81 protein-coding genes and 1 riboswitch (1 of these 82 running past the window's edge) are annotated in these 88,689 nt (G+C 70.1%); of the genes, 48 read left to right on the top strand and 33 right to left on the bottom strand.

All coding sequences use genetic code 11. The features are described 5' to 3' along the window. Window positions 1-129: 129 nt before the first annotated feature. A complete protein-coding gene (locus tag ACFVKT_RS33910; protein ID WP_385738739.1) occupies window positions 130-819 on the bottom strand; it encodes a peptidoglycan recognition protein in 690 nt (229 codons plus the stop codon). A 340-nt stretch (window positions 820-1,159) separates the two neighbouring features. Here ACFVKT_RS33910 and ACFVKT_RS33905 point away from each other — a divergent pair, with 340 nt between their 5' ends. Next, window positions 1,160-2,344, top strand: a complete 1,185-nt coding sequence (locus ACFVKT_RS33905; protein ID WP_385738717.1) for a MarP family serine protease — start codon at window positions 1,160-1,162, stop codon at window positions 2,342-2,344. Between the two features lie 27 nt (window positions 2,345-2,371). Here ACFVKT_RS33905 and ACFVKT_RS33900 read toward each other — a convergent pair whose 3' ends face one another. Continuing rightward, window positions 2,372-2,860 carry a GNAT family N-acetyltransferase gene (locus ACFVKT_RS33900; RefSeq protein WP_385738715.1) on the bottom strand — a complete coding sequence of 163 codons (489 nt, stop codon included), beginning with the start codon at window positions 2,858-2,860 and terminating at the stop codon, window positions 2,372-2,374. A gap of 69 nt (window positions 2,861-2,929) precedes the next feature. Here ACFVKT_RS33900 and ACFVKT_RS33895 point away from each other — a divergent pair, with 69 nt between their 5' ends. Next, window positions 2,930-3,847, top strand: a complete 918-nt coding sequence (locus ACFVKT_RS33895; RefSeq protein ID WP_385738713.1) for a TIGR01777 family oxidoreductase — start codon at window positions 2,930-2,932, stop codon at window positions 3,845-3,847. A gap of 217 nt (window positions 3,848-4,064) precedes the next feature. After that, window positions 4,065-4,307 carry a hypothetical protein gene (locus ACFVKT_RS33890; RefSeq protein WP_385738711.1) on the top strand — a complete coding sequence of 81 codons (243 nt, stop codon included), beginning with the start codon at window positions 4,065-4,067 and terminating at the stop codon, window positions 4,305-4,307. 3 nt (window positions 4,308-4,310) lie between these two features. On the opposite strand, the gene ACFVKT_RS33885 is transcribed toward ACFVKT_RS33890, so the two are convergent. From ACFVKT_RS33885 to ACFVKT_RS33870, 4 genes are all read right to left on the bottom strand, one after another. Continuing rightward, window positions 4,311-4,829, bottom strand: coding sequence for a DUF4240 domain-containing protein (locus ACFVKT_RS33885; RefSeq protein WP_385738737.1), 519 nt, complete (start codon window positions 4,827-4,829; stop codon window positions 4,311-4,313). A gap of 273 nt (window positions 4,830-5,102) precedes the next feature. Continuing rightward, entirely contained in the window at window positions 5,103-6,074 is a 972-nt protein-coding gene (locus ACFVKT_RS33880) for a helix-turn-helix transcriptional regulator (RefSeq protein ID WP_385738709.1), read from the bottom strand. Window positions 6,075-6,152: 78 nt separating this feature from the next. Next, window positions 6,153-8,864, bottom strand: coding sequence for a pyruvate dehydrogenase (acetyl-transferring), homodimeric type (aceE, locus tag ACFVKT_RS33875; RefSeq protein ID WP_385738707.1), 2,712 nt, complete (start codon window positions 8,862-8,864; stop codon window positions 6,153-6,155). A gap of 260 nt (window positions 8,865-9,124) precedes the next feature. Further along, window positions 9,125-9,748 (bottom strand): GntR family transcriptional regulator, encoded by a 624-nt coding sequence (locus tag ACFVKT_RS33870; RefSeq protein ID WP_385738705.1) that lies wholly within the window; start codon window positions 9,746-9,748, stop codon window positions 9,125-9,127. Window positions 9,749-9,944: 196 nt separating this feature from the next. Between ACFVKT_RS33870 and ACFVKT_RS33865 the strand changes: the two genes are divergently transcribed. Continuing rightward, complete coding sequence (locus ACFVKT_RS33865; RefSeq protein WP_385738703.1) at window positions 9,945-10,697, top strand: hypothetical protein; 753 nt, start codon at window positions 9,945-9,947, stop codon at window positions 10,695-10,697. Window positions 10,698-10,754: 57 nt separating this feature from the next. Here ACFVKT_RS33865 and sucB read toward each other — a convergent pair whose 3' ends face one another. The 4 genes from sucB to ACFVKT_RS33845 all read right to left on the bottom strand — a co-directional run bounded on the left by sucB (window position 10,755) and on the right by ACFVKT_RS33845 (window position 16,862). Continuing rightward, entirely contained in the window at window positions 10,755-12,506 is a 1,752-nt protein-coding gene (gene sucB, locus ACFVKT_RS33860) for a 2-oxoglutarate dehydrogenase, E2 component, dihydrolipoamide succinyltransferase (protein ID WP_385738701.1), read from the bottom strand. A 106-nt stretch (window positions 12,507-12,612) separates the two neighbouring features. Further along, window positions 12,613-14,001 carry a dihydrolipoyl dehydrogenase gene (lpdA, locus tag ACFVKT_RS33855; RefSeq protein WP_385738699.1) on the bottom strand — a complete coding sequence of 463 codons (1,389 nt, stop codon included), beginning with the start codon at window positions 13,999-14,001 and terminating at the stop codon, window positions 12,613-12,615. Window positions 14,002-14,283: 282 nt separating this feature from the next. After that, the gene (locus tag ACFVKT_RS33850; protein ID WP_385738697.1) at window positions 14,284-15,816 is read right to left on the bottom strand and encodes a leucyl aminopeptidase; all 1,533 of its coding nucleotides are present in this window, start codon (window positions 15,814-15,816) and stop codon (window positions 14,284-14,286) included. 263 nt (window positions 15,817-16,079) lie between these two features. Further along, the gene (locus ACFVKT_RS33845; protein ID WP_385738695.1) at window positions 16,080-16,862 is read right to left on the bottom strand and encodes an adenosylcobinamide-GDP ribazoletransferase; all 783 of its coding nucleotides are present in this window, start codon (window positions 16,860-16,862) and stop codon (window positions 16,080-16,082) included. A gap of 71 nt (window positions 16,863-16,933) precedes the next feature. Between ACFVKT_RS33845 and ACFVKT_RS33840 the strand changes: the two genes are divergently transcribed. Further along, window positions 16,934-17,701, top strand: coding sequence for a hypothetical protein (locus ACFVKT_RS33840; protein WP_385738693.1), 768 nt, complete (start codon window positions 16,934-16,936; stop codon window positions 17,699-17,701). Window positions 17,702-17,744: 43 nt separating this feature from the next. Here the strand turns inward: ACFVKT_RS33840 and ACFVKT_RS33835 are convergent, their stop codons facing one another. Then, on the bottom strand, window positions 17,745-19,484 hold the full coding sequence (locus ACFVKT_RS33835; protein WP_385738691.1) for a phosphatidylglycerol lysyltransferase domain-containing protein: 1,740 nt from the start codon (window positions 19,482-19,484) through the stop codon (window positions 17,745-17,747). 218 nt (window positions 19,485-19,702) lie between these two features. Further along, a complete protein-coding gene (cobT, locus tag ACFVKT_RS33830) occupies window positions 19,703-20,854 on the bottom strand; it encodes a nicotinate-nucleotide--dimethylbenzimidazole phosphoribosyltransferase (RefSeq protein WP_385738689.1) in 1,152 nt (383 codons plus the stop codon). A 155-nt stretch (window positions 20,855-21,009) separates the two neighbouring features. On the opposite strand from cobT, the gene ACFVKT_RS33825 reads away from it, so the two are divergent. Then, window positions 21,010-22,089 (top strand): class I SAM-dependent methyltransferase, encoded by a 1,080-nt coding sequence (locus ACFVKT_RS33825; RefSeq protein WP_385738687.1) that lies wholly within the window; start codon window positions 21,010-21,012, stop codon window positions 22,087-22,089. Window positions 22,090-22,096: 7 nt separating this feature from the next. Here ACFVKT_RS33825 and ACFVKT_RS33820 read toward each other — a convergent pair whose 3' ends face one another. Next, window positions 22,097-23,299: a bifunctional adenosylcobinamide kinase/adenosylcobinamide-phosphate guanylyltransferase gene (locus ACFVKT_RS33820; RefSeq protein ID WP_385738685.1), complete on the bottom strand. Its 1,203-nt coding sequence runs from the start codon at window positions 23,297-23,299 to the stop codon at window positions 22,097-22,099. 113 nt (window positions 23,300-23,412) lie between these two features. Between ACFVKT_RS33820 and ACFVKT_RS33815 the strand changes: the two genes are divergently transcribed. Next, complete coding sequence (locus ACFVKT_RS33815; RefSeq protein WP_266826299.1) at window positions 23,413-23,628, top strand: hypothetical protein; 216 nt, start codon at window positions 23,413-23,415, stop codon at window positions 23,626-23,628. Window positions 23,629-23,755: 127 nt separating this feature from the next. On the opposite strand, the gene ACFVKT_RS33810 is transcribed toward ACFVKT_RS33815, so the two are convergent. The 3 genes from ACFVKT_RS33810 to ACFVKT_RS33800 all read right to left on the bottom strand — a co-directional run bounded on the left by ACFVKT_RS33810 (window position 23,756) and on the right by ACFVKT_RS33800 (window position 26,310). Further along, entirely contained in the window at window positions 23,756-24,835 is a 1,080-nt protein-coding gene (locus tag ACFVKT_RS33810; protein ID WP_385738683.1) for a S1C family serine protease, read from the bottom strand. A 63-nt stretch (window positions 24,836-24,898) separates the two neighbouring features. Then, window positions 24,899-25,600 (bottom strand): class I SAM-dependent methyltransferase, encoded by a 702-nt coding sequence (locus ACFVKT_RS33805; RefSeq protein ID WP_385738735.1) that lies wholly within the window; start codon window positions 25,598-25,600, stop codon window positions 24,899-24,901. An 83-nt stretch (window positions 25,601-25,683) separates the two neighbouring features. After that, complete coding sequence (locus tag ACFVKT_RS33800; protein ID WP_385738681.1) at window positions 25,684-26,310, bottom strand: DUF3043 domain-containing protein; 627 nt, start codon at window positions 26,308-26,310, stop codon at window positions 25,684-25,686. A 309-nt stretch (window positions 26,311-26,619) separates the two neighbouring features. On the opposite strand from ACFVKT_RS33800, the gene ACFVKT_RS33795 reads away from it, so the two are divergent. The 7 genes from ACFVKT_RS33795 to ACFVKT_RS33765 all read left to right on the top strand — a co-directional run bounded on the left by ACFVKT_RS33795 (window position 26,620) and on the right by ACFVKT_RS33765 (window position 35,494). Beyond that, window positions 26,620-27,411 carry a PspA/IM30 family protein gene (locus ACFVKT_RS33795; protein WP_385738733.1) on the top strand — a complete coding sequence of 264 codons (792 nt, stop codon included), beginning with the start codon at window positions 26,620-26,622 and terminating at the stop codon, window positions 27,409-27,411. A gap of 44 nt (window positions 27,412-27,455) precedes the next feature. After that, window positions 27,456-27,734, top strand: coding sequence for a hypothetical protein (locus ACFVKT_RS33790; protein ID WP_385738679.1), 279 nt, complete (start codon window positions 27,456-27,458; stop codon window positions 27,732-27,734). 289 nt (window positions 27,735-28,023) lie between these two features. Next, complete coding sequence (locus tag ACFVKT_RS33785) at window positions 28,024-29,241, top strand: sensor histidine kinase (RefSeq protein WP_385738677.1); 1,218 nt, start codon at window positions 28,024-28,026, stop codon at window positions 29,239-29,241. Continuing rightward, window positions 29,238-29,921: a response regulator gene (locus ACFVKT_RS33780; protein WP_385738675.1), complete on the top strand. Its 684-nt coding sequence runs from the start codon at window positions 29,238-29,240 to the stop codon at window positions 29,919-29,921. The genes ACFVKT_RS33785 and ACFVKT_RS33780 overlap by 4 nt, the downstream gene beginning before the upstream one ends. Window positions 29,922-30,077: 156 nt before the next feature. Further along, window positions 30,078-33,209, top strand: a complete 3,132-nt coding sequence (locus tag ACFVKT_RS33775) for an efflux RND transporter permease subunit (protein WP_385738673.1) — start codon at window positions 30,078-30,080, stop codon at window positions 33,207-33,209. Window positions 33,210-33,436: 227 nt separating this feature from the next. Beyond that, complete coding sequence (locus tag ACFVKT_RS33770; RefSeq protein ID WP_385738671.1) at window positions 33,437-34,552, top strand: glycoside hydrolase family 19 protein; 1,116 nt, start codon at window positions 33,437-33,439, stop codon at window positions 34,550-34,552. Window positions 34,553-34,672: 120 nt separating this feature from the next. Then, complete coding sequence (locus ACFVKT_RS33765) at window positions 34,673-35,494, top strand: NPP1 family protein (RefSeq protein WP_385738669.1); 822 nt, start codon at window positions 34,673-34,675, stop codon at window positions 35,492-35,494. Window positions 35,495-35,554: 60 nt separating this feature from the next. Here the strand turns inward: ACFVKT_RS33765 and nadA are convergent, their stop codons facing one another. Further along, window positions 35,555-36,739 carry a quinolinate synthase NadA gene (nadA, locus tag ACFVKT_RS33760; RefSeq protein ID WP_385738667.1) on the bottom strand — a complete coding sequence of 395 codons (1,185 nt, stop codon included), beginning with the start codon at window positions 36,737-36,739 and terminating at the stop codon, window positions 35,555-35,557. Between the two features lie 298 nt (window positions 36,740-37,037). Between nadA and ACFVKT_RS33755 the strand changes: the two genes are divergently transcribed. Continuing rightward, window positions 37,038-37,394 (top strand): iron-sulfur cluster assembly accessory protein, encoded by a 357-nt coding sequence (locus ACFVKT_RS33755; protein WP_365427349.1) that lies wholly within the window; start codon window positions 37,038-37,040, stop codon window positions 37,392-37,394. Window positions 37,395-37,522: 128 nt separating this feature from the next. Here the strand turns inward: ACFVKT_RS33755 and ACFVKT_RS33750 are convergent, their stop codons facing one another. Beyond that, a complete protein-coding gene (locus ACFVKT_RS33750; protein WP_385738665.1) occupies window positions 37,523-39,082 on the bottom strand; it encodes a hypothetical protein in 1,560 nt (519 codons plus the stop codon). 203 nt (window positions 39,083-39,285) lie between these two features. Continuing rightward, entirely contained in the window at window positions 39,286-39,495 is a 210-nt protein-coding gene (locus ACFVKT_RS33745) for a hypothetical protein (protein ID WP_385738663.1), read from the bottom strand. A gap of 145 nt (window positions 39,496-39,640) precedes the next feature. Here ACFVKT_RS33745 and ACFVKT_RS33740 point away from each other — a divergent pair, with 145 nt between their 5' ends. Then, window positions 39,641-40,615: a carbohydrate kinase family protein gene (locus ACFVKT_RS33740; RefSeq protein WP_385738661.1), complete on the top strand. Its 975-nt coding sequence runs from the start codon at window positions 39,641-39,643 to the stop codon at window positions 40,613-40,615. Window positions 40,616-40,779: 164 nt separating this feature from the next. Here ACFVKT_RS33740 and ACFVKT_RS33735 read toward each other — a convergent pair whose 3' ends face one another. Further along, window positions 40,780-42,162, bottom strand: coding sequence for a cysteine desulfurase/sulfurtransferase TusA family protein (locus ACFVKT_RS33735; protein WP_385738659.1), 1,383 nt, complete (start codon window positions 42,160-42,162; stop codon window positions 40,780-40,782). Window positions 42,163-42,501: 339 nt separating this feature from the next. Here ACFVKT_RS33735 and coxB point away from each other — a divergent pair, with 339 nt between their 5' ends. The 4 genes from coxB (at window position 42,502) to ACFVKT_RS33715 (ending at window position 47,015) form a co-directional block, all read left to right on the top strand. Next, window positions 42,502-43,494: a cytochrome c oxidase subunit II gene (coxB, locus tag ACFVKT_RS33730; RefSeq protein ID WP_385738657.1), complete on the top strand. Its 993-nt coding sequence runs from the start codon at window positions 42,502-42,504 to the stop codon at window positions 43,492-43,494. Next, the gene (ctaD, locus tag ACFVKT_RS33725) at window positions 43,491-45,227 is read left to right on the top strand and encodes a cytochrome c oxidase subunit I (protein ID WP_385738655.1); all 1,737 of its coding nucleotides are present in this window, start codon (window positions 43,491-43,493) and stop codon (window positions 45,225-45,227) included. The genes coxB and ctaD overlap by 4 nt, the downstream gene beginning before the upstream one ends. Beyond that, window positions 45,224-45,622 carry a cytochrome c oxidase subunit 4 gene (locus ACFVKT_RS33720; protein ID WP_385738653.1) on the top strand — a complete coding sequence of 133 codons (399 nt, stop codon included), beginning with the start codon at window positions 45,224-45,226 and terminating at the stop codon, window positions 45,620-45,622. Before ctaD ends, ACFVKT_RS33720 begins: the two co-directional genes overlap by 4 nt. 130 nt (window positions 45,623-45,752) lie before the next feature. Then, complete coding sequence (locus ACFVKT_RS33715) at window positions 45,753-47,015, top strand: Ig-like domain-containing protein (protein ID WP_385738651.1); 1,263 nt, start codon at window positions 45,753-45,755, stop codon at window positions 47,013-47,015. A gap of 74 nt (window positions 47,016-47,089) precedes the next feature. Here the strand turns inward: ACFVKT_RS33715 and ACFVKT_RS33710 are convergent, their stop codons facing one another. Next, complete coding sequence (locus tag ACFVKT_RS33710) at window positions 47,090-47,491, bottom strand: hypothetical protein (protein ID WP_385738650.1); 402 nt, start codon at window positions 47,489-47,491, stop codon at window positions 47,090-47,092. A gap of 187 nt (window positions 47,492-47,678) precedes the next feature. Between ACFVKT_RS33710 and ACFVKT_RS33705 the strand changes: the two genes are divergently transcribed. From ACFVKT_RS33705 to ACFVKT_RS33675, 7 genes are all read left to right on the top strand, one after another. Beyond that, on the top strand, window positions 47,679-48,299 hold the full coding sequence (locus tag ACFVKT_RS33705) for a heme-copper oxidase subunit III (protein WP_385738648.1): 621 nt from the start codon (window positions 47,679-47,681) through the stop codon (window positions 48,297-48,299). Window positions 48,300-48,363: 64 nt separating this feature from the next. Then, window positions 48,364-49,170: a c-type cytochrome gene (locus tag ACFVKT_RS33700; RefSeq protein WP_385738646.1), complete on the top strand. Its 807-nt coding sequence runs from the start codon at window positions 48,364-48,366 to the stop codon at window positions 49,168-49,170. After that, on the top strand, window positions 49,170-50,237 hold the full coding sequence (locus tag ACFVKT_RS33695; RefSeq protein WP_385738644.1) for a Rieske 2Fe-2S domain-containing protein: 1,068 nt from the start codon (window positions 49,170-49,172) through the stop codon (window positions 50,235-50,237). The genes ACFVKT_RS33700 and ACFVKT_RS33695 overlap by 1 nt, the downstream gene beginning before the upstream one ends. Next, on the top strand, window positions 50,234-51,886 hold the full coding sequence (locus ACFVKT_RS33690; protein ID WP_385738642.1) for a cytochrome bc complex cytochrome b subunit: 1,653 nt from the start codon (window positions 50,234-50,236) through the stop codon (window positions 51,884-51,886). Before ACFVKT_RS33695 ends, ACFVKT_RS33690 begins: the two co-directional genes overlap by 4 nt. A gap of 156 nt (window positions 51,887-52,042) precedes the next feature. Further along, window positions 52,043-53,107 carry an anthranilate phosphoribosyltransferase gene (trpD, locus tag ACFVKT_RS33685; RefSeq protein WP_385738640.1) on the top strand — a complete coding sequence of 355 codons (1,065 nt, stop codon included), beginning with the start codon at window positions 52,043-52,045 and terminating at the stop codon, window positions 53,105-53,107. 169 nt (window positions 53,108-53,276) lie between these two features. After that, window positions 53,277-53,393: riboswitch (SAM riboswitch) on the top strand. A gap of 186 nt (window positions 53,394-53,579) precedes the next feature. Continuing rightward, window positions 53,580-54,941 carry an aminotransferase class V-fold PLP-dependent enzyme gene (locus ACFVKT_RS33680; RefSeq protein ID WP_385738638.1) on the top strand — a complete coding sequence of 454 codons (1,362 nt, stop codon included), beginning with the start codon at window positions 53,580-53,582 and terminating at the stop codon, window positions 54,939-54,941. A gap of 69 nt (window positions 54,942-55,010) precedes the next feature. Next, a complete protein-coding gene (locus ACFVKT_RS33675; protein ID WP_385738636.1) occupies window positions 55,011-57,140 on the top strand; it encodes a PQQ-binding-like beta-propeller repeat protein in 2,130 nt (709 codons plus the stop codon). A gap of 13 nt (window positions 57,141-57,153) precedes the next feature. Here ACFVKT_RS33675 and ACFVKT_RS33670 read toward each other — a convergent pair whose 3' ends face one another. Beyond that, a complete protein-coding gene (locus ACFVKT_RS33670; RefSeq protein WP_266465093.1) occupies window positions 57,154-57,435 on the bottom strand; it encodes an Lrp/AsnC family transcriptional regulator in 282 nt (93 codons plus the stop codon). After that, window positions 57,432-58,163 (bottom strand): rhomboid family intramembrane serine protease, encoded by a 732-nt coding sequence (locus ACFVKT_RS33665; RefSeq protein WP_385738633.1) that lies wholly within the window; start codon window positions 58,161-58,163, stop codon window positions 57,432-57,434. The genes ACFVKT_RS33670 and ACFVKT_RS33665 overlap by 4 nt, the downstream gene beginning before the upstream one ends. A gap of 152 nt (window positions 58,164-58,315) precedes the next feature. Between ACFVKT_RS33665 and ACFVKT_RS33660 the strand changes: the two genes are divergently transcribed. The 5 genes from ACFVKT_RS33660 to ACFVKT_RS33640 all read left to right on the top strand — a co-directional run bounded on the left by ACFVKT_RS33660 (window position 58,316) and on the right by ACFVKT_RS33640 (window position 63,754). After that, the gene (locus ACFVKT_RS33660) at window positions 58,316-58,555 is read left to right on the top strand and encodes a hypothetical protein (RefSeq protein ID WP_266465096.1); all 240 of its coding nucleotides are present in this window, start codon (window positions 58,316-58,318) and stop codon (window positions 58,553-58,555) included. A 34-nt stretch (window positions 58,556-58,589) separates the two neighbouring features. Continuing rightward, complete coding sequence (locus ACFVKT_RS33655) at window positions 58,590-59,939, top strand: NYN domain-containing protein (protein WP_385738631.1); 1,350 nt, start codon at window positions 58,590-58,592, stop codon at window positions 59,937-59,939. Window positions 59,940-60,255: 316 nt separating this feature from the next. After that, window positions 60,256-61,287, top strand: a complete 1,032-nt coding sequence (locus ACFVKT_RS33650; RefSeq protein WP_385738629.1) for an NlpC/P60 family protein — start codon at window positions 60,256-60,258, stop codon at window positions 61,285-61,287. 216 nt (window positions 61,288-61,503) lie between these two features. Then, window positions 61,504-62,526 (top strand): NlpC/P60 family protein, encoded by a 1,023-nt coding sequence (locus ACFVKT_RS33645; RefSeq protein ID WP_385738627.1) that lies wholly within the window; start codon window positions 61,504-61,506, stop codon window positions 62,524-62,526. Window positions 62,527-62,557: 31 nt separating this feature from the next. After that, window positions 62,558-63,754 (top strand): hypothetical protein, encoded by a 1,197-nt coding sequence (locus ACFVKT_RS33640; protein ID WP_385738625.1) that lies wholly within the window; start codon window positions 62,558-62,560, stop codon window positions 63,752-63,754. Between the two features lie 25 nt (window positions 63,755-63,779). On the opposite strand, the gene ACFVKT_RS33635 is transcribed toward ACFVKT_RS33640, so the two are convergent. Further along, a complete protein-coding gene (locus ACFVKT_RS33635) occupies window positions 63,780-64,976 on the bottom strand; it encodes a glycosyltransferase 87 family protein (RefSeq protein WP_385738623.1) in 1,197 nt (398 codons plus the stop codon). 190 nt (window positions 64,977-65,166) lie between these two features. Here ACFVKT_RS33635 and ACFVKT_RS33630 point away from each other — a divergent pair, with 190 nt between their 5' ends. After that, entirely contained in the window at window positions 65,167-66,309 is a 1,143-nt protein-coding gene (locus ACFVKT_RS33630; protein WP_385738621.1) for a glycosyltransferase family 4 protein, read from the top strand. Between the two features lie 198 nt (window positions 66,310-66,507). On the opposite strand, the gene ACFVKT_RS33625 is transcribed toward ACFVKT_RS33630, so the two are convergent. After that, a complete protein-coding gene (locus ACFVKT_RS33625) occupies window positions 66,508-68,304 on the bottom strand; it encodes an AMP-dependent synthetase/ligase (protein WP_385738619.1) in 1,797 nt (598 codons plus the stop codon). Between the two features lie 297 nt (window positions 68,305-68,601). Here ACFVKT_RS33625 and ACFVKT_RS33620 point away from each other — a divergent pair, with 297 nt between their 5' ends. The 6 genes from ACFVKT_RS33620 to ACFVKT_RS33595 all read left to right on the top strand — a co-directional run bounded on the left by ACFVKT_RS33620 (window position 68,602) and on the right by ACFVKT_RS33595 (window position 74,075). Further along, complete coding sequence (locus tag ACFVKT_RS33620; RefSeq protein ID WP_385738617.1) at window positions 68,602-69,399, top strand: metallophosphoesterase; 798 nt, start codon at window positions 68,602-68,604, stop codon at window positions 69,397-69,399. A 126-nt stretch (window positions 69,400-69,525) separates the two neighbouring features. After that, window positions 69,526-69,966, top strand: coding sequence for an SRPBCC family protein (locus tag ACFVKT_RS33615; RefSeq protein WP_365427415.1), 441 nt, complete (start codon window positions 69,526-69,528; stop codon window positions 69,964-69,966). 209 nt (window positions 69,967-70,175) lie between these two features. Further along, complete coding sequence (locus ACFVKT_RS33610) at window positions 70,176-71,348, top strand: ArsA family ATPase (protein WP_385738615.1); 1,173 nt, start codon at window positions 70,176-70,178, stop codon at window positions 71,346-71,348. Window positions 71,349-71,406: 58 nt separating this feature from the next. After that, window positions 71,407-71,880: a DUF5304 domain-containing protein gene (locus tag ACFVKT_RS33605; RefSeq protein ID WP_385738613.1), complete on the top strand. Its 474-nt coding sequence runs from the start codon at window positions 71,407-71,409 to the stop codon at window positions 71,878-71,880. Window positions 71,881-71,934: 54 nt separating this feature from the next. Then, window positions 71,935-72,888, top strand: a complete 954-nt coding sequence (locus ACFVKT_RS33600; protein ID WP_385738611.1) for an ROK family glucokinase — start codon at window positions 71,935-71,937, stop codon at window positions 72,886-72,888. Between the two features lie 416 nt (window positions 72,889-73,304). Further along, window positions 73,305-74,075, top strand: coding sequence for an endonuclease/exonuclease/phosphatase family protein (locus tag ACFVKT_RS33595; protein ID WP_385738609.1), 771 nt, complete (start codon window positions 73,305-73,307; stop codon window positions 74,073-74,075). A 7-nt stretch (window positions 74,076-74,082) separates the two neighbouring features. Here the strand turns inward: ACFVKT_RS33595 and ACFVKT_RS33590 are convergent, their stop codons facing one another. Both ACFVKT_RS33590 and ACFVKT_RS33585 read right to left on the bottom strand, forming a co-directional pair. Continuing rightward, window positions 74,083-74,721 (bottom strand): hypothetical protein, encoded by a 639-nt coding sequence (locus tag ACFVKT_RS33590; RefSeq protein WP_385738607.1) that lies wholly within the window; start codon window positions 74,719-74,721, stop codon window positions 74,083-74,085. Then, window positions 74,714-75,523, bottom strand: coding sequence for an alpha/beta hydrolase (locus ACFVKT_RS33585; RefSeq protein WP_385738605.1), 810 nt, complete (start codon window positions 75,521-75,523; stop codon window positions 74,714-74,716). The genes ACFVKT_RS33590 and ACFVKT_RS33585 overlap by 8 nt, the downstream gene beginning before the upstream one ends. 201 nt (window positions 75,524-75,724) lie before the next feature. Here ACFVKT_RS33585 and ACFVKT_RS33580 point away from each other — a divergent pair, with 201 nt between their 5' ends. From ACFVKT_RS33580 to ACFVKT_RS33560, 5 genes are all read left to right on the top strand, one after another. Further along, window positions 75,725-76,513: a lysophospholipid acyltransferase family protein gene (locus tag ACFVKT_RS33580; RefSeq protein ID WP_385738603.1), complete on the top strand. Its 789-nt coding sequence runs from the start codon at window positions 75,725-75,727 to the stop codon at window positions 76,511-76,513. A 47-nt stretch (window positions 76,514-76,560) separates the two neighbouring features. Continuing rightward, a complete protein-coding gene (macS, locus tag ACFVKT_RS33575) occupies window positions 76,561-77,838 on the top strand; it encodes a MacS family sensor histidine kinase (RefSeq protein ID WP_385738601.1) in 1,278 nt (425 codons plus the stop codon). Continuing rightward, complete coding sequence (locus tag ACFVKT_RS33570; protein WP_385738599.1) at window positions 77,831-78,514, top strand: response regulator; 684 nt, start codon at window positions 77,831-77,833, stop codon at window positions 78,512-78,514. Before macS ends, ACFVKT_RS33570 begins: the two co-directional genes overlap by 8 nt. Window positions 78,515-78,670: 156 nt before the next feature. Next, window positions 78,671-79,699 carry a 6-phosphofructokinase gene (locus tag ACFVKT_RS33565; protein ID WP_385738597.1) on the top strand — a complete coding sequence of 343 codons (1,029 nt, stop codon included), beginning with the start codon at window positions 78,671-78,673 and terminating at the stop codon, window positions 79,697-79,699. Between the two features lie 597 nt (window positions 79,700-80,296). Beyond that, on the top strand, window positions 80,297-81,292 hold the full coding sequence (locus tag ACFVKT_RS33560) for a 2-hydroxyacid dehydrogenase (protein WP_385738595.1): 996 nt from the start codon (window positions 80,297-80,299) through the stop codon (window positions 81,290-81,292). On the opposite strand, the gene ACFVKT_RS33555 is transcribed toward ACFVKT_RS33560, so the two are convergent. The 3 genes from ACFVKT_RS33555 to ACFVKT_RS33545 all read right to left on the bottom strand — a co-directional run bounded on the left by ACFVKT_RS33555 (window position 81,244) and on the right by ACFVKT_RS33545 (window position 83,622). Then, window positions 81,244-83,145, bottom strand: a complete 1,902-nt coding sequence (locus ACFVKT_RS33555; RefSeq protein ID WP_385738593.1) for an anthranilate synthase family protein — start codon at window positions 83,143-83,145, stop codon at window positions 81,244-81,246. The two genes, ACFVKT_RS33560 and ACFVKT_RS33555, sit on opposite strands and share 49 nt — an antisense overlap. 114 nt (window positions 83,146-83,259) lie before the next feature. Beyond that, on the bottom strand, window positions 83,260-83,316 hold the full coding sequence (locus tag ACFVKT_RS33550; RefSeq protein ID WP_078602827.1) for a trp operon leader peptide: 57 nt from the start codon (window positions 83,314-83,316) through the stop codon (window positions 83,260-83,262). A gap of 183 nt (window positions 83,317-83,499) precedes the next feature. Then, window positions 83,500-83,622, bottom strand: coding sequence for a hypothetical protein (locus tag ACFVKT_RS33545; RefSeq protein ID WP_385738591.1), 123 nt, complete (start codon window positions 83,620-83,622; stop codon window positions 83,500-83,502). 30 nt (window positions 83,623-83,652) lie between these two features. Here ACFVKT_RS33545 and ACFVKT_RS33540 point away from each other — a divergent pair, with 30 nt between their 5' ends. The 3 genes from ACFVKT_RS33540 (at window position 83,653) to ACFVKT_RS33530 (ending at window position 86,570) form a co-directional block, all read left to right on the top strand. After that, window positions 83,653-84,666, top strand: coding sequence for a glycoside hydrolase domain-containing protein (locus tag ACFVKT_RS33540; RefSeq protein ID WP_385738589.1), 1,014 nt, complete (start codon window positions 83,653-83,655; stop codon window positions 84,664-84,666). A 134-nt stretch (window positions 84,667-84,800) separates the two neighbouring features. Further along, window positions 84,801-86,156: a class II 3-deoxy-7-phosphoheptulonate synthase gene (locus ACFVKT_RS33535; RefSeq protein WP_385738587.1), complete on the top strand. Its 1,356-nt coding sequence runs from the start codon at window positions 84,801-84,803 to the stop codon at window positions 86,154-86,156. Window positions 86,157-86,318: 162 nt separating this feature from the next. Then, on the top strand, window positions 86,319-86,570 hold the full coding sequence (locus tag ACFVKT_RS33530; RefSeq protein WP_385738585.1) for a bacterioferritin-associated ferredoxin: 252 nt from the start codon (window positions 86,319-86,321) through the stop codon (window positions 86,568-86,570). An 8-nt stretch (window positions 86,571-86,578) separates the two neighbouring features. Here ACFVKT_RS33530 and bfr read toward each other — a convergent pair whose 3' ends face one another. Continuing rightward, window positions 86,579-87,058 carry a bacterioferritin gene (gene bfr / locus ACFVKT_RS33525; protein WP_384386692.1) on the bottom strand — a complete coding sequence of 160 codons (480 nt, stop codon included), beginning with the start codon at window positions 87,056-87,058 and terminating at the stop codon, window positions 86,579-86,581. A gap of 161 nt (window positions 87,059-87,219) precedes the next feature. Between bfr and ACFVKT_RS33520 the strand changes: the two genes are divergently transcribed. Continuing rightward, a complete protein-coding gene (locus ACFVKT_RS33520) occupies window positions 87,220-87,852 on the top strand; it encodes a sulfite oxidase-like oxidoreductase (RefSeq protein ID WP_385738583.1) in 633 nt (210 codons plus the stop codon). Between the two features lie 13 nt (window positions 87,853-87,865). On the opposite strand, the gene ACFVKT_RS33515 is transcribed toward ACFVKT_RS33520, so the two are convergent. Together ACFVKT_RS33515 and ACFVKT_RS33510 are read right to left on the bottom strand one after the other, a co-directional pair. Further along, window positions 87,866-88,408: a DUF4396 domain-containing protein gene (locus tag ACFVKT_RS33515; RefSeq protein ID WP_385738581.1), complete on the bottom strand. Its 543-nt coding sequence runs from the start codon at window positions 88,406-88,408 to the stop codon at window positions 87,866-87,868. Between the two features lie 70 nt (window positions 88,409-88,478). Continuing rightward, window positions 88,479-88,689, bottom strand: the end of a protein-coding gene (locus tag ACFVKT_RS33510) for a deoxyribonuclease IV (RefSeq protein WP_385738579.1). 656 nt of this gene lie beyond the right edge of the window; the window shows 211 of its 867 coding nt (coding positions 657-867); its start codon lies off the right edge, out of view — the gene reads right to left on this strand; the stop codon is at window positions 88,479-88,481.

Raw genomic sequence — 88,689 nt, 5'->3', positions numbered from 1 at the left:
TCTTTAGCCCGTCCGGAGTTTGAGGACAAGCGCGTTCAGCGCGACAGCGGGGGTCTGGGGGCGGCAGCCCCCAGGAACAAGGAACGGGCAGGGGCGGAGGGGGCGAAAAAACTACAGCCCCGCCCCGGCTCACCGCCCCTGCAGCCGAGCCGCCAGCTCCCGTATCTCCGGGAGCCGGGCGGTCAGCGCGGCCCCCGGGCAGCTGGTCATGAATCCGTCGTTGTGCCCGGCCAGTGTGGGCAGCACGGCCGAAGTCCCGGCCGCGTACCGCGCGAGATCGTTGCTGGACACGAGCCGCACGGTGGCCCGCGGATCGACATCGGACAGGCCCAGCTTCCACGCAGCGAGCGCGGCAATCGCATCGGTCATCGCCCGCGGCACCGGCGTACCCGCCGTGAACGTACCGATCGCCGCGACCCCGGTGGTGCGGTGGTTGAAGCCCTGCGCGTGCGCCCCGGTGACGGGCCGGTCGACACCCCCCGCCCGCCCCTCGTAGATCGTCCCGCAGCGGTCGACGAGGAAGTTGTAGCCGATGTCGTCCCACTGCCGGGCGCCGGTCTGACCGGCGTACAGGTAACGGATGATGCGGGGCGCGTCCGCGCAGGCGTACCCGTTCGGCGAGTCGGTGTGGTGCACGAAGACGGCGACGACCCGGTCGTCATAGCGGGCGGGCGGCTGTTCGTGCGCGGTCTCCGCGTCGAGCCACCGTGACCGGGGCACGATGGGCGGCCTGGCCGCGGGATGGGTCACGGCGGGCCGGGCAGCGATCGGCGACCGTGGGGCGCTGTCCCCCGTACGGCCCACCCAGACGGCGCACATCACCAGGAGCAGGACGGCGACAAGACCGGGCACGCAGGCGAGCAGGACGACGGCCGTTCGCGGCAGCGGTTGTTCCCCCCGTACGGGAAGCAGGCGGCGCACCGCACGCCACGCCCGCCCCCCGCCCCGTATTCGGGCCCCCCGCGTCTTCCGGAAGACACGCATGCACTCACCCTGACCCGGATCCACTCACCCCGCGATGTGTGTTGTGCCACCCGGTGGAACACAAGTGGAACCATTGGCCCGGTCCGGGACGTTTTTACGGGTCCAGGCACGTGCGCGTGCCTGATCACTGGGCCCGCGTCCCGCGTATCAGGGGGCCCGAGAGAAAGGCGGCGCCGTGGACGTGCTCGACCTCCTGCTGTTGCTGGTGATCCTGGCCTACGCGGCGTCCGGCTACCGTCGTGGCCTGCTCGCCGGCTGTGTCTCGCTGGCCGGCTTCGTGGGCGGCGCCGTCATCGGCGTATGGGTACTGCCCTGGATGATGGACCTGGTGACACCGGGGACCCCCGGGGCGACGGTGACGGCCGTGCTGACGGTCCTCGTGCCCGCCGTGGTGGGCCACGAGCTGATGGGGCGGCTGGCGCTGAAGCTGCGCCGCGAGCTGGACCGCGGACCGCTGCGGGTGGCCGACGGAATCGGCGGAGCCGCGGCGAACACGGTGGCCGTGCTGCTGGTGGCGTGGGTGGCGGCCAGCGTCCTGGGCGCCTCCTCGTCCACCGTCGTCACACAGTCGATCCGCAACTCCGCACTGCTGGGCGCCGTACAGAACGCGATGCCGGAGACCACACCGACCTGGTTCTCGCGCGCCACCTCGGCGCTCACCGAGGCGGGCTTCCCGCAGGTCTTCAACCCCTTCGAGAACGAGCCGGCGGCAGGCGTCGCCAAGCCCTCCGGCGACAGCGTCACGGCGACCGCGACGAACGCCGCCAAGCTGAGCACGGTGAAGGTCGAGGGCGTCTCAGGCAACCAGGGCCGCGAGGGCAGCGGCTTCGTATACACGTCCGAGCACGTGATGACCAACGCCCATGTGGTGGCGGGCATCGACGAGCCGACCGTACGGGTGGGCGGCGTGAGCCGGGTGTACGAGGCGACGGTGGTGCTCTTCGACCCGCAGAAGGACGTCGCCGTCCTGTACGTGCCGGGCCTCAACGCACCCGTACTGCCCTTCGACGACACCGCCACGCGCGGTGACTCGGCGGTCGTGGCGGGCTACCCGGAGGACGGCGGCCTCGACCTCCAGGCGGCCACGGTCGCGAGCCGGATCGACGCGACCGGCCAGAACATCTACAACACCGGCACCGTCACGCGCGAGATCTACTCGATCCGCTCCACCGTCCGCCCCGGCAACTCCGGCGGCCCCCTCCTCACCACCGACGGCAAGGTGTACGGAGTCGTCTTCGCCCGCTCCACGTCCGACGCGGAGACGGGCTACGTCCTGACGGCGGACGAGGTCGCCACCGACGCCCGACAGGCGGCGAACGCCACGGCGCCGGTGGACACGGGCGAGCTCATCTCCTCCTGAGGCCTCCCATGCCACCGGCGCCAAGGGTCAGAGAGAACGCCCCATGAGTACGTCGTCGACATACCCGCCGTCGAGCAGGAACTCCTCCGGAAGGATCCCCTCCACCACGAACCCCTCGGACTCGTAGAGCCTCCGCGCCGGGGCGTTGTGCCCGAGGACGCGCAGTGTGAGGCGCCGGGCCCCCTGCCGCCGGGCCTCCTCCCGCACCGCGGCAAGCAGCGCCCGCCCGACCCCGGCACCGCGCGCTCCGTCCGCGACGACGAGTCCCTGGATCTGGCGGACATGCGAGTTGCACGGGAGGGGAGTGGGGAACCCCAGCTTGATGTACCCGACGAGTTCACCGTCGAGCTCGGCGACGAGATGATCCCGCGGGCCGAACCGCTCGCTGTAGAAGGGTTCGTACGGCGGACGCGGGCGCGGCGTCACGGCGTGCAGCGTGGACCAGGCGGCGCGGTCGAGTCGGCCGAGCGTGTCCTCGTCGTCGTAGGCGGCGAAACGTATGTGCGGTACCGGCATGAGGATCACTGTAGGCGGCCCTACGGAACCCTTACCGTGATTTTCCGGCCGGGGAGGCAGGATGGCCGCATGAGCGAATCGCCCCTTGCACCTGGTTCCCGTGTCGCGATCGCCGGTGCGTCCGGTCTGATCGGTTCGGCGCTGACGCGCTCCCTGACCTCGGACGGACACGAGGTGATCCGCCTTGTCCGCCGCCCGCCCGGCGGGAAGGACGAGGTCCAGTGGGACCCCGAGAACCAGCGGATCGACAGCGCGCGGCTGGAAGGGTGCGCGGCGGTCGTCAATCTCGCGGGGGCCGGGGTCGCTTCGCGGTACTGGACGGCGGCGTACAAGGAGAAGATCCGGAGCAGCCGAGTGCTTGGCACGACGACGCTGGCCGGCGCGGTCGCCTCCCTCGACTCGCCGCCGCGGGTGTTCGTCAACGGCAGTGCGATCGGGTTCTACGGCGACACCGGTGACCGGGCGGTGGACGAGTCGGCGCCCGCCGGGGACGGGTTCCTCTCCTCCGTGTGCGTGGAGTGGGAGGGGGCGACGGCTGCCGCGCGGGAGGCGGGCGTTCGTACGGTCTTCGCGCGTACGGGTCTTGTGGTGGCCGGCAAGGGCGGGGCGTGGGGGAAGCTTCTGCCGCTCTTCAAGGCGGGGCTGGGTGGACGGATGGGGTCCGGTGGCCAGTACTGGAGCTTTGTCTCGCTGCACGACGAGGTGGCCGCGATCCGGCACCTGATGGACACCGCGTCGCTGTCGGGTCCGTTCAACCTGACGGCGCCGGAGCCGCTCACCAACCGTGAGATCACCGAGGTGATGGGGCGTGTTCTGCACCGGCCGGCCTTCTTCGCGGTTCCGGGGCCTCTGCTCCGGCTGCCGCTGGGGGAGATGTCCAGCGAGATCCTCGGGAGCCAGCGGGTGCTGCCGACCCGGCTGCTCGAATCGGGCTTCAGCTTTGCGTTTCCGACGATCGAGGGGGCGCTGCGGGAGGCGCTGCGCTGAGGAGGGTTCTTCGCCCCCTCCGCCCCTGCCCGTCCCTTGTTCCTGGGGGCTGCCGCCCCCAGACCCCCGCTTCGGCCTGAACGGCCTCGTCCTCAAACGCCGGACGGGCTGAAGGGGCGCCGGAGCTGAGAGCCACAGTCGTGTCGTAGGTGGTTCACAGACTTCCCAGAGTCGGTGCTCCTAGCGTTGGTGTACGCACTGACTGGAGGTGGGGATCGTGAGCAGTGGGAGTCGTAGGGAGCGGGAGACCCCGGAGAAGGGGGCCGACTTGGCCCGTGCGGCGCGGGGCTCGTGGACGGTGCTCTGTGTGGTGGCGACGGTGGTGCTGGGGCCGGCCGCGGTCACGGCGGCCGCCCTCGACGAGGCCAACGCGGCACCGATGTACCACGCGGTGAAGGTCGAACAGACGCAGGCGTACATCCCGTCCGACCCGGGCCGCCGAAAGACCCTGGCGACCTGAGGTTCAGCCCTTGAACCGCTCCCACAGCTTGGGATAGCGCTCCGAGAGGGCCGACTCGTTCTCGAAGTCGACCGGTGTGCCCTCCGGCTCGGGCGGCGCGGGCGGAATGCCGAGGTCCGGCGCGACGACGCCGGTGAGCTGCTCGTATGCCTCGTCCGCCGCGTAACCCAGTTCCTCGCCGTCGCCGTCGATCTCGTCGTCGAAGTCGTCCACGAGTTCGGCGAGGGAGTCCGGGTCGTGCACCGCGCCCTCGAAGACGTCCCGGCCCTGGCCGATCAGCCAGCACCGGAAGAAGTCGAAGGCGTCGTCGCTGGCGCCGTCGAGCAGCACCCAGGCGGCGCCCCACAGATCCCAGCGGTAGGCGCGGTTGTAGCGGTACTCGAAGTGCCGGGCGAAGTCCAGGACGGAGTCAGGGTCCAACTGGATGAGCCGTTCGACGAGCAGGTCGGCCTGCTCGTCGGGGTCGCCCTCGGCGCCCGTACGGCTCGCGTCCACCAGCTCCCAGAACTCCGTCTCGTCCATCACGGGTCAAGCATCGGCCCTGGAAGGGAGGGACGCACGCGGAGTGCCGCAGATTGTTATGCGTGCACATGCCGAAGGTAAAACCACCGGGTTCGTACGGATTCAAGGGCGCGCTCGGTTTTCGAGGGCGCCCTTTCGAATGGCCGAGACGGGCGGGTGGGTGGGAGAGCCGTTGCGGAGCGGCGGGGAAGGGGGCGGGGGAGTGGGGCGAGTCGGGCGGGTGGGTGGGAGAGCCGTCGCGGAGCGGCGGGGATCGGTGCCAGGGGCGGGCGGTCATCGGTAGAGGGCGGCCAGCCGGGCCGCGTCCGCCGTGAAGCGGTCCCGCAGCGTCGCCGGGGTGAGTATCTCCACCTCCGGCCCGAGCCCCAGGAGCTGGGTATGGGCGACCTCCTCGGACTCGACGGCGAGGGTGAGAGTCACCCAGCCGTCGGCGTCAGGCGTGGCGTCGGCGGACAGCGCCTCCCGTACGGACGCGGGATCGAGGGCGTACGGAAGTCTCCGCACCCCCGTCGGCGACACCCGTACGACGACCTCCGCCCGCAGGATGGACCGGGCGAACTCCTCGGCCCGCTCCTCCCAGAATCCCGGCAGGTCGAACCCCTCGTCCCGGCCGAAGCGGTCCGCGCAGCCGTCCACCGAGGTGAAGCGGTCGATCCGGTACACCCGGAAGGTCCCCGCCTCCGGGACCCGTGCGCACAGGTACCAGACGCCCGCCTTCAGCACGAGCCCGTACGGCTCGAGTTCACGCTCCACCTCAGCCGCCCCGCGCCGGTAGCGCGCGGTGATCCGCCGGTCGTCCCACACCGCGTCCGCGACCGCGGGCAGCAGCTCGGGCGCCTCGGGCTCGCTGAACCAGGCGGGCGCGTCCAGATGGAACCGCTGAGCGGCCGTCCGTGAGGCGTCCCGCAGGGAGGGAAGCAGTGCAGCGGACACCTTCAGCCGGGCCGCCGAGGCCGCGTCCTCAAGGCCCATCTCCCGCAGCGCCCCCGGCACCCCGCTCAGGAACAGCGCCTCCGCCTCGCCGCGCGCCAGCCCCGTCAGCCGGGTCCGGTAGCCCCCGACCAGCCGGTACCCGCCGGTCCTGCCCCGGTCGGCGTACACCGGGACCCCCGCCTCGGACAGCGCCTGCGCGTCCCGCGTGACCGTCCGCTCGGACACCTCCAGCTCCCGCGCCAGCTCGGCGGCGGTCATCGACGGCCGCGACTGGAGCAGCAGCACCATCTTGATCAGGCGGGCAGCACGCATACGTCCATGATGCCGGGCCCCGCCGACAGCGAAGGGGCACGGCAGCCGCCGTACCCCTTCGTCACAGAATTCCGGAACCTACAGGCCGTACCGCTCCCGTGCTTCCTTCACCGCCGTGGCCTTGACCTCGCCGCGCCGCGCGAGCTGCGCCAGCGCCGCGACGACGATCGACTCCGCGTCGACGCCGAAGTGGCGGCGGGCGGCGTCACGGGTGTCGGAGAGACCGAAGCCGTCGGCACCGAGCGAGGAGTAGTCCTGCTCGACCCACTGCGCGATCTGGTCCGGGACCTGGCGCATGTAGTCGGAGACCGCGAGGACCGGGCCCTCGGTGCCGTTCAGCGCCTGGCGGACGAACGGCACCCGCTCCTCGCCGCGCAGCAGCGCCGCGTCGGCGTCCAGGGCGTCACGCCGCAGCTCGGTCCAGGAGGTCGCGGACCACACGTCGGCGGCCACGCCCCACTCCTCGGCGAGCAGCTTCTGCGCCGCGAGCGTCCAGTGGATCGCCGTACCGGAGCCGATGAGCTGGATGCGGGCGGCGTTGGCGGCGGGCGAAAGTCCTGCCGACTCGGCCGTGTTGAAGCGGTACAGGCCCTTGACGATGCCCTCGTCGATGCCGAGTCCGGCCGGTTTGGCGGGCTGCGGGATCGGCTCGTTGTAGACCGTCAGGTAGTAGAAGACGTTCGGGTCCTCGCCGGGCGCCGCCTCGCCGTACATCCGGCGCAGACCGTCCTTGACGATCGCCGCGACCTCGTACGCGAACGCCGGGTCGTACGACATCGCCGCCGGGTTGGTCGCCGCGATGACGGGGGAGTGGCCGTCGGCGTGCTGCAGGCCTTCGCCCGTCAGCGTGGTGCGGCCGGCCGTGGCGCCGACCAGGAAGCCGCGGCCGAGCTGGTCGCCGAGCTGCCACATCTGGTCGGCCGTGCGCTGCCAGCCGAACATCGAGTAGAAGATGTAGAAGGGGATCATCGCTTCGCCGTGCGTCGAGTACGACGTCGACGCGGCGATGAAGTCCGCCATGGAACCGGCCTCGGTGATCCCCTCGTTGAGGATCTGGCCGTCCTTGGCCTCCTTGTAGTACATCAGCTGGTCGCGGTCGACCGGCTCGTACGTCTGGCCCTTGGGGGAGTAGATCCCGAGGGACGGGAAGAGCGACTCCATGCCGAAGGTGCGCGCCTCGTCGGGGACGATCGGCACCCAGCGCTTGCCCGTCTCCTTGTCGCGGACCAGGTCCTTGACCAGCCGGACGAACGCCATCGTCGTGGCCACGTTCTGCGAGCCGGAGCCCTTGTCGAAGGACGTGAACGTCCTGTCCGCGGGGGCGGGCAGCGGGGCGAGCGCGTGTGTACGGCGGGCCGGGGCCGGGCCGCCGAGGGCCGCGCGGCGCTCCTGGAGGTAACGGACCTCGGGGGAGTCGGCGCCCGGGTGGCCGTAGGGAACGACCCCGTCGATGAAGTCGCTGTCCCGGATGGGCAGTTCGAGCAGGTCACGCATCTGCTTGAACTCGTCCACCGTCAGCTTCTTCATCTGGTGGTTGGCGTTCTTCGACGCGAAGCCCTCGCCGAGCGTGTGGCCCTTGACCGTCTGGGCCAGGATCACGGTGGGCGCGCCCTTGTGCTCGACCGCCGCCTTGTAGGCCGCGTACACCTTGCGCGCCTCGTGACCACCGCGCGAGAGGTGGAAACACTCCAGGATCTTGTCGTCGGACAGCAGCTTCGCCATCTCGACGAGCGCCGGGTCCTTGCCGAAGAAGTCCTGGCGGATGTAGGCCGCGTCGCGCGTCTGGTACGTCTGCACCTGGGCGTCCGGTACCTCGCGCAGCCTGCGGACGAGCGCGCCGGTGGTGTCGAGCTGGATCAGCTCGTCCCAGGCGGTGCCCCACAGCGTCTTGATGACGTTCCAGCCGGCACCGCGGAACTGGGCCTCCAGCTCCTGCACGATCTTGAAGTTGGCGCGCACCGGGCCGTCGAGGCGCTGCAGGTTGCAGTTGATGACGAAGGTCAGGTTGTCCAGACCCTCGCGGGAGGCCAGCGCGAGTGCCGCCGTCGACTCGGGCTCGTCCATCTCGCCGTCACCGAGGAACGCCCACACGTGGGACGCGGACACGTCCTTGATGCTGCGGTTGGTGAGGTAGCGGTTGAAGCGCGCCTGGTAGATCGCGGAGAGCGGGCCGAGGCCCATCGACACCGTCGGGAACTCCCACAGCCAGGGGAGGCGGCGCGGGTGCGGGTACGAGGGCAGGCCCTCGCCCCCGGACTCCCGGCGGAAGTGGTCGAGGTGGTGCTCGGTCAGCCGGCCGTCGAGGAAGGCGCGGGCGTAGATGCCGGGAGAGGCGTGGCCCTGGATGTAGAGCTGGTCGCCGGACCCGGGAGACTCCTGGGATTCCTTGCCCTTGAAGAAGTGGTTGAAGCCCGTCTCGTAGAGCCAGGCCGCGGAGGCGAAGGTGGCGATGTGGCCGCCGACGCCGTACTTGCTGCCCCGGGTCACCATCGCGGCCGCGTTCCAGCGGTTCCACGCGGTGATCCGGTCCTCCAGCGCCTGGTCGCCGTCCACGACGGGCTCGGCGGCGGTGGGGATGGTGTTGACGTAGTCGGTCTCAAGCAGCTTGGGCAGCGCGAGACCGTTGCCCTCGGCGCGCTCCAGAGTGCGGCGCATCAGATACGCGGCACGGTGCGGCCCGGCCGCCTTGGTGACGGCGTCCAGGGAGGCCTGCCATTCGGCGGTCTCCTCGGGGTCGCGGTCCGGGAGCTGGTCGAGCTCGCTCGGCTGGATTGCGGTGGGGTCGGTCATTGCGCCGCCTTCCGGATGCGGAGGGGGGTTCCCTCGTCGGTAAGGGGTTTTCGGGTGCCCTTGATGTCTTTGGCAGGACAGGGCGGCGGGCTCTGGTGGGAGCCCGGGGTGACTGTAACTCCCTGATCGATGATCGATCAAAGGGTTCCAGGCAAAACCTCTTGATCACGAGAAAATAGGCACGGGGTGCCTCGACCACAGGCACGGGGTGCCTTGAAATCCAAGGGTTTCCGCAGGTGAGCGGGGGTGCGCTCACAGTGTCACGGCCGCGGCGCGCAGCCCAGCACATGGGCCTTCACGAGATCGGCGATCAGCGGGTCCCGGCGGCGGAAAGCGTCCACGAGGGCCTCGTGCTCCTCCGCGTACGACTGCTGTACGGTCCCCAGCCAGCGGATCGACAGGGCGGTGAACACCTCGATGCCCAGGCCCTCCCAGGTGTGCAGCAGGACCGAGTTCCCGGCGGCCCGCACCAGCTCCCGGTGGAAGGCGACGGTGTGCCGGACCTGGCCGGTGCCGTCGGCCAGCCGGTCGGCCTCGTAGAGCGCTGTGACGTGCGGTTCCAGGGCCGAGCAGTCCTGGGCGAGCCGCTCGGCCGCCAGCTCCGCGGCGATGGCCTCCAGACCGGCCCGTACGGGATAGCTCTCCTCCAGGTCGGCGGCGGTCAGGTTCCTCACCCGTACGCCCTTGTTGGGTGCCGACTCGATCAGCCGCAGCGACTCCAGCTCGCGCAGCGCCTCGCGCACCGGCGTCTGGCTGACCTCCAGCTCGGTCGCGATCCGCCGCTCCACGATCCGCTCGCCCGGCTTCCAGCGCCCGCTGACGATCCCCTCCACGATGTGCTCGCGGATCTGTTCGCGCAGCGAGTGGATGACGGGCGCGGTCATGAGAGCTCCTTTGCAGGGGGCGTGCCGGCCCCTGTGGGCGTTTGACGTTTAGACAATAAGGCCGCGCCCCTGCGGAGGAGAGGCGCACGGGGGCGCTTTCACGCAGGTGAGACGAGACTTACACGCCTGCAGAGCAGCCGCCTTTGTAAAGACCCGTACCGGGTGCGGTGCGGAGGCGTCACGTCCTTGTCACCCCGTGAACTCGCGAGGCCCGTACGGCGTGGGGGTCGGCACGGGGGTCGCCGCCAAGGGCACCCCCGGGCACAGCAGGGGGATGACCATGAACGAGCGCGGGCTTCGGTGGGCGATGACGGCAGTGGTGGCGGGGCTGGTGGTGAGCATGACGGGATGCCAACAGACGGCGGCTACGGGGGCCGCGGCGGAGCCGAGCGGTGACAAGGGAGCCGTCGTCGCGATGGAGGGGCAGCAGCAGGGCGCGGGCTCCGGCGGCGCCTGCGTGTTCGTCAAGCCCGACGGCGCGCAGAAGTTCGGGCACGTCGGCTGGGGCTTCCGGATCACGGGCACGAACCGCTGGGTCTACGGCGCGGTGGAGAACCCGTCGGGCAAGCTCTACACGCCGCCGGGCGGCGACATCGGCGCCTGGCACGCGGAGGGGACGTACGCCCGCATGCTCAGCGACATGTCCCGGGACGCCAACTACCCGGGCAGGTCGGAGCACCCGTACAGCCGCTACCGCTGCACGGGCTCCGCGAGCGGTGATGTGCCGGCCGCCCGGGCGATGATCCGGGAGGTCGAGGAGCGCGGCTTCCTTGTCGGGAGGGACCCGAAGACCGGGAAACTCAGCTCCTGGGACTGCCTCGACGCCACGTACGACGTCCTCAAGGCGTACCGCACGCAGCGGCTGACGCGGGCGGCGAAGCTGTCCATCCCGAATGTGTGGGTGGAGCTGCTGTGGGGCTGGTCGGACAAGACGCTGAAGCCGCGCTAGAAACGCGATGCCCCCGTCCGGAGTTCCGGGGACGGGGGCATCGCACCAGCGGTGGGTTTACAGGCCGAGCTCGACCTCGAACTCGCCCGCTTCCAGGATCGCCTTGACCGCGGTCAGGTAACGGGCCGCGTCGGCGCCGTCCACCAGACGGTGGTCGTAGGAGAGCGTCAGGTACGTCATGTCGCGGACGCCGATCACGGTGCCCTCTTCCGTCTCGATGACGGCAGGACGCTTGACGGTGGCACCGATGCCCAGGATCGCGACCTGGTTCGGCGGCACGATGATCGTGTCGAAGAGCGCGCCGCGCGAGCCGGTGTTGGAGATGGTGAAGGTCGCGCCGGACAGCTCGTCCGGAGTGATCTTGTTGGCCCGGACCTTGCCCGCGAGCTCGGCGGTGGCCTTGGCGATACCGGCGATGTTCAGGTCGCCCGCGTGCTTGATGACCGGGGTCATCAGGCCCTTCTCGGAGTCCACCGCGATACCGACGTTCTCGGTGTCGAAGTAGGTGATCGTGCCCTCTTCGACGTTGATCCGGGCGTTGACGGCCGGGTGGGCCTTCAGCGCCTGGGCCGCCGCCTTCACGTAGAACGGCATCGGGGAGAGCTTGACGCCCTCGCGGGCCGCGAAGGAGTCCTTCGCCTTTCCGCGGAGCCTCATCAGACGGGTGACGTCGACCTCGACGACCGAGGAGAGCTGGGCCTGCTCGTGCAGGGCCTTCACCATGTTGTCGCCGATGACCTTGCGGATGCGGGGCATCTTCACGGTCTGGCCGCGGAGGGGAGAGACCTCCAGGGCCGGCGCCTTCTTGGCGGAGGCGGCAGCCGGGGCAGCGGCGGCCGGAGCCGGGGCTGCGGCGGCTGCCTTCGCGGCCTCGGCGGCGGCGATGACGTCCTGCTTGCGGATACGGCCGCCGACGCCGGTGCCCTTGACGGTGGCCAGGTCGACGCCGTTCTCGGCGGCGAGCTTGCGCACCAGCGGGGTCACGTACGCGCCGTCGTCACCGGAGGTCGCGGCGGGTGCCGGGGCCGGGGTGACGGGGGCGGGCGCGGCCTTCGCGGGCGCCGCGACCGGCGCGGGAGCCGGGGCGGCGGGCTGGACCGGAGCCGGAGCGGCAGCGGCCGGTGCGGCCGGAGCAGCGGGGGCCGGGGCAGCCGGAGCCGCCGGGGCAGCCGCGGCCGGAGCCGAGCCGGGAGCGCCGACGACGGCCAGCTTGGCGCCGACCTCGGCGGTCTCGTCCTCGCCGACCACGATCTCGAGGAGCACGCCGGCGACCGGCGACGGGATCTCGGTGTCGACCTTGTCCGTGGAGACCTCGAGCAGCGGCTCGTCCTCCGCGACCTCCTCGCCGACCTCCTTCAGCCAGCGGGTGACGGTGCCCTCGGTGACCGACTCGCCCAGTGCGGGCAGCACGACGTCGGTACCGGAGGCGCCACCTGCCGGAGCGGCGGGGGCAGCGGCGGCGGGGGCCGGAGCAGGGGCGGCCGGAGCCGCGGGGGCCTCGGCGACGGGGGCCGGAGCGGCCGCGGGAGCGGGCTCCGCGGCCGGAGCCGGGGCGGCGGCGGGCGTACCCGTGCCGTCGTCGATGACGGCCAGCTCTGCGCCGACCTCCACCGTCTCGTCCTCGGCGACCTTGATGGAGGCGAGCACGCCGGCGACGGGCGAGGGGATCTCGGTGTCGACCTTGTCGGTCGACACCTCCAGCAGCGGCTCGTCGGCCTCGACGCGCTCGCCCTCGGCCTTCAGCCAGCGGGTGACAGTGCCCTCGGTGACGCTCTCACCGAGCGCCGGAAGGGTTACGGAAACCGCCATGGTTTCTGTTGCTCCTTAAACGTGGTGCGGAAGTCTGTGGTCGTCGCGCCCAGGTGCGACGCGGTGACTGACGTACGGCCGGCGGCTGACGGACAGCCGGGGCCGGTCAGTCGTGCGAGTGCAGCGGCTTGCCCGCGAGGGCCAGGTGGGCCTCGCCGAGCGCCTCGCTCTGCGTCGGGTGCGCGTGGATGAGCTGCGCGACCTCGGACGGCAGCGCCTCCCAGTTGTAGATCAGCTGGGCTTCGCCGACCTGCTCGCCCATACGGTCACCGACCATGTGGACACCGACCACCGCACCGTCCTTCACCTGGACGAGCTTGATCTCGCCCGAGGTGTTCAGGATCTTGCTCTTGCCGTTGCCCGCGAGGTTGTACTTCAGAGCGACGACCTTGTCCGCGCCGTAGATCTCCTTGGCCTTGGCCTCGGTGATACCCACGGAGGCGACCTCCGGGTGGCAGTACGTCACCCGGGGGACACCGTCGTAGTCGATCGGAACGGTCTTGAGTCCGGCCAGACGCTCCGCCACCAGGATGCCCTCGGCGAAGCCGACGTGCGCGAGCTGGAGCGTCGGGACCAGGTCACCGACGGCGGAGATGGTCGGGACGTTCGTGCGCATGTACTCGTCGACCAGGACATAGCCGCGGTCGAGCGCGACGCCCTGCTCCTCGTAGCCGAGGCCGGCCGAGACCGGGCCGCGGCCAACGGCGACGAGCAGCAGCTCGGCCTCGAACTCCTTGCCGTCGGCGAGGGTGACCTTGACGCCGTTCGCGGTGTACTCGGCCTTGGAGAAGAACGTGCCCAGGTTGAACTTGATGCCGCGCTTGCGGAACGCGCGCTCAAGAAGCTTGGAGGAGTTCTCGTCCTCGACCGGGACGAGGTGCTTGAGGCCCTCGATCACCGTCACGTCGGTGCCGAAGGACTTCCACGCGGAGGCGAACTCGACGCCGATGACGCCGCCGCCGAGCACGATCGCGGACTGCGGGACGCGGTCCAGGACCAGCGCGTGGTCGGAAGAGATGATGCGGTTGCCGTCGATCTCCAGGCCCGGCAGCGACTTCGGCACGGAGCCGGTCGCCAGGAGCACGTGGCGGCCCTGGATGCGCTGGCCGTTCACGTCGACCGAGGTCGGCGAGGAGAGCCGGCCCTCGCCCTCGATGTACGTCACCTTGCGGGAGGCGATCAGCCCCTGCAGACCCTTGTACAGGCCCGCGATGACGCCGTCCTTGTACTTGTGGACGGCCTCGATGTCGATGCCCTCGAAGGTGGCCTTGACGCCGAACTGCCCGCTCTCGCGGGCCTGGTCGGCGATCTCGCCCGCGTGCAGCAGTGCCTTGGTGGGGATGCAGCCATTGTGCAGGCAGGTACCGCCGACCTTGCCCTTCTCGATCAGGGCGACGTCCAGGCCCAGCTGAGCTCCGCGCAGCGCCGCGGCGTAACCGCCGCTACCGCCACCGAGAATCACTAGGTCGAAAACGGTGCTGGCGTCGTTCGCCACGTCACGTCCTCCATGCTGTGCGCCGTACGCCGGTCAGCTGTGACCGCGCGGCGGCTGGTGTCCGGCCGCTCTTTCTCCGGCCCTGTGGTGGGGGCCCTGTCCTGCCGAGAACCCATCTTCGCACTTGTCGGGGACAAGCGAGACGCCGGGCCGGTGTGTGACACGTCCCACCTGGCTCGCCGATGGTCCGTCAATGGTCCGGCAATGGTCCTTCAGTGGTTCGGCAAGGGGACAAAGCGGCCCCGGGGTGACGTGTCACCCCGGGGCCGCTTTTCATGCGCTCTAGCCGAGATCCCCGGCCGCGGTCAGTTCCGCGAGCCGCACCAGCGTCCGCACCGCCGACCCCGTACCGCCCTTGGGGGTGTAGCCGAAGGGACCCGACTCGTTGTAGGCGGGACCCGCGATGTCCAGGTGCGCCCAGGTGATGCCCTCGCCCACGAACTCGCGCAGGAAGAGACCGGCCACCAGGCCGCCGCCCATCCGCTCGCCCATGTTGGCGATGTCGGCGGTGGGCGAGTCCATGCCCTTGCGCAGGTGCTCCGGCAGCGGCATCGGCCAGGACTCCTCGCCGACCTCCTCCGCGGCCTCCACGATCGAGGCACGGAACGCGTCGTCGTTCGCCATCACGCCGAACGTACGGCTGCCGAGCGCCAGCACCATCGCCCCGGTCAGCGTCGCCACGTCGACGATCGCGTCCGGCTTCTCCTCGGATGCCTTCCACAGCGCGTCACCGAGCACGAGACGGCCCTCGGCGTCCGTGTTGAGGACCTCGACGGTCTTGCCGCTGTACATGCGCAGCACATCGCCGGGGCGGGTCGCGGAACCGGAGGGCATGTTCTCGGCCAGCGCGAGCCAGCCGGTGACGTTGACCTCGAGACCCAGGCGCGCGGCGGCGACCACGGCGGCGAAGACGGCCGCCGCACCGCTCATGTCGCACTTCATCGTCTCGTTGTGCCCGGCGGGCTTGAGGGAGATGCCGCCCGAGTCGTAGGTGATGCCCTTGCCGACGAAGGCGAGGTGCTTGGTGGCCTTCGCGGAGGTGTACGACAGCTTCACCAGGCGGGGACCGGCGGCCGAGCCCTTGCCGACGCCGAGGATGCCGCCGTAGCCGCCCTTTTCGAGCGCCTTCTCGTCGAGCACCTGCACCTTGATGCCGTGCTCCTTGCCGGCCGCGGTGACGACGGCGGCGAAGGACTCCGGGTTGAGGTCGTTCGGCGGGGTGTTGATCAGGTCGCGGGCGCGGTTGAGCTCCTCGGTCACGGCGGTGGCGCGCGCGATCGCGGCCTTGTACGCCGCGTCGCGGGGCTTGCCGCCGATGAGCGTGGCCTCGCCGAGCGGGGCCTTGCCGTTCTTCGCGCCGTTGCCGTTCTCCTTGTACGCGTCGAAGGCGTACGCGCCCAGGCGGGCACCCTCGGCGACCGCACCGGCGTCCGCGGGGTCCGCGATCGGCAGGGCGAACGCGGCCTTCTTCGCACCGGCGAGGGCGCGGGCGGCGGCACCGGCCGCGCGGCGCAGCGCCTCGGCGCCGTACGTGTCGTCCTTCTCCGGGACCGCTCCCAGGCCGACGGCCACGACGACCGGGGCCTTGAAACCGGGGGGCGCGGGCAGTTTCGTCACCTCGCCCTCGGCCCCCGAGGCACCGAGAGTCTCCAGGATGCCGGCGAGCCCGCCGTCGTACGCCTTGTCCACGGCCTCGGCGCCCGGTGCGACGACCAGTCCCCCGGACTTGGACGCAGGGCCCTTCGCGACACCGACGACGATGGCGTCGGCCCGCAGACCGGACGCTGCGGCGGTGCTGAGAGTGAGAGCAGTCACTGTGGTGAAATCTCGCTTCCGTTGAAATCGCTGCGGCCGAATCAGGGTGGGTCGACCGGGCCCGGCAATCGACCCTGGATCCGGCCCTGAGGGCGGGCCTCACCGGGGCAAGGCAAGTACCAGTGCCGAGCCTACGCTCGGGGCCGGGTCCGGCTCATACCGGCGGGTGTTCACCGCAGGATGGCGGCGATGTCGATCTCCCGCCGCTCGCTCCCGGTGATTTCGGCCGCACTGTCCGTGTCGGTCCGTGTAGGTCCCGGTGCTCACCCCAGTGAGAGCACCACGAGCGCTGTCGTCGCCGCCGTCTCGGCCAGGGCGCCGAAGACGTCGCCGGTGATTCCGCCGAAACGGCGCGTGCAGTGGCGCAGCAGCAGTTCGGCGGCGGCGCAGGCGGCGAGCACCGCGAGCGCGGTGCGCACGAGGTCGTACGTCCCGAAGAGCGCCCCCGCGCCGGCCGCCGCGGCGGTGACGGCGGCCGCCACCAGCAGGGCTCCGCGCACCGGCACCGTGCCCGCCACCGCCGCGCCCAGGCCCTCCGGGCGGGCCGGTGGCACTCCGGTGCGGGCGGCCAGGGTGAGGGCGAGGCGGGCCGCGGTCGCCGAGACGACGGCCGCGAGCGCGCCCCGGGCCCAGGAGGTGTCGTACGCCTGGAAGAGCACGGCCACCTGGGCGAGCAGGACGAAGAGCAGGGTGATCACGCCGAACGGGCCGATGTCCGACTGCTTCATGATCCGCAGCGCGTCCTCGGCGGGCTTGCCGCTGCCGAGGCCGTCCGCGGTGTCGGCGAGCCCGTCCAGGTGCAGACCGCGGGTGAGGGCTGCCGGTACGGCGGCGGTGGCCACGGCGGCGAGGAGCGGGCCCGCGCCCATCGCGAGCAGCGCCACGCCCACCAGAGCAGCGCCCGCCCCGACGGCCAGCCCGGCCAGCGGCGCGCAGAGCATCCCCCCGCGCGCGGCCCCGCGGTCCCAGCGGGTCACCGTCACGGGGAGCACGGTGAGGGTGCCGAAGGCGAAGCGCAAGTTGTCGGAGAGGGGGGTCTTGGACACCGGCGCAGGTTATCCGGCCATACGAGGAGCGCCTGCGGCGGCGGGCGACGGCCGTGGATAAAGTGCGCAATATGGGTCATTGGTTGCATCGCAACATCGTCGAGCCGGGAAAACTGCCGCTTCTGCTGGCACTCGCCTCCTTCGTGCTGACCTTTGTGATCACCCGGGTCATCGTCCGGCTGATCCGGGCGGGCAAGGGCCCGTTCGGCAACGTGCAGGCGGGCGGGGTGCACATCCACCACGTCGTCCCGGGCGTCGTGCTCACGGTGATCGGCGGGTTCGGGTCGGTGGCCAGCAACAAGCACGGCTTCGGCGCGGCCGCGTTCGCCGTGGTGTTCGGGATGGGCACGGGCCTGGTGCTCGACGAGTTCGCGCTGATCCTGCATCTCGACGACGTCTACTGGACCGAGGAGGGGCGCAAGAGCGTCGAGGTCGTCGCGGTCACGGCGGCCCTCGTCGGCCTGGCGCTCGGCGGTTTCCTGCCGTTCGGCGTCAACGACCTCAGCCAGCAGGAACTCCAGGACCGCGGCGGCGTGATCCTGAGCGTCCTGGTGAACTTCGCCTTCGCGCTGCTTGCCCTGGCCAAGGGCAAGGCCCGTATGGCGATCTTCGGCGTCGTCGTCCCGTTCGTCGCCATCATCGGCGCGGTCCGGCTGGCCCGCCCCGGCTCACCCTGGGCCAAGCGCTTCTACCGCCGCCGGCCGCGTGCCCGGGCCAGATCGACCCTGCGCGCCTACCACCACGACCGCCGCTGGGCGGGCCCCCGCCGCAGGCTCCAGGACTGGATCGGGGGCAAACCGGATCCCGAGCCCGTCCGCTCCCTGCCCGGCGGCCGGTGACGCGCCGCGCCCCCATCCGGCCCGGCGGGTCCTCCCCGCGTACTTACCTCCGCGACTCCAGGTGCCTGCAGTGCAGCCACTTCGGCAGGCCCGGCGCCTCCAGGAAACCCTCGGCGCGCGCGGACGCGAGGCCGATGCGCAGCAGGTCCGCGCTCTTCTCGAAGAGCAGGAACCGCGGCTCCCAAATGGGCCGGTACTTGGCATTGGCGCGGTACAGCGACTCGATCTGCCACCAGCGGGAGAAGAAGCTGAGCAGGGAGCGCCACAGCCGCAGCACCGGCCCCGCGCCGAGGCGCGCACCACGCTCGAAGACCGAACGGAACATGGCGAAGTTGAGCGAGACCTGGGTGATGCCCATCTCCTGCGCGCGGCCGAGGAGTTCGATCACCATGAACTCCATCAGCCCGTTCTCGGCGTCGCGGTCACGCCGCATCAGATCCAGGGAGAGCCCGTGCGGCCCCCACGGGACGAAGGACAGCACCGCCCTCAACTCGCCGCTCCCGTCAGTGCATTCGAGCATCATGCACTGCCCGTCGTCCGGGTCGCCCAGCCGCCCGAGAGCCATGCTGAACCCGCGCTCGGTGGCCCCGTCACGCCAGTCGTCGGCGCGCTTCAGCAGATACGCCATCTCGTCGGCCGGGATGTCCTGGTGACGCCGGATGCGCACCGCGTACCCGGCCCGCTTGACCCGGTTGTAGGCCTGCCGGACGGTGCGCATGGCCCGTCCGTCGATCGTGAACTCGGCGGTCTCCACGATGGCTTCGTCACCGAGTTCGAGGGCGTCCAGGCCATGCCGGGCATAGACCGTGCCCGCCTCCTCGCTCGCCCCCATCACCGCCGGGATCCAGCCGTGTTCGCGCGCCTCGGTGAGCCAGGGCTCGATGGCGCCGGGCCACGCCTCCGGGTCGCCGATGGGGTCGCCGGAGGCGAGTGAGACGCCGCCCAGGACGCGGTAGACGACCGCCGCCTTGCCGGTCGGCGACCAGACCGCGCTCTTCTCGCGGCGCAGGGCGAAGTAGCCGAGCGAGTCCCGGTCGCCGTATCGGTCGAGCAGCGCCCGCAGCCGGCGTTCGTCGTCCTCGGTGAGCGGGTCGAGGGCGCGGCGGGAGCGGAAGGCGGCGTAGAAGACGGCGAGGATCAGCAGGGTGCTGAGCACGTTGATGGTGACGTCGACCCAGTTGGGTGTGGTGATCCCCGGGAAGCCGGAGGCGTCGGCGGCGACCGTGACGAGCCGCAGGAGCCCGTAGCGCCAGCGGTCCAGGAAGGTCGAACGGTGCGCGTCGTGGGCGTGGTTGGTGACCGTCACCAGGAGCGCGGCGAGCAGCGAGGTGACCAGTAGCCCGCCGATCCCGACGGCCGCGGCCAGCCTGGGATTCGACCGGTCGCCCTTGGCGTAGAACTCCCGGCGGCCGACGACGAGCGAAGCCACGAAGGCCGCGGTGAGGACGAACGAGATCCAGTTCTGCGGATACCGCCGGATCTCCGGGAACGCCAGCGCGAAGGCGAACAGCAGCAGGAACAGCGTGCCGAGTACGAGGTTCAGGATCCACGCGGCCCGCTTGCGGCGCCGCATCGTGACCGCCAGGAACATCGTGAACACACCGGACGCGAACCCCGCCGTCAACAGATACGGAGTGAAGTAGTCCTCCGTGTTGTGCCGCCGCAGGTCCTGCCCGAGGGAGACCCACACGGCACTCAGAAAGTTCACGAACGTGACAACACGCAAGTACCAGACCGCGAAGGCGGCGGCCCGCGGGGCGGCGACAATTCGGGCATCTCCCATGGGAGGGGATGATATGGGCCGCCGGGCAGGGTGAAGACTTCCAGCCCCGCCGGGGAAATCTTCAGCCCCTCCGGCGCGGGCGAGAGGTTTTCAGCCCCTCCGGCGTTTGAGGAGCGGGGGTCCAGGGGGCGGAGCCTCTTGGCGGGGTCTGGGGCGGAGCCCCAGGAGGAAGGGACGGGTAGGGGCGGAGGGGGCGAAAACCCCACCCCCTGCCCCGGCTACTCCGCTTCCTTCACCTGCCCAGAGAGCCCCACCTGCTCGGAGCCCTTCACCTGCTCGGAGCCCTCCTCCTGGTCGGAGTCCTCTTCCTCCCCCGCGCCCTCCGCCGCCTTCTCCGGAAGCTCCGCCGCCAGCGCGGCCGCCGCCTGGACAAGAGGCAGCGCGAGAAGAGCCCCCGCCCCCTCGCCGACCGTCACCCCGTGGTCGAGCAGCGGCTCCAACGCCATCCGGTCCAGCGCCTTCGCCTGCGCCGGCTCCCCACTGCTCTGACCCGCCAGCCACCAGTCCGGCGCCCGGAAGGCAACCCGCTGCCCGACCAGCGCACACGCGGCCGAGACGACCCCGTCCAGGATCACCGGCATCTTCCGCACCGCGCTCTGCAACAGGAACCCGGTCATCGCCGCGAGATCGGCCCCGCCGACCACCGCGAGCAACTGCAGCTGATCCCCGAGCACCGGCCGGGCCCGCCGCAGCGCGTCCCGCACGGCAGCGCACTTGCGCATCCACGCGAGGTCGTCGATGGCCTGGCCGCCCCGCCCGGTGACCACGGACGCGTCGGTCCCGCACAGCGCGGCGACCAGCACCGCCGCCGCCGTGGTCCCGCCGACGCTGATGTCACCGAGCACCACCAGATCCGTACCGGAGTCCGCCTCCTCGTCCGCGACGGCGACCCCCACGCGGAACGCCGCCTCGGCCTCCTCCGCCGTCAGCGCGTCCTCCACGTCGATACGGCCCGAACCGCGCCGCACCCGATGCCGTACGACCTCGTCGGGCAGCCCCTCCGGCGCGCAGTCCAGTGCCATGTCGACCACCCGCACCGGAACGCCGAGCCGCCGGGCGAGGATCGACGCCGGGCTCGCACCCTCCAGGACCGAACGCACCAGCTGGTCGGCGCTGCCCGCGGGCCGTGCCGACACGCCGAGTCCGGCGATCCCGTGGTCGCCCGCGAACAGCACCGCACGCGGGTGCTCGATCTGCCGCACCGGCACCGCGCCCTGTGCCGCCGCCAGCCACTCGCCCAGGTCGTCCAGGCGGCCCAGTGCACCGGGCGGCACGATCTGGCGCTCCCGGTGCGCCTCGGCGTCGCGGCGGACGCCTCCGTCGGGGCGCTCGATCAGATCGGTGAAGTCATCGAGATTAAGCGAGCTCATTCGCCGAACAGTACCGGCACCGATCGAACACGTCCGCGCCACGTCGTTGCACCTGGGACCACCATTCAATACGTACCTTTTATGTCTGATTGTCGTGCGGCTCGTCGTCCCCCACAGAAGCAAGTCGTCCCCCCACAGGAGCAACAGGAGCACTCATGCCCCCCACCCCGCAGTCGACCGCAGAACGCCGGGCCGCCTGGCTGAGTGAACTCGCCCAGGGCACCGACCGGTTCCACGAACCGCGCCGGGACGACTGCCCCTGGTGCGGCTCGAAGCGGCTGCGCACCCGGCTCCGCACGCCGGACCTGCGGCAGCGCAAACCCGGCACCTTCGTCGTCGACGAGTGCGGGGACTGCGCGCACGCCTTCCAGAACCCCCGGCTGACGGCGGAAGGGGTGGCCTTCTACCACCGGGACCACCACCCCGACCTCCAGGCGGAGGCACCCGACGGCCTCGCCGACCGCATCCTCGCCGCCCGCGCCGGACGCGGACGCCACCTCGCCGCCGCCCGCGCGATTCTGCCGCACCCCGAGCCGGAGAGCTGGCTCGACGTCGGCACCGGGCACGGGCACTTCCCCGCGGTGGCCAAGGAGGTCCACCCGTACACCGCCTTCGACGGCCTCGACCCCACCCGGCGCGTCGAGAAGGCCCTGGCCGCCGGGCGGGTGGAGGAAGCGCACCGCGGCCGGCTCACCGACCCGGAGACCGCCGAGCGGCTGCGCGCCCGCTACGACGTCGTCAGCATGTTCCACCACCTGGAGCACACCCCCGACCCGCGCGAGGAACTGCGCGCCGCACTGACGGTGCTCCGCCCCGGCGGCCTGCTCCTCGTCGAAGTCCCGGACCCCGACTGCGCGTTCGGCGCGCTGCTCGGCAAGTGGTGGGTGTCGTACGGCCAGCCGCGCCACCTCCACCTGATGCCGCTGCCCAACCTCCTCGCGGAGCTCGAATCGCTCGGCTGCGAGATCGTCTCGACGGACCGCCGGGAACCCCACATCCCGTACGACCTCTCAGGCGCCGTCGCACTCGCCCTCAGCCGCGTCCTCCCCGGCCTCGACGCCCCCTGGCGTCCGGCGCCGCCCACCGCGCTGCAACGCCGCCTCCGCACGGCCCTGACCCGCGCGTCCGTCCCCCTCCTGGCCTCGGCCGCCGCGCTGGACCACACGCTCGCCCCACTCCTGCGCCGCACCCGCTTCTCCAACGCCTACCGGATCATCGCCCGCCGGCGGCCTTGAACCGCCCTCAGCCCCGCAGTACGAGCGCCTGCCCCGCCACCACCAGCAGCAGGTGCTCGCACTCCGCCCCGAACCCCGCGTTCAGCCGCCCCAGTTCGTCCCGGTAGCGCCGGCCCGAGGCCGTCGCCGGCACGATCCCCGACCCGACCTCGTTGGAGACGGCGACAACCGTGCGGCGCGTCCGTCGTACGGCGGACGTCAGTTCCTCCACCCGGGCCCGCAGCGCACGCTCCCCGCCGCCGGACCACTCCGCGTCGTCCCAGGCGTTCACGGAGTCCATCGCGTCGGTGAGCCACAGGGAGAGGCAGTCGATGAGCAGCGGGGGGCCGTCCGCCTCCAGGAGGGGGACGAGATCGCAGGTCTCGGTGGTGCGCCAGGAGCCGGGGCGCCGCTCGCGGTGGGTGTGCACGCGCGACGCCCACTCGTTGTCCCCGTTGCGGCAGCCGCCTGTCGCCACATACACGACGTCAGGGAAGGCCTCCAGCCGCCGCTCCGCCTCCACCGACTTGCCGGAGCGCGCGCCGCCCAGCACCAGGGTGCGGCGCGGCACGTCGGGCACGTCCTCGTAGACGCCCACGTCCAGCGTCGACCCGTCCGGCACGGCCCGCGCACCCGCCGCCGCGAGGCGCCGCCGCAGCTCGGCGCCCGGCGGCACGCCGTGGTCGAGATGCACCGCGATCACGTCCGTCGCCGGTCCGACGGCGCCCACCGCGCGCAGCTTCGCCAGCGCGTCCGGGCGCCCCACGACGTCGGCGAGCACCATGTCGTACGCCGGGTCGCCGTTCACGTCGAGCCCGGCGGGCGCCGCGCCGGGCGGCAGGTACAGCAGCCGCTGCCCGTCGGGTCCGGTCACCGCGTATCCCGTGCCGGGCGCGTCCATCGGCACCGCCCGCACCCGGTGCCCGGTGAGCAGCGCCAACTCCCGCCCGTCGGGCACCCGGCCGGGCTGCGGCAGCCCGGCCGGCACCTCGACCGCGGGGCCGTCGTGCGGGTGCGAGAGCAGCACCTGTCGTACGCCGCCCAGTGAGTGCCCGGCGCGGGCGGCCGCGAACGCCGCGCCGGGGGTGAGGTCGAGCAGCAGCGTGCCGTCCACGAGCAGCGCGGTCGCCGCCCGCGCGTGCTCGCCGAGCGCGGTCGCGCAGGCCGCGCAGGGGCAGTCGGGGCGGGGCAGGCCCTCGGGGGCGCCGGTGCCGAGCAGAGTCAGTTCCACGGGGATGATTTTCGCGTGTCCGCGCAGGTCTTGCCCGTCCGACTAGGCTTCGGGCAGGGGCCGGATCTTGTCCGGCTTCCGCTGTGCAGTGTGCTGAGATCTGGGAGGCGTACATGGCGGCATGGACGTGGCGGTTCGAGAAGGCCGACGGGACAGAGGTCCAACCCGTGGTGCAGCCCGAGGAGTTCACCACGCAGGGGGACGCCGAGTCCTGGATCGGCGAGGTGTGGAAGGAACTCCTGGAGGGCGGCGCGGAACAGGTGTTCCTCTTCGAGGACAGCACGCAGATCTACGGGCCGATGAGCCTGCACGCGGCGTCTGAGGCGTAGGCCGGTCGAGGTCGCCGGGCCCCCGCGCCGCTTCGACGGCGGCGTCGGCGGGCCGCGGTGGCGGCGGGTGCCGGGGTTCCGCCCCGGCACCACGCGTGTCTCCCGCTCCGCTGTTCGCACCTGCTCGCTACTGCTCGCCCAAGGTCACGTCCGCCGTCTTCTCGCTGCCGTCCCTCGTGTACGTCAGCTGAGTCCTGTCGCCCGGCTGCTCGGCGGCGAGCGCCTCGGAGAGCGAGGTGATCGTGGTGATCGCGGTGTCCCCGAGACCGGTGATGATGTCGCCGGGTTCGATGCCCGCCTTGTCGGCCGCGCCGCCGCTCTTCACCTCGACCACGGCGACCCCCGCGGCCTGGAGGCTGTCGTCGACGACCGTGCGGGCCGTGATGCCGAGCGCGGCCCGGCCCGAGTCGGTGACCTTGCCGTCCTTGACGATCTGGTCGGCGACCTTGGTGACCATCGACGCGGGGATCGCGAAGCCGATACCTGGCGCCGCGCTGTCCCCGAGGTCGGGGTCGGTCGCGGCGAGCGTGGGGATGCCGATGACCTGGCCGTCGAGATTGACCAGTGCGCCGCCGCTGTTGCCGGGGTTGATCGCCGCCGACGTCTGCACCATGTTCGCGATCGTCGCGCCGGTCCCGCCTCCGGTGCTGCCCTCGCTGACGGTGCGTCCGGTCGCCGAAACGATGCCCTGGGTCACGCTGGACGACAGCCCGAGCGGTGAGCCCATCGCCAGCACGATCTGGCCGACCTCGACCTTCGAGGAGTCCCCGAAGGACGCCGCCTTCAGCCCGTCCGGCACCTTGTCCAGCTTGATGACGGCGAGATCCTGCTCCGGGTAGGCGTACACGAGCGTCGCCGTCTGCTCGGCCTCGTTGTTGGCGGTCGTGACCTTGAACGTCTTCTCGTCCCCGACCACGTGCGCGTTGGTGACGATGTGCCCGTTGTCGTCGTACACCACCCCGGACCCCAGATCGCTGCTGGCCTGGATCTGCACCACCGACGGCAGCACGTCCTTGATCACCTTCAGGTAGTCGTCCTGGAGGTCATTGGCCGCCGCCGGGGCCGCCTGCGTCGTCGTGCCGTCCTTCGCGGGCGAGGACCCGGAACCGGAGGAACAGCCCGAGAGCAGGGCGGCGGAGCAGGCGAGCACGGTCAGGGGTACGTACAGACGAGCACGAGTACGGGCACGGTTACGGGAAGCGTCCATGACCGAAGTGTCCCTTTGGGGTGCTTGGCCCGACCTGCGGTGCGCACCCGAACGGGTCGGTCGTCAGCCCCGCACTCCGCAGAGGTGCAGCAGAGCCGCCACCTGACGGTACGGATCGGTCCGCCCCGCCCGTTCCTCCGCGGCCAGCAGACTGTCCAGGTCCGCGGGGACGGGATCCTCGTCGGCCGCGGTGTCCGTGAAGACCCGCACGCCGTACCAGGCGTGCAGCGGCGCGCCGATCCCGGCGAGAGTCGAGGTCAGCGTGGAGAGCCTGTCCGCGCGCACGGCGAGACCGAGCCGGTTCGTGTACGCGGTGGTGTCGAACGCCGCCTGCGCCGCGGCCCAGTTGCCGGACAGTCCGGGCCGCAGGGCCAGCGCGTCGGCGTTCCGTACGAGCAGGGAGAGCAGGCCGCCGGGGGCCAGCATCCGCGCGAGGCCCGCCAGCAGTGGATCGGGGTCCGGGACGTACATCAGTACGCCGTGGCACAGCACCACGTCGAAGCTTCCCGGCAGGAAGTGGACACCCGTCTCGCGCCCGTCGCCCTCGATGAGGCGTACCCGCCCCTGGATGCCCTCGGGCTCGGCGGCCAGCGCCTCCCGGGCCACCCCGAGCATCTTCGCGTCCTGTTCGAGCCCCGTCACCTGGTGCCCCGCGCGGGCCAGCCGCAGTGCCTGGGTGCCCTGCCCCATCCCGACGTCGAGCACCCGCAGCCGCTGCCCGACGGGAAACCGCCCGGCTATCTGCTCGTCGAGCTGCCGGGCCACCAGCTCCTGTCGTACGACATCACGCAGTCCGCCCAGCTTGTTCAGCCAGGCATCCACCGCGCCCCCGGAGAAAGAAGCCGCGCTCAGGGCCGCTCTCCGCGCTTGACCTGCGGCTTCGGCAGCCGGAGTCGACGCATCTGGAGGGTACGCATCAGCGCGTAGGCGACCGCGCCCTTCTTGGGCAGGTCGGGATAGCGGGCGGCCAGCTGCTTCTTCAGACGGATCGCGATGCCGACCGAGTCGACCACGATCATCAGGATGACCACGAGCCACAGCAGCAGCGCGATGTTCTGCAGCGAGCCCACCCGCACCATGCTCAGGACGAGGATGACCACGGCGAGCGGCAGGAAGAACTCGGCGATGCAGAACCGCGAGTCCACGAAGTCGCGCGCGAACTTCCGCACCGGCCCCTTGTCACGGGCGGGCAGATAGCGCTCGTCACCGCTGGCCAGCGCGGCACGCTGGCGCTCCATCGCGGACCGACGGTCCTCGCGCTGCCGCTTCGACGCCTCCTTGCGCGTCGTCGGCGTGTTCGCCACGCTCCGACGCTGGGTCTGGGCCTCACTGCGCTTGGGCGTGGGGCGGCCCTTGGGGGCCTGCGGATCACGGGTCTGCTTGGAGTCGGTCACGCCCGCTTTGTCGGCGGGGGCCTTCTCTTCCTTGGCGCGGCTACGAAACACAAAACCCAAGGGTACGCGGTGTGCGCGCATGGACGTCATTCGAGTGGGGAACGATCCGGCAACACCGTACGTCTGTACTGGGAAAGTACTGGGACAGAGGGGACGTTGCGCATGGTTTCGCCGGGTGGGTCCGCAGGAATTCCCCAGGTGTTCCCCGGGAACCCCTGGTGGACCCCGAGACCCACCTACTCCCTACGCCGGAGCGGTGCCGTTCGCAGTCGTCCTTGGGGATGAGCGCATCCGTCCCCGAACAGTGCGGTAATGGATGCAGGGCCCGTACTGTGGGTTCTGTTGCAGTACCTGGAGCTGGAGTCCGTCAGAAGGGGGCGCGCGAAGCCCATGAGCGGTGTCATGAAGCGTATGGGGATGATCTTCCGCGCGAAGGCGAACAAGGCCCTTGACCGGGCCGAGGACCCGCGCGAAACCCTCGATTACTCGTACCAGAAGCAGCTGGAGCTGCTTCAGAAGGTGCGCCGCGGTGTCGCCGATGTGGCGACCAGCCGCAAGCGACTGGAACTGCAGCTCAACCAGCTCCAGAACCAGTCCTCCAAGCTGGAGGACCAGGGCCGCAAGGCGCTCGCTCTCGGCCGGGAGGACCTGGCCCGTGAGGCGCTGTCGCGCCGGGCCGCGCTTCAGCAGCAGGTCACCGACCTGGAGACGCAGCACACCACTCTCCAGGGCGAGGAGGAGAAGCTCACCCTTGCGGCGCAGCGCCTCCAGGCCAAGGTGGACGCCTTCCGTACGAAGAAGGAGACCATCAAGGCCACCTACACCGCCGCCCAGGCGCAGACCCGGATCGGGGAGGCCTTCTCCGGCATCTCCGAGGAGATGGGCGACGTCGGGATGGCGATCCAGCGTGCCGAGGACAAGACCGCGCAGCTCCAGGCGCGGGCCGGCGCGATCGACGAGCTGCTCGCCTCTGGCGCCCTCGACGACCAGTCGGGTCTCGCCAAGGACGACATCCAGACCGAGCTGGACCGGCTCTCCGGTGGTACGGATGTAGAGCTGGAGCTGCAGCGCATGAAGGCCGAGCTGGCCGGTGGCTCCGCGGCGAAGCCGGCGATCGAGGGCGGTTCGGGTCAGGGGCAGTCGCAGTCCCAGCCGCAGGACACGCCGCGCTTCGAGAAGTAGCGACAGGCGGTAACGAGCGGTAACCCACGCCTTAGGAGGGCGACATGATCGTACGGATCATGGGGGAGGGGCAGGTGAGGCTGGACGACAGTCACCTCACCGAACTGAACAAGCTGGACGACGAGCTGCTCGCGGAGATCGAGAGCGGTGACGAGTCCGGCTTCCGCCGCACCCTGGGTGCCCTCCTGGAGGAGGTCCGCCGCCTCGGCGCCCCCCTTCCCGACGACGCCCTCCAACCGTCCGAACTGATCCTCCCCTCCCCGGACGCGACCCTCGAAGAGGTCCGCGAAATGCTGAGCGACGACGGCTTGATCCCTGGCTGACGGGTGGGTGGAGTTTCTTTCGCCCCCTCCGCCCCTGCCCGTCCCTTGTTCCTGGGGCTCCGCCCCAGACCCCGCTCCTCAAACGCCGGAGGGGCTGAAAATCTTTAGCCCGTCCGGCGTTTGAGGACAAGCGCGTTCAGCGCGACAGCGGGGGTCTGGGGGCGGCAGCCCCCAGGTACGGGACGGGCAGGGGCGGAGGGGGCGAAAAAACTTCCCGAGCCCCACCCCCGGCCCGGGGATACCGGCTACCACCGTTCCGAGCCGCGCAAGCGCCCCGTACCGTGAACGGGTGAGCACGCTAGAGCGGACGATGTGCAGAGCCCGCGCCCACCCCCTCGCCGTGGACGCCACGCTCGCCGCCGGCGTCCTCGCCTGCATGCTGGCCGGCTCCTTCGTCGACCCGCACGGCGAGAACGGCGCGACCTGGCTCACCCGCACTCCGAACGCCCTCAGCCTCACTCTGATGGTGCTCGGCGCGGCAGCCCTGGTCTTCCGCCGCCGCGCCCCCATCGCGGTCCTCGCCGCGACGAGCGCCGTCTCCCTGGTGGAGCTGGTGGTCGGCGACCCCAGGGCCCAGGTGACGATGTCCGCCGTCGTGGCCCTCTTCACGGTCGCCTCGGCCACGGACCGCCACACGGCCTGGCGCGTGGGCCTGCTCACGATGACCGTGCTCACGGGCGCGGCGATGCTGGCGGGCCCGCTGCCCTGGTACTCCCAGGAGAACCTGGGCATCTTCGCCTGGACCGGCATGGCGGCCGCCGCGGGCGACGCCGTACGCAGCCGCCGCGCCTTCGTGGACGCGATCAGGGAGCGCGCCGAACGCGCGGAACGGACCCGGGAGGAGGAGGCCCGCCGCCGCGTGGCCGAGGAGCGGCTGCGGATCGCCCGCGACCTGCACGATGTCGTCGCGCACCACATCGCCCTGGTCAATGTGCAGGCCGGAGTCGCCGCGCATGTGATGGACAAGCGGCCAGACCAGGCCAAGGAGGCGCTCGCGCACGTACGCGAGGCCAGCCGCTCCGCGCTCAACGAACTCCGCGCCACCGTCGGCCTGTTGAGGCAGACCGGCGACCCGGAGGCCCCCACCGAGCCCGCCCCGGGTCTCGGCCGCCTCGACGAACTCGCCGACACCTTCCGCAACGCGGGCCTTCCGGTGGAGGTGGCCCGCGACCCCGGCACCACGTTGCCCGCCGCGGTGGACCTCGCCGCGTACCGCGTCATCCAGGAGGCCCTGACCAATGTGCAGAAGCATGCGGGCCCGGAGGCGAAGGCCGAGGTCAGCGTCGTACGCGTGGGACCGAACGTGGAGGTGACCGTCCTCGACAACGGGCCGGGGCAGGATGACGGGCCGGAGGAGGGCGGCGGGCACGGGCTGCTCGGGATGCGGGAGCGGGTCACCGCGCTCGGCGGGAGATGCACGGCGGGTCCCCGCTACGGAGGCGGCTTCCGGGTCCATGCGATCCTTCCGGTCAAGAACCGCACGCCCGCCATGGAAGGCTCCGTATGACCATCCGTGTCCTGCTCGCCGACGACCAGGCGTTGCTGCGCAGCGCCTTTCGTGTGCTCGTCGACTCCGAGCCGGACATGGAGGTGGTCGGCGAGGCGTCCGACGGCGCCGAGGCCGTCCGCCTGGTGCGGCAGGAGCGCGCCGATGTCGTGCTGATGGACATCCGGATGCCGGGGACCGACGGACTGGCCGCCACCCGGCTGATCTCCGCCGACCCGGGGCTCGCGCACGTACGGGTCGTGATGCTGACGACGTTCGAGGTCGACGAGTACGTGGTGCAGTCGCTGCGGGCCGGTGCGTCCGGGTTCCTCGGCAAGGGGGCCGAGCCGGAGGAGCTGCTGGCCGCGATCCGGATCGCGGCGGGCGGCGAGGCGCTGCTGTCCCCGGCGGCGACCAAGGGCCTGATCGCCAAGTTCCTGGCGCAGGGCGACGGTCTGGACGACGACCGTGACCCGGCCCGCGCCGAGCGGCTCGGCGCGCTCACCGGGCGCGAGCGCGAGGTGCTCGTGCAGGTCGCCGGCGGGCACTCGAACGACGAGATCGCCGAGCGGCTGGAAGTCAGCCCGCTGACGGTGAAGACGCACGTCAACCGGGCCATGGCCAAGCTGGGCGCGCGCGACCGGGCCCAACTGGTCGTGATCGCCTACGAGTCGGGGCTGGTACGCCCAAGGATGGACTGAGCTCCACCCGCGTGTACTGCGCCTGGAGTAGGTTCCGCATAAGGAAATGGACCTGGGGGCGACGGAACAGCCACTGGCGATGGCTCAAAGTGTGAGCGGGGGTGCTCAGATGGGCCCCTCCTGCCGCGCACACCACGGAAGAGAGACCCGCCACCCATGTCCTGGCTGTCCCGGTTCAGCCTCGCGCAACGGGCCCTGATAGGTCTGATGTCGATCATCGCGCTCGCCTTCGGAGCGATCGCGATCCCCCAGCTCAAGCAGCAGTTGCTGCCCACCATCGAACTGCCCATGGTGTCCGTGCTCGCGCCGTACCAGGGCGCGTCCCCGGATGTAGTGGAGAAGCAGGTCGTCGAGCCCATCGAGGACAGCCTCGAATCCGTCGACGGCATCACGGGCGTCACCTCCACGGCCGGCGAGGGCAACGCCGTGATCATGGCGTCCTTCGACTACGGCAACGACACCAAGCAGCTTGTCGCCGACGTCCAGCAGGCCGTCAACCGGGCCCGCGTCCAGCTCCCGGACGCCGTCGACCCGCAGGTCATCGCCGGTTCGACGGACGACATCCCGACCGTGGTCCTCGCCGTCACCTCGGACAAGGACCAGCAGGCACTCGCCGACCAGCTCGACCGGACGGTCGTGCCGGAGCTGGAGCAGATCGACGGGGTAGGACAGGTCACCGTCGACGGGGTACGGGACCTCCAGGTCACCGTCACGCCGGACGCCACGGCGATGGCGCGGGCCGGGCTCACCTCCGCCGCGCTCGGGCAGGCCCTTCAGGCGGGCGGCGCGACCGTTCCCGCGGGCTCCTTCGACGAGGACGGCAGCAACCGCACGGTCCAGGTCGGCGGCGGCTTCACCTCGCTGAAGCAGATCCAGGACCTGATGGTCGCGGGCGCCCCCGGCAAGAAGCCCGTACGCCTCGCCGATGTCGCCACCGTGAAGGAGGAGCAGGCGATCGCCGACTCCATCACGCGTACGGACGGCGAACCGAGCCTCGCGGTGAACGTCACCATGGACCACGACGGCAGCGCGGTCGCCATCTCCGACGCCGTCGAGGACAAGCTCGCGGACATGCGCAAGGACCTGGGCACGGGGGCGACGATCACCGTCGTCAGCGACCAGGGCCCGGCAGTGAAGAAGTCCATCGACGGTCTGACCACCGAGGGCGCGCTGGGTCTGCTCTTCGCCGTCCTCGTCATCCTGGTGTTCCTGGCCTCGATCCGCTCGACCCTCGTCACCGCGGTCTCCATCCCGCTGTCGGTGGTCCTCGCGCTGATCGTCCTGTGGACCCGCGACCTGTCGCTCAACATGCTCACGCTCGGCGCGCTGACCATCGCGATCGGACGGGTCGTCGACGACTCGATCGTCGTCCTGGAGAACATCAAGCGGCACCTCGGGTACGGCGAGGAGCGCGAGGAGGCGATCCTCAAAGCGGTCCGCGAGGTCGCCGGCGCGGTCACCTCCTCGACCCTCACCACGGTCGCCGTCTTCCTGCCGATCGGCCTGACCGGCGGCATGGTGGGCGAGCTGTTCGGCTCCTTCAGCCTGACCGTCACGGCGGCGCTGCTCGCCTCCCTGCTCGTCTCGCTGACCGTCGTACCGGTGCTGTCGTACTGGTTCCTGCGCGCCCCCAAGGGCACCCCGGGGGACGCCGAGGAAGCGCGGCGGCAGGCGGAGGAGAAGGAGGCGGCGAGCCGTCTCCAGCGTTTCTACGTCCCCGTGCTGCGCTTCGCGACCCGGCGCCGGCTGACGAGCGTGGCGATCGCGGTCGTCGTCCTCGTCGGTACGTTCGGTATGGCGCCCCTGCTGAAGACCAACTTCTTCGACCAGGGCGAGCAGGAAGTCCTCACCGTCAAGCAGGAGTTGAAGCCGGGCACCAGCCTGGCGGCGACCGACGCCTCGGCCCGGCAGGTCGAGAAGATGCTCGACGGCGTGGACGGCATCAAGGACTACCAGGTCACCATCGGCTCGTCCGGTTTCATGGCCGCGTTCGGCGGTGGCACGGACACCAACCAGGCCTCGTACCAGATCATGCTGGGGGACTCGGCCTCCTCCGACGACGTCCAGGACCGTATCGAGGAGGGGCTCGGCAAGCTCTCCGGTGTCGGTACGACCACGGTCGCGGCCGGGGACGGCTTCGGCAGCCAGGATCTGAGCGTCGTCGTGAAGGCGGCCGACGCGGACGTCCTGCGCAAGGCGGCCGGCGAGGTCCGTGACGAGGTCGCGAAGCTCGACGACGTGACCGACGTGACGAGCGACCTGGCGCAGAGCGTGCCGCGTATCTCCGTCAAGGCCAACTCCAAGGCGGCGGTGGCCGGATTCAACGACGCGACGCTCGGCGCGGCCGTCGGTGAGGCGGTGCGCGGCACGACGAGCGGCACGGCGACCCTGGACGACACCGAGCGGGACATCGTCATCAGGTCGGCGAAGCCGGCCACGACGCTCGCCGAGCTGAAGAACCTGCCGCTGGGCGCCGTGAAGCTCGGTGACATCGCGACCGTGCGACTGGTCGACGGTCCGGTCTCGATGACCCGGATCGACGGGCAGCGGGCCGCCACGATCACGGCGCGGCCGACGGGCGACAACACGGGCGCGGTCAGCTCGGACCTCACCTCGAAGCTGAACGCGCTGAAGCTGCCCGCCGGTGCGACGGCGGAGATCGGCGGTGTCTCGCAGGACCAGGCGGACTCGTTCGCCTCGCTGGGCCTGGCGATGCTGGCGGCGATCGCGATCGTCTTCATGCTCCTGGTGGCGACGTTCCGTTCACTGGTCCAGCCGCTGATCCTGCTCGTCTCGATCCCGTTCGCGGCGACGGGCGCGATCGGCCTGCTCATCGTCACCGGCACCCCGATGGGTGTCCCGGCGATGATCGGCATGCTGATGCTCATCGGCATCGTGGTCACCAACGCGATCGTGCTGATCGACCTGATCAACCAGTACCGCAAGCAGGGCTACGGCACGGTCGAGGCGGTCATCGAGGGCGGCAGGCACCGGCTCCGGCCCATCCTGATGACGGCGCTCGCGACCATCTTCGCGCTGCTCCCGATGGCCCTCGGGGTCACCGGTGAGGGCGGCTTCATCGCCCAGCCGCTGGCCGTGGTCGTCATCGGCGGTCTGATCACGTCGACGCTGCTGACGCTCCTGCTGGTGCCGACGCTCTACACCGTCGTGGAACTGCGCAAGGAGCGGCGGGCGAAGAAGAAGGCGGCCAGGCGCGCGGCGAAGTCCGGCGGGACCACCGCCACCGCGGGCGAAGCGGACAAATCACCGGAACCCGCCGGAGTCTGACCTCTCGCGTGGATCAAGAGGCCCTGTCCTGGCGCAACTTGCGCCAGGACAGGGGCTGTTGGCCATTGAGCGGCATGTTCGGATACCGTTCTTGAATTGGTCCATACCAACACCTTGACGCGGTTTCATTCACACCTTAAAACAAGCGGTGAAGACCCTGCGAAGGTGCAACCCCCCTCTTTCGACTCCCCACTTCAGAGCAAAACGGCGAAAGGTATGACATGGGCATGAAGTTCAGATGGAGGCGTGTGGCCTCCGCCGCCGTCGGCTCCCTCCTCGTGGGTCTGCTGAGCGTGCTGCCCGCGTCCCCCGCCGCGGCCGCCACCGGCCAGATCAGCGGTCTGGCGGGCAAGTGCATCGACGTGGCGGGCGGTTCGAGCACCAACGGCACCGCGGTGCAGATCTACGACTGCAACGGCACCGCCGCCCAGCAGTGGAACGTCGGATCCGACGGCACGATCCGGGCGCTCGGCAAGTGTCTGGACGTCTCGAACAACTCGACCGCCGACGGTGCGCTGATCCACCTCTGGGACTGCGTCGGCGGCGCCAACCAGCAGTGGGTCGTGACGGCCGCGAAGGACATCGTCAACCCCGCGGCGAACAAGTGCCTCGACGTCGTCGGCAACAACTCGGCCAACGCCACCCGGCTGCAGATCTGGACCTGCACCGGTGCCGCGAACCAGAAGTGGACGGCTCCGGCCACCGGCGGCGGCACCACCCCGAGTGGATTCGTCGTCACCGAGGCGCAGTTCAACCAGATGTTCCCGAGCCGGAACTCCTTCTACACCTACAGCGGTCTGGTCGCCGCGCTGAGCGCCTACCCGGCCTTCGCCAACACCGGCAGCGACACGGTGAAGAAGCAGGAGGCCGCGGCTTTCCTCGCCAACGTCAACCATGAGACCGGCGGGCTCTACTACATCGTCGAGCAGAACACCGCGAACTACCCGAACTACTGCGACTGGGGCCAGTCCTATGGCTGCCCGGCCGGTCAGTCCGCGTACTACGGCCGCGGTCCGATCCAGCTGAGCTGGAACTTCAACTACAAGGCCGCGGGTGACGCGCTCGGCATCGACCTGCTGGGCAACCCCTGGCTGGTGCAGAACGACGCCGCCGTGGCCTGGAAGACCGGCCTCTGGTACTGGAACACCCAGAGCGGTCCCGGCACCATGACCCCCCACAACGCCATGGTCAACGGCGCCGGTTTCGGCCAGACCATCCGCAGCATCAACGGCTCGCTGGAGTGCGACGGGAAGAACCCCGCGCAGGTCCAGAGCCGCGTCGACGCCTACAACCGCTTCGTCGGCATCCTCGGCGTCTCGGCAGGAGCCAACCTCTACTGCTGACGGCTCCCTTCCCCGCCTGACCTCGCTCGCCACCGCCGCGTCCCGCGGCGGTGGCGAGCTGGTGCGACCCCCTGTTCGACCGCATCGCAATCCGGTTCCCCCCGATCCATAAGGACCGTCATGAACGCCCCCCGCGGACCCCTCCGTACCGCTGTCCGCTCCCACCGCACGATCCTCGGCGCCTTGGCGCTCGCCGTACTCGGCACCTTCGCCTCGGCCCCCACCGCCAGCGCGAACGAACCGCTGGAGTGGAAGGGCAACCTCAACGACTTCATCGCAGCGGGAGCGCCCGACTGGCAGTTCGCCCGCGCCGTCGGCAACGACACCTGCTGGCCGTCGAGCGCCTTTGTCAACGGTGACCAGCAGGCCCCCTCCGCCGAGCTGAAGCCTTGGCCGGACGCCGACTACGGCTGCGCCGCGACGGGCTCGTACTTCCCGACGTACACCACGGTCAAGACCTGCGGCAGCGACGAGGTGCGGGTCATCTACACGCTGTTCTTCCCCAAGGACGGCTTCACCGGCGGCATCGGCCACGCGTACGACTTCGAGCACGCCGTGACCACCTGGAAGTACGCGGGCGACAACAAGTGGACCCGCTCCACCCTGCTGCTCAGCACACACGGCAACCACCGGGTGCTGACCGACTGGAGCAAGATCGAGTCGGCCGACATCAACGCCGACAACTGGGGCTACGGCAAGGAGCGGCCCAGCGTCTACGTCGGCTGGGGCAAGCACGCGATGTTCAACAACCAGGGCGGTCTGACGGACTACCTGTCGCAGACCACCGACAACGAGTTCCGCAACGACGACTACGCGGGTGACAACACCTCGTACGTGGTCGTCCAGGAGGGCTCCGCGATAGCCAACAAGTTCGACGAGTACAACTGGGGCAGCGCGAGCAGCGACCCCACGCAGGTCTCGCGGGACCTCTGCTACTACTAGGGCACTGAGTAAGGGGCGTCGGCAATGGCCGGCGCCCCTTACTTCCCTCGGTCGTACGGACTACGGCAGAGCCAGCATCCGCTCCAGCGCCAGCTTGGCGAACTGCTCCGTCTCCCGGTCCACCTCGATGCGGTTGACGAGGTTGCCCTCCGCCAGGGACTCCAGGGTCCACACCAGGTGGGGCAGGTCGATGCGGTTCATGGTCGAGCAGAAGCAGACCGTCTTGTCGAGGAAGACGATCTCCTTGCCCTCACTCGCGAAACGGTTCGCCAGCCGCCGTACGAGATTCAGCTCCGTGCCGATGGCCCACTTGGAGCCGGCCGGAGCCGCCTCCAGGGCCTTGATGATGTACTCCGTGGAGCCCACGTAGTCCGCCGCCGAGACGACCTCGTGCTTGCACTCGGGGTGCACCAGGACGTTCACACCGGGGATCCGCTCGCGCACGTCGTTGACCGACTCGACCGAGAAGCGGCCGTGCACGGAGCAGTGGCCCCGCCACAGGATCATCTTCGCGTCGCGCAGCTGCTCGGCGGTGAGGCCGCCGTTCGGCTTGTGCGGGTTGTAGAGGACGCAGTCCTCCAGGGACATCCCCATGTCGCGGACGGCGGTGTTGCGGCCCAGGTGCTGGTCGGGCAGGAAGAGCACCTTCTCGCCTTGTTCGAAGGCCCATTCCAGAGCGCGCTGCGCGTTGGAGGAGGTGCAGATCGTGCCGCCGTGCTTGCCGGTGAACGCCTTGATGTCCGCGGAGGAGTTCATGTACGAGACGGGCACGACCTGCTCGGCTATCCCGGCCTCGGCCAGCACGTCCCAGCACTCGGCGACCTGTTCGGCGGTGGCCATGTCGGCCATCGAGCAGCCCGCGGCGAGGTCGGGGAGGACCACCTTCTGGTCGTCGCCCGTCAGGATGTCCGCGGACTCCGCCATGAAGTGCACACCGCAGAACACGATGTACTCGGCCTCGGGGCGCGCGGCCGCGTCCCGGGCCAGCTTGAACGAGTCACCGGTGACGTCCGCGAACTGGATGACCTCGTCGCGCTGGTAGTGGTGGCCGAGGACGAAGACCTTGTCCCCGAGCTTCTCCTTGGCCGCGCGGGCCCGCTCCACCAGGTCCGGGTCGGACGGCGAGGGCAGATCGCCGGGACACTCGACGCCGCGCTCGCTCCGCGTGTCGGCCTCGCGGCCGAGCAGCAGCAGGGCGAGGGGAGTCGGCTGTACGTCGAGTTCCTGGGTCTGGGCGGTGGTCACGACACCAACCCTTTCTGTTCTGCGGCTCGCTCGGATCACGGGGGCGATCCAGCGCAACATGCCTTTTCGTCGAATTGACGTTATCTATCATAACTGCTTCACGTCACTTTGACGACTGCCATAGCGTCGATGTGACGTGAATCCCGGAGGGGTTGTCCACAGGCCGCTGTCCGTGTCCCGGCCCATGTGCGAGCATGAAGAGAGAACGCGAAGACAAGCGCTCGGCCCGGAATGAATCCGAGGCCCCGCCGGTTGGAATGTCGGCAAGCAGTCTCCGAACAACCCGGGAGAGAAGCAGATGTCCGTATCGGACGAGACCACCACCGTGAACGACGGCATCATCCTGTCCGAGTCGGCCGCGGCCAAGGTCAAGGCCCTGCTCGACCAGGAAGGCCGCGAAGACCTGGCGCTGCGCGTCGCTGTTCAGCCCGGCGGCTGCTCCGGCCTGCGCTACCAGCTCTTCTTCGACGAGCGCTCTCTCGACGGCGACGTCGTCAAGGACTTCGGCGGCGTCAAGGTCGTCACCGACCGCATGAGCGCCCCGTACCTGGGCGGCGCGTCCATCGACTTCGTGGACACCATCGAGAAGCAGGGCTTCACGATCGACAACCCGAACGCGACGGGCTCCTGCGCCTGCGGCGACTCCTTCAGCTAAGCCGCGCGGTCCCGGCGGCTGAGCGCCCGGCCGGCCGCTGCGCAGACGCGTACGAAGGCGGCGTCCCCCTCCGACGGGGACGCCGCCTTCGCGTATCCGCGGCCACCTTCAGGGTGGCGGCCGCTTGCCTACTGCGGCTGCGCCGAGTTCTCCACGGCGCCGAGTTCCGTCCCCTCCGGGATCGCCTTGCCGTCCGTTCCCACGACCTCGCGGTCGCCGAGCGGCTGGTCCAGGTGCACGGGGAGGTCGATCGCCTTGGCGAGCATGATGCAGACCTTGCCCGGCTCCGAGGTGCTGGTCACCGTGACCGTCACCTTGCCGGAGCTCTCGCTCGCCGAGGCCGAGTACTTACTGCACACCCCGCCCCAGAAGCTCACCGTCAGTTCCTCGCCGTCGGCGGTGTAACCCTCCACCTTGACGTCACCGGTCGTGGGCGCCCCGGTCGGCGAAGGGGCCGGCGTCGGTTCCTGCCCGGCCTCCGGCGAGGTCAGATACTGCGGATCGACCGCCGGATGCGTCACCGTGACGACGTCCTCCGTACCCGCGGCCCGGACCTCGAACAGCCAGGACGGCACCAGCGTCTGCTTCCCGTCCACCGAGTGCGCCGCCAGCCCGAACGTGGCCTTCTCGACGGTCGCCGTCGCGGGCGCCGGAGCCACGGTTGCCGCCTCGCACGGCACCTCGTCGCGGTCCTTCAGCGGTACGGGACTGGCGCAGCCGCCGATGCCCTTGGGCCCGCCGCCCGACGCCGACCCGTTCATCAGGTCCAGGGTCTGCTGCGCCGTGATGACGGGGTACGTGTCGCCCTTCACCGGTGTCTTCAACTGGCCGCTGCCGCCGATGACCTTGCCCTCGGAGCTGACCTGGACACCGGTCGTCCAGCCGTACGTCGGCAGGCCGCCGACCACCGGGTCAGCGTTCACCACCCGTACCCGGTCGTCGTTCATGAGCTGAGTCGCGTCCAGCTTCGCGTCGTCCTGGCCGACGGCCTTCAGTACGGGCGCGGCCGCCTTCTTCGCCGCCTCCTCGCTCACCGCCGCCGGACGCAGACCGGCCAGGCCGCTGGACCCGATGGGCCCGCAGGGCTTGCCCTCGACGCAGTTGTCGGTGCCCGGCACATAGGAGCTGTAGGTCCAGGTTCCGGGCGCCGCCTTGCTCACCCGCAGATTCGGTTCGGAAGCGTCGTTCGTGGCGCCGACCGTCCAGTCGCCGCCGTCCGTCCGCGGGGTGCCGGCCACCCCGAGCGCCTCGGCCAGCCGCGCCACCTCGGCCTGGGTCACCTGGCCCTTCGCGGCGTACACGGGCGCCGAGTCCGGTCCGTCGGCGAGGTCGCCCTCCGCCCGGTAGGTCGTGCCGTACGGGTTGGGCTCACCGGGCGCGATGCCGTTCGGGGCGCCCGTACCGTCCGCACCGTCCGTGTCACTCGTACCGCTCTCGGAGTACCCGTCGAGAGCGAGCGCCGGGGGAGTGCCGTCGCCTCCGGGCGTCCCGGAGCCGCTGCCGCCGTTCCCGCCGCCCGCCGCGGTCGTGGCGAAGTACGCCCCGCCGCCCCCGACCAGCAGGACCGCGGCCGCGACCGAGGCGACGGCCACCGGGGAATACCGCCGGCGCGGCTTCGCCGTCTCCACGACCGTCTCGCCCCCCTGGGCGGAATCGGTCGCGTCGTTGTCGGGTCGCTCGGTGCTCACCGCATCGCTCCTTTGGCTCCACTGCTGTCCTGACGACCCGGCCCGGTCAAGATGGGGCGCCGAAAAGGGGCGCTGAGGGGTCGTACACCGCATCCCCTTTACGGGGGACAGCGATGGGACGCAGCGGGGGAGCGCACGGTTCCCTGCGGGCGCGGGTTCCGGCCGATTGTCCGGACGGTTTCAGCCCGTCCTCGCCCGCGCGCTCAGTCGCCGTAGTCGGACATCGCGTCCAGCAGCCGGGCCGACGCGGGCGGCACCGTCACGCCGTGGATGTGGGAGGGCGGCACAGGGAGGGCGGTGGTCCGGTCGGGCGCCGTCCAGTGCCCGGCCATCCGCGCGCAGTCGCCGCGCAGTGAAGCCAGATCGCCGTCGAGGTCTTGCGGAGCGGTGCCGTGGACCTTCAGGTTTGTCATAGCGGCACCGTAGGCACGGTGGCGCTCGCGAAGAAAGATCTACTATCGGGTAGTTTTTGCCGCTTCAATGCGCACTCGCCGACCGGGTAGCGTGAACTGTCAACGCCAGCCCCTTCACATCCCCTCGCAGGAGCGTGTCCTCGCCGTGCGTATCGCAGTCACCGGATCCATCGCCACCGACCACCTCATGACCTTCCCCGGCCGTTTCGCCGACCAGCTGGTCGCCGACCAGCTGCACACGGTCTCCCTCTCCTTCCTGGTCGACAACCTCGACGTACGCAGGGGAGGGGTCGGCGCGAACATCGCCTTCGGCATGGGCCAGCTCGGCACCAAGCCGATCCTGGTCGGGGCGGCGGGGTCCGACTTCGACGAGTACCGCGCCTGGCTGGACCGGCACGGCGTCGACACCGGCTCCGTCCGCATCTCCGAGGTGCTGCACACCGCGCGCTTCGTCTGCACGACGGACGCCGACCACAACCAGATCGGCTCCTTCTACACCGGCGCCATGAGCGAGGCCCGCCTCATCGAGCTCAAGGCCGTGGCGGACCGCGTCGGCGGCCTCGACCTCGTCCTGATCGGCGCGGACGACCCCGAGGGGATGCTGCGCCACACCGAGGAGTGCCGCACCCGCTCGATTCCCTTCGCGGCCGACTTCTCGCAGCAGATCGCCCGGATGAACGGCGATGAGATCCGCGTACTGCTGGACGGCGCGACGTACCTCTTCTCGAACGAGTACGAGAAGGGGCTCATCGAGTCCAAGACCGGCTGGAGCGACGAGGAGATCCTCGGCAAGGTCGGTACCCGCGTGACGACCCTCGGCGCGCAGGGCGTGCGCATCGAGCGCGCCGGCGAGGACCCGATCGAGGTCGGCTGCGCGGAGGAGGAGCGCAAGGCCGATCCCACGGGCGTCGGCGACGCCTTCCGCGCGGGCTTCCTCTCCGGCCTGGCCTGGGGCGTCTCCCTCGAGCGCGCCGCCCAGGTCGGCTGCATGCTCGCCACCCTGGTCATCGAGACGGTCGGCACGCAGGAGTACCAGCTTCGCCGCTCCAGCTTCATGGACCGCTTCACCAAGGCGTACGGCCACGAAGCCGCCGCCGAGGTCCAGACCCACCTGGTGTAGCCAGGGGGTGTCGTTTGGATCACCTCGGGTCCGCGACGCCTGGCACGGCACCTCGCCGCGTTGTCGCATGACCCGAGTACGCCCAGTACGCGGGTCATGCTCCGCCTTGCGATGCACCGCACCATGCGCCGCGGCCTGATCCGGCCTGAACCAAACGACACCCCCTAGGCCACCCGGCGGACCACATACGCAAAGCCGTGGTCCGCCGGCTCCTCGCCCACGTACTCCTGTCCCCGCATCTCGCACCACGCCGGGATGTCCAGCCGCGCCGCCTCGTCGTCCGCCAGGACACGCACCGTGCCGCCGACCGGGACATCGCCGATCACCTTGGCCAGCTCGATGACCGGGATCGGGCACCGCCTGCCCAGGGCGTTCACCACGAGCGAGCCGGAGGCGGCGGGCGTCTTCGTCGGCGCGGCGGGAGCGCCCAGCTTCTCCCGTACGGCCAGGACCGCGCCCGGCAGCACGGACAGGAACCGTTCGACGTCCGCCTCCGGGACCCCCGGCGGCAGCGACACCCGGACATTGCCCTCCGTCAGGACCCCCATGGCCTTCAGGACATGGCTGGGCGTCAGCGTGCTGCTCGTGCACGACGAACCGGAGGAGACCGAGAAGCCCGCGCGGTCCAGTTCGTGCAGCAGAGTCTCTCCGTCGACATAGAGACAGGAGAAGGTGACGACGCCGGGCAGCCGGCGGTCCGGGTCGCCGACCACCTCGACATCCGGGACCAGCCCGGGCACCCGCAGCCGGATCCGGTCCGTCAGTTCCCGCAGCCGCGCACCCTCCTCGGCAGCCTCGGCCCGCACCGCCCGCAGCGCCGCGGCCGCGGCCACGATCCCGGGAATGTTCTCGAACCCGGCCGCCCGCCCCGACTCCCGCTCGTCCACGGGCCCTTGGGGAGCGAACCGCACCCCCTTACGTACGACGAGCAGCCCGACCCCCGAAGGGCCGCCCCATTTGTGGGCACTTGCCGTGAGCAGGGACCACTCGCCCTCCACCCGCCCCCATCCCAGCGACTGCGCCGCGTCCACCAGCAGCGGTACGCCCGCCGCCCGGCACTCCTGAGCCACCGCGGCCACCGGCTGCTCCGTACCCACCTCATGGTTGGCCGACTGCAGACAGGCGAGCGCGGTGTCGGGACGCAGGGCCGCCGCGTACGCCGAAGGGGACACCGCACCCGTCCGGGCCACCGGGATCTCCGTCACCGTGCCGCCCGCCGACTCGTGGACCTCGGCCGAATGGAGCACCGAAGAATGTTCGACCGCTGACACGATCAGGTGGCGTCCGGCGCGCCGACGCCCGGCCAGTGCGCCCGCGATCCCGGAGTGCACGGCTCGCGTACCCGAGGAGGTGAAGACCAGTTCGTCCGGCCGGCAGCCCACGGCATCAGCCGCCGCCTCCCGTGCCGCGTCGAGCAGCAACCGGGCCCGCCTTCCCTCCCTGTACAGACGTGCGGGATCCGCCCACCCCTCGTCGAGGGAGGCATGCAGGGCCTGCCGTGCAACGGGATGGAGAGGAGCGGAGGATGCGGCATCGAAGTAGGACACACAGCAACGCTAAATCCTCCGGTCGGGCGGGCGCCCCCAAAGGGGCGCCGGGAACGGCGCGATCAGCCACGGCGAACGAGCAGCCGCCATACGAGAAAAACCTCCCGAGCCGTTGGGCGCCCCAACCCCCCGTCAGAAGCGGCCCAGGACAGGGCAACCCACCCCCTCCGTGAAACCCAGCGGCGCGTTGCGCACCCCTCCCCGCGCGACCCCAAATAGCGTCCAGTAGGGTTTGCTCCGCATAAACATCCAAACCCCTGCCCGTGTGCCAGGGCGGCGAGCGACCAGCGAGAAGGCCGTAGCCAACCAGCGCGGGCGAGACTCTCGGGAAGGCGCTACGTGAGTCCCAACGGCTCCGACCTCCCCCGCATCCTGAAGGGCGCGGGCGGTACCCCCACGCCGCGGCGCCCGATGCGGCGGAAGCTGCTGCAGGCGATGACTGCGGGCCTGGTCCTGGCTACCGCTACCGGTTGCACATACAAGGACTTTCCCCGCCTTGGTTTTCCCACCCCGGTTACGGACGAGGGTCCTCGGATCCTCTCCCTCTGGCAGGGCTCGTGGGCGGCCGCGCTCGCCACGGGCGTGCTGGTCTGGGGCCTGATCCTGTGGAGCGTGTTCTTCCACCGGCGCAGCCGTACCAAGGTCGAAGTTCCCCCGCAGACCCGGTACAACATGCCCATCGAGGCGCTGTACACCGTGGTTCCGCTCATCATCGTCTCGGTGCTGTTCTACTTCACCGCCCGCGACGAGACGAAGCTCCTCAGTCTGGACAAGAAGCCCGACGTCACCATCAACGTCGTCGGCTTCCAGTGGAGCTGGGGCTTCAACTACATCGAGGACGTCGACGGTTCCACCGGTGACGCCGCGACCGACCCGAACCTGGCCGCCATTCCGGACCGGTTCCACAAGGACTACCCGGCCAACGCCGGCGGTGTCTACGACGTCGGCACGCCGGCCTCGAAGAACCCGCAGACGGGTAACCCCGGTCCGACCCTCTGGCTCCCCGAGGGCAAGACGGTCCGCTTCATCCTCACTTCACGTGACGTCATCCACTCCTTCTGGGTGGTGCCGTTCCTCATGAAGCAGGACGTCATTCCGGGTCACACCAACTCGTTCCAGGTGACGCCCAACGCGGAGGGCACCTACCTGGGCAAGTGCGCCGAGCTCTGCGGCGTCGACCACTCCCGGATGCTCTTCAACGTGAAGGTCGTCTCTCCCGAGCGCTACGAGGCCCACCTCAAGGAGCTCGCGGAGAAGGGCCAGACGGGCTACATCCCGGCCGGCATTGAGCAGACGGCCCCCGAGAAGAACCGGGAGACGAACAACCTGTGAGCATCCTCAACGAACCCCAGGGTGCCGCCGAAGCCGAGGACTCGTACGAGAACGAGTTGCCGGTACGGCGCAAGCAGCCCGGCAGCGTCGTGGTCAGCTGGCTCACCACCACTGACCACAAGACGATCGGGACGATGTACCTGATCACGTCGTTCGCGTTCTTCTGCATCGGCGGCGTCATGGCGCTGCTCATGCGCGCCGAGCTGGCGCGCCCGGGTCTGCAGATCATGTCGAACGAGCAGTTCAACCAGGCGTTCACGATGCACGGCACGATCATGCTGCTGATGTTCGCGACGCCGCTGTTCGCCGGTTTCACGAACTGGATCATGCCGCTGCAGATCGGCGCGCCCGACGTGGCGTTCCCGCGGCTGAACATGTTCGCCTACTGGCTCTACCTGTTCGGCTCGCTCATCGCGGTCGGTGGCTTCCTCACCCCGCAGGGCGCGGCCGACTTCGGCTGGTTCGCCTACAGCCCGCTGTCGGACGCGGTCCGCTCGCCGGGTATCGGCGCCGACATGTGGATCATGGGTCTGGCCTTCTCCGGCTTCGGCACGATCCTCGGTGCGGTCAACTTCATCACCACCATCATCTGCATGCGCGCGCCCGGCATGACGATGTTCCGTATGCCGATCTTCGTGTGGAACGTGCTGCTGACCGCGGTTCTGGTCCTGCTGGCCTTCCCCGTTCTCGCCGCCGCGCTGTTCGCGCTGGAGGCGGATCGGAAATTCGGGGCACATGTCTTCGATGCCGCCAACGGCGGGGCATTGCTGTGGCAACACCTCTTCTGGTTCTTCGGCCATCCAGAGGTGTACATCATCGCGCTGCCATTCTTCGGAATCATTTCCGAAGTGATCCCGGTCTTCTCGCGCAAGCCGATGTTCGGCTACATGGGCCTGATCGGCGCCACCATCGCGATCGCGGGTCTCTCCGTGACCGTGTGGGCGCACCACATGTACGTCACCGGTGGCGTGCTCCTACCGTTCTTCTCCTTCATGACGTTCCTCATCGCCGTGCCAACAGGCGTGAAGTTCTTCAACTGGATCGGAACGATGTGGAAGGGGTCCTTGTCGTTCGAGACCCCGATGCTCTGGGCGACCGGCTTCCTGATCACCTTCACCTTCGGTGGTCTGACCGGTGTCATCCTGGCCTCGCCGCCGATGGACTTCCACGTCTCGGACTCGTACTTCGTGGTGGCGCACTTCCACTACGTGGTGTTCGGCACCGTCGTCTTCGCGATGTTCTCCGGCTTCCACTTCTGGTGGCCGAAGATGACCGGCAAGATGCTCGACGAGCGCCTCGGCAAGATCACCTTCTGGACGCTGTTCGTGGGCTTCCACGGCACGTTCCTGGTGCAGCACTGGCTGGGCGCCGAGGGCATGCCGCGTCGCTACGCGGACTACCTCGCCGCAGACGGCTTCACCGCACTGAACACGATCTCGACGATCAGCTCCTTCCTGCTCGGGTTGTCGATACTGCCGTTCCTCTACAACGTGTGGAAGACCGCCAAGTACGGCAAGAAGGTCGAGATCGACGACCCGTGGGGCTACGGCCGTTCCCTCGAATGGGCCACGTCCTGCCCGCCGCCGAGGCACAACTTCCTCACCCTGCCGCGGATCCGTTCCGAATCCCCGGCGTTCGACCTGCATCACCCTGAGATCGCCGCTCTCGACCAGCTCGAGAACGCCGGTCACGGTGAGAAGGCCCTCGCTGGTGGCAAGGAGGCCGGCAAGTGAAGGTCCAAGGCAAGATGTTCATCTGGCTGGCCCTCTTCATCCTCGTCATGGCGATCGTCTATGGCGTGTGGTCGAAGGAGCCGGCCGGCACCACGGCGCTCTTCCTGGGCTTCGGCCTGAGCATCATGATCGGCTACTACCTGGCCTTCACGGCCCGGCGGGTCGACGCGCTGGCGCAGGACGACAAGGAGGCCGACGTCGCGGACGAGGCCGGCGAGGTGGGCTTCTTCAGCCCGCACAGCTGGCAGCCGCTCGCGCTCGGCATCGGCGGCGCGCTCGCCTTCCTGGGCGTCGTCTTCGGCTGGTGGCTGCTGTACTTCTCGGCCCCGATCATCGCGATCGGCCTGTGGGGCTGGGTCTTCGAGTACTACCACGGTGAGAACCGCACCCAGTAGCACGCGCTGAACGCCCGGGAGCCCGGACACTCCGTCAGGAGAGTCCGGGCTCCCTCGTTTGCCACGTCTTGTGTCCCTCGCTCGGGTCACTCGGCGCGCCGTACTTGACGGTCGTTCATAGCGTGAGCTCATGAACCACTCACCGCGATTCCGCACGGTAGCCAGCTGCACCACGCTGCTGGTCGCCCTCGGCGCGGGCGTCACCGCCTGCGGCTCCGACGGCCACCCGCTCTCGGCCAAGCCGTATGACGCGGCGGGTCAGATCACCTTCCACGGCCCCGACGGCGAGAGCCGCAAGGTCGACCCCGACAAGCCCCTGGAGATCACCGCCGACGGTGACGACGGGCGGATCACCGACGTGACGGCCACGGACGCGTCCGGCCGGTACGTCGCGGGCGAACTCTCCGCCGACGGCGCCCGCTGGCACAGCACCTCACCGCTGGCCGCCGGCGCCCGCTACACCGTGCGCGTGAGCACCGAGGACGAGGACGGTGCCCCCGGCCGCAAGGTCGTCGCCTTCGACACGAGCACCCCCACGACGAAGAAGCGGCTGAACGTCACCTTCGGGCCCGAGGCCGGCAAGTACGGCGTCGGCCAGCCCGTCACGGCCGAACTCAGTGTCCCCGTCAAGGACAAGGCCGCCCGCGCGGTCGTCGAGCGCGCCCTCAAGGTCGACTCCAAGCCCGCCGTGGAAGGCGCCTGGCACTGGGTGGACGACAAGAACCTGCACTACCGCCCCAAGGAGTACTGGCCCACCCACGCCACCATCCAGGCGCACAGCAACATCGGTGGCATCAAGATCGCCGAGCGTCTCTGGGGCGGCGAGGCGAAGCCCCTCAAGCTCACCATCGGCGACCGCCTCGTCGCCGTCACGGACGCCTCCGCGCACTCCATGACGGTCTACCGGAACGACGAGGCGATCAACGAGATCCCCGTCACCACCGGCAAGCCCGGCTTCGAGACCCGAAACGGCGTCAAGGTCGTACTGGGCAAGGAGTACTTCGTACGGATGCGCGGTACCAGCATCGGCATCGCCGAGGGCACCTCGGACTCCTACGACCTGCCCGTGTACTACGCGACGCGCGTCACCTGGAGCGGCGAGTACGTGCACGCCGCGCCCTGGTCGACCGGTTCCCAGGGATACGCCAACGTCAGCCACGGGTGCACCGGAATGAGCACGAACAACGCCGCGTGGTTCTACGAAACCGTCCGCGAGGGCGACATCGTCAAGGTCATCAACTCGTACGGCGAGGACATGGACCCCTTCGGCAACGGCTTCGGCGACTGGAACGTCGACTGGAAGAAGTGGCGCCAGGGAAGCGCCCTGGTGGGCGGATCCCCGGAGGGGCCGACCCTGCAGGACCGGGCCAGGCTGCGCCCCGAGTCCGTGTGACGTCGGGGCGAGCGGCTGTGCCGTACGCGGCCCGCGGTCGACTGGCTGCGTGGCCGCCCGAGCTCCTGGGCTTGCTAGGCGCCCGCAAGGGCCTTACGACGCAGCAGCGCGGCCAGCTCGGCGGCGAACTCCACCGGTTCGACCGGCAAGGTCACCGCGGCGTCCGCACGGCTCCAGGTGGCCAGCCAGGCGTCCTGGGGCCGCCCGATCAGCACAAGGACGGGCGGGCAGTTGAAGATCTCGTCCTTGATCTGGCGGCAGACACCCATTCCGCCCATCGGCACGGCCTCGCCGTCAAGGACGCAGACGTCGATCCCGCCCTTGTCCAGCTCCTTCAGGACGGCGGCGGGTGTCGCGCACTCGAGGAACTCGACCAGGGGGACATCGGTGGCCGGCCTGCGGCCCGTCGCGAGCCGCACCTGCTCCCGGGTGTTGGAGTCGTCGCTGTAGACCAGCACCGTGGCGGTCGGCTGCATTCTTCCTCCGAGACGTCGGCGTCCTTCAGGCGGGACGGACTGGGTCCGCTGCGCGGATGCTACTCCTCCGAACACCTCGTCAACACCGGTTCGGACAGGGCTTCGATGGGCCATTTGGGCTGGACACACCCCATCAACACTCCGAACGGCACCCCCCGGGGTGAGGGCGGGATAAGCGACCGACATAATGTCGGTCGTGGCGACAGCAACGACAGTAGAAACCGGGCACGCGCACCCGTCGGTCAATCGGCCGAACCTCACCAGCGTCGGAACCATCATCTGGCTGAGTTCCGAGCTGATGTTCTTCGCGGCCCTCTTCGCGATGTACTTCACCCTGCGATCGGTGACCGGGCAGGATCACTGGAAGGAAATGGCCGAGTCGCTGAACATCCCGTTCTCAGCGACGAACACCACGATCCTGGTGCTCTCCTCACTCACCTGCCAGCTCGGCGTGTTCGCCGCCGAGCGCGGTGACGTGAAGAAGCTCCGGATGTGGTTCATCGTCACCTTCATCATGGGTGCGATCTTCATCGGCGGTCAGATCTTCGAGTACACCGAGCTGGTCAAGAAGGACGGGCTCTCGCTCTCCTCCGACCCGTACGGCTCGGTGTTCTACCTGACCACCGGCTTCCACGGCCTGCACGTGACAGGAGGTCTGATCGCCTTCCTGTTCGTCCTCGGCCGCACCTACGCGGCCAGGAAGTTCACTCATGAGCAGGCGACCGCAGCCATCGTCGTGTCCTACTACTGGCACTTCGTCGATGTCGTCTGGATCGGCCTTTTCGCCACGATCTACCTGATCAAGTAATCGGGCGAACCGCCCGAAACATCCAGAAGCACCGACGCAGAAGATCCTGACACCGGGGTAATCCGTGAAAAAGCTCTCCGCACGACGACGCCATCCGCTGGCGGCGGTCGTCGTACTACTCCTCGCGCTGGCGGCCACCGGGGGGCTGTACGCCGCGTTCGCACCCGCGAGCCAGGCGCAGGCCGACGAAACCGCCCAGTCTCTTGCCATCGACGAGGGCAAGAAGCTCTACGCCGTGGGCTGCGCAAGCTGCCACGGCACCGGCGGTCAGGGCAGCTCCGACGGTCCGAGCCTGGTGGGCGTGGGCGCAGCCGCCGTCGACTTCCAGGTCGGCACCGGTCGTATGCCGGCCCAGCAGCCGGGCGCGCAGATCCCGAAGAAGAAGGTCATCTACTCGCAGGCCGAGATCGACCAGCTCGCGGCGTACATCGCCTCGCTGGGCGCCGGTCCCTCCGTGCCGACCAAGAACCAGGTCAGCCCCGAGGGTGCGGACATCGCCAAGGGTGGCGAACTCTTCCGTACCAACTGCGCGCAGTGCCACAACTTCACCGGCAAGGGCGGTGCGCTGTCCGAGGGCAAGTTCGCACCGGACCTGGAAGGTGTTTCCCCGAAGCACATCTACGAGGCCATGCAGACCGGCCCGCAGAACATGCCTTCGTTCCCCGACACGATCATGTCGGAGCAGAACAAGAAGGACATCATCGCGTACCTCGACGCGGTCAACGGTGACGACACCGTGGAGCCGGGCGGCCTCAGTCTGGGCGGCCTCGGGCCGGTCAGCGAGGGCCTGTTCGCCTGGATCTTCGGACTCGGAGCCCTGATCGCTGTCGCCGTCTGGGTCGCCGCTCGGACCGCAAAGGCCAAGAAGTGATGAGTAGCCAACAATCTCCAGAAGAGAACCTGCCCGCCGAGCGGGCCACCGACGACCATGGACACGGTGCCGTGTCGGTGGCGAACGAGCAGAACCCGTTCGCCAACCCGGGGCTGCCGCCCCATGAGCACCGCGTCCAGGACATCGACGAGCGGGCAGCCAAGCGCTCAGAGCGTGTGGTCGCCTTCCTGTTCACCCTGTCGATGCTGGCCACGGTCGGTTTCATCGCCTCGTACGTGGCGATCCCGGTCGACAAGGGCGTCTACATCTTCCCGATCGGACACGTCAGCGCGCTCAACTTCGCGCTCGGCATGACCCTCGGCGTCGCACTGTTCTCCATCGGCGCGGGCGCGGTCCACTGGGCCCGCACCCTGATGTCCGACGTGGAGATCCCTGCCGAGCGTCACCCGATCGAGGCTCCGCCCGAGGTCAAGGCCCAGGTGCTGGCCGACTTCAAGCAGGGCGCGAAGGAATCCGCGCTCGGCCGGCGCAAGCTGATCCGCAACACGATGTTCGGCGCGCTGGCCCTGGTGCCGCTCTCCGGTGTCATGCTGCTGCGCGACCTCGGCCCGCTGCCAGGGACCAGCCTCCGCCACACGATGTGGCGCAAGGGTCTGCAACTCGTCAACATGAACACGAACGAGCCGCTGCGTCCTTCGGACGTCGTGGTCGGCTCGCTCACCTTCGCCAAGCCCGAGGGCCTGGAGGAGCACGACGAGGACTTCCAGACCCAGATCGCCAAGGCGGCGCTGATGATCGTCCGGCTCCAGCCGGACAACATCAAGGACAAGCGGGAACTCGAGTGGTCCCACGAGGGCATCGTGGCCTACTCGAAGATCTGCACCCACGTCGGCTGTCCGATCTCCCTGTACGAGCAGCAGACGCACCACGTCCTCTGCCCGTGCCACCAGTCCACCTTCGACCTCGCCGACGGTGCCCGAGTGATCTTCGGCCCGGCCGGTCACGCCCTGCCGCAGTTGCGCATCGGTGTGAACGCTGAGGGCTACCTCGAGGCGCTCGGCGACTTCGAAGAGCCCGTCGGTCCTGCTTTCTGGGAGCGCGGATGAGTACCACTGCTGCGAAGACCTCCGACCCGGGCGAGGCGAACTCGCGGAAGAAGGCACCCGCCGGTGAGCGGGTCGCCGACTGGGCCGACGGCCGACTGGGCATCTATGGCCTGGCCAAGGCCAACATGCGCAAGATCTTCCCGGACCACTGGTCCTTCATGCTGGGCGAGGTCTGCCTCTACAGCTTCATCATCATCATCCTCACGGGTGTGTATCTGACGCTGTTCTTCCACCCGTCGATGAACGAGGTGGAGTACCACGGCAGCTACGTCCCGCTGCAGGGCCAGCTGATGTCCGAGGCGTTCAACTCGACCATGCACATCTCCTTCGATGTGCGCGGTGGTCTGCTGATCCGGCAGATCCACCACTGGGCGGCGCTGATCTTCCTCGCCGGCATGTTCGTGCACATGATGCGCGTGTTCTTCACGGGTGCGTTCCGCAAGCCCCGTGAGGTCAACTGGATCTTCGGTTTCCTGCTGTTCGTCCTGGGCATGTTCACCGGCTTCACCGGCTACTCGCTCCCGGACGACCTGCTCTCCGGCACCGGTGTCCGCTTCATGGAGGGCGCGGTCCTGTCCGTGCCGATCGTGGGCACGTACCTCTCGTTCTTCCTCTTCGGCGGCGAGTTCCCGGGCGGCGACTTCGTGGCCCGCTTCTACTCGATCCACGTCCTGCTGCTGCCGGGCATCATGCTCGGCCTGGTGGTCGGCCACCTGATCCTGGTCTTCTACCACAAGCACACGCAGTTCGCGGGCCCCGGAAAGACGAACGACAACGTCGTCGGCATGCCGCTCCTTCCGGTCTACACGGCCAAGGCCGGAGGCTTCTTCTTCCTGGTCTTCGGTGTCATCACGGCCATCGCGGGCCTCGCCTCGATCAACCCGATCTGGACCATGGGCCCCTACCGCCCGGACCAGGTGTCGACCGGCGCCCAGCCCGACTGGTACATGGGCTTCTCCGAGGGCCTGATCCGGTTCATGCCGGGCTGGGAGATCAACCTCTGGGGTCACACGCTCGTCCTGGGTGTGTTCATCCCGCTGATGATCTTCCCGATGGTCCTGGTCGCGATCGCGGTCTATCCGTTCATCGAGTCCTGGGTCACCGGCGACAAGCGCGAGCACCACATCCTGGACCGCCCGCGCAACGTCCCGACCCGTACGGCCTTCGGTGTCGCGTGGATCACCTGGTACATGGTCCTGCTGATCGGTGGTGGAAACGACCTGTGGGCCACGCACTTCCACCTGTCGATCAACTCGATCACCTGGTTCGTGCGCATCGCCTTCTTCGTGGCGCCGGTCCTCGCGTTCATCGCCACCAAGCGGATCTGCCTCGGCCTTCAGCGCCGGGACCGGGACAAGGTGCTGCACGGCCGCGAGTCGGGCATCATCAAGCGCCTGCCGCACGGTGAGTTCGTCGAGATCCACGAGCCGCTCAGCCAGGAGGCTCTGCACACGCTCACCGCGCACGAGCAGTACCAGCCTGCCGAGATCGGCGCGCCGGTCGACGAGAACGGTGTCGAGCGCAAGGTGAAGGGCTCGCAGAAGCTGCGTGCCAAGCTCAGCAAGGGCTACTACGGGGAGGACAACCAGATCCCCAAGCCCACCGTCGAGGAGTACAAGGAGATCACGAGCGGCCACGGCCACCACTGATCACCCCTACGATCCTCGCTGATCGCCACGGCTGGAGCCCCGTCCATTGCATGGACGGGGCTCTTTGCCGTCTCCAGGGCTGGATAGGGTGGACTCGCCCCCTGCGTATGGGGGCGAGCCCACCCGCGTACCTCTCTGAGAACCCCAGGAGCGACCATGAGCGCTGTGAACCCCGCTGGAGGCGACACCGCGGCGGACCGTTCCTGGCCCAGGTTGCTGAACGGTCTGCTCGACGGCCGTGACCTGAGTGCGGACGACACCGCCTGGGCGATGAACCTGATGATGCGCGGTGAGGCGACCGACGCGCAGATCGCCGGGTTCGCGGTGGCGCTGCGGGCCAAGGGAGAGACCGTCGAGGAGATCACCGGGCTGGTACGGATGATGTACGAGCACGCCAATGTGATCGAGGTGCCGGGGAAGACCGTCGACATCGTCGGTACGGGCGGCGACGGGGCCAAGACCGTCAACATCTCCACCATGTCGGCGATCGTCATCGCCGGGACGGGCGCGAAGGTCGTCAAGCACGGCAACCGGGCCGCTTCCTCGGCCTCCGGCGCGTCCGACGTCCTGGAGAAGCTCGGGGTCAATCTGCAGCTGACGACCAAGCGGGTGGCCGAGGTGGCCGAGGAGGCCGGCATCACCTTCTGCTTCGCGGTGAAGTTCCACCCGGCGCTACGTCATGTGGGCGCCGCACGTGGGCAGTTGGGCATCCGTACGGTCTTCAACGCGCTCGGCCCGCTGACGAACCCGGCACGGGTGAAGGCGCAGGCGGTCGGTGTCGCGGACCCCCGCATGGCGCCCATCGTGGCGGGAGTCTTCGCCGAGCGCGGCAACTCCTCGCTGGTCTTCCGCGGCGACGACGGGCTCGATGAGCTGACCATCACCTCCACGTCCCGGGTGTGGGTCGTACGGGACGGAAAGGTCACCGAGGAGACCTTCGACCCGAGGGACGTCGGTATCGACCTGGTCCCGATCGAGGCATTGCGGGGCGCGGACTCCACGTACAACGCCGACGTGGCCCGGCGGCTCCTCGACGGAGAGACGGGGCCGGTGCGGGACGCCGTACTGCTGAACTCGGCGGCGGCGCTGGTGGCTCTGTCGCCGGGTGACGGGTCGCTCGCGGAGCAGATCCGCGCGGGGATGGCGGAGGCGGCGGAGGCCGTCGACTCGGGGGCGGCGAAGCGGACGCTGGAGCGGTGGGTGGCGGCGACCAACGCGTAGCCTGCGAGGCGGTTCGAAGGGGGGCCGGGCCGGCTCGATAGGGCTGGGCCGAAGTGGTCCGGCCCTTTCCGCCTTCCGTCCGGCCTCTTTCGTGTTCCGGCCCGTTTCGCGTTCCGGGATCCGGACACGGGTTGCGCCGTCGCGATCAGTTCGGTTAGTTTTTTCGGCAGGTCATGAGTGACAGTCATGAGGCCCCGGCCGACTGTCCGGCAACCCTCCGTCCGTGGCGGGGTGCCCCGGGTGAAGACCAGGCCGTAGGCAGCGAGGTCTGCGGCAAGCGCGGACCCCTCCCTCTTCTGAGTGGTAAAGGCCCAGGGGTCCTGGTCATTCGAGGGAGCCTTCTGTGAGCAAGCGAATGCGATAGGGCGCAGAGCCCCTCTTCCGCCTGTCCCTTTCACCCTTTGCCGCGCTGAGCGCCACCTCCATGGACCGGCTCGCGCGGTGATTTCCCTGAGTCTCACAGGAGTTCGCCATGTCTGTCTCCACCGTTGCCGCCGACCAGGCTGTTTGTACCCAGCTGCCCGTTCTGGGCCGGGATGTCACCGTCCCGCTCGTCACCGGTGGCGAGGTCACGTACGCCGCCCTCGACTACGCCGCCAGCGCTCCGGCCCTCCAGCGCGTGTGGGACGACGTGGCCGCGTACGCCCCGTACTACGGCAGCGTGCACCGTGGCGCCGGGTACCTGTCCCAGCTCTCCACCGACCTCTTCGAGAACTCCCGCACCACCGTCGCCGAGTTCCTGGACTGCCGTGACGACGACCAGGTCGTCTTCACCCGGTCGACCACCGACTCGCTCAACCTGCTCGCCGCCGCCCTGCCGGCCGACTGCCAGGTCTTCGTCTTCGAGACCGAGCACCACGCCTCGCTGCTGCCCTGGCGGGACGCGCGGGTGACGTACCTGAACGCCCCGCGTACGCCGGGGGAGGCCGTCGCGACCCTGGAGCGCGCGCTCGGTGACCGCGACCCCCAGGGCCCGGCCCTCGTCTGTGTCACGGGCGCCTCGAACGTCACCGGTGAGCTGTGGCCGGTGCGTGAGCTGGCCGCGGCCGCGCACGCGCACGGTGCTCGCATCGTCCTCGACGCCGCGCAGCTCGCCCCGCACCACCCGGTGTCGGTGCGCGACCTCGACGTCGACTGGGTCGCCTTCTCCGGGCACAAGCTGTACGCCCCCTTCGGCTCCGGTGTCCTCGCCGGCCGCTCCGACTGGCTGCGCGAGGCCGAGCCGTACCTGGCGGGCGGTGGGGCCAGCCGCAAGGTGTCGCGGCGTACGGACGGCGGCGTGGACGTGGAGTGGCACGAGAGCGCCGCCCGGCACGAGGCCGGTTCGCCGAACGTGATCGGCGTCTACTCGATCGCCTCCGCCTGCAAGGCGCTCACCGAGGCGGGCTTCGACACCCTCGTCGCCCGTGAGCAGCGGCTGATCGACACGGTCCGCGCGGGTCTCGCCGAGGTGCCCGAGGTCAGGGTCCTCTCGCTCTTCGGCGACGACGCCCCGCGCGTCGGCGTCATCTCCTTCGTCGTGGAGGGCTGGAACAGCTCGCACTTCGCGGCCGCGCTGTCCGCCGAGTACGGCATCGGGGTGCGCGACGGTCTGTTCTGTGCCCACCCGCTGGTCAGGACCCTGCTCGGCAGCGACCCGGAGACCCAGGGCGAGTGCGGCGCTCCCGAGGCCGCGCCCGGCGAGAAGTCCCTCAACGCCATCCGTGTCAGCTTCGGCGCGGGCACCCCGGACGAGCACGTCGAGCGTTTCGTGCGCGCCGTCAAGGAGCTCGTCCGGGACGGCGCGAAGTGGAACTACCGCACACAGGACGGGCGTTGCGTTCCCGCCGTGTGATCGCCTGACAGGAGCACGGCGTATACGCTCCCTTCGGCGGCCGTACGGCGAACAGGGGAGTCACGGGGAGTGCAGGCGCTGCGGGAGACGGATCCACGGCGGATCGGTCCGTACGAGGTGCTCGGGCGGCTCGGTGCGGGCGGCATGGGCGAGGTCTATCTCGCCGAGTCGCGGGCCGGGCTCCGGCTGGCCGTGAAGGTGGTGCGGGCCGAGCACGCGGAGGACCGTACTTTCCGCGCCCGGTTCCGCCAGGAGGTGCGGGCCGCGCAGACCGTCGGCGGTACGGGGACGTACACCGCGCGCGTGGTCGACGCCGACCCCGAGGGCGAACGGCCTTGGATGGCAACGGAGTTCGTCGAGGGGCCGAACCTGCGCGACGCGGTGCTCGACGGCGGGCCGCTGGACGAGGACGCGGTGCTCACCTTCGCGGCCGCACTGGGCGAGGCCCTCGCCGCGATCCACGCCAAGGGCATGGTGCACCGTGACCTCAAGCCGTCCAACATCCTGCTGGCGCCGGACGGTCCGCGGGTCATCGACTTCGGGATCGTACGGGCGCTGGAGGCGACGGCGATGACCCGCACCGGCACCATGGTCGGCTCGGTCGGATACGTCTCGCCCGAGCAGATACGCAACGGTTCCGAGGTCGGGCCGCCGAGTGACGTCTTCGCGCTGGGCGCTGTGCTCGCCTACGCGTCGAGCGGCCGCGAGCCCTTCGGGGAGGGCCAGGACTCGGTCATCCTGCTGCGCATCGTAACCCGGGACTTCGATCTCTCCGGAGTTCCGGCGCGCGTGCTCCCGCTCGTAGAGGCCTGTCTGCGGGAGGAGCCCGGGGCCCGGCCCACCCCCGAGGAAGTGGTCGAGGCCGCCGGACACTCGGCGGCCTCCCTGCGGGCGGCTCTGCGGCCGGGGTGGCTCACCTCCGCACCGGCGACGGTCGCGGGCGACGAACGGTGGCTTCCGGAGCGCGAGTCGGGCGAGGGCGAGAGCCGCGTCGAGTACATCGCCCCGGCGACGGTCACGGGCGTTTCGGCGCCGGACAGCTCACCGGCACCCGAACGGCCTTCGCGGCGCGGGTTGCTGACGGCTGCGGCGGGCGGCGCGGTGGTCGCCGCCACCGGGGGAGCCGGGTGGTGGGTGTGGCAGCGGGGGAGTGGAACGCGGGGGGCCGGAACCTCAAAGCCCACCGCGACCGCAACCGCAGTGGGTGCGGAGACTCCCGCCGCTCTCGCCTGGCAGTACGACGCCGCCGGGCTCGGCGGTCTGTACGGACCCTGCGTCGCGGTGTCGCCGGACGGCGAGGTCGTCTACCTCGGGGACGCGAACGGCAAGCTGCACGCCCTGTCCCGTGCGGGCGGCCGGCGCTGGGAGCTCGCGCTCGGCGAGGAGGTGTCGACGTCCGTCGTCACCTCGGACGGGATCTTCTGTGTCGTCTGGGACCAGGAGAGGGCGCGACGCCGGCTGTGCGCGGTGGACGCGTCGGGCAAGCTCCGGTGGACGAAGGACGTCGGCGACAACGGCTACGACCCGCCGGTTCTCGCAGGCCGCGGCGTGCTGGTCGCCACCGGCGGCACCGATGAAGGAGGGTTCCGCTGCTACGCGGCCGACGGCACCGTGCTGTGGAGTGCGTCGACCCCTGCCGGTCCGACCGGAACGCCGCTCGTGGCGGGCGGTGTGATCTACGCGGGCACCTTCGGCGACGCCCTGGTGGCCCTGGACGCCGAGGACGGCAGCAGGCTCTGGGAGGTCTCGACGGGCGGAGACGTCGGCCCGCCCGCCCTGGTCGGCGACACCCTCGTCGCGGTGTCGGACGGAGGCGCGAACCGGCACGCGTTCAGCCTCGACGGTGAACTGCTGTGGGATGCCCGGGCGGAGAACAGCGGACCGATGGTCGCCGGGAACCGGTCGCTCGCGATCACCACGGGGCAGGGCACCATCGACGCCATCAGGGCGGTCGACGGCAGCACGGCATGGACGTACGAGATAGGCGGCGACTGGCTGCCGAGCCCCGTGGCGACCGGGGATCGCATCTATGTGCGAAGCGGGCTCGTCCTGTGTGCCCTGGGCATGGACGGCAAGCCGGTGTGGAGCGAGGCCCTCGGCGACTCCACCGGCGAGGACCAGCACAGCCCCGTGCTCAGCGGCAAGCGGCTCTACGTTCCCTCGGGAGCCGGAATCGCCGCCGTGGACATCAGCGGCTGACCGGGACCGTCTCTCAGCCGTCCAGCCCGATCGCGAACGCCGCCTCCAGGTCGTGCTGGGAGTACGTGCGGAACGCGACGTGGGTGTCGGTGCCCTCGACGCCCGGGATCTTGCTGATCTTGCCCGGGATGACGTCCGCCAGGTCGTCGTGGGCCTTCACGCGGACCATCGCGATCAGGTCGTACGTACCGGTGACCGAGAAGACCTCGCTGACGCTGTCGAGGGCGGCGATCGACTCCGCGATCTCGGGGATCCGGTCCACGCTGGTCTTGATGAGCACGATCGCGGTGATCACGGCTGGTTTTCTCCCTCGGGGGCCGCGGCTGGGGCTTTCACTCTAGTCGTCCGGCCGAAACGCACCCACGCGTAGCCGAAGCCGAGGGAGAAGCCCACCAGGTGGGCCAGATAGGCGACCCCGGGGCCGGCGGCGGCGCGGCCCGCCGCCAGCCACTGCAGGGTCACCCAGAAGGGCAGTACCACCCAGGCCGGGAAGCGCAGCGGCAGGAAGAAGAGGAACGGGAAAAGACTGGTCACCCGGGCCTTGGGGAACAGGAAAAGGAACGCGCCGAGCACCGCGGAGATCGCCCCGGAGGCGCCGACCAGGGTCTGCTGGGACTCCGCGTTGGCGATCGCGTAGCCCAGCAGGGCGAGACAGCCGCAGCCCAGATAGAAGAGGGCGAACTCGACGCGGCCCATCCGTTCCTCGGTCATCACCCCGAAGACGTAGAAAAAAAGCATGTTGCCCAGGAGGTGGAGCCAGCCGCCGTGGATGAACAGGGCCGTGGCGGGCGTGAGCGCCGCACGCGGGTCCCCGGTGAGGAGTTCCGCGGGCACCACGCCCCAGCGCCGGAAGTAGGCCCGCTGGGCCGCCAGCAGCTCGTCCCCGGTGCCGTACACCGGATTGAGGCCGGACGCCGGGCCGATCACGAAGATCAGGCAGGTCAGCACGATCAGCCCGTACGTCACCGGTGCCGGCTGACTCCGCACCGCCCTGCCGAGCGTCGTACTCCAGTTGCCGATCATGGAGCAGAGCATGGCGTAACGGGGCGTATACGCGCAGAGTGCCTCGCCGCAGTGGACGGCCGAGCGTCGAGTACCCGCCAGGCCTTAGGGTTACGAGCCATACACGCCAGGGAGACTGGCGCGGTACGGACACCAGAAGGAAACGACACCACATGACGGTTCCCCTCCCGACTGCCGAGACCCGGTGGCGCTGCACGCTCTGCGGCAACCTCACGCGTTTCGACGTGACCCGCTCGTCGAAGGTCGTCGAGTATGTGCATCTCGACCTCGCCGGGGAACCCAAGGTCGAGGAGCGCGAGGTGGTCAGTGAGACCATCGAGTCGGTGCGGTGCCGCTGGTGCAACGCGTTGGATCAGGTGGAACTCGTGGACAGGCCGGGCGCCGGCTCCTGAGGGAGCGGGCCCCGCACAGGTAATGAGGTGACGGATGGTGGAGACCACAGGCGGGGAGCCGGACGACGGCACCGCCGAGGTGCTCGACCGTCCGCTGCCCGACGGTGTGCGCCGGCGGGTCGTGCAGATCGTCTCCGACGGCTTCGGCGGGCTGACCATCGGCGAACTGCCCAGCCAGTTGCGGCAGTTCGCGCGGTTCGCCCCCAACCGGCGGGCCAAGTTCGCCGGTAACGCGATGGCGGCCGCGCTGGAGACGGACCCCCTCTTCAGACAGCGCATCGCCGAGAAGCTGAGAGAGGCGCAGTCGGAGCTGACCGGCGCACTCGACTCGGGCGCGCCGCCCCCGGCCGCGGATCCGCTGGACGTGGCGGCCGCGGCCTATGTGCTGCGCCCCACGGGCTGGGTGAAGCTGGTGGCCGCCGCGGGCGAGGAGGCCCTGCGGGCGGACGCCGAGCGCGCCGACGAGGAGAGCCGCGCCGAACTGGAGCGGCTGCGGCACGAGCTGGCGGAGGCCCGGGGCCAGACGAAGACGGAGACGGAACGGCTGCGTACGGAACTGGAGTCGGCGAAGAAGGAAGCCGAATCGCTTCACCGCAAGCTGCGCGGGGCGCTCAGTGACGTCAAGCGCGGCGAGGCGGCCGTACGCAAGCTGCAGGCCGAGACGGACACCGGGCGGGCGGAGGCGCAGGCCCAGGTGTCCGCCGCCGAGAGCGAGACCCGGCGGCTCAAGGCACGGCTCGGGGAGGCCGAGGCGGCCCTGGAGGCGACGCGGAGAGCGACACGCGAGGGCCGCAGTGTCGAGGACATGCGCGTACGACTGCTGCTCGACACCGTTCTCGAGGCCACGCAGGGGCTGCGGCGGGAGCTCGCGCTGCCGCCCGTGTCCGTGCGGCCCGCCGAGACGGTCGACGCGGTCGAACCGGGACGGATGACGCCGAAGGACATCGCGGCCCGGGCGCTTTCCGAAAACGACCCGGCGATCCTCGACCAGCTCCTCGCGCTGCCGCAGGCCCATCTGGTGGTCGACGGCTACAACGTCACCAAGACCGGCTATCCGCAGATGCCGCTGGAGAAGCAGCGGCTCAGGCTGCTCGGGCAGCTCTCGCAGCTCGCCGCACAGACCGGGGCCGAGGTGACGTGTGTCTTCGACGGGGCCGAGCTGGCCGCGCCCGTGCTGCTCGCGCCGCCGCGCGGGGTGCGGGTGCTGTTCTCCAAGCCCGGTGTCACGGCTGACGAGTTGATCCGCCAGCTGGTGCGCGCCGAGCCGCCGGGGCGGCCGGTCATCGTCGTCTCCACCGACCGTGAGGTGGCCGACGGGATCGCCAAGGCGGGTGCGCGGCCGGTGGCTTCGGTGGTGCTCCTCAAGCGCTTCTCGCGCGGCTAGGACCTGTCCTGGCCCGATGCCACGTACGCCCTATAGGCAACCTAAGTGCCATGCGTAACGTCTGGGCTTGATGCCCGAATTGGTGCGACCTTCACGCAACGTAGTGTCAAGTGCGCATTACTGCTTGTGAGTTGTCGGCAAAGAAACGCTCAGTGACCGAGATTTTTCCTGTCAGGATTTGAACTGATCACAAGTAGGTCACTAGGGTCAGGCCTCGAACCTCTGCTCGGGTGATCACTCATTGGGAGTGACGGTGGAGGGGGCCCGCCCGTCGGAGTGATCGGCAGGCGGCTGAAGGAAGAAGGAGCTCGCCTTCGTGGCGTCCCACCGTCGACCCAAGCAGCCGAGCCGCGCCCGTGTGACCGTGCTCACCACCGCCGCGGCCGCAGCCGTCGTCCTCAGCGCGAATGCCGCCAACGCCGCGCCGAGCGAGAAGCCGAGTGTGGACGACGTCAAGTCCCAGGTCGACAAGCTCCAGGACGAGGCCGAGCAGGCCACCGAGAAGCTCAACGGTGCCACGGAGAAGCAGGACAAGCTCCAGAAGGAGATCGACACCCTTCAGGACAACGTGGCCCGCGGCCAGCAGGAGCTCAACGACCTGCGCGACGGCCTCGGTTCGATGGCCACCGCCCAGTACCGCACCGGCGCCATCGACCCCTCCGTGCAGCTCTTCCTCTCGGCGGACCCGGACGACTACCTCGACAAGGCGTCCACGATGGACCAGCTGAGCAATCAGCAGGTCGAGACGCTGAAGGAGGTCCAGGAGAAGCAGCGCGCGCTCGCCCAGCAGCGTTCGGAAGCCTCCGAGAAGCTCAAGGACCTCGCCGCCACCCGCACCGAGCTCGCCAAGAACAAGAAGGAAGTCCAGGCCAAGCTCGCCGAGGCCAACACGCTCCTCAACAGCCTCACGGCCGCGGAGCAGGCAGCCCTCGACGCGAAGGAGGCGCAGGCCAGCACCGCCGCCCAGAACGCCGCCCTCAGCGGCTCCGGTGTCGCCTCCGGCCGCGCCGGCTCCGCGTACGCCGCCGCGCAGTCCGTGCTCGGCTCGCCGTACGTCTACGGCGCCTCCGGCCCCTCCTCGTTCGACTGCTCGGGTCTGACCTCCTGGGCCTTCGCCCAGGCCGGTGTGTCCATACCCCGCACAGCGGAGGCGCAGGCCAGCGCGGGCACCCGGATCTACTCGCAGAGCGATCTGCAGGTCGGCGACCTGGTCATCTTCTACAGCGACTTCCACCATGTCGGCTTCTACGCGGGCAATGGCCAGGTGCTGCACGCTCCGAAGCCCGGTGCGGTCGTGCGCTACGAGTCGATCAACAACATGCCCTTCCAGTTCGGCGTCCGGATCTGACGCGCGCGCTCCCTGAAGGCTGTCGCCACGCCGCCCGAACGGGCGAATCGCGGTAACTCCTGCTGACCCCACACCCCGTCGGTGACCTGCGTCTCCGGCGGGGTGTCACGTTGTGTGCCCGCCGGGGTCTTTGGCCGGCGCGTAGTCGCACGGCTACTGTCTGCCGCGTTTCCTCCAACTCCGGGGGAGCGTCAGCGGAAGGGAGAGCGGCTACTCGTGGGGTCCCATCGCCGCTTTGCAGCGTCCGGCTTCGACCGGGGCGCCGGCGCAGCCGGTTTCGCCGTCTGCGTGATGTCCGCCGCCGCCGCGGCCCTCGGTGCCGTACCGGCCGCCGCAGCGCCGCAGGACGACACCCGGGCCGAGGTGGACCGCCTGTTCGAGCAGGCCGAGAAGGCCACCGAGGCGTACAACAAGGCCGACGAGCGCGCCGACTCGCTGCGCGAGGAGGTGAGCGAGGCCCAGGACGAGATCGCCCGGCAGCAGGAGCGGATCAACACCATGCGCGACGCGCTCGGTTCGCTCGCCGGGGCCCAGTACCGCTCGGGCGGTGTCGACCCCTCCCTCGCGCTGCTGTTCTCCGACGACCCGGACGACTACCTCGACAAGGCCGCCGTCCTCGACCGGATCAACACCCACCAGGCCGGTGAGCTCAAGGAGCTCCAGTCCGCCATGCGCGACCTCGCCCAGCACCGCGAGGAGGCCACCGGCAAGCTCGCCGAGCTGGAGAAGAGCCGCAAGGCCGTCGCCGAGCACAAGCGCACCGTCGAGCAGAAGCTGACCAAGGCACGGCAGTTGCTCAACGCGCTGCCCGACTCCGTGCGGGCCGCCTATGACCGGGCCTCCCGCTCCGGACGCTCCGACATGCCCGACTTCGCGGGCTCGGCCCCCGCGTCGGGGCGCGCGGCCGCGGCCGTCGCAGCGGCCCGCTCCGCACTCGGCCGCCCGTACGTGTGGGGCTCCAACGGGCCCGGCGGCTTCGACTGTTCGGGCCTCATGCAGTGGTCGTACGGACAGGCCGGGGTCGGTCTGCCGCGCACCTCGCAGGCCCAGCGGTACGCCGGACGGCAGGTGCCGCTCGCCCAGGCGCAGCCCGGTGACCTGATCGCCTACCGCGACGACGCCAGCCACATCGGGATGTACGTGGGCAACGGCCAGGTGATCCACGCGCCCTACCCGGGTGCGCCCGTCCGCTACGACCCCGTGGGCATGATGCCGGTCTCGTCGGTCACCAGGGTCTGACCCCGCGCGAAGTCACCGTACGATCGGGAACGTGGCTGGTCGAAGGCGCGCGTCGCGAGCGGGGCTCTCCCTGGTGCTGCTGCTCGCCGTGCTGGTCGGCTGCGGCGGCACCGCCGTCCCGGACGCCGCGGCGGCCGACGTGCAGCGGGTCCTCGACCGGCGGGCGGCGGCTGTCCTGGACCGGGACGAGCCGGCGTACCGGGCAACCGAGCAACCGGGCACCCCTCTCACCGAGTTCGGGAATCTCCGCGAGGTGCCGCTGGCGGCCTGGTCGTACCGCGTGACCGGCTTCCACCGCTCCGGCGACCGGGCCACGGCCGACGCCGAGCTGAGCTACCGCGTCGAGGGCTACGACAAGGCACCCGTGACGGCCGCCCGCACCCTGAGCCTGACCCGCACCGACGGCAAGTGGCACGTGGCCTCCGACAAGCCCGCCGAGGACGCGAGCGAGCAGTTGTGGGAGCAGGGCGCGGTGACGGCCATACGGGGCGAACACAGCCTCGTGATGGGGGTCGGTCAGTCGGCGGACCGGCTGCGCTCCTACGCGGATCTCGCGGACCGCGCCGTGCCCGCCGTGTCCAAGGCGTGGGGCACCGACTGGTCGGGGCACGTCGTCGTGCTCGTACCGCGGTCCCTGGAGGGCATGGCGGGGCTGCTGGGCGCTCCGGCGTCCGGCTACCAGGGCATCGCGGCGGTCACCACCGGCGAGGCGGGGGCCTCGGCGAAGGCGCCCGCGGACCGGATCATCGTCAACCCCGACGCGTACGGCATCCTCGGCGACCTCGGCAAGCAGGTCGTCCTCACCCACGAGACCACCCATGTCGCCACCCGCACGCACACCACGGCCGCCACACCGCTGTGGCTCTCCGAGGGCTACGCCGACTGGGTCGGCTACCTCGGCAGCGGGCGCACCGCCGCGCAGATCGCCCCGGAGCTGGAGCGGGCCGTCGCGGACGGGCAGGTGCCGGCCGCGCTGCCGGACGACGCGGACTTCGGTTTCACCGGGGACGCGGCGAAGCTGGCGCAGGCGTACGAGGGCGGCTGGCTGGCCTGCCGGCTGATCGCCGACCGCTGGGGCGAGGCCCGCCTCGACGACTTCTACCGGGCCGTCGGCGAGCACGACAAACGGGCGGGAGCGGTCGAGGACGCGCTACGGGACGTGCTGCACACGACGCCGGAGAAGTTCACGGAGCAGTGGCGGGAGTATGTGCGGGCGCAGCTGGGCTGAGGCTGCTGCCGTGCGGTGAGTGCCGTCAGCTGGAGGGCTGGCTCTCCTTGGTGCGGGTCGCCTGAGTGGGGAGGGCCGGGGTCGGCTGGGAGACCGTGTCGCGCCACAGGGCGACCGCGGCGGTCACGGCGGCGATCACCAGCAGGCCGTTGCGGACGAAGAGGAGGGTGACGCCGAGACCGTCGCTGACCACGACGTGCGAGAACCAGATCGGGAACTCCAGGACCGTCACGAACGACGCGATCAGCACCAGGCCGACCGGCACGGTCATCCGGCTGGCGCGGAAGCACAGACAGACGGCCGCGAGGCCGACCAGCCACACCATGTACTGCGGGCTGATCACCCGGCTCGTGGTGGTGAACATCAGCACCGCCACGAACGCGGCGTCGGCGAGCGTGTGGGTGAGGAACCGCTTGGCGCACAGCCGCCACAGCAGCAGCCAGCCGAAGGCGACCGCCGTGAGTACCAGAGCCAGTGTGCTCACCAGGTCGACACCCGGGCCGAGGAACTCCACGGAACCGTAGTTGAGCAGCACCTGGCCGTCCCAGCCGTACTGCCGGGCCACATGGAAGACGAGGGACCCGAGCGACTCCACCTCGGTGCCGCGGTCGCGCTGGAAGGTCAGGAAGGCGAAGGCGCCGGGCATCGACACCGCGAACAGCACCGCGATCCCCGCCGCGGAGACCGCCGCCGCGGCCCACGCACGGCGCCTGACGGCCCCGACGAGCAGCAGCACCGGCCACACCTTCAGCATCGCCCCGAAGCCCACCAGCGCCCCCATCACCCGCGGATGACGCGCCCCGGCGAGCAGCGCCGCCACCGCGACGGCCGTCACCATGACGTCGTAGCGCGCGTACACGGTCGGCCCGAGCAGCGGTACGCCCACCACCCACACCCAGGCGCCGCGCAGCGACCTGCCGGAGCGCTGGCCCGCGTACTGGAGGAGCCAGAACACCACCACGTCGGCGGCGAAGGCCAGCAGGAAGAAGGCCGACGCGTAGTCGAGGAAGGGCAGCAGGCCGGGGGAGAGGATCGGCAGGGCGGCGGCCGGCGGGTACTGCCAGGTGACGTCGTCCAGCGGGAAGGTGCCGGTGCGCAGGACCTCGTACCAGCCCTGGTAGATCACGGAGACATCGCTGGTGACGTCCGGGCCCGGGAAGACGAGGAACCTGAAGACGAAGAGCAGCAGTAGCAGCCTGGTCAGGCCCCAGATTCCCGTCATCGCGTACGGGAACCTCGCCCCCTTTGCGCCCGTCATGCGTACCTGGCCCTCGTTCGTCCGGATCGCGCGTGAGCCGACGATGCTCCGCGGATGTGTTTCGGCGGGGTCATGATGGCGCGCGATGCTGTGCCGGAGCCATCAAGCGCGGCCGTACGGAGCTGTGAGTATAGGTTCGATAGTGTCGAACGCGATGCACAAGACCCTGATCGTGACGAACGACTTCCCGCCCAGGCCCGGCGGCATCCAGGCCTTCCTGCACAACATGGCGCTGCGCCTGGACCCCGAGCAACTCGTCGTCTACGCCTCCACCTGGAAGCGGGGCCGCGAGGGTGCCGAGGCGACCGCCGCCTTCGATGCCGAGCAGCCCTTCACCGTCGTACGGGACCGCACGACGATGCTGCTGCCCACTCCCGCCGCCACCCGGCGCGCGGTCGGGCTGCTGCGCGAACACGGCTGTACGTCGGTGTGGTTCGGGGCGGCGGCCCCGCTCGGCCTGATGGCGCCCGCGCTGCGCAGGGCGGGCGCGCGGCGGCTGGTGGCGACCACCCACGGGCACGAGGCCGGGTGGGCCCAACTGCCCGCCGCACGTGGGCTGTTGCGCCGGATCGGCGAATCCACGGACACCCTCACCTATCTCGGGGAGTACACCCGCTCCCGGATCGCCGGCGCGCTGACCCCCGAGGCGGCCGCGCGGATGGTCCAACTGCCGCCCGGCGTCGACGAGAAGACCTTCCACCCGGGCTCCGGCGGCGCCGAGGTCCGCGCCCGGCTCGGGCTCACCGACCGCCCGGTCGTCGTCTGCGTCTCGCGGCTCGTCCCGCGCAAGGGCCAGGACACTCTCATCCTCGCGCTGCCGCGCATCCTGGCCGAGGAGCCGGAGACGGTGCTGCTGATCGTCGGGGGCGGGCCCTACGAGAAGGAGCTCCGGAGACTCGCGCACGAGACCGGTGTCACCGACTCGGTCCGCTTCACCGGAGCGGTGCCCTGGTCGGAGCTGCCGGCGCACTACGGCGCGGGAGACGTCTTCGCGATGCCCTGCCGTACGCGGCGCGGCGGGCTCGACGTCGAGGGGCTCGGCATCGTGTATCTGGAGGCGTCCGCGACCGGGCTGCCCGTTGTCGCGGGGGACTCCGGGGGCGCGCCTGACGCCGTACTCGACGGCGAGACGGGGTGGGTCGTCCGCGGGGGCTCGCCCGAGGAGACCGCCGACCGTGTCACCGCCCTCCTCGGCGACGCCGAGCTGCGCCGCCGGATGGGGGAGCGGGGGCGGGAGTGGGTCGAGGAGAGGTGGCGGTGGGATCTGCTGGCGGGGCGGTTGCGGGAGTTGCTTTAGCGCCGGTGGGGGTGCCCCTTGCCGGCTTCCGGCGCCCGCGGGTGGTTGTGGGTTGCTCGCGCAGTTCCCCGCGCCCCTGAAGGCGCGCTTCTGCGGAGGCGCCCTGAAGGGGCGCGGGGAACTGCGCGACCAGCCATGCACGGCCCGTGGGTCGTCATCGAACCTCCGCCCCTACGGCGGGAGTTCGTCCCTGGCGCGTCAGCCCCGGTAGATCTTCTCGATCTCGTCGGCGTAATCCTTCGCCACCACGTTCCGCTTGAGCTTGAGCGACGGCGTGAGATGCCCCGACTCCTCGGTGAACTGGGAGTCGAGGATCCGGAACTTCCGTACCGACTCCGCCTTCGACACCGCCGCGTTGCCGTCGTCGATGGCGCTCTGGATCGCGGCGAGCAGATCCGCGTCCTCGCGCAGCGACGCCGCGGTGGAGCCGGCCGGCTTGCCGTGCTCGGCGGCCCAGCGGCCCAGGAACTCGTCGTCGATGGTGATGAGCGCGCCGACGAACGGGCGCCCGTCGCCGACCACCATGCACTCCGCGACCAGCGCATGCGCCCGGATGCGGTCCTCGATCACGGCCGGGGCGACGTTCTTGCCGCCCGCGGTGACGATGATCTCCTTCTTGCGGCCGGTGATCCGGAGATAGCCGTCCTCGTCGAGGGTGCCGATGTCACCGGTGTGGAACCAGCCGTCGGCAAGGGCCTCCGCGGTCGCCGCCTCGTTGTTCCAGTACTCCTTGAACAGGTGCTCGCCGTGCAGCAGCACCTCGCCGTCGTCCGCGATCCGCACCACCGAGCCGGGCAGCGGCTGGCCGACCGTGCCGATCTTCTGGCGGTCCCACGGGTTGAAGGCGGTGGCCGCACAGGACTCGGTCAGGCCGTAGCCCTCAAGAACCGTGAAGCCGATACCGCGGAAGAAGTGCCCGAGGCGCTCGCCGAGCGGGGCGCCGCCGGAGATGGCGAACTCGCCCTTGCCGCCGAGCACCGCCCGCAGCTTGCTGTAGACGAGCTTGTCGAAGGTCCGGTACTTGATCTTCAGGGCGAGGGACGGGCCCGAGGGGGTGTCCAGCGCGCGGCTGTACGCGATCGCCGTGTCCGCCGCCTTGTCGAAGATCTTGCCCTTGCCGTCCGCCTGCGCCTTGGCGCGCGCCGAGTTGTAGACCTTCTCGAAGACGCGCGGCACACCGAGGATCAACGTCGGCCGGAACGAGGCCAGTTCGTCGGTGAGGTTCTTGATGTCGGGAACGAGGCCCAGCTTGATCGGCGCCATCATCGGCGCGACCTGGACCAGGCGCCCGAAGACGTGCGCGAGCGGCAGGAAGAGGAGCACCGAGCACTCGCCCGTGCGGAACAGGGGGCGCAGTCGCTCCACGATGTTGCCGCACTCGGCGAAGAAGCTGCGGTGGGTGAGCACGCAGCCCTTGGGGCGGCCGGTCGTCCCGCTCGTGTAGACGATGGTGGCCGGGTCGTCCGCCTTGGCGAGCGAGCTGCGCGCCTCTACCGCCTCGTCGGTGATGTCCTTGCCCGCGCGGCCCAGCTCCTCGACGCCGCCGCCCTCGATCTGCCACACCTGCTTCAGCGCGGGCAGCCGGTCGCGCACCGACTCGACGGTGGCCGCGTGCGAGTCCAGCTCGACGACACAGGCGGTCGCGCCCGAGTCGCTGAGGATCCACTGCACCTGCTCCGCCGAGCTGGTCTCGTACACCGGCACGGTGACCGCGCCCGCGCTCCAGATCGCGAAGTCGAGCAGCGTCCACTCGTAGCGGGTACGCGACATCAGGCCGACCCGGTCTCCGGGCTCCACGCCCGACGCGATCAGGCCCTTGGCCGCGGCCCGTACCTCGGCGAGGAAGACGGTGGCGGTGACATCCGTCCACGTACCGCCCACCTTGCGGGCGATGACGGCGACATCGGGATGCTGCGCGGCGTTTCTACGGACGATGTCGGTCAGATTTCCGTCCGCAGGGACCTCGTACAAAGCCGGAAGGCTGAACTCGCGCAAGACTGCTGCTCCTCATTGGGCGCCGACGCCACGACTCTGTGTGCTGCGACGGTGCGGTCCAAGGCTTGGGCAGGCACCCAGGGAGATCATTGTTGAAATCCTGAGTACGACTGGACTGCCCGGACGTTACCCGTCGGTACGCCTTCTTCGACAGGGGGGTCGGACGAGATGTTCGCCGTGTCACACAGGTTGGTATTCCTTGGCGCACAGTAGTCCACAGCTTTCTGGACTGGCCAGTAACCGCCGGTCCGGCCCGCTCCTGTTCACGTATGCCGCACACGCCTACGCTTGATCGTCATGGCACTCACACCAGGCGGTAACGGCAGGACACGGGTTCATGTGGTCAGTGACGTGCACGGCAACGCCCGTGACCTGGCCAGGGCCGGCGACGGCGCGGACGCGCTGATCTGCCTCGGGGACCTCGTGCTCTTCCTCGACTACGCCGACCACTCGCGCGGTATCTTCCCCGACCTCTTCGGCGTCGAGAACGCGGACCGCATCGTCGAGCTGCGCACCGCCCGCCGTTTCGAGGAGGCGCGCGACTTCGGGGCCCTGCTGTGGGCGGGCATCGGCACGGGCCGGGCGAGCGCCATCGAGAAGGCGGTGCGCAAGCAGTACGCCGAGCTGTTCGCCGCTTTCCCGACACCGACGTACGCGACATACGGCAATGTCGACATGCCCCTGCTGTGGCCGGAATACGCCGGACCCGGCACGACGGTGCTCGACGGCCAGCGGGTGGAGATCGGCGGCCGGACCTTCGGCTTCGTCGGCGGCGGACTGACGACCCCGATGCGCACGCCCTACGAGATCAGCGACGAGGAGTACGCGGCGAAGATCGAGGCCGTCGGCGAGGTCGACGTGCTCTGCACCCACATCCCGCCCGAGGTGCCGGAACTGGTCTACGACACGGTGGCGCGCCGCTTCGAACGCGGCAGCCTGGCCCTCCTGGACGCGATCCGCCGTACCCGGCCGCGCTACTCGCTCTTCGGCCATGTCCACCAGCCGCTGGCACGGCGGATGCGGATCGGGGCGACCGAGTGCGTGAACGTGGGCCACTTCGCGGGCTCCGGGCGGCCGTGGGCCCTGGAGTGGTGAGGGGCCGGGCCCTCGTCCTGACCGGGTGCGGGTGACGGCACCCCGTCCGGTGCGCGGTAGCCTTCACGCTGCACACACGTGCGCACCACCCTCCCTCACCGGACCGTATCTGGAGGAGCCACGGCGATGGCTGAACACACCAGTTCGAGCATCACGATCGAGGCGGCACCGGCTGATGTCATGGCGGTCATCGCCGACTTCGCCCGCTACCCGGACTGGACCGGCGAGGTGAAGGAGGCGGAGGTACTCGCCACGGACGGCCAGGGCCGCGCGGAGCAGGTGCGCCTCGTCATGGACGCCGGCGCCATCAAGGACGACCAGACCCTCGGCTACACCTGGACCGGCGACCACGAGGTCTCCTGGACCCTCGTCAAGTCCCAGATGCTCCGCTCCCTCGACGGCTCCTACATCCTCAAGCCCGCCGGCACCGGCGCCACCCAGGTCACCTACCTCCTCACGGTCGACGTCAAGATCCCCATGCTCGGCATGATCAAGCGCAAGGCCGAGAAGGTCATCATCGACCGCGCCCTGGCGGGTCTGAAGAAGCGGGTGGAGGAGACCAAGTAGCCGCATTCTCAGCCCGTCCGGCGTTTGAGGACGAGCGCGTTCAGCGCGATGCGGGGGTCTGGGGGCGGCAGCACCCAGGTACGGGACGGGCAGGGGCGGAGGGGGCGAAAAACGCCTCCACGTCGGCACGGACGCCGGGAGCCAGGCAAACGGGGTTGCACCGAAGCCCCGCCAAGGCGCCCCCGCCAGCCCAGGTACCGTTCACCCTCATGCGCACCATCCTGATCACAGGCCCCGGCGGCTCCGGCCGTACCACCGTCGCCGCGGCCACCGCGCTGAAGGCCGCCCGCGACGGCACCCGCACCCTCGTCCTGAGCGCCGACCGCACGGACACCCTGGGCGCCGCCCTCGGCGTACGGACAGGGCCCGCCCCGGCAGAGGCGGGCGACCACCTCACCACCTGGCGCCCCGACGCCACCGAGCGGTTCCGCGCCGACCTCACCGCCTTCCAGGACCGCGCCACCACCGCCCTCGACCTCCTCGGCGCCAACCGCCTGGACGCCGAGGAAGTCACCCCCCTGCCCGGCGCCGAGGAACTCGCCCTGCTCCGCGCCCTGCGCGACGCGGCGACCTCGGACACGTACGACCTCCTCGTCGTCGACCTCCCCCCGGCCCCGCAGGCCCTCGCCCTCCTCTCCCTCCCCGAGGAACTCCGCCGCTACCTGCGCCGCCTGCTCCCGGCGGAACGCCAGGCGGCCCGCGCCCTGCGCCCCGTCCTCGGCCGCCTCGCGGGTGTCCCGATGCCCGCGGAGTGGCTGTACGAGACGGCGGCCCGCTGGGACCTCGAACTGGCCGCCGTGGAGGCGGTCGTCGAGGACCGCGCCACGACCGTACGGCTGGTCGCCGAGCCGGGTCCCGCCGGCGCCGACGCCGTACGCGCCGCCGGCACCGCCCTGGCCCTGCGCGGCCTCCGCGTCGACGCCCTGGTCGCGAACCGCGTGCTGCCGGGTGCCACGAACGACACCTGGCTCGCCGCCCTCGCCGCCCAGCAGCGCAAGGGCCTCGACGAGTGGCAGGAGACGTACGACGTCCACGAGGTCCCGCACCTCGGCCACGATCCGCGCGGCACCCACGACCTCGCCGCGCTCCCCGTACCCGGTGTCGTCAACGAGATGCCGTCCCCCGTCGAGTGGCCCCTCGAGGACCGTCTCGCCGACGAGGGCGTCCTCGTCTGGCACATCCCGCTCGCCGGCGCCATACGCGACGAGCTGGACCTGATCCGGCGCGGCGACGAACTCGTCGTCACCGCCGGACAGTTCCGCCGGATCGTGCCGCTGCCCTCGGCCCTGCGGCGCTGCACCGTGGACGGCGCCGCCCTGCGCGAGGGCGAGCTGAGGATCCGATTCGCGCCGGACCCCGGACTGTGGCCGCGCACACGGTGAACCACGTACCTCCGTTCGGGTAACGTCGGAGGGACGAAACGTAGTCAGGAGAACCGCCATGAGCGAAGAGCGCACGCCGTCCGACGCCGCTCAGGAAGCGGCTGGCGAAGTCCGTGCGGCCGACGTCGATGCCGACGCCTGGGCGCACGCGGTGGCCGAGGATCTCGCGGCGGAGAAGGCCCGGCGCCGCGCGCAGTACGGCACACCGCCCGGCTCGGCCGCCGAGGAGCTGCGCAAGCTCGTCGACGTCGTCGCCGACAAGCTGTCCGGCCTGCAGTCGCCGCTCCTCGGCGCGGTCGCCGGCGGAGCCGCCCAGCAGGTGGTCAACCAGGTCGTGCAGCAGGCCAAGGCCGCCGTCGAACCCGTCATCGAGCGCAACCCCGACGTCTTCGACCACCTCGCCGCCGCCGGCTCCGAGCTGCTCGCGGCCTACCGGTCGGCCGTCGAGGCACAGGAACGGCGCTGGACCACCCGGGACACGGATCCTCGCGACGAGGGCACCGGTCCAGGGGAACACATCGACTTGGACTAATGGCAGCTCGGGTACGGTTGGCCGTAGCGGGGCTCGACCGAAACTGAGGGATTCATGGGACTCACCATCGGCGTCGATATCGGCGGCACGAAGATCGCGGCCGGTGTGGTCGATGAGGAAGGCAACATCCTCTCGACCCACAAGGTGCCGACTCCCACCACGCCGCAGGCCATCGTGGACGCCATCGCCTCCGCGGTGGACGGTGCGCGTGCCGGGCACGAGATCGTGGGCGTCGGTATCGGTGCGGCGGGATACGTGAACCGCCAGCGCTCGACGGTGTACTTCGCGCCGAACATCGACTGGCGGCAGGAGCCGCTGAAGGCCGAGGTCGAATCGCGCGTGGGGCTGCCGGTCGTCGTGGAGAACGACGCCAACGCGGCCGCGTGGGGCGAGTACAGGTTCGGCGCGGGCAAGGGCCACCGGAACGTCATCTGCATCACGCTGGGCACGGGGCTCGGCGGCGGCATCATCATCGGCAACAAGCTGCGGCGTGGGCACTTCGGTGTGGCCGCGGAGTTCGGGCACATCCGGATGGTGCCGGACGGGCTGCTGTGCGGGTGCGGTTCGCAGGGGTGCTGGGAGCAGTACGCCTCCGGGCGGGCGCTCGTCCGGTACGCGAAGCAGCGGGCGAACGCGACCCCCGAGAACGCGGAGATCCTGCTCGCGCTCGGGGACGGCAGTCCCGACGGCATCGAGGGCAAGCACATCTCGGTCGCCGCGCGCCAGGGTGACCCGGTCGCGGTGGACTCCTACCGTGAGCTGGCCCGCTGGGCCGGTGCGGGCCTTGCCGACCTGGCCTCGCTCTTCGACCCGTCCGCCTTCATCGTGGGGGGCGGGCTGTCGGACGAGGGCGAGCTGGTGCTCGACCCCATTCGCAAGTCGTACAAGCGGTGGCTGGTGGGGGGTAACTGGCGTCCCGTTGCCGACGTGATTGCCGCGCAGCTCGGGAACAAGGCGGGGCTGGTGGGGGCGGCGGATCTGGCTCGGGAGCCGGATCCGATCATGTGACGTTCGTGCTGTGCGATGTGCGCCCGCCGTGCCCCTTCATCGGGGGGCGGCGGGCGTTGTCGTGTCACGTGCGCCTGGGTGGGTGCCTTGCGCCCGCCGCATCGTCGTGGGGCGGGGCCGCGCCGGTACATCCGCCCGCATCCGAACGGATCCGCTGTGGGTGTCAGGGGGCTGCTTTCTCTTGATCCGTTCGGATGCGGGCATTTGATGTACCGACACGGCCCCTTCCTTGCTTGGGCGGGTGCGGGTGCGGGTGCGGGTGCGGGTGCGGGTGCGGGTGCGGTGCGCAGCGGTTCCTTGCGGGTTTTGGGTGCGCAGCGGTTCTGTGCGGGGTTTGGGTGCGGTCCGCGGCGGGTCCGGGTGTGGGTGCGGTGCGTGCCGGGTGCTCGGGGCTGCGTTGTCGTATCTTGATCGTCATGCCGAATAGCTCCGCCAGTGTGGTCAGGTCGTTGCCCAACTCCCGTACTGAGGCTGATGGTTCGGCTGTTGTTCGGGTGCTCAGTTACAACGTTCGGTCGATGCGTGATGACACTGATGCGCTTGCCCGGGTGATTGGTGCCTGTTCGCCGGACCTTGTGCTGGTGCAGGAGGCTCCGCGGTTCTTTCGGTGGCGGAAGAAGCTGGCTCGGCTTGCGGCGGCGTCGGGGCAGGTTGTTCTTTCGGGTGGGGGTACCGCGTCCGGGCCGGCGTTGTTGTGCTCACTGCGGGCGACTGTCGAGCGGACCGAGGACGTTCTGCTTCCGCTCACTCCTGGGCTGCACCGGCGCGGGTTCGCCACGGCGGTGGTTCGGTTCGGGGGTGTTCGGGTGGGGGTGCTGAGCTGCCATCTCTCGCTGCGGGAGGACGAGCGGTATGAGCAGGGGGGCATGCTGCTTGAGCAGGTGGCCCGTCTTGGCACGCCTCATTGTGTTGTGGGCGGCGATCTCAACGAGCGGCCCGGCGGGCGTACCTTCAAGCGGCTTGGCGCTGCGCTTCAGGATGGCTGGGTTGCTCGGCCCTGGGGCGGTGAGCTGACCTCCAGTGCGGTGGATCCTCGTCAGCGGATCGACGCGATCTTTGCCACGGAGGGTGTTGAGGTCCTGGGGTGTGGGGTGCCGCTTGGTCTTCCGGGGGTTGCGGAGGCGGACCTTGTGAGGGCGACCGATCACCTTCCGGTGCTGGCCGCCCTCCGCATTCCGGTTGCCTAGGCGCGGGTCAGACCACTGCGCCGCGGCCGGGGTCGTCGCCGTCCTCGTCGTCGCTCTTCATGCGGGTCACCAGCGTGGCGAAGCCGCCGAGGAAGCCGCCGATGCCGAGTGTGGCGAGCCACCAGGTCATGTCCCAGCCGAGGAGGACGGCCAGCAGGAGGAGGACGGGGCCGCCTAGAACGGCGAGCCAGGCGAACTTGGCTGTGGTGTCGGCCGTGGGCAGCGGGGGCGGCTCGGGCGGTACGAAATGGCCCTCGTCGTCCTCGTCGAAGTCCTCTTCGGCGGGCTCGGGTGCCTGGAAGTCACGCGGGCCGGCGACGCCGGGGGCGAAGGCGACCGAGCTGCCGAGGGGCTTCGCGGGTGAGGATTTGTCCCCGGTCACGTCCTCGGTGGTGTCCTCGGTCTTGGTCCCGGCCTTGTCGTCGTTCGTCTCGGGCTCCAGAAGGGCCAGGTCCTCCACCGACTTGAACGGCTTCGCGCCCGGCGGGTCCTTGGGCTCCTCGCCGTACCCGGAGACGATCGCCTGCCATGCGGCCTCCTCGTCGAAGGGCACGCTCTGCTCGTCGCCGGGGGACTCATCGAAGGGCTCGCCCAGGGGCACGCCCTTCTCCTCGGAATCGTCGCGGTCCGCCTCGTGCTCAGCCACCCGTGGCCGTCCCTTCCTGCTGAACCGGTCGACCCGCGTCGGACTCCTTGCCGACACTGGGTGCGAGCCGGCCGATGAACGCGTAGCTCTCCTCGAAGATCCGGTCCGCGTCGTGGTCCAACGTCGCGACGTGGTAGCTCTGTTCCAGCAGGATCTCCGTGACGTCCGTGGAGGACACCCGGCTGAGGATCCGTGCCGAGTCGGCGGGCGGGACCACATGGTCCTGTGGGCTGTGCAGGAGCAGCATCGGCTGGGTGACCTGGGGCAGTTCGCCGTCGACGAGCCGGTAGAAGTTGCGCATCGAGTGCGCCGCGTGCAGCGGCACCTTGTCGTAGCCGATCTCGACGCCGCCTTCCTTGGCGATGTCGCTCGTGATGCCGGGCACCGTGCGGACGACGTGCCGGATCACCGGAAGGGCGTACGCCGCCAGGCCGTGCACCTTGATCGCCGGGTTGACGACGACGATGCCGCTCACCTCGTCCCCGTGCTTCGCGGCGAGCCGCAGGGTCAGCGCACCTCCCATGGAGAGGCCGAAGACGAACACCTGCGCGCACCGCTCGCGCAGGGCGCGCAGCTCGCGGTCCACCTCGGCGTACCAGTCCTGCCAGCCGGTGAGCTGCATGTCCTCCCAGCGGGTGCCGTGCCCGGGCAGCAGCGGCAGCGCGACGGTCAGGCCGCGCTCGGCCAGATACTCCGCCCAGGGGCGCAGCGACTGCGGCGAACCGGTGAAACCGTGGCAGAGGAGGACGCCGACCTCTCCGCCTTCATGGCGGAACGGCTCGGCTCCAGGAAGGACCGGCACCTTCGGTCTCCTGTTCATGAGACGGGCGGAATGGGACAAGCGGGGGGAGCAAGCACGACCCAGCACGACCCCGGGAGTTCGAGGCGTACTTCACCGTACGCGACCGCACTGACACCGACCAGGGTCGTCGGGCCCTTTGACAGTGCTCCGGGTTAAGGTCTGACCTACTACACAGGAGGCACTCGGTTGATCTACGGCGCAATGAAGTTTTCCATCGGAGGGCCGCTGAAGCTCGCCTTCAGGCCCTGGGTGGAAGGCCTCGAGAACATCCCCGCCGAGGGCCCCGCCATTCTGGCGAGCAATCACCTGTCGTTCTCGGACTCGTTCTTCCTGCCCGCCGTCCTCGATCGCAAGGTGACCTTCATCGCGAAGGCCGAGTACTTCACGACGCCCGGCATCAAGGGCCGGATGACCGCCGCCTTCTTCAAGGGCGTCGGTCAGCTCCCGGTGGACCGCTCCGGCGCGCGGGGCGCGGGCGAGGCGGCCGTCAAGAGCGGTATCGACGTCCTGGAGCGCGGTGAGCTGTTCGGTATCTATCCGGAGGGCACGCGCTCGCCCGACGGTCGGCTCTACCGCGGCAAACCCGGGGGCCTCGCGCGCGTGGCGCTCGCCAGCGGCGCGCCCGTCATCCCCGTCGCGATGATCGACACCGAGAAGATCCAGCCGCCGGGCAAGGTGATGCCCAAGCTGATGCGGCCGGGAATCCGGATCGGCAAGCCGCTCGACTTCAGCCGCTACTCCGGCATGGAGCACGACCGTTTCGTGCTGCGCGCGGTGACCGACGAGGTCATGTACGAAATCATGAAGCTCTCCGGCCAGGAGTACGTCGACATCTACGCGACGGCCGCCAAGCGGCAGATCGCGGAGGCGGCGAAGGCCCAGAAGCAGGCGCACAAGGAAGCCGAGAAGGAAGCCGAACAGGCACAGAAGCAGGCCGCGAAGGCCGCCGAGGCCGAGGCCGAGGCTGAAAAGGAACGGGCAGGCTCCTAGAAGCGTCCGTCAGTGGTGTGTGGTGTGTGGGGTATGGGGTGGGGGACGTGACCAAGCGCGAGCGAGTCATGAGGATGTCGGTCGAGCAGCCGCTCTGGCGTGCGCTCAGCGGCTACCGCTTGCTGACGATGGTGTACGCGATCGGGCTCTTCGTCACCGCCTACGACACCTTCGCCCGGCCCGGGGTGGCCATCGCCTACCTCGCCGTGCTGGCCGTGTGGACCGTCGCGACGCTGCCCAGGGTCGCCAACGCGGCGAGCTGCACCAAGCGTTTCCTCGCCGCCGACCTGACCATCGCGCTCGTCGGCATCCTGCTCACCCGGGTTGTCGACGACCCGGCCCGGATAGAGGCAGGCGGTCCGACCCTGCCGTCGATATGGACCGCGGGCTCCGTCCTGGCGTTCGCGATCAAGGGCGGCTGGCGCTGGGCGGCGTTCGCCTCCACGCTCGTCGCGGTCGCCAACCTCGTCCAGCGCGGCGCTCCGACCCGCGACACCATCCACAACGTGCTCCTCGTCTGGGTCGCCTCCATCGCCATCGGATACGTCGTCGAGGTCGCCCGCGCCTCCGAGCGCACCCTCGCCCGCGCCCTGGAGATCGAGGCCGCCACCCGCGAACGGGAACGCCTGGCCCGCGACATCCACGACGGCGTACTCCAGGTCCTCGCCATGGTCCAGCGCCGCGGCTCCGCTCTCGGCGGTGAGGCCGCCGAGCTGGGCCGGATGGCCGGCGAGCAGGAGGTCGCGCTGCGCACGCTGGTCTCGGGCGGCCTGCTGCCCGTCTCCCGGGTGTCCGAGGACGCGGCGCTCGGTGCCGTCGTACGCGCCGTCGACGAACCGGACGAGGACCCCGCGGGCGCCGTCGACCTGCGCGCGCTACTCGCCCCGTACACCACCGCGCGCGTGACGCTCTCCGAGCCGGGCGCGCCCGTGCCGCTCGACGCGGCCGCCGCCAGGGAGCTGGCCGCGGCTGTCGGTGCGGCCCTGGACAATGTCCGCAAGCATGTCGGCGAAGACGCCCGTGCCTGGATCCTGGTCGAGGACGAGCCGGACGCGGTGATCGTGACCGTACGCGACGAAGGCCCCGGCATTCCGGAGGGGCGGCTCGCTCAGGCCGAGGGTGAGGGGCGGCTCGGCGTCGCCCTGTCGATCCGCGGCCGGCTGCGTGAGATCGGCGGCTCGGCCGAGCTGATCGCGGTCCCCGGGCAGGGCACCGAGGTGGAGCTGAAAGTACCGAAAGCGGCGGTGTCGGAGAAGGATCCTGAGGCGCCGAAGGGTCTGAACGTTCACGGGGTTCACGGGGTAAGGCGGAGCGGGCATGAGTGAGCAGGGCAAAGGGCCGATCAGGGTCATGGTGGTGGACGACCACCCCATGTGGCGGGATGCCGTCGCGCGCGACCTCGCCGAGGCCGGCTTCGACGTGGTGGCCACCGCGGGCGACGGCGAGCAGGCCGTGCGCCGGGCCCAGGCCGCCGGACCGGACGTCCTCGTGCTCGACCTGAACCTGCCCGCCAAGCCCGGAGTCCAGGTCTGCAAGGAACTGGTCGGAGCCAACCCGGCGCTGCGCGTCCTCGTCCTGTCGGCCAGCGGTGAGCACGCCGACGTCCTGGAGGCGGTCAAGTCCGGCGCGACGGGCTATCTGCTCAAGTCGGCCTCCACGGAGGAGCTGATCGACGCGGTGCGCCGCACTGCGGTCGGCGATCCGGTGTTCACGCCGGGCCTCGCGGGCCTGGTCCTCGGTGAGTACCGGCGGCTCGCCTCCGACCCCGGGCCCGCCACGGGCGGCGACGAACCCAGGGCCCCGCAGCTCACCGACCGCGAGACCGAGGTGCTCCGCCTGGTCGCCAAGGGCCTCAGCTACAAGCAGATCGCCGAGCGCCTGGTCATCTCCCACCGCACGGTCCAGAACCACGTGCAGAACACCCTGGGCAAGCTGCAGCTCCACAACCGGGTCGAGCTGGTCCGCTACGCGATCGAGCGCGGCCTCGACGACGAGGTGTAGGGCTCGCACACATGTGCCCGTCACCCACCTTCGGGGGACTACCGGTGATCAACACCCCCACAATTCACCGGAATTGACCTTCCGCACCATGCCGAAGTGACCTGGATCACTATTAGCGTGAGTCCCATCAGCCAACCATGGCGAAGGGACTTTTCCATGCGGGTCGGAGTACTGACCGGAGGCGGCGACTGCCCCGGGCTCAACGCCGTCATCCGGGGCATCGTCCGCAAGGGCGTGCAGGAGTACGGCTATGACTTCGTCGGTTTCCGGGACGGCTGGCGGGGGCCGCTCGAAGGCGACACCGTCCGGCTCGACATCCCCGCCGTACGCGGCATCCTGCCCCGCGGCGGCACCATCATCGGCTCCTCGCGCACCAATCCGCTCAAGGTCGAGAACGGCATCCGCCGGATCAAGGAGACGCTCGCGAAGCAGGAAGTCGGGGCGCTCATCGCGATCGGTGGCGAGGACACCCTCGGCGTCGCGGCGCGCCTCACCGACGAGTTCGGCGTCCCCGTCGTCGGCGTACCGAAGACCATCGACAACGACCTGTCCGCCACCGACTACACCTTCGGCTTCGACACCGCCGTCAACATCGCCACCGAGGCGATCGACCGGCTGCACACCACCGCCGAGTCGCACATGCGGGTACTCGTCTGCGAGGTGATGGGCCGGCACGCGGGCTGGATCGCCCTCCACTCGGGCCTCGCCGGCGGCGCCAACGTCATCCTCATCCCCGAGCAGCGTTTCGACGTCGAACAGGTCTGCTCCTGGGTGACCTCCCGTTTCAAGGCCTCGTACGCCCCCATCGTCGTCGTCTCCGAGGGTGCCATGCCCAAGGACGGCGATGTGGTCCTCAAGGACGGCTCGCTCGACGCCTTCGGCCATGTCCGGCTCTCCGGTGTCGGCGAATGGCTGGCCAAGGAGATCGAGAGGCGCACCGGCAAGGAGGCCAGGACCACGGTCCTCGGGCACGTCCAGCGCGGCGGTACCCCCAGCGCCTTCGACCGCTGGCTCGCCACCCGCTTCGGCCTGCACGCCATCGAAGCCGTCCGGGACGGCGACTTCGGCAAGATGGTCGCCCTGCGCGGCACCGACATCGTCCGCGTCCCGATCGCAGAGGCCACAGCCAAACTGAAAACGGTGGACCCCAAGCTCTACGAGGAGGCAGGCGTCTTCTTCGGCTGAGCCGGGCAGCACCCGCACCCCGCACTCGCCGGCGTACCGGAGGGGACGGGTGTCGGGTGAGCCGGGCAGCCCCGCACCCCGCACCCGTCGGCGTACCGGAGGGGGCGGGTGTTGGCTGAGCTGGGCAGCCCCGCACCCGGCACCCGTCGGCGTACCGGAGGGGGCGGGTGTCGGGTGAGCTGGGCAGCCCCGCACCCCGCACCCCGCACCCGTCGGCGTACCGGAGGGAGCGGGTGTTGGCTGAGCTGGGCAGCCCCCGCCCCCCCGCCCCCCCCGCCCCCCCGCCCCCCCCGCCCCCCCGGCGTACCGGAGGAGGCCGGGGAGGCTGAACAGGGCGGCGCCCTACTCCCGCACCCGCCAACGCACCGGAGGGGACGGGGCGGGGACGTCCGCCCGCAGCGGCTGGCGCGTCAACGCCGCCAAGTCGGTGAGCAGCCGATTCCGCGCCTGACCGAGGACGGATGCCCCCGCCCCGGCCCCGCCCCGAACACCACCGTGGGCGACGCCCCTCCCGGAAGCCGGAACCACGCACCGACCCCACCCGAGCCGTATATTCGCCGGTACCAGACAATGAAGGCAAACCCCCCGGAGGGCCCCGTGGAGATCCTGGCCTTCGGCGTCCAGTCCGACGAGAAGCCCCTGATCCAGCAGGCCTTCGCGGGACACCACGACGTCCGCTGCCTGGACGTCTTCCTGACCGAGGACACCGCTCCGCTCGCGGCCGGCCACGAGATCATCTCCACCAGCGTCAACTGCGGCCTCGGCCACCGAGTCCTGCAGACCCTCGCGGCCGGCGGCACGCAGATGATCGCCCAGCGCTCCACCGGCTTCAACAACATCGACCTCGACGTCGCCGAGCGCCTCGGCATCACCGCCGCCCGGGTCTCGTACTACTCGCCCCACTCGGTCGCCGAGTTCGCCTGGACCCTGGGCATGGCCGTCAACCGCCGTATCGTCCGAGCCGCCACCCGCACCCGCGACTTCGATTTCCGGCTCGACGGCCTGATGGGCCGGGACATGCACGGCCGCACGGCCGGAGTCATCGGCACCGGCAAGATCGGCGAGGCGTTCACCCGCATCGCCCACGGCTTCGGCATGAACCTGCTCGGCTGGGACGTCGCCGAGAACCCGGCCTGCCTGGACCTCGGCATGAAATACGTCCCCAAGGAACAGCTCTTCGCCGAGTCCGACCTGATCACCCTGCACGTCCCGCTCCTGCCGCAGACCCAGCGACTCATCGACGCCGCCGCCCTGCGGACGATGAAGGACGACGCGATCCTGGTGAACTCCAGCCGCGGCGGCCTGATCGACACCGCGGCCCTCGTCGACCAACTGCGCGAGGGCCGCTTCACTGGCGTCGGCCTCGACGTGTACGAGGCGGAAGCCGGGCTCTTCTTCCTCGACAAGTCCCTGGAGGCCGTCGAGGACGACACCCTGGCCCGCCTCGTCACCTTCCCGAACGTCCTGGTCACCTCGCACCAGGCGTACTACACGGTGGACGCCGTCGGCCAGATCATCGACACCACCCTGGGCAACGTCCTCGACTACACCGCGGGCCGCCGCTCGGAGAACGTGCTGGTCCCGCGCAGCTGACCCAGCAGCTCCCGTACGATCCCGGTGCCGCGCAGCGACAGCACCGACTCCGGGTGGAACTGCACACCCGCGAACCCCGGCCCGCGCAGCGCATGCACCTCACCGGTCCCGCTGCGGCTGACCTCGACACCATGAGCCGACAGCTCGGCCGCCGCCTCGTCGTCGCAGCGCGCCACGAAGCTGTTGTAGAAGCCGACGGTCTCCGTCCGCCCGAAGAGGCCGATCTCGGTCTGCGCGCCCTGGTAGGGCACCTCCTTGCGGACGGTCTCCAGCCCCAGCTCGGCCGCGATCAGCTCATGCCCCAGGCAGACCCCGAGCACACCATGGCCGTGGCTGCGCAGGACCGCGGCGGTCAGCTCACGCAGGAAACGCATCTTGGGGTCGTGCACATCGCCCGGATCACCCGGACCGGGACCCAGCACGACAGGCCCCTCGTGCCGTACGACCGCCTCCCGCAGCCCCGCCTCGTCGTACCGCCGCACCGTCACGTCAAGCCCCGACGACCGCAGCACATGCGCGAGCATCGCCGTGAACGTGTCCTCGCCGTCCACGACCAGCGCGTGCCCGTCCAGCGCGTCGGTCCGCTCCTGCATCCGCAGCCAGAACGGCGCGAGCGAGGCCCGTCGCCCGTCGAGCGCCGCCCGCACCCGCGGATCGTCGGCCAGCGTCGGCCGTACGCCCTCCACGCGCGGCCTGCCCTCCAGGACCCCCAGCGCCGAAAGCACCCCCGCCGCCTTCGCATGGGTCTCGGCGACCTCGCTCGCGGGCTCCGATCCCCGTACGAGGGTGGCGCCGACCGGCACCCGCAGCCGCCCGGCCGCGTCGATGTCGGCGGTCCGGATCAGGATGGGGGAGTCGAGAGTCTGGGCCCCGGCAGCACCCTCCCGCCCGCCGCCCGCATTCCGCCCGATGAGCGCCAGCGCGCCCGCGTAGTACCCCCGCCCCCCGACCTCGTGCCGCTCGATGACCCGGCACGCGTTCTGCACCGGTGACCCGGTCACGGTGGCGGCGAACATGGTCTCGCGCAGGACGTCTCTTACGTCCAACGACGAGCGGCCCCGCAACTCGTACTCCGTGTGCGCGAGATGGGCCATCTCCTTGAGCCGCGGCCCGATCACCACTCCGCCCATGTCACCGACGGTGCACATCATCTTGAGCTCCTCGTCGACGACCATCGAGAGCTCTTCGATCTCCTTGCCGTCGGCGAGGAAACCGAGCAGATCCTCGGGCGTCGGACCCCCGGCCGGGTAGCGGTACGTCCCGCTGATCGGGTTCATGACGACCGTCCCGCCCGACATCCGCACATGCACCTCGGGACTCGCCCCGACCAGCGTCCGCTCCCCGGTGTGCACGACGAACGTCCAGTACGCGCCCCGCTCGCCGACGAGCAGCCGCCGGAAGAGGGCCAGGGCGTCGGCCTTCCCGAACCCCGGGATCTCACCCTCGTACGTCCGCCGGATGACGAAGTTCGCGCCCTCGCCGCTCCCGATCTCCTCGTCCAGGACGCGCCCGACGATCCCGGCGTACTCCTCGTCGCCGACGTCGAAACCGCCTCGCTCGACCCGCACCTCGTGCGACGGAAGCTCCGTCAGGGCCCGCTCCAGCGGCAGTTCGTACGTCTCCTCGGGGATCAGCACCGTGAGCGGTGTGCCGTCGTCGCGGACGTCGAAGCCGCGCTCCCTGATCTGGCGGTAGGGGATCAGCGCGAGGCCCTCGTCGGGGAGGTCGGCGAGGCGGTCGTACGTACTGACCCGGCCGCGCAGGACCTCGACCACGTCGTGATCATGGCCGGGTGTGCGGCGGCGCAGCAGGGCGAACGGACGGGGGTCGTCCAGCAGATCGAGCAGGTTCATCGGTCCTGTTCCTTCTCGGAGAGGTCTGAGTGACTCAGATCAGCGAGGAACGGGCTCCGAAAACGCCGAAGGCCGCCCCTCGGGCGGCCTTCGCGAAGTCTTGAGTACGCGCAGTCAGCGGGCCGCCGGATGAGCGGTCCACCACCAGGTCTGGATCGAATGCGCGAACATGCGCCGCACCATACCCGACGTCGAGGGCCGGGCAACAGCGTGAACCGCGTGGACACCGGGTTCGGACCGCCCGGTCGGCGGCCATTGATGGGTTCACAGCCCGATCGAGGAACCCGATCGAGGAGCCCGACCTAGGAGAGAGTCATTCACGCAGTTCGTTCACCCCTGTCCCGCCGGAGCGGCTCACGCGCGCTCACGGTCCTCGCCGCCGCCGCGGTCCTTGCCGCCGGCTGGCCCGGCGCCGCCCTGTCGGCCACGCGCACGGCCGAATCCGACGACACCACCCAGGTCAGCTACCGGAGCCACGAGTTCACCGTCCCCGCCTCATGGGAGGTCGTGGACCTGGAGAAGAACCCGGACGCCTGTGTCCGCTTCGACCGCCACGCCGTGTACCTCGGCACGCCCGGAGGCCGGCAGGACTGTCCGGCGCGCCTGCGGGGACGTACCGAAGCGCTCCTCGTCCAGCCCGCCGGCTCCGCCGGGAGCGCAGTCACCGAGAACCGCACGGCCCGCACCTACCGGGCCACCGCCGACCGCATCGCCGTGACCGCCGCGTACGGCGACGACCGCGGCAGCATCCAGCGGATCCTGCGCAGCGCCGGTCTGCCCGTCGCGACCGCGCAGCCCGAACGGGCCGCGGCGGCGCCCGTCCCCGCGGACGCCACGTCCTTCCGGGGCGAGGGCTTCGACGCCTGCACCGCGCCGAGCCAGTCCGCGATGAACGCCTGGCGGGACGCGTCCGAGTACGGCGCCATCGGCATCTACATCGGCGGCCTCAACCGCGCCTGCGCCCAGCCGAATCTGACCGCCGCCTGGGTGCGCACGCAGTACGCCAACGGCTGGCGCTTCTTCCCGCTGTACGTCGGCCGGCAGCCCTCCTCCGATGGCGGCAGCTGCGGCGGTGGCTGCGCCTCGATCACCGACCCGGTGCCGCAGGGCACCGCTGCCGCCGACGACGCGGCCAAGCAGGCCGCCGCGCTGGGGCTCGGCAAGGGGTCGGTGATCTACAACGACCTTGAGCACTACGCCCCCGGCGGCACGGTGACCGCCCGGGTGCTGGCCTACATCGACGCCTACACCGAGCGCCTGCACCAGCTCGGCTACCGCTCGGGCGCCTACGGCAGCGTCTCCTCCCTGATCACCGACCTGGTGGCCAACGTCCAGAAGATCACCCCGCCCGACGTGATCCACTTCGCCCGCTGGAACTACGAGCCGACGACCACGGACTCGGCGATCCCCGCGACCCTGTGGCCCAAGCACCAGCGGATCCACCAGTACGCCGGCGACACGACCGAGACCCACGGCGGAGTGCGGATCAGCATCGACCGCAACCGTCTCGACGTCGACTAGCCGCTTCCCGCCTGCTCCGGGGGCCGTACGAACCCGTCGTACGGCCGCCCGGAGCGCGTCCCCGTCGGGTTCGACCTGTCTCAATTTGTGAGCAGGTGAGGGGAGGCTCGACACGACCCCGTAATGTTTACGAGGTGACCGTGAACGCTGAATCCCAAGCCATCGCCGCCAAGGCGAGCTGGCTAGACCTGCCCGCGGCGCAGCAGCCCGAGTACCCCGATGCCGAGGCTCTGCGCGATGTGATCGCGGACCTCCAGTCGTATCCGCCGCTCGTCTTCGCGGGCGAGTGCGACCAGCTGCGCGCCCGTCTGGCGGCCGTCGCGAAGGGCGACGCGTTCCTTCTGCAGGGCGGCGACTGCGCCGAGTCGTTCGACGCCGTGAGCGCCGACCACATTCGGGCCAAGCTCAAGACCCTGCTCCAGATGGGCGCCGTCCTCACCTACGCGGCCTCCGTGCCGGTCGTGAAGGTCGGCCGTATCGCGGGCCAGTACTCCAAGCCGCGCTCCAAGGGCACCGAGACCCGCGACGGCGTGACCCTGCCGACCTACCGCGGCGACTCGGTCAACGGCTTCGCCTTCGACGAGAAATCCCGCATCCCGGACCCCGAGCGACTGAAGCGGATGTACAACGCGTCCGCCTCCACGCTCAACCTGGTGCGCGCCTTCACCACCGGCGGTTACGCCGATCTGCGCCAGGTGCACGCCTGGAACCAGGACTTCGTGAAGTCGTCCCCCTCGGGCCAGCGCTACGAGCAGCTGGCGCGCGAGATCGACCAGGCGCTGAACTTCATGCACGCCTGCGGGGCCGACCCGGAGGAGTTCAAGACCGTCGAGTTCTACGCCTCCCACGAGGCGCTGCTCCTGGACTACGAGTCGGCGCTGACCAGGGTCGACTCGCGTACGGGCAACCTGTACGACGTGTCGGCCCACATGGTGTGGATCGGCGAGCGCACCCGTCAGCTCGACGGCGCCCACATCGAGTTCGCCTCGAAGATCCGCAACCCGATCGGCATCAAGCTGGGCCCGACGACGACGGCCGAGGACGCGCTTCAGTACATCGAGCGCCTCGACCCGGACCGCGAGCCGGGCCGTCTCACCTTCATCGTGCGGATGGGCGCGGACAAGGTCCGCGACAAGCTGCCCGAGCTGGTCGAGAAGGTCACCGCGTCCGGGGCGACCGTCGCCTGGATCACCGACCCGATGCACGGCAACACCTACGAGGCGGCCTCGGGCCACAAGACCCGCCGCTTCGACGACGTGCTCGACGAGGTCAAGGGCTTCTTCGAGGTCCACAAGGAGCTCGGCACCCACCCGGGCGGCATCCATGTCGAACTCACCGGTGACGATGTCACCGAGTGCGTGGGCGGCGGCGACGAGATCTTCGTCGACGATCTGCACCAGCGCTACGAGACGGCCTGCGACCCCCGTCTGAACCGCAGCCAGTCTCTTGACCTGGCCTTCCTCGTCGCGGAGATGTACCGCGACCAGTAGCGGACGGACAGTCGTTTCGGCTGTTACAGGAGCGTGAATTGGGGCGCGGATCACATACGATCCGCGCCCCACCCCACTTTTACGGTCTCCGCGAGACGGGTAAGGTTAGGTTAGCCTCACCGATCATCGGGATGGCAAGACCTAGGAATCCCCCGTCGGGAGGTGGACCGCGTGTATGTCTGCAACTGCTTCGGTGTCACCGAGGCGCAGGTGAAGAAGCACGCGGAGGACGGGGTCTGCACCCCTCGCCAGATAGCGTCGGCGAGCAAGGCGGGCACGGACTGTGGTTCGTGCGTCCGCCGCATTCAGGCCCTGCTGGGCCGGGGAGCGTGCCCGCGCCGCGAGCCGGCGGACGAGGGTCGGCCGGTCCTCTCGCAGGTCCCGGTGCCCACATCGCTGGACGAGGCGGCTTAGCGGGCCCGTCAGCTGTCCGGCTGCTCGATCTGCTGCGCGATGTACAGCGCCTCACCGAGCTTCTCGACCAGTTCGAGCTGCGTGTCCAGGTAGTCGATGTGGTGCTCCTCGTCCTCGAGGATGTCCTCGAAGATGTTCGCGGAGGTGATGTCGCCCTTCGCGCGCATCACCTCGATCCCCCGCTTGAGACGGTCGATCGCCTCGACCTCAACCTGCCGGTCCGCCTGGAACATCTCGGTGAGGGTCTGCCCCACCCGGACGTGGAAGAGCCGCTGGTAGTTCGGCAATCCGTCCAGCATGAGGATGCGCTCGGTGATCTTGTCCGCGTGCTTCATCTCATCGATGGACTCGGAACGCGTGTACTTGGCGAGCTTGGTCCAGCCGTTGTTGTCCTGGATGCGGTAGTGCAGCCAGTACTGGTTGATCGCCGTCAGCTCGCCGGTGAGCTGTTCGTTCAGAAACTCGAGGACCTCGGGGTCGCCCTGCATTGCAGAGGCTCCTTCCAGGCAGGCGGGGAACGGGGGCAGATTGCGCCGCATCCTCGCACCGGCAATCTCCGAACGTCCAGTAAGTGCACGCTTAGTAGGAGTTGCCGGAATCGCAGCCGGGCTGGTCAGGTGCATCGCCCGGGGTCTGTCAGGATGGAGTCATGGGTCAGCCGGTGGAGCGTGAATCTGGAGAAGCGGCGCAGTTCGAGCTTCCGCCGGGGCAGCGACTGCAGCGTGGCTGGCCTGTTACGCACTACGGTCCCGTACCCAAGTTCCGCCCCGAACGCTGGGAGTTCAGGGTCTTCGGCGCGACCGCCGACGGTGAGAAGCACTGCTGGAACCACGAGGAGTTCACTGCACTGCCGTACGCCTCCGTCATGGCCGATCTGCACTGCGTCACGAAGTTCAGCATGATCGGGGCCGAGTGGGGCGGCATTCCGGCCCGGACGATCCTGGAGATCGCCCCGCCGGCACCCACCGTCACGCATGTCATGGTCTGGGCCGAGTACGGGTTCAGTTCCAACCTCCGCCTCGCCGACTTCGCAGCCGACCGCACGATCTTCGCCACCCACAAGGACGGCGAACTCCTTACGGCGGAACACGGCTTCCCGCTCCGCCTCGTCGTGCCGCAGCTCTACGCCTGGAAGGGCCCCAAGTGGGTCCGCGGAGTGGAGTACATGACGGCGGACCGCCGCGGCTTCTGGGAGGAGCGCGGCTACCACAACGTCGGTGACCCATGGCGCGAGCAGCGCTACTCCTACCAGGAGGAGCCCGGGGACGGCCCCGAGCTCTGATCCCGACCGGCGTTCAGTGGTGGTAGCGGTGCACCACCGCGTGGCCCTTGCCGCGGCCGATCATCCACTTGTTGACCGGGGTGGTGATCACGAACGCGGCGGCGAGGGCGATGGCCAGCACCCACCAGAAAGCCGCGTCCACGAGCTCCGCGTCCATCGCGCCCGGCCACAGGACGATCACGCCGTTGTCGATCAGCTCCATCACGGCGATGGAGAGGGTGTCGGCGGCGAGCGCGACCCGGATCGCGGCCTTGAGACCGATGCCCGCCCTCAGTACGCCGCGCAGCGTGAGCAGGTAACCGAAGAAGAAGGCGAGCGCGATCGCCAGGATCAGCGTCGGTACGTTGCCCCAGCCCAGCGCGGTTCCGATCACCATGCCGAGGACTTCGCCGATGGCGCAGCCGGTGAGGCAGTGGAGGGTCGCCTGGGCGGCCATGGACCAGGTCGCCCCGCCGCCGAGGCCGTGCGTCTCGTGGCCGTGCGCCGCGTGACTGTGCGTCGTGTGAGCGGCCGGTTCGTGAGCGTGCGGTTCGTGGGCGTGTGCGTCGTGCCGCATGGGAAGCCCCCGGAGTCGAGTGGTGGTGCCTGTCGTCCAGCACCAACGGGATACCCCCAGGGGGTATTCCTTACTCGCGGAGCTTCTTCAGGCGCTCGATGTCCCCCGCGTGCCCCTCCCTGCCGCCCGGAGTCTCGATGATCAGGGGTACGCCCTCGGTGGCGGGGTGGGTCATCAGGGCCCGGAACGGATCCTCGCCGATATGGCCGGAGCCAATATTCTCGTGACGGTCCTTGTGGGCGCCGACCACATCTTTGGAGTCGTTGGCGTGGATCAGCTTG

The organism is Streptomyces sp. NPDC127595, assembly GCF_042671685.1.
Classification (GTDB): Bacteria; Actinomycetota; Actinomycetes; order Streptomycetales; family Streptomycetaceae; genus Streptomyces.
Note: the sequence above shows the minus strand (reverse complement) of the source record. Positions and strands in the feature narration are given on the sequence as shown.

Coding starts and splice junctions, on each gene's coding strand:
- ACFVKT_RS33895 (WP_385738713.1), top strand. CDS start 2,930: ATGAGCGAATCGCCCCTTGCACCTGGTTCCCGTGTCGCGATCGCCGGT.
- ACFVKT_RS33800 (WP_385738681.1), bottom strand. CDS start 26,310: ATGCGCGCACACCGCGTACCCTTGGGTTTTGTGTTTCGTAGCCGCGCC.
- ACFVKT_RS33600 (WP_385738611.1), top strand. CDS start 71,935: ATGGGACTCACCATCGGCGTCGATATCGGCGGCACGAAGATCGCGGCC.
- ACFVKT_RS33765 (WP_385738669.1), top strand. CDS start 34,673: ATGAACGCCCCCCGCGGACCCCTCCGTACCGCTGTCCGCTCCCACCGC.
- ACFVKT_RS33770 (WP_385738671.1), top strand. CDS start 33,437: ATGAAGTTCAGATGGAGGCGTGTGGCCTCCGCCGCCGTCGGCTCCCTC.
- ACFVKT_RS33835 (WP_385738691.1), bottom strand. CDS start 19,484: ATGGGAGATGCCCGAATTGTCGCCGCCCCGCGGGCCGCCGCCTTCGCG.
- ACFVKT_RS33620 (WP_385738617.1), top strand. CDS start 68,602: ATGGCACTCACACCAGGCGGTAACGGCAGGACACGGGTTCATGTGGTC.
- sucB (WP_385738701.1), bottom strand. CDS start 12,506: ATGGCGGTTTCCGTAACCCTTCCGGCGCTCGGTGAGAGCGTCACCGAG.
- ACFVKT_RS33815 (WP_266826299.1), top strand. CDS start 23,413: ATGGCGGCATGGACGTGGCGGTTCGAGAAGGCCGACGGGACAGAGGTC.
- ACFVKT_RS33605 (WP_385738613.1), top strand. CDS start 71,407: ATGAGCGAAGAGCGCACGCCGTCCGACGCCGCTCAGGAAGCGGCTGGC.
- bfr (WP_384386692.1), bottom strand. CDS start 87,058: ATGCAGGGCGACCCCGAGGTCCTCGAGTTTCTGAACGAACAGCTCACC.
- ACFVKT_RS33710 (WP_385738650.1), bottom strand. CDS start 47,491: ATGCAGCCGACCGCCACGGTGCTGGTCTACAGCGACGACTCCAACACC.
- ACFVKT_RS33680 (WP_385738638.1), top strand. CDS start 53,580: ATGTCTGTCTCCACCGTTGCCGCCGACCAGGCTGTTTGTACCCAGCTG.
- ACFVKT_RS33810 (WP_385738683.1), bottom strand. CDS start 24,835: ATGGACGCTTCCCGTAACCGTGCCCGTACTCGTGCTCGTCTGTACGTA.
- ACFVKT_RS33570 (WP_385738599.1), top strand. CDS start 77,831: ATGAGTGAGCAGGGCAAAGGGCCGATCAGGGTCATGGTGGTGGACGAC.
- ACFVKT_RS33705 (WP_385738648.1), top strand. CDS start 47,679: ATGTCGGTCGTGGCGACAGCAACGACAGTAGAAACCGGGCACGCGCAC.
- ACFVKT_RS33825 (WP_385738687.1), top strand. CDS start 21,010: ATGCCCCCCACCCCGCAGTCGACCGCAGAACGCCGGGCCGCCTGGCTG.
- ACFVKT_RS33580 (WP_385738603.1), top strand. CDS start 75,725: ATGAAGTTTTCCATCGGAGGGCCGCTGAAGCTCGCCTTCAGGCCCTGG.
- ACFVKT_RS33690 (WP_385738642.1), top strand. CDS start 50,234: ATGAGTACCACTGCTGCGAAGACCTCCGACCCGGGCGAGGCGAACTCG.
- ACFVKT_RS33715 (WP_385738651.1), top strand. CDS start 45,753: ATGAACCACTCACCGCGATTCCGCACGGTAGCCAGCTGCACCACGCTG.
- ACFVKT_RS33595 (WP_385738609.1), top strand. CDS start 73,305: ATGCCGAATAGCTCCGCCAGTGTGGTCAGGTCGTTGCCCAACTCCCGT.
- ACFVKT_RS33910 (WP_385738739.1), bottom strand. CDS start 819: ATGTGCGCCGTCTGGGTGGGCCGTACGGGGGACAGCGCCCCACGGTCG.
- ACFVKT_RS33520 (WP_385738583.1), top strand. CDS start 87,220: ATGGGTCAGCCGGTGGAGCGTGAATCTGGAGAAGCGGCGCAGTTCGAG.
- ACFVKT_RS33900 (WP_385738715.1), bottom strand. CDS start 2,860: ATGCCGGTACCGCACATACGTTTCGCCGCCTACGACGACGAGGACACG.
- ACFVKT_RS33610 (WP_385738615.1), top strand. CDS start 70,176: ATGCGCACCATCCTGATCACAGGCCCCGGCGGCTCCGGCCGTACCACC.
- cobT (WP_385738689.1), bottom strand. CDS start 20,854: ATGAGCTCGCTTAATCTCGATGACTTCACCGATCTGATCGAGCGCCCC.
- ACFVKT_RS33695 (WP_385738644.1), top strand. CDS start 49,170: ATGAGTAGCCAACAATCTCCAGAAGAGAACCTGCCCGCCGAGCGGGCC.
- ACFVKT_RS33870 (WP_385738705.1), bottom strand. CDS start 9,748: ATGACCGCGCCCGTCATCCACTCGCTGCGCGAACAGATCCGCGAGCAC.
- ACFVKT_RS33660 (WP_266465096.1), top strand. CDS start 58,316: ATGACGGTTCCCCTCCCGACTGCCGAGACCCGGTGGCGCTGCACGCTC.
- ACFVKT_RS33615 (WP_365427415.1), top strand. CDS start 69,526: ATGGCTGAACACACCAGTTCGAGCATCACGATCGAGGCGGCACCGGCT.
- ACFVKT_RS33565 (WP_385738597.1), top strand. CDS start 78,671: ATGCGGGTCGGAGTACTGACCGGAGGCGGCGACTGCCCCGGGCTCAAC.
- ACFVKT_RS33630 (WP_385738621.1), top strand. CDS start 65,167: ATGCACAAGACCCTGATCGTGACGAACGACTTCCCGCCCAGGCCCGGC.
- ACFVKT_RS33880 (WP_385738709.1), bottom strand. CDS start 6,074: ATGCGTGCTGCCCGCCTGATCAAGATGGTGCTGCTGCTCCAGTCGCGG.
- trpD (WP_385738640.1), top strand. CDS start 52,043: ATGAGCGCTGTGAACCCCGCTGGAGGCGACACCGCGGCGGACCGTTCC.
- ACFVKT_RS33790 (WP_385738679.1), top strand. CDS start 27,456: ATGATCGTACGGATCATGGGGGAGGGGCAGGTGAGGCTGGACGACAGT.
- ACFVKT_RS33780 (WP_385738675.1), top strand. CDS start 29,238: ATGACCATCCGTGTCCTGCTCGCCGACGACCAGGCGTTGCTGCGCAGC.
- ACFVKT_RS33655 (WP_385738631.1), top strand. CDS start 58,590: ATGGTGGAGACCACAGGCGGGGAGCCGGACGACGGCACCGCCGAGGTG.
- ACFVKT_RS33745 (WP_385738663.1), bottom strand. CDS start 39,495: ATGACAAACCTGAAGGTCCACGGCACCGCTCCGCAAGACCTCGACGGC.
- ACFVKT_RS33775 (WP_385738673.1), top strand. CDS start 30,078: ATGTCCTGGCTGTCCCGGTTCAGCCTCGCGCAACGGGCCCTGATAGGT.
- ACFVKT_RS33840 (WP_385738693.1), top strand. CDS start 16,934: ATGGGTCATTGGTTGCATCGCAACATCGTCGAGCCGGGAAAACTGCCG.
- ACFVKT_RS33795 (WP_385738733.1), top strand. CDS start 26,620: ATGAGCGGTGTCATGAAGCGTATGGGGATGATCTTCCGCGCGAAGGCG.
- aceE (WP_385738707.1), bottom strand. CDS start 8,864: ATGACCGACCCCACCGCAATCCAGCCGAGCGAGCTCGACCAGCTCCCG.
- ACFVKT_RS33635 (WP_385738623.1), bottom strand. CDS start 64,976: ATGACGGGAATCTGGGGCCTGACCAGGCTGCTACTGCTGCTCTTCGTC.
- ACFVKT_RS33755 (WP_365427349.1), top strand. CDS start 37,038: ATGTCCGTATCGGACGAGACCACCACCGTGAACGACGGCATCATCCTG.
- ACFVKT_RS33885 (WP_385738737.1), bottom strand. CDS start 4,829: ATGGACGAGACGGAGTTCTGGGAGCTGGTGGACGCGAGCCGTACGGGC.
- ACFVKT_RS33515 (WP_385738581.1), bottom strand. CDS start 88,408: ATGCGGCACGACGCACACGCCCACGAACCGCACGCTCACGAACCGGCC.
- ACFVKT_RS33555 (WP_385738593.1), bottom strand. CDS start 83,145: ATGAACCTGCTCGATCTGCTGGACGACCCCCGTCCGTTCGCCCTGCTG.
- ACFVKT_RS33665 (WP_385738633.1), bottom strand. CDS start 58,163: ATGATCGGCAACTGGAGTACGACGCTCGGCAGGGCGGTGCGGAGTCAG.